The following is a 112557-nucleotide window of genomic DNA, read 5'->3' on the forward strand; positions in this document are numbered from 1 at the left end:
GTCGGACGTGGCGCGCTTGATGCTGTTGAGCAGGTCGAACAGGCCGATGATGATCACCAGGCTCGAATCCTTGAACAGCGCGATGAAGGTGTTGACGATGCCAGGGATGACCAGCTTCAGCGCCTGGGGCAGGATCACCAGGCCCATGGTGCGCCAGTAGCCCAGCCCCATGGCGGCGGCGGCCTCGTACTGCCCCTTGGGAATGGCCTGCATGCCGCCACGGACCACCTCGGCGATGTAGGCCGCCTCGAAGATGATCACCATGACGATGGCGCGCAGCAGCTTGTCGAGATTCATGCCATCGGGCAGGAACAGCGGCAGCATCACCGACGACAGGAACAGCACCGTGATCAGCGGGATCCCGCGCCAGAACTCGATCATGGTCACGGAGATGACCTTGATCGCCGGCAGCTTGGAGCGCCGCCCCAGGGCCAGCAGGATGCCCAGCGGCAAGGCGCCGACGATGCCGACCGCAGCGATGACCACCGTCAACATCAGGCCGCCCCACTCGCTGGTGGGCACTACCTGCAGGCCCAGGCTACCGTACAGCAGCCAGAAGGCCACCAGCGGATAGATCACCAGCAGGGTGAGTCCGTAGCGGGCCTTGTGCTTTAAGCTGTCGAGGAACAATGGGATGGCGCCCACCACGGCGAGCACGACGGTCAGATCGACCCGCCAGCGCTGCTCATCGGGATAGAAGCCATACATGAACTGGCCGAAGCGCTCCTTGATGAACACCCAGCAGGCACCGCCCGGCGCACAGTCGGCCCGGGTCGTGCCACTCCAGGTGGCATGCAGGAAAGCCCAGTTCACCACCGGCGGCACGATCAGCCAGACGATGTAGAGGCCGAACAACGTCAGCACGGTATTACCGACGCTGGAGAACAGGTTGCTTCTGATCCAGGCCCAGGCGCCGACGCTGGAAGGCGGCGGCGGTAGGTCCGGTTTGAAGGTATGGGTCTGGTTACTCATACGCGCTCCTTAACGCTCGATCAGCGCGATGCGCTTGTTGTACCAGTTCATCAGGATGCTGATGCTGATGCTGATGGCCAGATAGACGCTCATGGTGATGGCCATGGTCTCGATGGCCTGACCGGTCTGGTTCAGGGTGGTACCGGCGAACAGCGCCACCATCTCCGGATAACCCACCGCAGCGCCGAGCGAGGAGTTCTTCATCAGGTTCAGGTACTGGTTGGTCAGCGGCGGAATGATCACCCGCATGGCCTGGGGAATGATCACCAGCCGCAAGGTCAGGCCCGGGCGCAGGCCCAGGGAACTGGCCGCCTCGGTCTGGCCATGGCTGACCGCCTGGATACCGCCGCGCACCGTTTCGCCGATGAAGGCCGCGGTATAGACCGATAGGGCCACCGCCAGGGAGACCAACTCGGGGATGATCACCCAGCCACCGCGCAGGTTGAAGCCCTGCAGCTCAGGCAGTTCCCAGTGCAGCGGCTTGCCGAACAGCAGCGCCGCCAGCAGCGGCAGCGCGATCACCAGCGCCAGTACCGTCCACAGCACCGGGAAGCGCTCACCGGTGGCGTGCCGCCGCTTGCGCGCCCAACGCACCACGATCACGCTGGCGACGATGGCGAGCAACAGGGCGATCAGCCCCGGCACGAAGCCGACGTCAGCGATGGGCGCCGGCATGTACAGGCCGCGGTTGTTGACGAAGAAGGCTTCGGCCAGGCTCAGGCTCTGGCGCGGTCCCGGTAGGGGCGCGAGCACGGCGAAGTAGACGAAGAAGATCAACAGCAGGGGCGGAATGTTGCGGAAGATCTCGATGTAGACCGTGGCGACCTTGCGCAGCAGCCAGTTGCTCGACAGCCGTGCCACGCCCACCGCGAAGCCGATGATGGTGGCCAGGACGATGCCGATCACCGAAACCAGCAGGGTATTGAGCAGGCCGACCAGGAACACCCGACCGTAGGTATCGCCCTCGGTGTAGGGGATCAGGTGCTGGGGAATGCCAAAGCCGGCGGAATTGTTGAGAAAGCCGAAGCCGGAGGTGATCCCCCGGTGGGCCAGGTTGGTCTGGGTGTTGTTGAACAGGAACCAGCCGAAGGCCACCACGGCGACCACGGCGACGATCTGGAACAGCCAGGAGCGTGCCTGCGGATCGGTGAGCAGGGACCCGCGGACCGGTGGCGAGGTTTTACTAACGTTTTGCATCTCTAAGCCTCATTAAACCCTCGCCCCGCAGCGCGGCGAGCGCTGCAGGGCGAGAATCTACACATCCGAAAGGTGTCGGCGACGATGGCGCCGAAATCAACGGACCGGCGGGGAGTACTGCAGGCCGCCTGCATTCCACAGGGCGTTCAGACCACGCTTGATCTTCAGATCGGAGCCCATGCCGACGTTACGCTCGAACACTTCGCCGTAGTTGCCGACCTGCTTGACGATTTTCAGCGCCCAGTCGTTCGGCAGCTTCAGGTCCTTGCCGAACTCGCCATCGGTACCCAGCAGGCGACGGACGTCAGGGTTCTTGGAGTCCTTGGCCTGGGCTTCGACGTTGGCCGACGTCAGGCCCAGCTCTTCGGCGCTGACCATGGCGAACAGCGACCACTTGACGATGGTGAACCAGTCGTCGTCGCCACGGCGCACGGCCGGGGCCAGGGGCTCCTTGGAAATGACCTCGGGCAGTACCACGTAGTCGTCGGGCTTGGCCAGCTTGATGCGCTGGGCATACAGCTGCGACTGGTCGGAGGTCAGCACGTCGCAACGACCGGCTTCCATGGACTTGGCGCTCTCGTCGGAGGTGCTGTAGGTGATGGGGGTGAACTTCATGCCGTTGGAACGGAAGTAGTCGGCCAGGTTGAGTTCAGTGGTGGTACCGGCCTGGATGCACACGGTGGCGCCGTCCAGTTGCTTGGCACTGGTCACGCCCAGCTTCTTGTTCACCAGGAAGCCTTGGCCATCGTAGTAGGTGACACCGGTGAACATCAGGCCCATGCCGCCGTCACGGGAGCTGGTCCAGGTGGTGTTGCGCGACAGCACGTCGATTTCGCCGGATTGCAGCGCGGTGAAGCGCTCCTTGGCGGTCAGGGGCGTGAAGCGAACCTTGCTGGCATCGCCGAACACGGCTGCGGCCACGGCGCGGCAGACGTCCACGTCGATACCTTTGTAATCACCCTTGGAGTCGGTGTAGGAGAAGCCCGGCAGACCATCGCTGACGCCGCACTGCACGAAACCTTTTTTCTTCACCGCATCCAGAGTGGCGCCCGCATGAGCCATGCCGGACAGGCCCAGAGCAGCGGCGGTGGTCAGAATTGCCAGGGTAGACTTCACCATCTTCATCGATAAGCTCCAAATTATTTATGAATTACATTCCAGCCCACGGCAGCACGATGTCTCTCGCCTGATTGCCGTGCGACCTGACCGCCGATACGGGTATAGGCAACATCCAAGGCTGGATGAGCGCTAGCCAGAAGGCGTGACGAAGCAGTGAGTCAGTGTTACCCGTTAGTGCACTACCTGGTCGCAATCTAGTTCAGGCAATTTGCGGACCACTGAAGGCGACAAATTCACTCTCCGTGCAAACCGAGCCGTTTGTGCACTCTCAGCAAAAAATCGCTCGAAAAAGTTACGAAAATGCGACACGCCGTACGCGCACCATCTGTTACCACGTCGTTTTTTAAGAGCACCAAATTGGAGCAAAACCATGGAAAACTCACCCCTTGTGCTGGAATCCACCAGCGCTACCGCCGATAGCTGTGTCATCTGGCTGCATGGACTGGGCGCCTCACGCCACGACTTCGAGCCCGTCGCCGAACTGTTGCAAAGGACGCTGAAGCACACCCGCTTCGTCCTGCCCCAGGCCCCTACCCGTCCGGTCACCATCAATGGCGGCTGGGCCATGCCGTCCTGGTACGACATCCTGGCGATGAACCCGGCCCGCGCCATCGATCGGGCCCAGCTCGAGGAATCGGCCGCCACGGTGCATGCCTTGATCGCCGACCAGCGGGCCCTGGGCATTGCCGCCGAACGGATCGTGCTGGCGGGCTTTTCCCAAGGCGGCGCCGTGGTGCTACATACCGCCTATAACACCCCCTGCGCGACGCTCGGTGGCGTAATAGCGTTGTCGACCTATGCGCCCAGCTTCGCCGACGACCACGCCAACCAGGGCGGCGCCACTCCAGCCTTGTGCCTGCACGGCAGCCAGGACGATGTCGTGCCCCCAGCCCTCGGTCGTGCCGCCTACGAGGCCCTGGTCGCCACAGGCGTGGAAGCTGTCTGGCACGACTATCCCATGCGCCATGAGGTTATTCCGGTGGAAATCCAACACATTCAGGCCTGGCTGCAAGACCGTTTCGACTAGCCGACAACGACCCCACTCGGCGATCGGGGGATTTTGGCAACCGGTCGACACTTTGCGACATCTGGCCACTAACGGAGCCAATGCAAGGGAAAAACTCAAGAACTTTGCCAGCCTCGACCGGTCCAGTGTGGGTGCCTGAAGGTCGTGATGTGCATGGAGCAGCTATGGCCCGAGTTTTCCTTTCAGCCTGTGGGGTGATCTCTTGATGGCTGCCCCCTTGTCGCTATGGTTGGCCGAAGTACCGGTTGCCTCCTTGAGAGAGCTGCGCCTGTTCAAAGGCGTGGAGATCCATCTACTGGAGGCGCTGATCGCCCGCTCGACCACCCGTAATCTGGTGGCCGGTGAGTGCCTGCTCTCGCCCGCCCAGACCAATCAGTACATGTACTTGATTCTGGAGGGTCGCTTGCGCGTCCATCTGGGCTCTCCGGAAAATCCGCCCATCTATCTATTGAGTGCGGGGGAATGTTCCGGCGAAATCAGCTTTCTCGACAGCGAACGACCCAGTGCCCACGTCATCGCCGAGGCCGATACCCAGGTCCTCTGCCTGCATCGCGATCTGGTCCTCGATCTGATCGAGCGCTCGGCCAAGGCCATGCACAACCTGCTTGGCATCCTGTGCGAGCGGATGCGGCGTGGTAACCAACTGATCGTCGACACCGAACGCAATGCCAACGTCGATACCCTGACCGGGCTGTTCAATCGTCGCCGTCTCGAGCAACTGTTCGAACGCGAGAGCACCCGTTGCGCCTTCAATCGGCAGCCCCTCAGCCTGCTGATGCTCGATGTCGATCACTTCAAGCGCTACAACGACACCCATGGTCACCTGGCGGGCGACTATGCCCTCTGCCTGGTCGCCAATACCCTGAGGGACCAGTTACGCCCCAAGGACAGCATGGCTCGCTATGGCGGCGAAGAATTCGTCATCCTGTTGCCGGAAATCGACCATGACGAAGCCATGGCCATCGCGGAGCGCCTGCGCCAGAGCCTGGCAGACATCAAGGACTTCTATTCCCCCTGCGGCAAGCTGCCGGGCGTGACCGTCTCCATCGGCCTGGCGCAGATGCGCAAGGCCGATAGCCTGGACGAACTGGTCGGACGGGCGGACAAGTCCCTGTACGAGGCCAAGGGCGCCGGGCGAAATCGGATCAGCGGCTGAGCCCAGCTTGCCCCTGTTCGGCAGGTAGTTGTTGCCGGGCACGTTGGTTGCTTTACACTGCGGTCTCATTCCGCTTTCCATGATCGAGACCCTCCGTGCTCAAGGCACTCAAAAAATTTCTGGGCAAAGACCAGGACGTCGCTCAGCCGACCGCCCCCTCTGCGCCCCAGGCTATCCCCAGCGCTCCCTCCGCAGCCCCCTCGCCTACCGCTGTCGCCACGCCCGAGCCTCAGGTAGAGCGGTCGCCACGCAAGCCCAAGCAGCCGAACGAAGCCCGCCCCCAGGAGCCTCGCGCCCAGACGGACAAGCCTGCCAAGCCGCGCCGTGAGCGCAGTCCGCGTAAACCCAAGCCGGTCGATACCTGGAAGCTGGAAGACTTCGCGGTCGAGCCCCAGGAAGGCAAGACGCGCTTCCACGACTTCAACCTGGATCCGCGCCTGATGCATGGCATCCATGATCTCGGCTTCCCCTATTGCACGCCGATCCAGGCCCAGGTGCTGGGTTTCACCCTCAAGGGCCAGGACGCCATCGGCCGCGCCCAGACCGGCACCGGCAAGACCGCGGCCTTCCTGATTTCCACCATCACCCAGCTGCTCACCACCCCGCCGCCCAAAGAGCGCTACATGGGCGAGCCGCGGGCGCTGATCATCGCGCCGACCCGCGAGCTGGTGGTGCAGATCGCCAACGATGCCCTGGACCTGGCCAAGTACACGGGGCTTAACGTCATGAGCTTCGTCGGCGGCATGGACTTCGACAAGCAGCTCAAGCAGCTCGAAGCCCGCTATTGCGACATCCTGGTGGCCACTCCCGGTCGCCTGCTGGACTTCAACCAGCGTGGCGAGGTCCACCTGGACATGGTCGAGGTCATGGTGCTGGACGAAGCCGACCGCATGCTGGACATGGGCTTCATCCCCCAGGTACGGCAAATCATCCGCCAGACCCCGCCCAAGAGCGAACGCCAGACCCTGCTGTTCTCCGCCACCTTCACCGACGACGTGATGAACCTGGCGCGGCAATGGACCACCAACCCGGCCATCGTCGAGATCGAGCCGGAGAACGTCGCCAGCGACACCGTCGAGCAGCACGTCTACGCCGTCTCCTCCAGCGACAAGTACCGGCTGCTCTATAACCTGGTGGCCCAGAACAACTGGGAACGGGTGATGGTGTTCGCCAACCGTCGCGACGAGGTGCGCCGCATCGAGGAACGCCTGACCAAGGACGGCATCAGCGCCGCCCAGATGTCCGGCGACGTGCCCCAACACAAGCGCATCAAGACCCTGGAAGGCTTCCGCGCCGGCAAGATCCGCGTGCTGGTCGCCACCGACGTGGCCGGTCGCGGCATCCACGTCGACGGCATCAGTCACGTCATCAACTTCACCTTGCCGGAAGACCCGGACGACTACGTGCACCGCATCGGCCGTACCGGCCGCGCCGGGGCCAGCGGCACCTCCATCAGCTTCGCTGGCGAAGACGACGCCTTCGCCCTGCCGCCCATCGAGACCCTGCTGGGCCGCAAGATCGCCTGCGAAATGCCCCCGGCCGAACTGCTCAAGCCGGTGCCTCGGCAGCGTTGAGGCAACCCGCGCCACCGCCGCCCGGTGGCCGAGCAGCCGGACTTGTGTAGGGTGGATAACGGCCTCGCCTTATCCACCGGCCACATTGCACACCGCGTGGAAAACGCTACGCGGTTTTCCACCCTACTTCTTCAGTCCTTCGCCCAGCGCCCTGCAGCATCCTGGTCGCTGGCTCGCCCTTCCACCCAGCGTGGGCCTTCGGCGGTGTCTTCCTTCTTCCAGAAGGGCGCGCGGGTCTTGAGATAATCCATCACGAAGTTGCAGGCGTCGAAGGCGGCCTGGCGGTGGGCGCTGGCGGTGCCGACGAAGACGATGGGCTCGCCCGGCTCCAACCGGCCGATGCGATGCAGGATGTCGACGCCCAGCAGCGGCCAGCGTTGACGGGCTTCTTCGGCAATGCGCGCCAGGGCCTTCTCGGTCATGCCGGGGAAATGCTCGAGGAACAGGCCGCCCACGTCGCGCCCGTCGTTGAAGTCGCGTACGTAGCCCACGAACCCCACTACCGCGCCGATGCCGGTGTTGGCAGCGTGTAAGGCATTGAGCTCCTGGCCAGGGTCGAAGGCTGTCGCCTGAACACGGATGGCCATGGTCAACCTCCGGTCACGGTGGGAAAGAAGGCGACCTCGTCACCATCACGCAAAGGCTCGGCCAGTCCGCAGAGTTCTTCATTGCGGGCGCACATCAGGCCGCGCTCACCCAGGGTTTCGGTCCAAAGACCGCCGCGTTGGACCAGGTGTTCACGGAGGTCGCCGACAGTGGCCAGGTCCGGCTCCCAGGGTAGATTCTCTTCGGCACAGCCCAGCACCTCGCGATAGCGGGCGAAGAATTGCACCCGAATCATGCCGGCTGCTCCTCGGCGCGGAAATGGCCGCTCTTGCCACCGCTCTTTTCCAGCAGGCGCACCGCCTCGATGCTCATGCCGCGGTCGACCGCCTTGCACATGTCATAGAGCGTGAGCGCTGCCACGCTGGCGGCAGTAAGCGCCTCCATTTCCACGCCGGTCTGGCCGGAGAGTTTGCAGGTGGCGGTGATCCGCACCGCATCGGGCGCCTCGGCGGTCAGGTTGACCTTGACGCTGGTCAGCATCAGCGGATGGCACAGCGGGATGAGATCGGCGGTCTTCTTGGCCGCCTGGATGCCGGCGATGCGTGCCACGGCGAAGACGTCGCCCTTGGGATGGCCGCCACTCTGGATCAGCGCGAGCGTTTCCGGACGCATACGCACCCGGGCTTCGGCAGTGGCTTCACGGAAGGTCACCTGCTTGTCGGTGACATCGACCATGTTGGCACGGCCTTGGGAATCGAGATGGGTCAGCACGGCATGACTCCTGGAAAGGACCTGCCATTGTAGACCCGTGACCGGGGATTTGATCCCCGCCCGAGGCCGGACGGGGATCTTGGGCGTTACAGATGAGCCTCGGCGTATTCGGCCAGGACGGAACGCGGTACACCCTGCAGGGTGATGTGGACCCCGTGGTTGAAGCCTTTGAAGCGCTCGGAAAGGTAGGTGAGGCCCGAGCTGGTGGCCGAGAGGTAGGGCGTATCGATCTGCGCCAGGTTACCCAGGCAGATCACCTTGGAGCCGCTGCCGGCGCGGGTGATGATGGTCTTCATCTGGTGCGGGGTGAGGTTCTGGCATTCGTCGATGAGGATCAGACTCTGCTGGAAACTGCGCCCGCGGATGTAGTTGAGGGATTTGAACTGCAGCGGCACCTTGCTCAGGATGTAGTCCACGCTGCCGTGGGGGTTGTGATCATCCATGTGCAGGGCTTCGAGGTTGTCGGTGATGGCCCCCAGCCAGGGCTCCATCTTCTCGGCCTCGGTGCCCGGCAGGAAGCCGATGTCCTCGTCCAGCCCCTGGACGCTGCGGGTGGCGATGATGCGGCGATACCTCTTGGTGACCATGGTCTGCTCGATGGCCGCCGCCAGCGCCAGGATGGTCTTGCCCGAACCGGCGGCGCCGGTGAGGTTGACCAGATGGATGTCCGGCTCCAGCAGGGCGAACAGCGCCAGCGCCTGGTAGATGTCACGCGGCTTGAGACCCCAGGCTTCCTGGTGCATCAAGGGTTCCTGGTGCATGTCGAGCAGGATCACCTCGCCATCGCGCACCGCCTTGACCCAGCCGACGAAGCCCTGTTCGTCGAGCACGAAGTCGTTGACGTTGAACGGCGGCAACTCGGCCGAAAGCTGTACCCGGTGCCAGACCCGGCCCAGCTCCTGACGGCTTTCCACCTTGCTGACATTGTCCCAGAAGGACCCCGGCAGGTTGTGGTAACCCTGGGACAGCAGGGAGACGTCGTCCAGCAGTTGGTCAGTCTGGTAGTCCTCCGCGGCGATACCGCAGCCACGCGCCTTGAGGCGCATGTTGATGTCCTTGGTGACCAGCACCACCCGCTCCTGGGGATGCAGATTCCGCAATTCGACGAGCTGGTTGATGATGCGGTTGTCGTTGATGTCGTCGGGCAGGCAGGCCATGGGCCCGGCGCGACGGCCCATGAGGATGGACAGGCGCCCCTTGGCCTCGCCCTTGCCGCGGGGAATGGGTACGCCCCGCTCGACGTCCTCGGGGGAGGACTCGGCCAGGACACTGTCGATCAGCCGGATCGCCTGTCGGCATTCGGCGGCAACGTTATGTTTACCCGTCTTGAGCTTGTCGAGTTCCTCCAGGACCGTCATGGGAATGGCGACGTGATGCTCCTCGAAATTGAGCAGCGCGTTGGGGTCGTGGATCAGTACGTTGGTGTCGAGCACATAGAGCGTAGGCTGGGTGGGGCGGGAACGTCCGTGATCATCCATACTCGGTCACCTCGTAGAAACGCTTGACTCGCAAGCCAGTCGACGGAGCGCCAAGACGACGCTCCGCAGCGAAAGGTGCCGTCGCTCCAGCAACGGGTTCACGGACCGGCCAACATGAGGGCACGGGACCCGAGAGATGCGACGGACACTTCGGTAATAACGCAAAAGACCTTGGGCACAAAAGCTTTTTTTAGCGCCGCCGAGTTTTTTTCCAAGACCGGTATCGATCGTCGGTTGCCCAGGCAACGTCGCCCTGGTGGCGCGGTCAATACCTATCGATCCCATGCGCAACGAGCACTGGAGTAGCGCAGCGCAGGCTTCTAGAATGGCGCCTCGCCAAGAGGAGCCGACCCGATGCTGATGGTGATTTCGCCCGCCAAGACGCTGGACTACGACACACCACCCAGCACTTCCCGCCACACGTTGCCGCAACACCTGGAGCATTCCCGCGAGCTGATCGACGGTCTCAAGCACCTCACCCCAGCGGATGTTGCCAAGCTGATGGGCGTCTCCGACAAGATCGCCGCGCTCAACGTCGCCCGCTTCGGCAGCTGGACGCCAGACTTCACCCCGGCCAATGCCAAGCAGGCCATCCTGGCCTTCAAGGGCGACGTCTACACGGGACTCGCCGCCGACGATTTCCAGGCTGACGATTTCGACTTCGCCCAGCGTCACCTGCGCATGCTGTCGGGGCTCTATGGCCTGTTGCGCCCACTGGACCTGATGCAACCCTATCGCCTGGAGATGGGCACCAAGTTCGCCAATCCGCGCGGCAAGGACCTCTACGCCTTCTGGGGCGAGCGCATCAGCCAGTGGCTCAATGCGGACCTGGCCGCCCAGGGCGATGACGTCCTGCTCAACCTGGCCTCGAACGAATACTTCACTGCCGTGCGCCGCTCCCACCTGCAGGCCCGGGTGGTCGACGTGGAATTTCGCGACCTCAAGAACGGCGAATACAAGATCATCAGTTTCTACGCCAAGAAGGCGCGTGGCCTGATGGCCCGGCACGTGATCAAGCAGCGCATCACTCAGGTGGACGACCTGCGGGACTTTGCCGACCAAGGCTATGCCTATGCAGGTGATCGCTCGACGGCCGATAAGCTGGTCTTCCTCCGCGACGCCCCTCATGAGTAAAGTGGCAAATCGACGGATGGCAGAAGGCCTTATGTCCTGTACGTCCGAAGTGGCTAGGCGATCACAACCCCTGGGCTACTTCCGTGAAAGACTGTCATCTCCCTCCAATAAAAAGGTTGCAGCGCGGCGGCGGCTTTCCAGGCAAGAAACCTTGTCGGATCTCTCAAAATCGTCGTTATTCCGGAAAAAGGAAACTTCGCTGAGAACCACCTCTATTTGATTCTGTCTTTGTCTGGTCCTTGCTGGAGGCCATCATGGCCAATGGCAATCAGTCCGCATTGTTCAAGTTGTACCGTCACGATTTCCGGACGGTTGACCTTTCGAAGCACGGACGCTTCGTCCCGACCCTAGGGACAGCGGCCATAAATCAGCAGACGCTGAAGGAGTAACGCCCATGATTCCCGTCATCCTGTCCGGTGGTAGCGGCTCGCGACTCTGGCCCCTCTCGCGCAAGCTCTACCCCAAGCAGTTCCTGGCCCTGACCAGCGAACAGACCATGTTCCAGGAGACCATCAACCGCCTGGGCTGCGAGGGCAGCATCGATTGCCCGATCATCGTCTGCAACGCCGAGCACCGTTACCTGGTGGAAGAGCAGCTCAAGGCCGTGGAGTGCAAACCTCAGGCCCTGATCATGGAGCCCTTCGGCCGCAACACCGCACCGGCCGTGGCCATCGCCGCCATGCAACTGGTCGCCGACGGCAAGGATGACCTGATGCTGGTGCTGCCTGCCGATCACGTGATCGAGGACGAAGCCCAGTTCAAGGCCGCCCTGCAGCAGGCCGCCGCCGCCGCCGAGCGGGGCGAGATGGTGCTGTTCGGTATTCCGGCCACCGCGCCCGAGACCGGCTATGGCTACATCAAGACCGGCGCCAATGACGGCCTGCCCGAGGGCGTGGCCCGTGTCGAGCGCTTCGTCGAGAAGCCCGATGCTGTCACCGCCACCGAATACGTAGCCTCCGGCGACTACTGCTGGAACAGCGGCATCTTCCTGTTCCGCGCCAGCCGTTTCCTGGAAGAGCTGAAGAAGCACGACACCGACATCTACGACACCTGCCTGCTGGCGCTGGAGCGAAGCAGCATCGACGGCATCAACATCAGCATCGATGCCGCCACCTTCGCCGTCTGCCCGGACAACTCCATAGACTACGCGGTCATGGAAAAGACCACCCGCGCCTGCGTGGTACCCATGAGCGCTGGCTGGAACGATGTCGGTTCCTGGTCCGCCCTGTGGGACGTGCACGCCAAGGACAGCAACGGCAACGTGCTCAAGGGCGACGTCGTCCTGCATGACAGCCGCAACTGCCTGGTGCATGGCAACGGCAAGCTGGTGACCCTGGTCGGCCTGGATGACGTGGTCGTGGTGGAAACCAAGGACGCCGTCATGATCGCCCACAAGGACAAGGTCCAGGACGTCAAGAAGCTGGTCAACGCCCTCGAGAAGCAGAACCGCAACGAGGTCAAGGCGCACCAGGAAGTCTTCCGTCCCTGGGGTTCCTACGACTCCATCGACATGGGCCAGCGCTTCCAGGTCAAGCGCATCACCGTCAAGCCGGGCGCCCAGCTGTCGCTGCAGATGCACCACCACCGTGCCGAGCACTGGATCGTGGTTTCCGGTACCGCCGAGGTCACCTGCGACGACAAGGTGTTCCTGCTGACCGAGAACCAGTCCACCTACCTGCCGATGACCTCCGTGCACCGCCTGGCCAACCCCGGCAAGGTACCGCTGGAGCTGATCGAGGTGCAGTCCGGTGGCTACCTGGGCGAGGACGACATCGTCCGCTTCGAGGACATCTACGGCCGCGTCGACACCCAGGCCCTGGAAGTCGCCAAGGCGGGCAAGGCGTCCACGCGCTAAGCCTCGCCTAGAGCAACAAACAGACACCGGCCTAGGCCGGTGTCTGTGTTTTCGGCAGCCGATCGGCAAAACCGGTTAGGCTTGCCGTTTCCCTCCTTCACCATCGGACTCCGCTGCATGACCGCTCCCACCCTGCTCCGCCTCGATCAACTGGACGACGCCCTGGCCAGCTACGACGGCTTCATCCTCGATCTCTGGGGCGTGCTGATCGACGGCTACGAGACCTTTCCCGGCGCCCGTGCCTGGCTGGAGCGCCGCGCGGCCGAGGGCAAGCCGGTGTGGTTCCTCAGCAACGCCTCACGCGATGCCGAGGGCATGGCCGAGGAACTGGTCAAACTGGGTGTGCCGCGTCACCTCTTCGCCGGCGTGACGACTTCCGGCCAGTTGGCCATCGATGCCTTCCTCAAGGATCCCACCTTTACCCAGGGCGGTATCTACCTGTCCGGCCCCGGTACCGGCCAGGTCGGCTGGCCCGCGGTGATCCGCGAACGCTTCGTCGACGACATCGACCAGGCGGCCATCATCCTGGGGGTCGGCAGCTTCCCGGAAGACGAGCTGGAGGCCCGCTTCGCCCCCCTGGCGGGCGCGCTCGACAAGCCCTTCCTGTGCGCCAATCCGGATCGTAACGTGGTGTCCGGGGGTCTACCCTGCTATGCGGCTGGCAAGTTGGCCGATCGCTTCGCCGAACTGGGCGGCGCGGTCACCTGGTATGGCAAACCCGATCCCTATGCCTATCGCTGCGCGGCGCGGGAGCTGGCAGAACGGGGCGCCAGTCGACTGCTGTTCGTCGGCGACTCCCTGGTGACCGACGTGCCCGGTGCGGTGGCGGCGGAGATCGATTGTCTTTGGCTGGCCGCGACCGGGATTCACCGCGAGGCCCTGGGTCTGGAATTCAACCAGGAGCCCAGCCGCGAGGGATTGGAGGCCCTGCTGAGCCAGTATCCCGATCGCCCGTGCTACGCGGCGGCCGGCCTGGCCTGACCTTTCACGAGTCGAGGTATCGATGAGCAAGAAGCACGTAGTGGTCTACAACCGCCTGCCCGAAAAGCTGGTGGAGCGTCTGCGCGAACACTTCACCGTCGAGGTGATTCCCTTCAGTGCCAACCTCGATCTCTTCGCCGCTTCCGCTGCCAAGGCCCAGGGCCTGATCGGCGCCAGTCGCACACTGGGCGAGAAAGAGCTGGCGATGGCCACCACCCTGGAAGCCATCGCCAGCGTCTCGGTCGGCTACGATAGCTATGACGTGGACTACCTGACGGAGCGCGGCATCCTGCTCACCAACACCCCGGACGTGCTCACCGAAACCACCGCCGATCTCGGCTTCACCCTGCTGATGAGTGCTGCCCGGCGGGTGCCGGAGCTGGATGCCTTCGTCAAGGCCGGTCTCTGGCGCAAGGGCATCGGCGAAGAACACTTCGGCACCGACATCCATGGCCGCACCCTAGGCATCGTCGGTGCCGGCCGCATCGGCGCCGCCATCGCCAAGCGTGGCCACTTCGGCTTCGACATGCCGATTCTCTATACCGCCAACAGTGCCAAGCCTGAGCTTGAAGCGCAGATGGGTGCCCAGCGTCGCGAGCTGGACGAGTTGCTCCAGGAAGCCGACTTCGTCTGCCTGGTGGTGCCCCTCTCGGCCGCCACGGAGAAGCTCATTGGCGCCCGCGAACTGGGACTGATGAAGTCCAACGCCATCCTGATCAACCTGGCGCGCGGCGCGGTGGTCGACGAGCCAGCACTGATCGAGGCGCTGCGCAACGGCCAGATCCGCGGTGCGGGCCTCGACGTCTATACCCAGGAGCCGCTGGAGGCCTCGCCGCTGTTCGAACTGCCGAGCGTCGTCACCCTGCCGCACATCGGCTCGGCCACCCACGAGACGCGCTACGCCATGGCGGAACGGGCGGTGGACAACCTGATCGCGGCGCTCACCGGCGAGCGCCCGACCGATCTGGTCAACCCCGCGGCCCTGGAACGCCGCTAGGCGCTGATCGCCCACAGCCGTCCCGCACGGCGTGCCGTCTGGCCCCTGAAAGGCTATACTGCCGCGCCGCTCTCGGGTCGGCCGCCCCGGCCGGGTAGGCCTTTCTCAGTGTGTCCAGGCCACCCCTCCGACCGGGCGCTTCCGCTGCCCGGTCCGTGCGACCCGAATTGCGCGCCCGCCTCCCCACCGCCCGTGGGCGAGGCGCAAGAAACCGCCAAGAGGAGCGCGTACATGACCGTGATCAAGCAGGATGACCTGATCCAGAGCGTCGCCGACGCCCTGCAGTTCATCTCCTATTACCACCCCGTCGACTTCATCCAGGCCATGCACGAGGCCTATCTGCGCGAGGAATCCGCCGCCGCGCGCGACTCCATCGCCCAGATCCTGATCAACTCGCGGATGTGCGCCACCGGCCACCGGCCGATCTGCCAGGACACCGGTATCGTCACCGTGTTCGCCAAGGTCGGCATGGACGTGCGCTGGGACGGCGCCACCCTGAGCCTGGACGAGATGATCAACGAGGGCGTGCGCCGCGCCTACAACCTGCCGGAAAACGTCCTGCGCGCCTCGATCCTGGCCGACCCGGCCGGGGCCCGCAAGAACACCAAGGACAACACCCCGGCGGTGATCCACTACCAGATCGTCCCCGGCAACACCGTGGAGATCGACGTCGCGGCCAAGGGCGGCGGCTCCGAGAACAAGTCGAAGATGGCCATGCTCAACCCGTCCGACTCCATCGTCGACTGGGTACTCAAGACCGTGCCGACCATGGGCGCCGGCTGGTGCCCGCCGGGCATGCTGGGCATCGGCATCGGCGGCACCGCCGAGAAGGCCGCGGTACTCGCGAAAGAATCGCTGATGGACGAGATCGACATCCATGAGCTGAAGGCTCGCGGGCCGCAGAATCGTCTGGAAGAGCTGCGCCTGGAGATCTTCGACAAGGTCAACCAACTGGGCATCGGGGCCCAGGGCCTGGGCGGCCTGACCACGGTGCTGGACATCAAGATCAAGGACTATCCGACCCACGCCGCCTCCCTGCCGGTGTGCATGATCCCCAACTGCGCCGCCACCCGCCACGCCCACTTCGTGCTGGACGGCTCCGGCCCCGCCGCCCTGGAGGCGCCGCCGCTGGACGCCTATCCGGAAATCGTCTGGGAAGCCGGTCCGAGTGCGCGCCGCGTCGACCTGGACACCCTGACTCCGGAAGAAGTCCAGAGCTGGCAGCCGGGCGAGACCGTCCTGCTCAACGGCAAGATGCTCACTGGTCGCGACGCCGCCCACAAGCGCATGGTCGACATGCTCAACAAGGGCGAGCCGTTGCCGGTGGACCTCAAGGGCCGCTTCATCTACTACGTCGGCCCGGTCGATCCGGTGGGCGACGAGGTGGTCGGCCCGGCTGGCCCGACCACGGCGACCCGCATGGACAAGTTCACCCGCCAGATCCTCGACCAGACCGGTCTGCTGGGCATGATCGGCAAGTCCGAGCGCGGCCCCATCGCCATCGAGGCGATCAAGGACCACAAGGCCGTCTACCTGATGGCCGTCGGTGGCGCCGCCTACCTGGTGGCCCAGGCCATCAAGGGCGCCAAGGTCCTGGCCTTCCCGGAACTGGGGATGGAAGCCATCTACGAGTTCGAGGTGAAGGACATGCCGGTGACCGTGGCGGTGGACACCCGCGGCGAGTCGGTGCACATCACCGGTCCGCAGGTGTGGCAGAAGAAGATCGCCGACAGTCTCGCCGTCGAAATCTAAGCGTCTGCTGTCAGCAAAAGCCCAGCCTCGTGCTGGGCTTTTTCGTTCAGGCCTGCGGCTTCAGTACCTGCCACTGCTCTGGCCAGTCACGCCGGATGAACACCTGGCCGTTGGTCCGTACCCGCCGCACCTCGTCCAGATCGACCTCGGCATGCAGCCACTGGCTGACTTCAGGACAGAGTGCGTCGCTCTGGGCGATCACCCCGTCAGCCGGCATGCCCCGATCCGGTGGGACGAAGAGCCCGGCCCGCCCGACGTTCTCGTCCAGCGCGGGCGACCAGGGCGCCAACCCCACCGTTGGCGCCTGCAGCACCGCGAGCTGGTTTTCCAGCGCCCGCGCCTGGGCGCCCACCCGCACCCGGTGGAAGCCGGCGACGGTATCGGTGCAACTCGGCACCAGGATCAGGTCGGCACCGGCTTCGGCCAGATGGCGGGCCAGCAAGGGGAATTCACTGTCGTAGCAGATCAGGATGCCGAGGCGGCCCAAGGGCGTGTCGAAGACGCGCAAGCCTTCGCGGCCGCCCACGATATTCCATTCCTCCCGCTCGAAGCGGGTCATCATCAGTTTGTCCTGATGGCCCAGGCAGCCGTCGGGACCGAACAGCCAAGCCCGGTTGCGGTACCGGCCATCGTCATCGAGGACGGGCAGCGAACCGGGTTGCAGATAGAGCTGCAGTCGGCGCGCCAGGCCCTCGCAGAGGTCGCGCCAGGCTGGCAGCAACGGCTGGATACCGGCGATGGAGCCCTGCAGGTCGCTGCGCTCGGCGGCCGGCAGCTGGCCGCTGAGCACCAGGCCGGCGTATTCCGGCAGCAGCAGGAGCTGGCTACCCTCGGCGGCGGCCTCTTCGCAGAGTTCGGTCAGGTGCGCGGCGTAGGCGTCCCAGGTCTCCAGCAATTCGATGGCGTATTGGCAAGCAGCCAGGCGGATCATGGCAATTCCTTGAGCCAGAAGGTCATGGGTTTGGGCGATTCGGCGACCTCGTCGAGATCCTGCCACAGGTAGTGGGTAGTCAATTCCGGATGCTCGGCGAAGCCCTGGCTGTGCCAGAGGCCGTGCAGGGGGCGATAGCCGGGCGGACGGCGCGGATGGTCGTCCGGGCGTTGCACGGCGCAGAAGGCGCACCAGCTGAAACGCCCCAGCTGACGCGCCCGCGCCTCGCGCTCGGCGAAGAAACGCCGTCCCAGCCCCTGCCCGCGATAGGCCGGCAGCAACAGCGACTCACCGAAATAATAGATCCGCTCCACCGGCCAATCGCCCGCGCGGAAAGGCTGCTGGAATTCCGCCGTCTCGTCCGCCAGTGGCAAGGCGGTCGCCGCGCCCACCACCCGTCCGCCGTCGCGAACCAGCACGCAGAGGCTATCCGGTGTATCGGCATAGGTCTGCAGATAGCGGGACTCGTAATCCAGGGTGCCGTCGTAGAGATAGGGATACTCGCGAAAGACCGCGATGCGCAGCTCGGCGAGCTCGGGAATCAGCGGCGCAATGGCGCCGCCATGCAGGAGTTGGATGTCCATGGACTCTTCTGGTTAAGCGGGAGACGTGAATGGCTATGTCGAAGCTCTGCCGGCACCCTACCATGCGTCGGCAACAGCGTTTTTTCGTCAACGACAGGAGCCGCCATGACCACGACCGACCTCATCGATGCCTACTACGCCGCCTTCAACGCCGGCGACATGGACATCTTCCTGGATCTGCTCACCGAGGATGTGGTCCACGACATCAATCAGGGTGAGCGCCAGGTAGGCAAGGCCGCCTTCGCCGCCTTCATGGTGCACATGAATCGCTGCTATCGCGAGCGCCTGACCGATCTGGTGGTGATGGCCGAGCCCAGTGGCCGGCGCGCGGCCGCCGAATTCATCATCCACGGTGAATACCTGGTCACCGATGAGGGACTGCCCGAGGCCAAGGGCCAGACCTACGAGCTGCCGGTGGGTGCCTTCTTCGAGATTCGCGACGGCAAGGTGGCGCGGGTGACCAACTACTACAACCTGAACGACTGGATCGCCCAGGTCGGCGCCTGACGTCCGTCAGCCGGCGGGAGCGCCGCGTGGCGTCCGGGGTCGCATGCAGACCATCCCTGACTCCGGAGGCTTCCATGCCCACCCTTCCCAGTGATTCCGTCTGCAGCCTGGCGCCCGTGTTCGCCATCCAGCCCGATCAGCTCGAGGCGTTCAAGCGCCTGGGAGAGGCCATGTTGCAGCGGACTCGCAACGAGCCCGGCTGCCTCTACTACGGCTTCTGCTACGACGGCACCACGGCGCGCTGCCGCGAGGGCTATCGCGATGCCCAGGCGCTGCTGGCGCACCTGGACAATGTCGGCGATCTGCTCGAACAGGCCCAGGCCATCGCCACCCTGGAGCGCTTCGAGGTGTTCGGTGCAGCCGATCAGCTCGAGCAGCTACGCGAACCTCTGGCGGCGTTGAACGCCCGCTTTTTCGTCATGGCCGCAGGCTTCCGCCGCTAGCCTGGGACGGCTTATGCGGCGGCGCCAACCGTGGCAGCAGCACGGCGAGGATGCGCTTGCGGGTCGGCACCACCAGCCGCTCCTGGAACAGCACGCAGAGCACCACCACCAGCAACAGGAATAGCCAGTACCACTCGATAGAGTTGGTCTGGGCGCCGGCGGCGGCAATGCAGGTCTGCCAATTGCCGCTCAAGCAGGCCTTGGGATCGCCGCCGAGCAGTTTTTCCAGCGTCATGTAGATGCCCGACAGGGGGACGTGCAGGGCGAACATCGATAGCGACGCCCCACCCAGGCGGGGCGACCAATGGCGGATGCGCGCGTTGGCCGGCTCCTGGGCCAGCGCCGCCAGGTACACCAGGATCAGCTGCGAGGGCAGGAACAGGCCGTTGTGGAAGAGGAAATACCAGAACTTGGGCCCATGGGTGAAGAGCGCCGTCCCCACGGCGAAGCTCAGTACCAGATAGCTCGCCAGCAGCACCCGCTGCCGCTCGGAGGGCGTCCAACCTCGCTCGTGCTGACGCCGGAAAATGGCGTAGAGCAGGATGCCGGCGAGGAATTCCGGTAGTCGCAGCAGCGGTACGCGCTGCAACAGCCCGGTGAAGGGCATGCCGTAGTTCTGGTGGATGATCACCAACAGCGGTGGGATCAGGTAGAGCACCCAGATCAACAGCAACAGCTGCCAGGGTCTTTCGCTGGTCATCAGCCGCGGGGCCAGCTTGGGAAAGGTCAGATAGAAGAAGAACAGCGCCGAGATCGACCACAGCGGCGCATTGAAGGTCAGGTAATAGGGATTCCAGGCCTGCAGCATGCACAGCTGAAGTACCGCATTGAAGGCCAGCTCCAGGTTGCCCATGAAATGTTGGAACAACTCGGGATTGGTCCGCGCCAACGCCTCGTTGGTGTCGAACACCACGAAGCGCACGCTGGCAGTGGCCGCCTCCGGCTGAATGCCCAGGCTGCCGATCCAGGTCACCACGGCCATCGACAGCAACAGCGCGAAGATATGGATCGGATAGAGGTTGGCGAATCTCTTGATCAGGAAACTACGGGCCGGCTCGCGCAGGCTGCCGCGCCCACAGTAGACGTGGGCGAGCAGGAAGCCGGAAAGCACGAAGAAGGTACTGGTGGCGAAGAAGCCCATGCTGGTGATCTCGTCCAGCAGGGGGATGGTCTTGCGCTCCGGGTAGAAATGGATGGTGTGGTAGACCACCACATAGAAACCCATCAGGAACCTGAGCCACTCCAGACCGATGAAGCGGTGTTTATCTAAAGTCTGCACTAAGGCGTTACTCGTCTGGCCTCGTCCGCTGGACGCTAGGTCCGGCCCATGGCGCCGGGCCGGTTATGTTACCCGTACCTGACAGCCGGGGCTGCTAACCGCGCCCCAGTACACCGATCACCAACCGATCCAGCGACCCCCACAGCCATTCGCGGACACGCAGCCACCAGGGCCGGCTGCGCCAGAAGTCGAGGGTGATCTCCCGGCTCTGGGCGAAATCCTTGACGAAGCTGGCGGCGACCGCCTGACTCAAGCCACGATCCACCGCCTCGACGTTCGCCTCCAGATTGAATCTCAGATTCCAGTGATCGAAGTTGCAGGAGCCGACACTGACCCAGTTATCCACGAGCACCATCTTGGCGTGGATGAATCTTGGCTGATACTCGTAGATCCGCACCCCGGCACGCAGCAGGCCGCGGTAATAGCGCTGTCCGGCGAAACGCACCGGCGGATTGTCGGTGTGGCGACCGGTGAGCAGCAGCCGTACGTCCACACCGCGGCGGGCCGCGCGACGCAGGGCCCAGCGGACCCGCCAAGTCGGCAGGAAATAGGGCGTAGCGAACCAGATGCGCTCGCGCCCCCCCACCAGGGCACGGATCAGGGCTTGCAGGATGTCGCGGTGTTGGCGGGCATCGGCATAGGCGACCCGGCCCTGACCCTCCTGGGCCGCAGGGGGTGGCGGCGGTCGCTCCCGGCCACGGCGGGGCCGCGGCTTCCAGGACCGGCGGCGGCGTACCGCCTCCCATTGCCGCTCGAACAGCGCCAGCCAATCGTCCACCAGCGGGCCCTGGACGCGCACCATCACCTCGTGCCAATTGCAGTCGCTGGCCGCTGGATTCCAGAAATCATCGGTCGCGCCACTGCCACCGACGAAGGCCTCGTGGCCGTCGACGATGAAGATCTTGCGATGATCGCGGTGCAGGTTATGCAGCCCATGGCCGAAGCGCACCGGGTTGAAGATGCGGATCTCCGCGCCCGCATCCTCCAACTGTCGCCGCAGATCGGCGTCCATGCGCAGGGTGCCGAAGCCATCGAACAGGCAGCGGACGGTCACGCCCCGGCGAGCCGCCTCGGTGAGAGCCACCAGCAGGCGCTCGGAGCAGCTACCGGCTTCCACCAGATAGAGCTCGACATCGACCTGGCGCTGGGCGCCCGCGATGGACTCGAGCATGGCCGGAAAGAACCGCCCGCCGTCCACCAGCAATTCGAAGGTATTGTTTTCCCGCCATGGAAAGACGGCGCCCCGCATGCTTGCTACTCCGTGCCAATGGCCACTGCAATAAGAAGGCACGGACCAGGGTTCGTTCAGTGATTTTCCACGCCACGTGGCCAGAAAACCACTAAGAGAGACGGCGGAGGGTCTGGCGCCAGGCCCGCCTGGCCTAGTCTCCAGGCCGGCCGGACAAACGGCGGGGGGATTGGTCTCCCTTGCCGCCAAGTGGTCCCTTACAGGGTCGGTTCGGGCCGGCGGGCGGCCCAGTCCACCTGCTGCGGGAAGCGGCCGGTCACCTCGGCACTCAGTGGCCGCGAGACCAGGAAGCCCTGCATGATCTCGCAGCCATGCTCGATCAGCCAATCGCGCTGTTCCAGGGTTTCCACCCCCTCGGCGATGACTTCCAGATCCAGGTTGCGGCCCAGTTCGAGGATGGTGCTGACGATGGCCGCATCGCGGGAGGAATCCAGCATGTTGGCGATGAACAGCTGGTCGATCTTGAGGGTATCCAGCTCGAAATGGCGCAGATAGGCCAGCGAGGAATAGCCGGTGCCGAAGTCGTCCACCGCGATGCGTACGCCCAGGGCACGCAATTGCGACAGCTGCGCGCGGGTGTAGTCGATGTCGTGCATCAGGGCTGATTCGGTGACCTCGATTTCCATCTGCTCAGGCCGCAGATGGTAGGTCTCGATGATCTGGCGCAGGCTTTCCGCCAGTTGCGGCATGCCGAATTGCACCGGGCTGAGGTTGATGCTCAGCAGCAACTCGTCGCCGTAGATCTCCTGCAGCGTCTGCAACTTCATCGCGCCTTCGCGGAAGATCCAGTCGCCGATGCGATTGATCAGCCGCGTCTCTTCCAGCAGCGGGATGAACACGCTGGGCGAGACCTTGCCGGCCACCGTGTGCTCCCAGCGCAGCAGCGCCTCGAAGCCACGCAGCCGGCCGTCGCGCAGATAGACCTGTGGCTGATAGGCGAGCACGAAATCCTTGTTGTCGATGGCGTTGCGCACGCTCTCTTCGAGCATCAGCCGCGAACGGGCGCGGCCGTTCATCTCCGGCGAGAAGAAGCGGTACTGCTGACGACCACCGCGCTTGGCCTCGTACATGGCGATGTCGGCGGATCTCAGCAGCCCATCCACCGTGTGGCCGCAATCGGGATAGCTGGCGATGCCGATGCTGGCGCCCAGGCTGACTTCCATGCCGTCGATGCGATGCACCGTGGCCAGCAGCTCCAGCAGTTTCTCGGCGACCCGCGCGGCGTCCTCGGGATGCTCCAGGGAATCGAGCAGCGCGGTGAATTCGTCGCCGCCCATGCGCGCCAGGATGTCATAGGGCCGCATGCAGCTCTTGAGTTGCTCGGCGACGATGCACAGCACCCGATCCCCAGCTTCATGGCCGAGGGAGTCGTTGATGCGCTTGAAGCCGTCGAGGTCGATGTAGAGCACCGCCATGCGCTTGCCGTTACGCCCGGTGCGCGCCAACGCCGCCTCCAGCGTCTGGTTGAAACCGCGGCGGTTGAGCAGACCGGTCAGGGCGTCGGTGACCGCCTGGGATTCCAGTTGCTCCTGCAGCTCGCGCATGCGCGACATGTCCAGCGCGATGATGACCATGGCGCGCTGCATGCGCGGCAGGGGCGCGCAGGAGAGCGCCACTGGCAGGCTGTCGCCGCGACTGGTACGCAACCGGGCATCGTGCAGGCGATAGGTTTCGCGGCGGTCGTAATGCTCCATGAAGGGCGAGGTCTGCCAGTCGTCCAGACCACTGCCCCCTTCGAGGAAATCGAGGAAATTGGCATGCACCAGATCGCTCACGCTGCACCTGAGCATGCGTGCGATGGCGGCGTTGGCGAAGGTCACCCGGCCCTGTTCGTTGACCGTGAGGATGCCCTCGGCGGCGTTGTCGAGCAGCGAGTCGCTGAAGGACTTGGCCAGTTCCAACTGCTGGGTGGCCTGCAACAGCTCGCGGCGATTGCGCTCGTGATCCAGCAGCGAGCGGACCTTGTGCCTGAGGATATTGGGATCGACCGGCTTGAGCAGGTAGTCGACGGCGCCGGTCGCATAGCCGCGCAGGACCGATTCATAGGAATGGGCTTCGGCGGACACGAAGATGATCGGTGTGAAGCGGGTGCGCAGGTTGCTGCGCATGATGCGGGCGACTTCGAAGCCATCCATGATCGGCATCTGCACATCCAGCAGGACCAGATCCACGGTTTCATCGAGCAGGTATTGCAGGGCGCGCTCGCCCGAGGCGGCGGTGATCACTCGCCAGTTACCAACCTCCAGCACCGCCTGCATGGCCAGCAGATTTTCCATGCGGTCGTCCACGACCAGCAACACCGGGCCTTGATCTGTCTGCGGCAACGGGCACTCCATCAAGCCTCTTCTCCCCGCGGCCTCTGCCGCCCTGCAGCAATCGAAAGCGGCTGACTGCCATTCCCGTCGTGAGCCTTGTAAAAAGCAGCACGCCAACCTTCCTAGATTAGCAGCCATGCACACGGCTTCCGCCTGCCGGTTGGCAGGCAGGGCGCCTCGCGACGTGCATCAGAGCGCAAAATGGAAAAGCAGTTTCCGCCGCGCTTCACTAAGCAGCGGAAACTCTCGATCGTGGGCGACGAACGGTCGTTACTGGGCGGGGGTACCGGTCGCTCCGGGCAGGGCGCGCAGATTGACCTCGACGCGGCGATTCTGCGCCCGACCATCGGCGGTAGCGTTGCTGGCGATGGGATTTTCCGGGCCGGCCCCACGGGTGCTCAGGCGGGCCGCCGGAACGCCCTGGGCGATCAGGTAGTTGGCCACGCTCTGCGCCCGGCGCTGCGACAGCTCCATGTTGTGGGCAAGGCTGCCGGTGCTGTCGGTGTAGCCGACGATTTCGATGCTGTTCTGGTCGAATTGCTTGAACGAATTGGCCAGATCGTTGAGCGGCTTGTAGAAGCTGCTGGCGATATTCGCCGAATCGGTGGCGAAGGTGATGTTGCCCGGCATGATCAGTTTGATGTCGTCACCCTGGCGTTGCACCTGCACGCCGGTGTTCTGCATCTGCTGGCGCAACTCGGCTTCCTGGCGGTCGGCGTAGTAGCCATAGCCCGCTGCCGCCGCCCCTACCGCGGCGGCGCCGATCAAGGCGCCCTTGCCGCGATGGTTGTGGTCGATGGCGGCACCGGCGACGGCACCGGCCAAGGCTCCGAGGCCACCGTACTTGGCGGTATTGGACATGCCGCCATTGGCCTGCCCCTGGTTCTCGTAGGGATTGGGGGATGCGCATCCGGCCAGGGTAGCCACGGCCAGGCTGGCGAGAAGGATACGGGTGGGCAGCGCCATGTCTTTACTCCTTGAAGATCCATTGCGGCGGACAGGGCCGCAGCTTGAGATTCTAGCCAGCGGTTCTGAATCGCAACTGAACGAGACGCACCCGCCGGACACTTATCGCGATAGCAACTCTCTAACTACGCAATAGACAGATTCGAATATCGATAGCTTGCATATCGATTTTTTACGATCTAACGTTCGCAAGAACCCAATATGACGATACGACCCTGATGGACGAGATCCTCAAGGCCCTGGCCAATCCGCTGCGCTGTCAGATCCTGAGCTGGCTGCGCGATCCGGGGCAGTACTTTCCCCATCAGCATCACGACCCCAGCGTGGGCGTCTGCGCCGGCCAGATCGAAGCCCGTGCCGGACTCTCGCAGTCCACCGTCTCGGCCCATCTGGCGGTACTGTCCCGAGCCGGACTGGTGACTACCCGCCGGGTCGGTCAATGGGTGTTCTATCAACGCGACGAGGCGGCCATCCAGGCATTCCTGCAACGTCTCGCCCGTGAACTCTAGCCGTGCAAGGAAATTTCATGCCCGCTTCTCTCATCGTGCTGGCGCTGAGCGCTTTCGCCATCGGCACCACCGAATTCGTCATCATGGGCCTGCTGCCCAACGTCGCCGCGGACCTGGGTGTTTCCATCCCCAGCGCTGGTTGGCTGGTCACCGGCTATGCCCTGGGCGTGGCCATCGGTGCGCCCTTCATGGCGCTGGCGACCGCCCACTGGCCACGTAAACGCGCCCTGCTCGCCTTGATGGGCATCTTTATCGTCGGCAACCTGCTCTGCGCAGTGGCCAGCGGCTACGACATGCTGATGCTGGCGCGGGTCGTTACCGCGCTCTGCCATGGCGCCTTCTTCGGCATCGGCGCCGTGGTGGCGGCGAGTCTGGTGCCGGAGAATCGCCGCGCCTCGGCAGTAGCCCTGATGTTCACCGACTTGACCCTGGCCAATGTGCTGGGCGTGCCCCTGGGCACCGCCCTGGGCCAGGCCGCCGGTTGGCGCTCGACCTTCTGGGCGGTGGCGGCCATCGGTGTGGTGGCCCTGTTCGGTCTCTGGCGCGTGCTGCCCGCCGACCGCAACCAGACCCGCGCCGACCTGCGCCAGGAATTGCTCGCCCTGCGCGGCCTGGGCTTCTGGCTGGCGCTGTCGATGACGGTGTTCTTCGCCGCCTCCATGTTCGCCCTCTTCACCTATGTCGCGCCCCTGCTGCAGGAGGTGACCGGCGTCTCGCCCCGTGGCGTGACCGGCACCCTGCTGTTGATCGGCCTGGGGCTGACCCTGGGTAACGTCATCGGTGGCCGCCTGGCCGATTGGCGGCTGGCCACCAGCCTAGTGGGCATCTTCGTCGCCCTGGCGCTGACCTCCGCCGCCCTGCGCTGGACCGGTCAGGCCTTCCTGCCGGCCGAGATCACCCTCTTCCTCTGGGCCGCGGCCGCCTTCGCCGCCGTGCCGGCCCTGCAGATCAACGTGGTCACCTTCGGCAAGGATGCACCGAACCTGGTCTCGACCCTCAATATCGGCGCCTTCAACGTGGGCAACGCCCTCGGCGCCTGGGTCGGTGGCCTGGTGATCGACCACGGCCTGGGTCTTACCGCGGTACCCCTTGCCGCCAGCGGGCTTGCCCTGCTGGCCCTCATCGCCACCCTGCTGACCGCCAGCCAGGCCCGCAAGAGCGGCCTGGCGACCGCCAGCTAACCAAGAGAGCTAGCCATGACTCAGTTGTTCGACCCGATCAAGATCGGCGCCCTGGACCTGCCCAACCGCGTCATCATGGCGCCCCTCACCCGTTGTCGTGCCGAACCGGGCCGCGTCCCGGGCGACCTGATGGTGGAGTACTACACCCAACGCGCTTCCGCCGGCCTGATCATCACCGAGGCCACCTCGGTCGACCCCATGGGCGTGGGTTATCCCGATACCCCCGGCATCTGGTCCGACGAGCAGGTGGCCGGCTGGCAGCGGGTAACCACCGCCGTGCACAAGGCCGGTGGCCGCATCGTGCTGCAACTCTGGCACGTGGGTCGTATCTCCGATCCCAGCTACCTCGATGGCGAACTGCCAGTGGCGCCGAGCGCCATCCCTGCCCAAGGCCATGTCAGCCTGCTGCGACCCAAGCGTGACTACGTCACCCCGCGGGCGCTGGAGACCGGTGAGCTGCCCGGTATCGTCGCCGCTTATCGCCATGGCGCCGAGAACGCCAAGCGCGCCGGCTTCGACGGCGTCGAGGTGCATGGGGCCAACGGCTATCTGCTCGACCAGTTCCTGCAGAGCGACACTAACCAGCGTACCGACAACTATGGCGGCTCCATCGAGAATCGTGCCCGGCTGCTGCTGGAAGTGACCGACGCCTGCATCGAGGTCTGGGGCGCCGCTCGCGTCGGCGTGCACCTGTCCACCCGTGGCGACATGCACACCATGGGTGACAGCGATCCGGCCGCCACCTTCGGCCATGTCGCGCGCGAACTGGGCCAGCGCCAGGTGGCCTTCATCTGCATCCGCGAAGCGGCTGGCAGCGATAGCCTCGGCCCGGACCTCAAAGCGGCCTTCGGTGGCGTGTACATCGCCAACGAGAAGTTCGACAAGGCCAAGGCCAATGCCTGGCTGGCGGAAGGCAAGGCCGATGCCGTGGCCTTCGGCGTGCCCTTCATCGCCAACCCGGACCTGCCGCAACGTCTGGAGCAGGACACCGAGCTGAACGAGCCGCGCCCGGACACCTTCTACAGCAAGGGCCCGGTGGGCTATATCGACTATCCGCGGCTGTAGGTTTCTGTGGATAAAAGAAGCCCGCCGATTGGCGGGCTTCTTTCGTCTCGACGTAGGCTGGGTTGAGACGGCTCCGTCGTCGAAGCCCAACAGTCCCGAGCACGGCCCCCCATGTTGGGCTTCGCTGCGCTCAGCGCCAACCTACGCCGAGAACCCTAGGTTGGGTTGAAACGGCTTCATCGTCGAAGCCCAACAATCACGGGCACGGTGCATCCCTGTTGGGCTTCGCTACGCTCAACCAAACCTACGCGGAGGTGGGCCAGAACGCCCGGATCGCGGCCACTCCCTGGGCGCCGGCTTGCCAGGCGCCTTGGAGATCTTCGTCGCCCAGACCACCTAGCAGGTAAGCCGGCAGATTGCAGTCGGCCAGCAATTGCTGGGCCTTCACCCAGCCCAGGGTCGGCGCACCGGGATGGCTGGCGGTGGGCATCACCGGCGACAGGGTGACGAAATCCACGCCCATCTGTTGGGCCAGCGCCAGTTCCTCGGCGTCGTGGCAGGAAGCGGCTAGCAGGCGATGCTCCGGGAACGGCCGGCCATTGGGTGCATAGCGGCGCAGTTGCTTCGCCGTCAGGTGCCAGCCGGCAGCGGGGAAGTCGCCCAGCCATTCCAGCGGCCCCTTGAGCATCAATTGGGCACGACCGGTGCAGAGGCCCTGGACGTCACCCGCCAGGTCGCGGTACTGCGGATCGAAGTTATCCGGCGTACGCAACTGGACCAGGCGAATGCCGTTATCCAGCGCCCGGTGCAAGCCATTGAGCAATTCCGCGGTGGTCAGCTCGCCGGGGGTGATGAGGTAGCGCTCCGGCAGCCGCGCGGCCTGGACGATGGGTCTATTGGCCGCCGGGAAGTCGTAGCCGGCGAGTTCGCGCGGGGCGACCCACGCCAGCGGCTGGCCTTCGGCGCCATGGGCTTCGCCGGTGAAGGCGTCCACCTGCCAGACGTCCAGCAGCACCGCCTGGTCGGGATAGTCATGGCGCACCTGCAACAGCGGTCGGGCCGCCGTCACCTGGATGCCCAACTCTTCGACCAGCTCGCGCGCCAGGGCAGCGGCCGGGGCCTCGCCGGCTTCGACCTTGCCACCGGGAAATTCCCACAACCCGCCCTGGTGCTTGTGCGCCGGACGCTGGGCAATGAGGATCTGGCCCTGGGGATTGCGGATCACCGCGGCAACGACATGCAGACGACTCATGCGTCCTGTTCCTCCGTTTCGGCCTCCGCCAGCCAGCGCTGGAAAGCCGGCCAGGCGTAGATGGTCTCGACATAGGCGGCCGCCTCGGCCGACAACTCGACGCCATAGCTGCGGAAGCGGCTCGCCACCGGGGCATAGAAGGCATCGGCGATGGTCGGGGTGCCGAATAGATAGGGGCCCTGCTCACCATAACGCTCGCGGCATTCGCGCCACAGCCGTTGGATGCGCTGGATGTCTTCCACCGCCTCGGCCGTGGTCGACTTCAGGCGCTGACGCCGCCGCAGATCCATGGGCAGCTCGCGGCGCAGGGCGAGAAAGCCACTGTGCATCTCGGCGCACAGCGCCCGGGCATGGGCGCGGGCCAGGGTGTCGGCGGGCCAGAGGCCGGCGTCGGGATAGGCTTCGGCCAGGTATTCGACGATGGCCAGGGAATCCCAGATGGTGCCCTCGGCCAGCTTGAGCACCGGCACCTTGCCGGTGGGCGACTGGGCCTTGAGCAGGGATCGGCTGTTAGGGGTGTAGAGCGGGATAGCCACCTCTTCATAGGAGGCGCCACTCAGCTCCATGGCCAGCCAGGCACGCAGCGACCAGGAGGAGAAGTTCTTGTTGCCGATCACGAGTTGCAGCTGGGACATGCGGGATTCCTCGAAACGATGCAGCCATCAAGGCCACAGCAGGCGTGCGGGGCTGCCGCACGCCATAGCGCCGATCAGGTACGGTACTCGGCGTTGATCTTCACATAGTCGTGGGAGAGGTCGGTGGTCCAGATGGTCTCCTGGTGGCTACCGCGACCCAGCTCGATGCGGATCTCGATTTCCGCCTGGGCCATCACCCGTGCGCCCTGCTCTTCGGTGTAGGTGGCCGCGCGACCGCCCTGCTGGCAGATCTGCACGCCCCCCAGGAAGACGTCGATCAGGCTGACGTCCAGGTTGGGCACCCCGGCGCGGCCGACGGCGGCGAGGATACGGCCCCAGTTGGGATCGGAGGCGAACAGCGCGGTCTTGATCAGCGGCGAATGGGCGACGGCGTAGCCGACGTCCAGGCACTCCTGGGCATTGGCGCCGCCGTTGACCTGCACGGTGACGAACTTGGTGGCACCCTCGCCGTCGCGGACGATGGCCTGGGCCAGTTCGGCGAACACCGCGAAGACCGCATCGCGCAGTTGCTCGAAGGCTTCGCCACTGGGCTGGGCAATTTCCGCCATGGCCGCGCGGCCGGTGGCCACCAGCATGCAACAATCGTTGGTGGAGGTGTCGCCGTCGATGGTGATGCGGTTGAAGGAACGGTTGGCGGCGTCGGCCAGCAGGTCCTGCAGCAACTCGCGGGAGACCTTGGCGTCGGTGGCGACGTAACCGAGCATAGTGGCCATGTTCGGCTTGATCATGCCGGCGCCCTTGCTGATGCCGGTCACGGTGACGGTCACGCCGTCCACCAGGAACTGGCGGCTGGCGCCCTTGGGCAGGGTGTCGGTGGTCATGATGCCGGTGGCGGCGGCGGCCCAGTTATCCTCGGCCAGATCGGCCAGGGCGGCTGGCAGCGCGGCTTCGATCTTCTCCACCGGCAGCGGCTCGCCGATCACGCCGGTGGAGAACGGCAGCACCGCCTCCTCCCCAACGCTGGCCAGGGTGGCCAAGGTCTTGGTGGTGCGCTCGGCGGCGGCCAGGCCCGGCTGGCCGGTGCCGGCGTTGGCATTGCCGGTGTTGGTCAGCAAGTAGCGCACCGGACCGGCGAAACGCTGGCGGGCGATGATCACCGGCGCCGCGCAGAAGGCGTTGAGGGTGAAGACCCCGGCCACGCTGGAGCCTTCGGCGCAGCGCATCACCACCACATCCTTGCGCCCGGGGCGCTTGATGCCGGCGGAGGCGATACCGAGTTCGAAACCGGGAACCGGGTGCAGCGTGGAGAGCGGACCGAGACCGACAGCCATGGAAAAACTCCAGTGAGAGAAAAGGAAACGCCGCGAGCGGACGGCCGGTCGCGGCGTGATAACCAAGCTTCCGGCGCATCTTGCGACGACGCCAAGAACCTGAAGCGGACAGCCTAGCGGGCGGAGTTTACAGCCTGGCGTCGACGCTGCCGATGGGCTGCCGCCTGCTGCGGATCGCCGTCCTCGTCTGCGACGACGGCGATCCGGGGCGATCAGTCGAGCTTACCGTGACACTGCTTGTATTTCTTGCCGGAACCACAGGGGCACGGCTCATTGCGCCCGATCTTCTGGTCGTTGCGCTGGGGCTGCAGGGGCACCACGGTGTCTTCGCCCGGCTCTTCGCCGGTCACCTCGGGATCGACCAGCGAAGGCGCCTCGGCATGCTGGAACTGCATGCGCTGCGCCAGGGCCTCGGCCTCGCGGCGCATGCGCTCCTCTTCCTCGGCCGGGTCTTCGCGACGCACCTGGACATGGGAGAGCACGCGGATGGTGTCGCGCTTGATGCTGTCCAGCAGTTCCTGGAACAGGGTGAAGGACTCGCGCTTGTACTCCTGCTTGGGGTTCTTCTGGGCGTAGCCGCGCAGATGGATACCGTGGCGCAGGTGATCCATGGTGGTGAGGTGGTCCTTCCAGAGGTCGTCCACCACCCGCAGCAGCATCTGCTTCTCGAAGTTGCGCAGCGCCTCGCGGCCGGCCAGGTCTTCCTTCTCCATGTAGGCGGCTTCGAGCTGCTGGAGGATCTTCACCCGCAGGGTGTCCTCGTACAGCTTGTCGTCCTCGTCCAGCCATTGGCCGATGGGCAGCTGCAGGCCGAAGACGCTGTAGATCTCGGCTTCCAGGCCGGGAATGTCCCACTGCTCGGGCAGCGATTGCGGCGGGATGTGCTCGTTGATCACCTGGGTCAGGGTTTCCTCGCGGAAGCCCTGGATGGTGTCGCCGACATCTTCGTTGGCCAGCAGGGTGTCGCGCATGTGATAGATCACCTTGCGCTGCTCGTTGGCCACGTCGTCGTATTCCAGCAGCTGCTTGCGGATGTCGAAGTTGCGGCCTTCGACCTTGCGCTGCGCCTTCTCGATGGCGTTGGTGACCATGCGATGCTCGATGGCCTCGCCACCCTGCATGCCCAGGGCCTTCATGAAGTTCTTCACCCGGTCGGAGGCGAAGATGCGCATCAGGTTGTCTTCCAGCGACAGGTAGAAGCGGCTGGAACCCGGGTCGCCCTGGCGACCGGCACGGCCGCGCAGCTGGTTGTCTATGCGGCGGGATTCATGGCGCTCGGAGGCGATCACATGCAGGCCGCCGGCGTCGATGACCTGCTTGTGGCGTTCCTGCCAGGCAGCCTTGATCGCGGCGACCTGCTCCTCGGTGGGATTCTCCAGGGCGGCGACTTCGACTTCCCAGTTGCCGCCGAGCAGGATGTCGGTCCCGCGACCGGCCATGTTGGTGGCGATGGTCACGGCGCCCGGACGACCGGCCTGGGCGATGATCTCGGCTTCGCGCTCGTGGTACTTGGCGTTGAGCACCTTGTGCTCGATGCCGGCCTGGGTCAGCAACTGGTCGACGTACTCGGAGCTCTCGATGGAGGCGGTACCCACCAGCACCGGACGGCCCTGGGCCTGGCACTGCTTCACGTCCTCGATGATGGCCTGGTACTTCTCGGCCTGGGTCAGGTAGACCAGGTCGTTGAAGTCCTTCCGGGCGATGGCCCGGTGGGTCGGGATCACCAGCACGTCGAGGTTGTAGATCTGGCGGAACTCGAAGGCCTCGGTGTCGGCGGTACCGGTCATGCCACCGAGCTTGTTGTAGAGGCGGAAGTAGTTCTGGAAGGTGGTCGAGGCCAGGGTCTGGCTCTCGGGTTGGATCGGCAGTCCTTCCTTGGCTTCGATGGCCTGGTGCAGGCCCTCGGAAAGACGCCGGCCCGGCATGGTACGGCCGGTGTGCTCGTCGATCAGCAGCACCTGGTCCTGCTGGACGATGTACTCGACGTTGCGATGGAACAGGGTGTGGGCGCGCAGGCCGGCGAACACGTGGGTCAGCAGGCCCAGGTTGTGCGCGGAGTAGAGGCTCTCGCCCTCGGCCAGCAGGCCGGTGTCGGTGAGCATTTCCTCGATGTACTGATGACCCAGCTCGGTGATTTCCACCTGGCGGGTCTTTTCATCGATGGTGTAGTGGCCGACCTGGGTGGGATTGCCTTCCTCTTCCTCGATGTGCTGCTTGAGGCGCGGGATCAGCTGGTTGATCTTCTGGTACAGCTCGGAGCTGTCTTCGGCCTGGCCGGAGATGATCAGCGGGGTCCGGGCTTCGTCGATGAGGATGGAGTCCACTTCGTCGACCACCGCGAAGTTCAGCTCGCGCTGGTACTTCTCGGCCAGGCTGAAGGCCATGTTGTCGCGCAGGTAGTCGAAGCCGAATTCGTTGTTGGTGCCGTAGGTGATGTCCGAAGCGTAGGCGGCGCGTTTCTCTTCCGGCGGCTGGAACGGCAGGATGATGCCGACCGACAGGCCGAGGAATTCATACAGCGGCCGCATCCAGTTGGCGTCGCGGCGGGCCAGGTAGTCGTTCACCGTGACCACGTGCACGCCCTTGCCGGACAGGGCATTGAGGTAGACCGGCAGGGTACCCACCAGGGTCTTGCCCTCACCGGTACGCATCTCGGCGATCTTGCCTTCGTGCAGCGCGGCGCCGCCGATCAGCTGGACATCGAAGTGACGCATGCCCATGACCCGCTTGCCGGCCTCGCGGACCACGGCGAAGGCCTCGGGCATCAGGGCGTCGAGGGACTCGCCCTTGGCCACGCGTTGCTTGAATTCCTCGGTCTTGGCGCGCAGTTGCTCGTCGCTCAAGGAGGCAATCTGGGACTCCAACGCATTGGTGGCCACGACGACCTTGCCTAGGCGTTTGACATCTCGTTCGTTCTTGCTTCCAAAGAATTTCTTCAACAAAGGCGCAAACATATCGACTGGAATTCTTCCGCTGGAATGAGGGGCGCGAAACGGGCGGCAAGGCCTCTGCAGAGCCTGGCCAGACGCCTTTGCGCGGGTGATGAAACCCGCGGTGTCCCGCAATGGTAATCGGGCATTCTACTCGGAAATGCCGATGAGGAAAGAACGACGGCAGCAGCAGCCGCCAGGATGCCAGAGCGATCTGTTACCATCGACGACTTCCCTCCGCCCATCGCGAGTCCTGCGCATGGCCTTTCGTCCGCTTCCCGCTGTCGCTCCCGCCGCCCTACTCCGCCAGGCCAAACCGCTCAAGGCGCTGTTTCGCGAGGCCGAGCGTCTGGGGCGCTTGCAGCAATTGCTGGAAGAGCAGTTGCAGCCTGCTGCCCGCCCCCATTGTCGGGTCGCCAGCTGGCGCGACGGCACCCTGCTACTGGTGGTCAACGATGCCCACTGGGCGACGCGGCTGCGCTATCAGCAGCGCCGCCTGCTGCGCCTGTTGCAACAAGCGCCCGAATTCGCCGGCCTCATGCGTGTGCAATTCAAGATGCAGCCGAGCCCGGGCGTCGCCACGCGGCCACGTCCCGTGCGCCAGGTCAGCCAGGTGGGCGCCGACAGTCTGCGCGAGGTGGCCGCGGGTATCCGCGACCCCAAGCTCAAGGCTGCCCTGGAACGACTGGCCAGTCGCACCGGCCAGCCCGACAACTGACGGCTACTTGGCTACCGCCCGCTCGAAAGCGGCGCGGATGCGCTCTTCCGGCAGGTCCATGCCGATCAGCACGACGCGACTTTCGCGCTCCTCGTCCGCTGCCCAGTCGCGCTCCCAGTCAGCGGCGTAGATCTGCTGCACGCCCTGGAACAGCAGGCGGCGATCTTCGCCGGCGATGTTGAGCAGGCCCTTGTAGCGCAGCAGGTCGCAGCCGAGGGTATCGAGCAACATTTCCATCACCTTGCCGATCTTGTCCTGGTCGTACGGACGCGGCTCACGGATGGCGATGGACTGGATGCGTTCGGTGAGGCTGACAGCTTCCGACACCGGGCGTAGCGGGCGGAACAGGGTCGGCGGCGCCAGGTCTTCGTCGTGTAGGTTGAAGCCGCGGATATCCAGCAACTCGGCCAACTCGATGCGGCCATGGTCGACGTGACGGATCGGCGCGCGGCGGTTGATGCGCTGCAGGCGATTTTCCAGCGCCTCGACGGCGGCCGGCTCGGCTAGGTCGAGCTTGGTCAGCAGCAGGCGATCGGCGAAGCCGATCTGCGCCTGCAACAGCGGATCGCTCAGTTGCTCGCTGGCGTGGACGGCATCCACCAGGGTCAGCACGCCGTCGAGCAGATAGCGTTCGCGCAAGAGATCGTCGGTGAAAAAGGTCTGGGCCACCGGACCGGGATCGGCGAGGCCGGTGCATTCCACCACCAGACGCTCGAAATCCAGCTCGCCATTGTCCAGGCGCTCCAGCAGCACGGTCAGGGCGTAGGCCAGATCCTTGCTGCCAGTGCAACAGACGCAGCCGTTGGACACCTTCATCAGCTGGACGGCGCCGGCGTCCTCAAGCAATTCGCCGTCGACGTCCAGGGCGCTGAATTCGTTTTCGATCACGGCGATCTTGAGGCCGTGCTCGGCTTGCAGGATGTGCTTGAGCAGGGTGGTCTTGCCGGCGCCGAGAAAGCCGGTCAGGACGGTGACGGGGATGGGTTCGTGCATGGAAAACTCCAGACAGAAAGAGGCCGGGCGTGGGAGCCCGGCCTTGGGTGAACCTGGGTCAGCAGCAGCGTATGGCGCCCGACTTACCACCACCGTAGCGCGCTTCCTGGCGCTCGCGGAAGAAGGCTTCGTAGCTCATCACCGGCTGGTCCGGGTGCTTGCCGCGCATGTGTTCGACGTAGGTATCGTAGTCGGGCATGCCCACCAGCATCTTGGCGGCCTGCCCGAGGTATTTGCCCATGCGTCCCAGGTCATTGAACATGAGGATTCTCCTTAGACACCCGCTGCCGGCTGGAAGGGGGTCTCGCGATCGCTACGCTCGGGCTTGGCCAGGGCGGCGCGACCGACCTTGATTGAAAAGAACAGGATGCTCATCACCACCACCAGGAACAGCACCGAGAGGGTGGCATTGGTGTAGGCGTTGAAGACGATGTGCTGCATCTGTTCCATGCTCTTGGCCGGCGCGAGCACCTGACCCTGGGCCATGGCGGTGCTGTACTTCTTGGCTAGGGCCAGGAAGCCGACCGCCGGGTTGGCATCGAACAGCTTGATCAGGCCGGCGGTGGTGGTGCAGATCAGCAGCCAGACGGCCGGTACCAGGGTGACCCAGACGTAGCGCTGGCGCTTCATCTTGATCAGGACCACCGAGCCGAGCATCAGGGCGATACCGGCGAGCATCTGGTTGGAGATGCCAAACAGCGGCCAGAGGGTGTTGATGCCGCCCAGCGGATCGACCACGCCCTGGTACAGCAGCCAGCCCCAAAGGGCGACGCAACCGGCGGTGCCGATGACGTTGGCGGTCCAGGAATCGGTGCGCTTGAGCGCCGGCACGAAGCTGCCCAGCAGGTCCTGCAGCATGAAGCGCCCGGCACGGGTACCGGCGTCCACCGCGGTGAGGATGAACAGCGCCTCGAACAGGATGGCGAAGTGGTACCAGAAGGCCATGGTGTTCTCGCCCGGCAGCACATTGTGCATGATCTGGGCGATACCCACCGCCAGGGTCGGCGCACCCCCGGCACGGGCCAGGATGGTGTGTTCACCGATCTGGGCGGCGGTGGCCTGCAGCATCTCCGGCGTCACCACGAAGCCCCAGGTGCTGATCTTGGCGGCCACGGAGGCCACGTCGGCACCGACCACGGCGGCCGGGCTGTTCATGGCGAAGTAGACGCCCGGCTCGATCACCGAGGCGGCGACCATGGCCATGATGGCGACGAAGGACTCCATCAGCATGGCACCGTAGCCGATGTAGCGGGCGTGGGTTTCGTTGGCCAACAGCTTGGGCGTGGTGCCCGAGCTGATCAGCGCATGGAAGCCGGACACCGCGCCGCAGGCGATGGTGATGAACAGGAAGGGGAACAGGGTGCCCTTCCACACCGGACCGGTGCCGTCGACGAACTGGGTCAGGGCCGGCATCTTCAGCATCGGCATGGTCAGCAGGATGCCGATGGCCAGGGCGATGATGGTGCCGATCTTGAGGAAGGTGGAGAGGTAGTCACGCGGGGCCAGCACCAGCCAGACCGGCAGCACGGCGGCGACGAAGCCGTAGCCGATCAGCATCCAGGTGATCTGCACGCCGGTGAAGGTGAAGGCCGGGCCCCACACCGGATCGGCGGCGACCAGGCCCCCTACCCAGATGGAGGCCAGCAGCAGCACCACGCCGATCAGCGAGATCTCGCCGATGCGACCGGGGCGGATGTATCTCATGTAGACGCCCATGAACATGGCGATCGGCAGGGTGGCGATCACCGTGAACATGCCCCAGGGGCTCTCGGCCAGGGCCTTGACCACGATCAGCGCCAGCACCGCGAGGATGATGATCATGATCAGGAAGCAGCCGAACAGGGCGATGGTGCCGGGAATGCGGCCCATCTCCTCGCGCACCATGTCGCCCAGGGAGCGGCCGTTGCGGCGGGTGGAGAGGAACAGCACCATGAAGTCCTGCACCGCGCCGGCGAAGACCACCCCGGCGATCAGCCAGAGGGTGCCGGGCAGATAGCCCATCTGGGCGGCGAGCACCGGGCCCACCAGCGGACCGGCACCGGCGATGGCGGCGAAGTGGTGGCCGAAGAGGATGTGCTTGTTGGTGGGCACGTAGTCCAGGCCGTCGTTGTTGAGCACGGCGGGCGTGGCACGCTTGGCATCGAGCCCCATCACCTTGGTGGCGATGAACAGGCTGTAGTAGCGATAGGCGACGAGGTAGATCGCCACGGCGGCGACCACGATCCAGAGGGCGTTGATCGCTTCGCCTCGACTCAGCGCCACAGTACCCAGCGCGAAGGCGCCCAGTACGGCGACGGCGAACCAGACTAGATGGCTGGCCATTCGGGTCATGCTTGTTCTCCTGCCGCATACCTGAGGCCGCGGCGATACTTGTTATTGTGAGAGCCCACTACGGAGCCATATTACTATCGGCGCCTCGACGCGACAGCGAAATTCGCAGAACTACCCAAGCCCCACTACGTAGTTCTACGTAGAAGCCCCTCAGGCGAGTCCCGATGCAACTCAAATACAAGATGGTCGCCCTCGGTATCCTGCCCCTGCTGCTGGCGGTGGCGGCGGTCTGCCTGGTAGTGCTGGAACAGAGCCAGCGCCTCGGCGAGCAGCAGGCGCGCCTGCTGGAGCACAGCATTCTCAGCAGCAAGAAGGCGGAGCTGCGCAACTACGTGGAGATGGGCGTCAGCGCCATCCAACCGCTCTATGGCAGCGGGCGCAACGATGAGGAGACCAAGGCCAAGGTCCTGGCACTGCTGGCCAGCCTGAACTTCGGCAGCGACGGCTATTTCTTCGTCTACGACCAGCACGGGCGCAACCTCATGCATCCGCGTCAGCCGGAGCTGGTTGGCCAGGATCTCTGGCAGCTCACCGACGGCAATGGCCTGCTGGTGATCCAGGCGCTGCTGCGCAGTGCCAGCCAGGGCGATGGCTTCCAGCGCTATGGCTGGCAGAAGCCGTCCAGCGGGCAGATGGCGGAAAAGCTGGCCTATGTGACCCAGCTGCAGCGTTGGGGCTGGGTGCTCGGTACCGGTCTCTACCTGGACGACGTGGATGCCGCCCTCGCCCAGGTACGTCACGACGTGGCGGCGGGCATTCGCACCACTCTGCTGGCCAGCGCCGGGGTGGCCTTGGTGGCGGTGCTACTGGTGTTCGCCGGTGGACTGACGCTCAACGTCAGCGAACATCGCCTGGCCGATCGCAAGCTCAAGCAACTGACCCAGAGACTCATCACCTCCCAGGAGGAGGAACGCTCGCGCCTGTCGCGGGAGTTGCACGACGGCATCAGCCAGTTGCTGGTCTCCATCAAGTTCCAGTTCGAACTGGCCAGCCGCGAAGTGGGCACGGGCAAGGCCAGCGCGGGCGAGACGTTGCGCGAGGGCACCCAGCGACTGGCCGCGGCCATCGGCGAAATCCGCCGCATCTCCCACGATCTGCATCCCTCGCTGCTGGATACCCTCGGCCTGCCCGCTGCCCTCGGTCAGTTGGTCGAGGAATTCCGTCAACGCAGCGGGCTGACGGTGGACTACCGGCAGCGCCTGGAGGGCAGCCCGCCCGGTGGCGACCTGGACGTCGCCCTGTTCCGCATCGTGCAAGAAGCCCTGACCAACATCGAACGCCACGCCGCGGCCCGGCACGTCATCCTCGATCTGCAGCGCCGTGGCCGCTGGATCTGCCTGACCGTGCACGATGACGGTCGCGGCTTCGACACCAGCCAGGTGGACCACCTCAATGGCGGCATCGGCCTGCGTAACATCCGCGAGCGGGTGGAATTGTTCGGTGGGCGCTGCGCCATCCAGTCGGGACCCGGCGGCACGACCCTGGACGTGGTTCTGCTACGCTCCGACCTCCCCGCCGACGAAGAGAGTCCGACATGACGCCGATCCGCATCGTCCTGGTCGATGACCATGCGCTGGTCCGCGCCGGGGTCCGGGCATTGCTCGGCACCATCGAGCGCTTCGCCGTGGTGGGTGAAGCCAGCAGTGGCGAGGAGGCCCTCGACCTGCTGGAGCGCCTGGATCCGGACATTCTGCTGGTCGACATCGGCCTCAAGGACATGAACGGCCTGGAGTTGACCGCCCAGATCGCCGAGCGAGCGCCCCGCGCCCGGGTGCTGATCCTAAGCATGTATGACAATCGCGAATACGTGAGTACCTCGCTACGCGTCGGTGCGGCCGGCTACGTGCTCAAGGACGCTCCCTCCGAAGAGATCATCGCCGCGGTCGAGGCGCTGGCCGTGGGTGGACGTTTCTACAGCGACTCCATCGCCGCCCGCCTGGGCGAAGGGGCCGCCAGCGAACACGAACTCACGCCACGCGAGCGCCAGGTGCTGGTGCTGATGGCCCAGGGCTTCAACAACAAGGCCATGGCCCAGCGCCTGCAGCTCAGCGTGCGCACGGTGGAAACCCATCGCCTGAGCATCCGGCGCAAGCTGGATATCCAGAAGCCGGCCGATCTGGTCCGCCATGCCCGCCAATACGGCTGGCGCGCGGAGTAGACGGACAACGTACGACAATGGCCGCTACTCGCATCCAGACGACCGGCGAGCCGTCTCGCTATGGCTCCACCGGGCGCGGCCCGCTACCCTCGTACCCGAAGTCGATAACGGGACGACCACGGTCGTCTACAGTGATCAGGAAACCTCAGGAAGTCAGCGCATGAACGACACCAACGAGCGTCGCCGCTTTACCCGCTTCAGCTTCGATGCCCCTGCACAGTTGCACCAGGGTGAGCGCCAGTGGGCGGTATCCGTGGACGACATCTCGCTCAAGGGCGTACTGCTGAGCCGACCCGCGGAGTGGGAGCCCCAAGCGAGCGCGGCTTATCACCTGAAGATCCTGCTGAACGACGAGACCCAGGTGACCATGGAGGTGGAACTGGTCCGGGAAACGTCGGCGCAACTGGCCTTCGCCTGCCGGCAGATCGATCTGGATTCCATCAGTCACCTGCGGCGCCTGGTAGAGCTGAACCTCGGCGACGAGACGCTGCTGGAGCGCGAGTTGGCGGCGCTGGGAGCGCGCTAAGCAGGACATGGGTGGTTGGATTGAGCGAAAGCGAAGCCCAACGGTGCCCAGGCTTCAACGCTGCCTGTTGGGCTTCGACGATGGAGCCTTCTCAACCCAACCTACACCCGGGGCCGGCACCCGTAGGTTGGGTTGAGCGTTAGCGAAGCCCAACGGTGCCCAGGTTTCAACGCTGCCTGTTGGGCTTCGACGATGGAGCCGTCTCAACCCAACCTACGGTCATCGTAATTCGGGTTGAGCGCAGCGAAGCCGAAGGGTGCCTAGACACTAGAACTCCAGATGCAGACCCACCACCAGGCGGGCATCGTGGGTATCTTCGCCCTCTTCCCGCGCCATGGCCGCGGTGTTGCCGTGGGTAGCGTTCCAGGAGACGCCGACGTAGGGCGCGACCTCGGGGATCACCTGGTATCTCAGCCGGAGCCCGGCTTCGCTGTCGGCGAAACCCGCGCCCTGCCCGCGGGCTTCGTCGTTGCGGCCATAGAAGTTCAGTTCGGTATGGGGCTGGAGGATCAGCCGCTGGGTCAACACCCAGTCGTATTCGGCCTCCAGGCGTAGCGCCGTCTGGTTGTTCTCGCCGAAGAAGGCGGTGATCTCTATGTCGAGATCCTCGGGGTCGTGCTCCTGGATACCCAGGGCGGCCCAGGTCTGCGGTGAGCCGGGCTTGAAGTCCTGGCGGATGCCGGCGACGCTGCCCCAGCCCTTGGTCAGCGCGTGTCCCCAGAGTGCCTGCACCTCGGCCTGTTCGGTATGGCCGTTGCTGCGTTCACCCTGGCTGCGAAAATCCAGGCGGTTGGCGCCCCCGCCGAAGGCCCAGCCTTCCAGGTCCCAGTTGAAGACGCTGCCCTCGTCGGCGTGCTGCCATTCGAGCTGATCCACTTCCAGACTGGCCGGGGCGGAGCCACTGGGATCGGCGGCCTGGACCAGGGCACTGGTAGCAAGGCCAGCAAAGAGCAGGGAAAGCGGGAGCAGACGAGGCATGGCGGATATCCAGGGTCATGGAAGCGCCTGATAGACCACCCTGCCCCGCCTGGAGTTTTAAAAAATATTACAAATGCCAAGCCAGGCTATTCGAACAGCGCATCCAGCGCCTGCTCCAGGCGGGTCACCGCCACTACCTGCAAGCCGGGCGGCGGGTCCTTGGGCGCATTGCCCTTGGGCACGATGGCGCGCTTGAAACCGTGTTTGGCGGCTTCCTTCAAGCGCTCCTGGCCACTGGGCACCGGGCGGATCTCGCCGGATAGGCCGATCTCACCGAACACCAGCAGGTCGTGCGGCAGGGCACGATCCCTCAGGCTGGAGATCACCGCGGACATCAATGCCAGGTCGACCGCCGTTTCCAGCACCTTGACCCCGCCGACCACGTTGATGAAGACGTCCTGATCGTAGGTGGGGATGCTGCCATGGCGGTGCAGCACCGCCAGCAGCATGGCCAGGCGATTCTGGTCCAGGCCCACGGTGACCCGCCGCGGATTGGCCAGGTGACTGGTGTCGACCAGCGCCTGCACCTCGACCAGCATGGGCCGCGAGCCCTCCCAGGTGGCCATGACCACGCTGCCGGCCACGGCTTCCTGGGCGCGGTTGAGGAAGATCGCGGACGGGTTGGAGACCTCCTTGAGGCCCTTGTCGGTCATGCCGAACACGCCCAGCTCGTTGACCGCGCCGAAGCGGTTCTTCACCGCCCGCAGCATGCGCAGGCGACCGTCGGATTCGCCCTCGAAATAGAGCACGGTATCGACCATGTGCTCCAGCACCCGCGGTCCCGCCAGGGCGCCTTCCTTGGTGACGTGGCCGACCAGGAAGATGGCGGTGCCGGTCTGCTTGGCGAAGCGCACCAGCAGCGCCGCGCTCTCGCGCACCTGGGCCACGCCACCGGGGGCGGACTGCAGCTGCTCGGTGAAGATGGTCTGGATGGAGTCGATCACCATGACCCGCGGCTTTTCCTGGCGTGCGGTGGCGACGATGGTCTCGATGCAGGTCTCGGTCATCACCTTGAGCTTGTCTTCCGGCAGACCCAGGCGGCGAGCGCGCATGGCCACCTGCTGCTGGGATTCTTCGCCGGTGACATAGAGCGCCGGCATGCGCGCGGCGAGATGGCAAAGGGTCTGCAAGAGGATGGTGGACTTACCGATGCCGGGATCGCCACCGATCAGCACCACGGAGCCGTCCACGAGGCCACCGCCAAGCACGCGGTCCAACTCGGTGGAATCGGTGGTGAAGCGTGGGGTTTCCTCGACGCTGACCTCGGCCAGGGTCTTGATCGTCGCCTGCTGACCGGCCCAACCGGCCCGCCCGGAGGGCACGGCAGAGGTCTCGACCACCGTCTCCACCAGGGTATTCCAGGCGCCGCATTCGCCGCACTGGCCTGCCCACTTGGGAAAGGTGGCGCCGCATTCGGTGCAGCCGTAGAGACGCTTGGCCTTGGCCATGGCGACGTTCTCCAGTCGAAAAAGGAAGAACGCCAGCATAACACAACTGGATACATAGACAGTAAAAAGGCGCGATCCTCGCGGAGCGCGCCCTTGAAATCCGAGGATTCGCTGGCTTTATTGGCCTTCGCCACCCGGTTGACGCAGCATGGTCAGTGCCTGGTTGGCCTGGGCGATGCAGGTTTTGTCATCGCCGGCCTTATGGGCTTCCATGGCATTCTTGCGGAAGTTGGCGATCTGCTGGGCCTGGGAGCTGCCCGGGCCGATCATGTTGGTTTTCATCTTGCTGGCGTCATCCAGTTTCTGCAGCTGGATGCTGCACAGATCCTTGGCGAACACGGGTGCAGCAGCGAACATCATCAGGGCGATCAGGGCGGTACGCTTCATGGGACATCCTCGTTGAGGGGGCCAGGTAGGCCGGATTAACCTCGCTCACCCCACGAAACTGGTCTGGGGTAATCCATTGACCGCCAAGCACCGCTCGTCGTTCATCACCAAATCTTCAAGGCCAAGCTTTTAGCCAGTGCCTCTAGCATCAGTGTTTTAGCATCGAGATCTCCGTAGCGCTGTTCCGCAGCCAGCTCGGCAGTGCCCGTTGCCAGCGCTCCTGCTCCAGGCGGTGCTGGCAGGCCAGCAGGCGGCTGTATTCCGCGAATTCCCGGTGCACTCGGCGGCGTTGCTCTTCCACGGCCGCTTCGGTGATCCATAGGTGCCACTGTTGGTACATCGCCTCTTCGTCTGTCATCGACTCCTCTCCTGAAGGAGCCATCATGGCAACGCCGAAGGCCCTTGCCAATCGCGATAAGCAAAGCCCGACGGCAAGCGCCGGGCTCAGGTTTCTAGGCTGGGTATTTCAGCTGCTGGGCGATCTTGTCCTTGAGCAGTACCCGCTCGCGTCGTAGCCGTCCCAGTTCTTCGTCGCCGCTGGATTCCTCCACCGCCTCCAGGTCGAGGATCTGCTGGTCGAGCTCCTGGTAATCCTCGAGTAGCTTGGCGAACGCCGGATCGGACTGCGGACGGCTATCGAGCTGCTCGGCATATTCGGGAAAGTCTTTGTGCAGGTCGTGTTTGGCAACCATCTGAGGCTCCTGGGCTCTGAATGTTGAGGTCGCGAGGGCCACCGCCCTCGTCGTACAAGGGTGGACCCAAGCCCTTCGCCAAAGTGCGACAGCCACGACCAGCTACCGATTTCCTGGGGATTTGCCGCTTCCGGGGAACCCAAAGACCGTTAGCAAGGTTCCAAAACCGAGCGAAGCGGTCAAAATCGGCTATCTTCTTTTCCGAAATCTTTCACAGGAGTGCAGCATGAGTATTCTCGCCGAGTTCAAGAAGTTCGCCATGCGGGGCAACGTGGTTGACCTGGCGGTCGGTATCATCCTGGGTGCCGCCTTCGGCAAGATAGTGTCGTCCTTCGTGGCCGACATCATCACGCCGCCGCTGGGTCTGCTGCTGGGGGGCGTGGACTTCTCGCAGCTGGCGATCACCCTGAGAGCGGCGGTGGGCGACAAGCCGGCGGTGGTGATGTCCTACGGCAAATTCCTGCAGACCATTTTCGACTTCGTGATCATCGCCTTCGCCATCTTCATGGCGATCAAGGTGCTCAACCGTCTGCGCCTGCATCAGGACGCCGCACCGGCCGGCCCGACCAAGGATCAGGTACTGCTGACCGAGATCCGCGATCTGCTCAAGGAGCAGAACAGCAAGGTGACCGAGGCTCCCGTGGTCAAGCAGGACCCGCCGATCAACCCGCTGTAAGCCTTTCAAAGGCGGCTGCGCGTCCGCCAAACGGCGTTGAAAAGCCCTTCGGAATGCTCATTTACCAGCCGTAAACTCGAGCGCGAGTCCGATCCGCTTCCTCAGGGCTTTTCGCGGGGCCACCTAGGCCTTGTTTGGCTCTAGCTCGCGGCCTTTGAATAGGCTTACAGAAAGCACCCGCCTCACTCGGAGGCGGGTCGCTCCAGGCGGATCCAGCCGATCCGCCGATCCTTGACCGACTCGACCGTCAGTTGCCAGCCCTGGTAGTCCAGACGATCGCCCACCGTCGGTAGACGTCCCAGCAGGTCCACCACCAATCCGCCCAGGGTCTGGTAGTCCTCGTTTTCCTCCACCTGGAAGCCCGTGCGCTGGGCCAGGGGATGCAGATTCAGGCCGCCGCTGGCGCGATAGCCGTTTTCCACCTTTTCCAGCTCCGGCAGGCTGTCTTCGCTGGCGTCCGGCAATTCACCGGCGATGGCCTCGAGGATGTCGGTGAGGGTCAGCAGGCCCTCGAAGCCGCCGAATTCGTTGACCACGAAGGCCACGTGGGTCGAAGCCGCGCGCAATTGCTCCAGGGCACTGAGCACCGTGGCCTGGGCCGGCAGGTGGATGGGGGTACGCACGCGGTTGCGCAGGTCGGGGGTCTGGCCCTGCAGGATGTCGGCGAACAACTCCTTCTTGTGCACGTAGCCCAGGGGTTCGTCGATGTTGCCGTTGACCACCAGCGGCAGGCGCGAGTGGGCCGAGGCCAGCAGTTGCTCGCGCAGGCGCTCCGGGGCGGCGTCGGCATCGAGGATGTCGACATCAGCGCGGGCAGTCATCACCGCACGCACCGGGCGCTCGCCCAGTTGCAGCACGCCGCTGATCATCAGCCGCTCACGGCGATCGAACACCGGGCCTTCGCCCTGCTCGCCGTCCATCAGCTCGGCGATGTCCTCGTCCACCTCGTCTTCACGCAGGCGCCCGCCCAGCAGCCGCAGCACGGCCTGGGAGGTGCGCTCACGCATGCCATGTCGCTCGTGCAGCTGGCGTTTGCGCTTCCAGCGCACCACCTGGTTGGCCAACTCGATGAGGATCGAGAAGCCGATGGCGGCATAGAGGTAGCCCTTGGGAATGTGGAAACCCAGGCCTTCGGCGGTCAGGCTCAGGCCGATCATCATCAAAAAGCCCAGGCACAGCATGATCACCGTGGGGTGGGCGTTGACGAAGGCGGTCAGCGGCTTGCTCGCCACCAGCATCAGGCCGATGGAGATGATCACGGCGATCATCATCACGCTCAGGTGCTCGACCATGCCCACGGCGGTGATGACGGCGTCCAGCGAGAACACGGCGTCGAGCACCACGATCTGCGCCACCACCGGCCAGAAGGCGGCGTAGGTGCGGCTGCCCCCGGTCTTGTGGGTGTGGCCTTCGATGCGTTCGTGCAGTTCGGTGGTGGCCTTGAACAAGAGGAAGATACCGCCGAACAGCATGATGAGGTCGCGGCCGGAGAAGGCCTTGCCGAATACCTCGAACAACGGCTCGGTGAGGGTCACCATCCAGGAGATGCTGGCCAACAGGCCCAGGCGCATGACCAGCGCCAGCGACAGGCCGATGACGCGTGCCCGGTCGCGCTGCGCGGGCGGCAGCTTGTCGGCGAGGATGGCGATGAAGACCAGGTTGTCGATGCCCAGGACGATTTCCAGGACGATCAGGGTGAGCAGGCCCAGCCAGGCGGTGGGATCGGCGATCCATTCCATTAGCAGGGCACCTCCGCCAGAAGAGGCCGAACGGCCGTGGAGGTCATGACGCGGGAGGGGGTGTCAGCCGCACCTGGCCAGGGGGCCGGGGGCGGCTCGGATCTGTCACTGCTCATCGGGACTCGAAAGGTAGTCTTGGAGCGTTCGATCCTAGAGCAAGGTCGGCCCAGAGCTAAAGGCGCAACCTTTTCCAATTGTGAAGAAAACGTCAAGTTCCAGAGCTGCCAAGGGTTGTAGCGCCCTTGTTACCAGTAGTTTTCTACGGCCACCTGTCCCGGTCGGCGACTCAGCGCCAGTTGCAGATCGCGCGTCTTGAGCAACTGACGGGTGTCGTCGACCATCTCCGGATTGCCGCAGATGAGGATGCGCGAGTGCTCGGGCGAGAGTTCGACGCCGGCGGCGCGCTCCAGCTCGCCGTTCTCGATCAGGCTGGTGATGCGCCCACGCAAGGCCCCGGGGTGGTCTTCGCGGGTCACCACCGGCACATAGACCAGGCGGTCGGTGAGGCCTTCGAGATGTTCCACCTGGTCGTAGCCGTGGATGACGTCCTGATAGGCCAGGTCGCGGGCCTCGCGCACGCTGTAGACCAGCACGATGCGCTCGAAGCGCTCCCAGGTGTCGGGCTCCTGCAACATCGACAGGAAGGGGGCGAGACCGGTACCGGTGGCCAGCAGCCAGAGATCGCGGCCGCCGCCGAAGCGCTCCAGGGTGAGATAGCCATAGGGCTGCTTTTCCACCAGCAGCTCGTCGCCCTCGCGCAACCGGCTCAGCTCGCTGGTGAAGGCGCCGCCGGGCACTACGATGGAGAAGAATTCGAGGAATTCATCATGGGGCGCCGAGACCATGGAGTAGGCGCGCCAGACCACGTCGCCATCGGCCTTGCGCACGCCCAGGCGGGCGAACTGGCCGGCGCGGAAACGAAAGCGCGGATCGCGGGTGGTCCTCAGGCTGAAGAGGTTGTCGCTCCAGGGCCAGACGGCGGTGATCGTCTCGCGGGTGAACTTGTCTTCGGTGGCGGTCATACTGGCCTCTTTTTCCCGATTGCTTGGCGCCATTGTCCCGCACTGAGCCGCCGATAAACACCGACAGATACCATGCCTTCTCTCGTCTCGCCCTTCGCCACCCTCGAACTCGACCGTCAGCCACCGCGGCGCGACGATCCCCTGCAGGCCTTTGACGCTGCTGACGAGTACCTCTTGCAGCACCTCGCCGAAAGTGGCCTGGTCCCGGCCGCCCAGGTGCTGGTGCTCAACGACAGCTTTGGCGCCCTGGCCGCCAGTCTCGCCGGCCATGCCCGGGTGACCTCCAGTGGCGACTCGCACCTGGCGGCCCTGGCGCTGCAGGCAAACCTGGCGCGCAATGGCCTCGCCGCCGAGGCGGTGACCTTCGTCCCGGCCAGTGAGGTGACCAGCGGTCCTTTCGATTGGGTGCTGGTGCGGGTGCCCAAGACCCTGGCCCTGCTGGAAGAGCAACTGATCCGCCTGCACGGTCAGTTGGCGCCCGGCGCCCGGGTGATCGCCGCCGGCATGCTCAAGCACCTGCCGCGCGCTGCAGGGGATTTGCTGGAGCGCCATATCGGCCCGGTGCAGGCCTCGCTGGCGGTGAAGAAGGCGCGGCTGCTCTTCGCCACTCCCGAAACTCGTCCAGCCGTGGCCTCGCCCTACCCCAGCCGCTATCGCCTCGACGAACCGTCGCTGACGCTGGTCAACCACGCCAACGTCTTCTGCCGCGAAGGCCTGGACATCGGCACCCGTGCCTTCCTGCCGCACCTGCCCCAGGGGCTGGGGAACGCACGGGTAGCAGACCTCGGCTGTGGCAACGGCGTGTTGGCCCTGGCCTGCGCCCTGGCCAACCCCGAGGCGCAATTCACCCTGGTGGACGAGTCCTACATGGCGGTGCAGTCGGCGCGGGAGAACTGGGCCGCGGCCTTCGGCGAGCGCCCGGTAGCGATCCGGGCCGCCGATGGCCTGGCCGACCAGCCGCCGCGCTCGCTGGACCTGATCCTGTGCAATCCGCCCTTCCACCAACAACAGGTGGTGGGCGACTTCCTCGCCTGGCGCATGTTCCAGCAGGCGCGCGCCGCGCTGGATGCCCAGGGCGAACTCTGGCTGGTGGGCAATCGCCACCTGGGGTATCACGTCAAGCTCAAGCGGCTGTTCAAGCGCGTCGAACAGATCGCCGCGACGCCGAAATTCGTGGTGCTGAAGGCGGTCCAACCTCTCTGATCCGCCCCGGAGAAGGATACCCGAGTGCCGCAACTACCCCTCGACCTCCACTACATCGCCCTGTTCATCGAACTGATCGGCATCAGCGCGGCGGTGCACGCCATCGTCACGGTGCGTACGGCCCAGGGCGCCATGGCCTGGGCCATGGCACTGGTGTTCATGCCCTTCCTCAGCCTGATTCCCTATCTGGTGTTCGGCCGGCGCCGCTTCGACAGCTACGTGAAGGCGCGGCGCCAGGCCGACGAGGAGATGGCGCGCCAAGCCGCCGAACTGGACTGGCGCCCCTGGATCGCCGAGGCCATGGCCGCCCAGCAGTGCAGCGCGGCCAACCGCAAGCTCAAGGCCATGACCGCCCTCACCGGCACCCCCTGCGTGGCCAACAACCAGGTGCGGCTGCTGGTCAACGGCGAGGAGACCTTCGCCGCCATTCTCGGCGCCATCCGCGGTGCCCAGAAGGTCGTGCTGGTGCAGTTCTTCATCATCCACGACGATGCCCTGGGCCGCGCCCTGCAGAACACCCTGCTCGACCGCGCCCGCGCCGGGGTCAAGGTTTTCCTGCTCTATGACGCCATTGGCAGCCACGCCCTGCCGCGTGCCTACGTGGACAAGCTGCGCGAAGCCGGCTGCGAGGTGAAGGGCTTCAGCAACAGACGCGGGCTGATCAACAGATTCCAGGTCAACTTCCGCAACCACCGCAAGATCGTGGTGGTGGATGGCGAGGTGGGCTTCACCGGCGGACTCAACGTCGGCGATGAATACATGGGGCTCAAGCCGCCGCTGGCGCCCTGGCGCGACACCCACCTGGAGTTGCGCGGCCCGGCGCTGGTGACCCTGCAGGAGTGCTTCGCCCAGGACTGGTACTGGGTGACCCGGCAATTGCCCAGCCTGCTGTTGCCGGAGCGCTACGAGGACGGTGGGGTGCTCTGCCAGGTGGTGCCCAGCGGCCCGGCGGACGATCAGGAGACCTGTTCGCTGTTCTTCGTCGAGGCCATCCACTCCGCCCGCCATCGCGTCTGGATCACCTCGCCCTACTTCATCCCCGACGAAGCCGTTTCGGCGGCGCTGCGCCTGGCGGCCCTGCGCGGGGTGGACGTGCGCATCCTCTTGCCCTCGCGGCCGGACCACAAGGTGGTCTATGCCGCCTCCTACCTCTATGCCTTCGAGGCGGTGCACGCCGGCATCCGGGTGTTCCGCTACGGCCCGGGCTTTCTGCACCAGAAGGTGGTGCTGATCGACGAGGACGTGGCCGCGGTGGGCAGCGCCAACCTGGACAACCGGTCCTTCCGCCTCAATTTCGAGGTCATGGTGATGGTGATGGACGTCCAGTTCGCCTGGGAGGTGCGCAAGATGCTGGAATACGACTTCAGCCGCTCGCGCGAACTCACCCCCGAGGACAACAATGCCCTGCGCCGCTGGCGGCGCGTGGCCATGCGGGTAGCGCGGGTATTCTCACCGGTGCTCTAGCGTAGTGTTGCAGAGGTCAACTGCACAATTTTGTGCGGCGCTTTTTGCCGCAGAGGCGGACCGCCCTGGGCGGCGTTGCCACGCCTCGCCATAGTCCTGCTAGGACTCGTCCCGGCGCCTGGCCCAGCTGGAGCGCCGAGCCGAACCAAAATCACTCGCCAATTCTTGCGCGAACGTCTGCAACACCACACCAGCCACCCCGTCCATGCACTGGGCAGTGCCAGGCGTAACACGCCGTTCATGCTTCCTTGCCGACGCCCCTTAGCCGCAGCCACTGCGGAGCAGCGCGTTGGTACAGAGATCGTGTCGCCGGCTATGGAGCGGGATAGTTACTGTCGAGTATTCGGGCAGGCGTCTGTCCGAACAGATGCTTGAAGGCGGTGATGAACGATGACACATCGGCATAGCCGACGGCGAAGGCGGCCTCGGTAACGCTCGCACCTGTCGCCAGCCGTTCGAGCGCGACCTGGAGTTTCAGATGCCGCCGCCATGTTCCGAAAGTCAGCCCCGTCTGCGCGACGAACAAACGTGCCGCCGTTCTTTCCGTCAGGGCTGCTTGGCTGGCCAAGGTAGCGAGCGTGTCGTTGCAAGCAGGGTTCGCATGCAGGAGGCGGCTGATTCGGCGAAGCCTTTCGTCCTGCGGCTCGAGAAGATAGATGTCTCTCGGTGCCAGCAGGTGCAGGCGATCGAGCAACACCGCGATCAGCCGCCCTTCGGCACCCTCTTCGGGATAATCGCCGCCGAATTCGGCGGCGGCGATCAGCAAGGCATCGGTCAGGCGATCAATCGCAACCGCCTGCGCTGACTCGGGCAAGGATAAGAGCTCCGGTTCGATGTAGCAGGTCGTCAGCCAGAACGGCGCGTGGCTCAGGATACGGTGCTCGACGCCCGGCCCGATCCAGACGGCCCGCTGCGGCGGCACGACGTAGCGGGCGCTTCGCGTCAATACCGTCAGTACACCGGCGCTGACATGGATGAGTTGAGCACGGCGATGCGCATGCCAGGGCACCCTTACGCCACTATGCCGCTCCGCAAGCACGAACACCGGTCTCGGAGTGCTATCGGGGTCGATGAACACGCGCCTTGTCTGTCTGGCCATATTTTTTGTCATGATCAGCCAAGAATACCTATGCGGGCGTGATTAGTCTCTGTTCTGTTTCAGCACAACAGGAGGCATGTCATGAACATCGTCATTCTAGGCCAAGGCAATATGGGCGCACCGCTGGCCAAGCTCGCCGTGGCAGCAGGCCATTCGGTGGTAACGCTCACCAGCAGTGACTCACCAGAGCAAGCGCTGCAAACCGCCGATCTGGTGATCCTCGCCATGCAGTATCAGCAAGCACTCGACTTCGCGGCAACGCCGGGCATTTCAGCTGTCCTGACCGGCAAGGTCGTCGTCGACATCACCAATCCGTTGGCGCCAGACTTCATGAGCCTGACCGTCGGCCATACGACCTCTGCCGCCGAGGAGATCGCCAAGCGGCTCCCGAACGCCAAGATCGTCAAGGCCTTCAATACTGTCTTAGCTTCGATCCTGGCGTTGCATGCGGCGGGAGATATCACCACGATCCCGGTCTTCGTCGCCGGAGACGATGCAACAGCCAAGGCGACCACGGGTGAGCTGGCGCGAAGCTTCGGATTCACGGTGATCAATGCCGGAGCCTTGTCGAATGCTCGCTATCTCGAACCCATGACGGAGATGATGATCCACCTCGGCTATGGCCTCGGCCACGGCGATAAGATCGGTTTCGCTCTCGTCAAGGCGGTTTGATAAAGGGTAGCGCTGACCCACCGCGAGATCGGCGCTTTCGAAGGTATGCCCTGCAGCAGCCGCCTGGCAGATCAGGCGGCTGCCCTACCTGGGCCGTGATTCAAACGTCATCTACACCATGTTGGCGGCGCTTTTTGCCCGCAGCGGCGGACCACCCTGGGGCGACGTTGCCACTCCTCGCCATGGCCCTGCTATGACTCGTCCCGGCGCCTAGCGAATCGGGGCGCCGAACCGCCCCAAAAATCACTCGCCAATTCTTGCGTGAACGCCTGAAACACCATACTAGGACCCAGCGAGGAAGGGCCCTAGCGCCGCTAACACCTCCGCTGGTGACTCCTCCGGTTGCAGATGGCCGCCCGGCAGGGCCGAGCCGCGGACGTCGCGGGCCCAGCGGCGCCAGATGGCCAGCGGCGTTTCCTTACCGGCCTGGGCCGCCGACCAGAGCACCAGCAGCGGGCACTGCACGAGCTGCCCCTGAGCCTGGTCAGCGAGATCGTCGGCCAGATCCTCTGCGGCGCCGGCGCGATAGTCCTCGCAGATGGCCCGGCGCACCTCTGGATCGCGAAAGGCTTGGCGATAGGCTGCCAGGGCCGGGGGTTCGACCCGCTCCAAACCACCGGCCATGCGTGCCAGGGTCAGATCGAGGAAGGCCTCGGGAGCGGCCGCCAGCAGTCGCTCGGGCAGGTCCGCCGGCTGGGCGAGAAAGGTCCAGTGGAAATTCGCCAGGCTGCGCTCGCGGCCGAAGGCCTGCCAGACCTCCGGTGTGGGCACCACGGTGAGCGAGGCGTAGCGCTCGATCCGCGCGGGATGATCCAGGGCCAGGCGGTAGCCAACACGGGCGCCGCGGTCATGGCCGACCACGGCGAAGCGTGACAAGCCGAGCGCGTCCATCAACTCGATCAAGGCGGCCGCCACGCGCCGCTTGGTCCAGCGCGAGCGGTGGTCGAGCTGGCGGCTGGCGCCGTAACCGGGCAGATCGGGCACCACGACCCGATAGTCCTGGGCCAGCACCGGAGCGATATGGCGCCAGGCCAGGTGGGTCTGGGGATAGCCGTGCAGCAGCAGGACCGCAGGGCCCTGGCCGCCGATCATGCCGTGGAAAGCGGCCGAGGCCGTGTCCTGGTTGAGCGGGGTGAAACCAGGAAAGTCGCTCATGGCTGGGGGCGCTCCAGGTGGTCGACGAAGATGGCCAGATCATGATTGAAGCGAGGTGCCTCTTCCAGGAAGGGCGCATGGCCGGAAGCAGCATAGCGCGTGGCCGTGAGACGCGGATTCAGCGCCTGGGCCCGGGCGATGGAGGCCGCGGGTCGCACCAGGACGTCCTGCTCACCATAGAGCAGCCAGAGCGGTACGTGCATCTGGCCCAACCCCTGGGCGGCGGCGACATCCTGTTGCTGCACGGCGCGCTGCATGTCCCAGGAGGCCATGGCAGCGGTGGCATACAGCTGCTGGAACAGCTCCGGCGCGGGCGGTGTGGCGAAGCACAGCGCGAGGAAGGTGCGGATCGCCGCCAGATGGGTGCGCAGATCGGGCGAGACCAGATCCCGATAGACCTCGGGATGCGGCACGATCTGCGCCGAGGCCAGTTCGATGACGCCGTCCACGTAGACCACACCGGCGATATCGGCATCGCCATGCCGGGCCAGGTAGTTGGAGATCACCGTGGCGCCCAACGACCAGCCCACCAGCACGGGCCGGTGGGCACCGGTGGCGGCGATGACCGCCGCCAGGTCGTCGGCCCAGCGGCGGCCTTCGCGATAGGGCGCGGCGCCGACTGGCTTGCCGGACAGGCCGTGGCCGCGCAGGTCGTAGGTGATCAGGCGGAAGCGGCTCAACTCGGGGCTGGCGAGCTGAGCCTGCCAATTCAACCGGCTGCCCAGCAGGCCGTGGATGAAGATGATGGGCACACCCCTGGGGTTGCCCTGCTCCTGGACGGCCAGCGCTATGCCGTCGGGAGCGGTCACCCGCCATTCACGGGCCTGGGCGGCCAGACTGGTCAGACTCAACAACAGGATCAGCGAGAACAGGCGTAACGGACTCATGGCAGGTCTCCGGGAGGGGGGAACCGCCAGTGTCGAGGCTGACACCAATGTGAGGGTCAAGCCCCCGTACGTCATGCGATAGTGGCGGGCACTCCTGTTTCCCCTAGCGCCGGATCGTCGTCATGACTGCAGCCTCGCCTTCCCTCAGCATCGGTCAGCTCGCTACCGCCACCGGGGTCAGCGTGCGCTCGCTGCGTCACTACGAAGCCCAGGGCCTGCTGGTGGCGGGTCGCGGTGCCAATGGCTATCGCCACTTTCCGGCCAGCGCCGTGGCCCAGGTCCGGCAGTTGCAGCGGCTGCTCGGCGCCGGTTTCAGCCTGGCGGAGATCCGCGGCTTTCCCGACTGCATGCGGCTGATCGAGGGCGCCCTGGCCTGTCCGGAAACCTCGGCAGCCCAGCGCGAGCGGCTGCGGACGCTGGAGCGGCAGATCGAGGAGCTGGAGAGTCGACGGGCCCGCCTGCTAGCGATGTTGCGCGACAGCGAAGCGTCGCGGGCCTGAGCGAGCCTGGCAGGAACCCCGCGTCAGCCCGCCCGGTCCCACCCTTGGGTCGGCCAGGCCAGCACGGTTCGGGCACCCTGCCGAGGACGATCTCATGCGTTCCCTGCTATTCACCACCGCGCTCGTTGGCGGGCTGTTGTCCGCGGGCGCCACCAGCGCCGAATCCCGAAGCGTCCCCTCCATCGAGACCGAAGACGCCACCCTGGGCAGCGTGGACGTCAGCGAGACGTCTAGACGCTTCCATCCGCAGCTGGGCCTCGATGTCCGCAACGGCGACTTTTCCCGTGGCAACTACGACGACGACGCGGCCAGTCTCGAGCGCATCCCGCTGCACGCCCAGGTGGGTTTCGCCCTGGACCTGCACCAGGCACCCGCGGGCGCGACCGATGCCTGGCTGGTGTTCAGCAGCAGCAATGGCTTCCATACGCCTTCCAGCGACGAAAGGGTCAGCCCGCGGCGCTGGTACGAGAGCAACAACCTGCTGGGCCTGGTGGTCTCCCCGGCGGCGGGTTTGCGGGTCGGCTTCGTCTATACGGTCAAGACCAGTCCCAACGATGTGGCGGCCACGACCCAGGAAGCCAGCCTGACCCTGGCCTACCAGGCCGACTCGGGCCTGGGCGCCTGGCGACCGGGCCTGGCGGTGACCACCCGCACCCAGGGCGATGGCGGCCTCTATACCCAGGGCAGCCTGGAACCCGGACTGGACCTCTCGGCCAGTGGCCTGCGTCTGAGTTTCCCCAGTGCCCTGGGGGTGGGCTGGAACGGCTTCTATGGCCCGGACTCCGGCGATCGCCTCTATGCCCGCACCGGCTTGGCCCTGGAGCAGCCCTTCCGCTGGGGCGAGACACGCTGGAGCGCCCGCGCCGAGGCCCTGGCGCTCTATCGCGACGGCGCCCTGCGCGAGCTGAGTGGCCCGGAGGGTGAAACCGACGGTGTGGTGCCCCAGGTGACCCTCAGCCTGTCCATGGCCTATTAGAAGCTGTTCACGATCTCGCGAGCTAGAGCCAAACAAGGCCTAGGCGGCCCCGCGAAAAGACCTGAGGAAGCGGATCGGACTCGCGCTCTAATTAACTCAGCATAAATGCGCACTCCGACGGGGCTGGCCTTCCAGGGGCTTTTCAACGCCGTTTGGCCGACGCGCAGCAGATCATAAACAGCTTCTTAGCCCAGCGGCGCCACGCCCAGCCCTTCCACCAGCGCCTCCAGCGCACGCAGGCCGGCCACCGAGTTGCCGTAGCTGTCCAGGCGTGGCGACCAGACGCAGATGCTCAGTTGCCCAGGCACGATGGCGACGATACCGCCGCCGACCCCGCTCTTGCCTGGCAGGCCGACGCGCCAGGCGAAGTCGCCGGCGGCGTCGTAGAGGCCGCAGGTCAGCAGCAGGGCATTGAGTTGGCGGGTCTGCTGGGGCGTGACCACCGCCTGGCCGTCCTGGGGATTGACCCCACCGTTGGCCAGGAAGGCGAAGGCCCGCGCCACGTCGACGCAATTCATGGCCAGGGCGCAGCCGTGGAAATAGACGTCGAGGACGTCGTCGACCTCGCTGTGCAGGTTGCCGTAGGCCTTCATCAGATAGGCCAGGGCGGCGTTGCGCGCCTTGTGCTCCATCTCCGAGCGGGCCACGCGGTCGTCGAAATTGAGCGCCGGATTACCGGCCAGGCGCCGCGCCTGTTCGCGCATCATCCAGTGGATGGACATGATGCGCGACACCAGCAACTCGCAGATCAGCACCGCCCCCGCGTTGATGAAGGGATTGCGCGGGATGCCCTTCTCCTCTTCCAACTGCACCATGGAATTGAAGGCCTGGCCGGAAGGCTCGCGGCCGACCCGAGTCCAGATGTCCGCCTCGTCCAGGCGCTGCATGGCGATCACCAGGTTGAGCACCTTGGAGATGGACTGGATGGAGAAGGGGGTAGCGGCCTCCCCCGCCTGCCATACCTGGCCGTGGACGTCGCACACGGCAATGCCGAAGCGATCCGGCGCTACCTCGGCCAGGGCCGGGATGTAGTCGGCCACCTTGCCTTCGCCGAAGTGGCGCGGCGCGGCGGCGGCGATACGGTCAAGCAGGGGTTGCAACAGGCGGCGGTCGAAGGGCTCTGGCATGACGAGTCCGAAGCGGGCGGGGGCGCCAAGTGTAGGGGCCGTTCCGGTCTCAGGCGAGCCCCTGGCGCGGCGGCAATGGCAGGCGGATCTCGAATCGAGCGCCACCCTGGGCACCGGCGCTCAGGTCCAGCCGGCCACCCTGGTTTTCCACCGCGCGCCGGCTGATGGCCAGGCCCAGGCCGAAGCCGCCGGTGGCGCGGTCACGACTGCGATCCAGGCGATAGAAGGGTTCGAAGACCCGCTCGCGCTCCGCCGCGGGAATCCCCTCGCCGTCATCCTCGACGGCGATCAGCAACGCGTCGCCGTCGCCACGGACCGCTACCCAGACCTCGCGCTGGCAATAACGCAGGGCGTTGCCGACGAGATTCTGCAGGGCGCGGGCGGTGAGGCGTGGCGCCAGTTTGGCCCGCCTGGGCGCCTGCGTCAGGTCCAGGTGCATCACGACGCCGCGGCGCTCCTGCTCTTCGGCGAAGTCGGCCAGCACGCTGTCGAGAAAGGCTTCGAGTTCCAGGCTCAGGCGTTCGGGCGGCTGCTGGCTGCTCTGCAGGCGGGCAAAGGACAGCAATTCGTCGACCAGGGCATCCAGTTCGCGGACGTGGCGCACCAGTTGCTCCAACTGGCGGTGAGTCTCGGTCGGTAGCGGATCGGCCTGCAGCAGCGCCAGGCCGAATTCCAGGCGCGACAGCGGCGTGCGCAGCTCGTGGGAGACGGCGTTGAGCAGATCGCGCTGCTGGACGATCAGCGCCTCCAGCTCCTGGGCCATGTCATCGAAGGCCCGCGCCAGCTCGCCGATGTCCGAGCGCGGCGAGATGGCGGTGCGTTCACCGAGATGGCCCTTGCCCAGCCGCGCCGCGGTACGCCGCAGCCGTTCCAGGTCGCGCCAGTGGGGGCGCAGCCAGACATAGAGGCAGACCAGCAAGGCCGCGCCGATCAGGGCGTTCATCGCCCAGTAGGTCAGGGCGATGTCGGTGGGTGCCTCGGGAATGCCGACCCAGAGCACCTGATCCGTCGGCAGCGGTACCAGGGCCGCACTGGGCTCGCCATAGTCACCCAGGCGTACCCGGCGCTGGCCGGCGGCCAGGTCGGCGCGCTCCTCCGGACTGAGGGCGTGATCCTCAAGCGGGACCAGCCGCAGGCTGATGGGCGCCAGTTCGGCGGTCAATTCCTCTTGCAACGCCGGCCAGCGCTCCGGCGGCGCCTGGATGAAGGCACGCTGCACCAGGCCGAGCGGGCCGTGCAGTTGCTCCAGGGTGTAGCGGCTGTAGCGCTCGTCGAACACCCTAAGCAGCGCTTCGGGCACCAGGTAGCTGGCCGCACCGTAGGTCACCAGCAGGATGAGGTAGAGCCGGACGAGGATCTTGAGCATCTATTCCCACTCGGCCCGACTGAGGAGATACCCCTTGCCCCAGACGGTCTTGATCCGCCGGGCTTCGCCGGGGTGCTCCTCGAAGCGGCGGCGCAGCTTGGAGATGGCCACGTCCACCGAACGGTCGACACCGTTGAATTCGATGCCGCGCAGTTGCTGGATCAACTGATCGCGACTGAGCACCTCGCCGGCATGACGCATGAGGATCGCCAACAGGTTGAATTCGGTGGACGACAGCTCCACCAGTTGGTCTCGCCACCAGACCTGGCGCTCGCTCGCCAACAGGCGCAACTGGCCGATACTCAATTGATCCACCTCGCCCGGCGTTTCGCCCAACTGGCAGCGGCGCAGCAGGGTGCGGATGCGCGCCAGCAGCACCCGCGGTTCGCAGGGCTTGCTGACGTAGTCGTCGGCACCGATCTCCAGGCCCAGCACCTGGTCGTGGCTGTCGTCCAGGGCGGTGAGCATCAGGATCGGCAGGCCCGGCTGGGCGGCGCGTAGCTGACGGCAGACCTGCAGGCCATCCAGCCCGGGCAGCATGACGTCGAGCACCACCAGCTGCGGGCGCAGCCGTTGCACCGCGGCCAGGGCCTCGTCGCCGCGGCCGATCACGGTCACGGCATAGCCCTGGCGCCCCAGGTAGGTGGCGATGAGCTCGGCCAGGGCGGTGTCGTCTTCGACGATGAGCAAAGGGATCACGGCAGGTCTTCGCGGCGGGAAAGTGCCGAGCATAGCCGAGCCCCGCGTGGGCGAGCGCGGGGCTTAACACTCTTTCACAAGAGACCTACAGACGTTTACAGGGAGGCCCCAGCGGGACGCCTACCATGGCGCTGTCCTGGAGGAAGCCCCGATGTCCCTGTCCCGCCCTGCCCTCGGCAGCCTCGTGCTGCTTTGCCTGTTGCTCGCCGCCTGCGACCGTCCGGCCACGGAAGCCGCCGTCCCGCCCGTACCCAGGGTGCAGGTAGAAACGCTGCGTGCCACGTCCCTGGCCATCGCCAGCGAACTCAGTGGCCGCCTGGTGGCGCCCCGTACCGCGGAAGTGCGCGCACGGGTCGCCGGGATCGTGCTGCAGCGGGTGTTTCGCGAGGGCAGCGAGGTCAAGGCGGGCGAGGTGCTGTTCCGTATCGATCCGGCGCCGCTGCAGGCCGAGGTGGACAGCGCCACCGCCGCCCTGCGCAAGGCCGAGGCCAGCGCCTTCCAGGCGCGCCGGCTGGCGGAGCGCTATGCGGCGCTGGTGGAGAGCGAGGCGATCAGTCGCCAGGCGCAGGACAATGCCCGCGGTGCCAGCCTGCAAGCCGAGGCGGACGTCGCCGCAGCCCAGGCGGCGCTCAGGCGGGCGCGGCTGAATCTGGGCTATGCCACGGTCACCGCGCCCATCGCCGGGCGCATCGGCAAGGCATTGGTCAGCGAAGGTGCGCTGGTCGGCCAGGGCGACGCCACGCCGCTGGCGATCATCCAGCAGTTGGACCCCATCCATGCCGATGTCACCCAGTCCACCCGCCAGCTCAAGAGGCTGCGCGATGCGCTACGGGACGGCCGGCTGCAACAGGTGGCACCGGACCAGGCACGGGTGACCCTGCTGCAGGAAGACGGCAGCCCCTACCCGGAGAGTGGCCGCCTGCTGTTCGCCGATCTCGCGGTGGACGCCACCACCGGGCAGATCACCTTGCGCAGCCAGTTTCCCAATCCACGGCGCGATCTCTTGCCCGGTAGCTTCGTGCGGGTACGCCTGGAACAGGCACGGCTCGACCAGGGTTTGAGCCTGCCGCAACGCGCGGTGCAGCGTAGCGCCGGCGGCCAGGCCCAGGTCTGGGTGGTGGACGCTGAGAACAAGCTCGCGCTGCGTGAAGTGCAAGTGGGGCCGGTGGTGGACGGTCGCTGGGTGGTGGAGTCCGGCCTCGCTGCCGGTGAGCGGGTACTGCTCTCGGGTCTGCAACAGGCGCAGCCGGGCCTGGTGGTGGAGCCGCAGGAAGCCCAGACCGCCGCGGTGGAGGCGCACTGATGGCCAACTTCTTCATCGACCGCCCGGTGTTCGCCTGGGTGGTGGCGCTGTTCATCCTGCTCGCCGGCCTGCTGGCCCTTCCGCAGTTGCCGGTGGCCCAGTATCCCAACGTGGCGCCGCCACAGATCGAGCTGACCCTGAGCTATCCGGGCGCCTCGCCGCAGACCCTGGACGAGAGCGTGGTCAGCCTCGTCGAGCAGGAGCTCAATGGCGTCAATCACCTGCTCTATTTCTCGTCCAGCAGCAGCCAGGGCAGCGCCACCCTGACCGTGACCTTCCAGCCCGGCACCGATCCGGAGCTGGCCAAGGTGGACATCCAGAATCGTCTCAAGGTGGTGGAGCCGCGCCTGCCGCGGGCGGTCACCCAGCAGGGCATCCAGATCGAGGAAACCTCGGCCGGTTACCTGCTGTTCGTCACTCTCACGGCCACCGACGAGCGGCTCGACACCACCGCCCTCAGTGACTACCTGGCGCGCAACGTGGTCAACGAACTGCGCCGGCTGGACGGCGTGGGCAAGGCCCAGCTGTTCGGCGCCGAGCACGCCCTGCGCGTCTGGCTCGATCCCAGCCGCCTGGTGGCGGTCGGCCTGACCCCCGCCGACGTGACCCGCGCCATCGCCGAGCAGAACGTCCAGGTGGCGGCCGGCAGTCTCGGCGAATTGCCCGCTCCGGCTGGCCAGGAACTGACCGCGCCAGTGCTGATCAAGGGTCAGCTCAGCGACCCGGCGGAATTCGCCGGCATCCTGCTGCGCGCCGGGGCCGATGGCTCCAGCGTGACCCTGGGCGACGTCGCCCGCATCGAGGTGGGCAGCCAGAGCTACAACTTCGGCACCCGGCTGGACGGCCAGCCCTCGGTCGCGGTGGGAGTGCAGCTGGCGCCCACCGCCAATGCCCTGGCCACTGCCAAGGCGGTACGCGCCAAGCTGGCCGAACTGTCCCGGTACTTTCCGCCGGGCATGAAATACGACATCCCCTACGACACGGCGCCCTTCGTCGAGCTCTCCATCACCCAGGTGATCCATACCCTGCTGGAGGCCATGGTGCTGGTGTTCGCGGTGATGTACCTGTTCCTGCAGAAGCTGCGCTACACCCTGATCCCGACCCTGGTGGTGCCGGTGGCGCTGCTGGGCACCTGCGCCGTGCTCCTGGCGCTGGGCTACTCGATCAACGTGTTGACGCTGTTCGGCATGGTGCTGGCCATCGGCATCCTGGTGGACGACGCCATCGTGGTGGTGGAGAACGTCGAGCGAATCATGGCGACGGAAGGCCTCGCTCCGCGCGCCGCCACGCGCAAGGCCATGGGCGAGATCTCCGGCGCCATCGTCGGCATCACCCTGGTGCTCACCGCGGTCTTCGTGCCCATGGCCTTCATGAGCGGCTCGGTCGGCGTCATCTATCGCCAGTTCTCGGCGTCCATGGCGGTGGCCATTCTCCTCTCCGCCTTTCTCGCCCTGAGCCTGACCCCGGCCCTATGCGCCACCCTACTCAAGCCGATTCCCCAGGGCACCCATGCCCGCGGCGGCTTCTTTGGCGCCTTCAACCGGGGTTTCGACCGCCTGACCGGCGGCTTCGAGAGCTGGGTGGCCCGCGCCATCCGCCGCCTGCTGCCGAATCTGGTGCTGTTCGCCGTCCTGCTGGTGGCCCTGGTGGCGCTCTATGGCCGCCTGCCCAGCGCCTTCCTGCCCACCGAAGACCAGGGCTATCTGATCACCGACATCCAGCTGCCGCCGGGAGCGACTCAGGAACGTACCCTCAAGGTGCTCGAACGCCTGGAACGCCATTACGCCGCGGAGCCGGGTGTGGCCAACGATCTCGTCCTGCTCGGCTTCAGCTTTTCCGGCAGCGGCCAGAACGCCGCCCTGGCCTTCACCACCCTCAAGGACTGGTCCGTCCGCGGTCCGGCCGACTCCGCCGCGGCCATCGCCGAGCGCGCCAATGCCGCCCTGGCCGGCGAGAGCGAGGCCCAGGGCTTCGCCGTACTGCCGCCGCCGGTGGAAGGCCTGGGCACCTCCAGCGGTTTCGAGGTACGCCTGCAGGACAGGTCCAATCGCGGCCAGGCGGCACTCAAGGCCGCACGGGATGAGTTGCAGGCCAAGCTGGTGGGCAATCCGATCATTGCCTACCTCCGCGAGACCGCCCTGGCCGACAGCGCCCAGGTGCAACTGCTGGTGGATCGCCGCCAGGCCGCCGCCCTGGGGGTAGGGTTCAGCGCCCTCGGCGAGACCCTCGGCATCGCCCTGGGCTCCAGCTATGTCAACGACTTCCCCAACCGCGGCCGGATGCAGCAGGTGATCGTCCAGGCCGACCTGGGCACGCGCAGCCAAGTGGACGACCTGCTGCGGCTGGAAGTGCGCAACGAGCGCGGACGCATGGTGCCGCTGTCTGCCTTCGTCAGCGCCGACTGGACCCAGGGCCCGGCGCAGCTGTCGCGCTACAACGGCTACCCAGCCATCAGCCTGGCCGGCGAGCCGCTGCCCGGTCACACCACCGGCGAGGCCATGGCCGAACTGGAGCGCCTGGCCGCCGAGTTGCCGCGCGGCTTCGCCCTGGAGTGGACGGCGCTGTCGCTGCAGGAACGCCTCTCCGCCGGCCAGGCGCCCCTGCTGCTGGGCCTGTCGCTGCTGGTGGTGTTCCTCTGCCTGGCGGCGCTCTACGAGAGCTGGTCGATTCCCACCGCGGTGCTGCTGGTGGTGCCCCTGGGGGTGCTCGGCGCGGTGCTGGCGGTGACCCTGAGGGGGATGCCCAACGACGTCTTCTTCAAGGTCGGCCTGATCACGGTGATCGGCCTCACGGCGAAGAACGCCATCCTGCTCATCGAATTCGCCAAGCGCCTGCACGACGGCGGTATGGATCTGTACGAAGCCACCTGCCGCGCCGCGCGGCTACGGCTGCGGCCCATCGTCATGACCTCCCTGGCCTTCATCCTCGGCGTGCTGCCCCTGGCGCTGGCCACCGGCGCCAGCTCGGCCAGCCAGCAGGCGGTGGGCACCGGGGTGATCGGCGGCATGCTCAGCGCCACCCTGGCGCTGATCTTCGTACCGGTGTTTTTCGTGCTGGTGCTGCGGACGGTCCGGCGCTGGCGCGCGCCGGACCGCTAGCCTCAGGCGTTGTGAGGGCGCTTATCGCCCAGCAGCGGCGGCTCTTCGGCTGGAGCGGGTGTTGGCGTCCGGGCACCCACCCGGTCCGAAGTCCGCAGGCTCTGCGGCAATGCCCAGAACAGCAGGCCGGCGGCCAGCAGGCTGGTGCAGCCGATGAGGTAGAGCGCCGGGGTGGTGCTGCCGGTGGCGTCCTTGATGTAGCCGACCAGCACTGGGCTGACGATGCCGCCGAATTGCCCCAGGGTGTTGATCAGGGCGATGCCGCCCGCGGCACCCGCCCCCGCGCCGGCCAGCAATTTCGGCGGCAGCGCCCAGAAGGCCGGGATCGAGGCGATGATGCCCGCGCCCAGCAGCGCCAGGGAGAGGATCAGCAAGGTGGTGTGGTCGGCGAAGAGTCCTGCGCTGAAGAAGCCCAGGGCACCGGCGACCACCAGGCCGCAGACGAATTTGCGTCGCTCGCCGCTAGCGTCCGACAGCCGCCCCACCACCACCATGCTGATGGCGCCGAAGACGTAGGGCACGGCGGTCAGCAAGCCGATGAGCGTTGGGCTTTCGGTGCCGGCGCTGCGGATCAGTTGCGGCGCCCAGAAATTGAGACCATAGGAGGCGACCTGGATGAGGAAGTAGATCAGGCCGAGCAGCAGGAAGCCCGGCAGCCGAATCGCCGCCAGCAGCGAGCCGTGGCTGTTGTGTTCATGCCGGGCGATGCGGCTGGCCAGGAAGGTTTTCTCGTCGGCACTGAGCCAGGGCGCATCGGCGATGCGGTCGTGCAGCAGCCGCAGCACCAGCACGCCCAATAACACGCAGGGGATGCCGCCGAGGAGGAACAGCCAGTGCCAGCCGCGCATGCCCAGCAAACCATCCATCTGACCAAGGATCACGCCGGAAACCGGCGCGCCGATCAGGCCGGCGAAGGCCGAGGCGAGAAACAGCGTCGAGGTGATGCGGCCGCGATAGCTCTGCGGAAACCATAGCGTCAGGTAGTAGAGGATGCCCGGCGCGAAGCCGGCCTCCATGGCACCGATCAGAAAGCGCAGGACATAGAACTGCCACTCGGCGGTGACGAACATCATCAGCGCCGTAGCGATGCCCCAGGAGATCATGATGCGGGCGATCCAGCGCCGCGCCCCGACCTTGTACAGCATCATGTTGCTGGGCACCTCGAACAGCACGTAGCCGACCACGAAGAGTCCGGCGCCCAGGCCATAGGCGGTGTTGCTCAGCGACAGGTCGGCCTGCAACTGGAACTTGGCGAAGCTGATGTTGATGCGATCGAAGAAGGCGAACAGGTAGCAGACCATGATCAGCGGCATGAGCCGCCAGGCGACCTTGCGGACGATGGCCTGTTCGAAAACGGCGGAGGGGGCGGACGAAGGCATAGCGGTCTCCCGGGAGCGGCCAGGCTGGCGCTCCTTTGTTGTTGTAGTCAGGGCGAACGTGGGATGCGGGTGGCTCAGCCACTGGCCGCGGGTGGCGGATGCAGATCGCAGTTGCGCCCGGCCTTGGCCACCTGGCCGGGGGTGTCATGGCCGAGCAGCGCCGGCAGGGTGCGCGACAGCGCGATCAGCCGCGCGAGATCGATGCCGGTCTCCAGGCCCATCTCGGTGCAGAGATTCACCAGGTCCTCGGTGCAGATGTTGCCGGAGGCCCCTGGCGCGAAGGGGCAGCCGCCGAGGCCGCCGAGGGCGGCGTCGAAGCGGCGGGCGCCGGCCTCAAAGGCCGCCAGCACGTTGCACAGGCCGAGGCCGCGGGTGTTGTGGAAGTGCAGGGTCAGAGCGGACGCCGGCACGAACTCCAGCACCTGGCGCACGATCCGCGTCACCTGCCGTGGATTGGCCATGCCGGTGGTGTCGGCCAGGGTGATGCCGGTCATGCCCAGCGCCAGATAGCGCTGCACCAGCTCGAACACCCAGGCTTCGTCGATGCGCCCTTCGAAGGGACAGCCGAAGGTAGTCGCCACCGTGCCGTTGAGCGAGACCGCCTGCCCCATGGCCAGCTGCACCACCTCGGCGAAGCTGGCCAGGGACTGCTCGCAACTCATGCGCATATTGGCCTGGTTATGGGTCTGGCTGGCGGAGAGCACCAGGTTCAACTCATCGGCCCCCGCCGCCAGGGCGCGCTGGGCGCCCTTGAGATTGGGCACCAGGGCGACGTAGGTCACCCCTGGCTGGCGGGCGATGCCCTGGAAGACGTCTTCGCCGTCGCGCAGCATGGGCACCGCCTTGGGCGAGACGAAGGAACCGGCTTCGATCCGCGTGAAGCCCAGACTGGAGAGTTGGTCGATCAGGGCGATCTTGTCGGCGGTTTCCACCCAGCTCGGCTCGATCTGCAAGCCATCACGGGGTGCGACCTCCTGGACGATCAGACGCTCGTTGCTCATCGCACCACCCCGGCGTCCTTGAGCCGCTGGATGTCGGCCTCGCTCAGACCCAGTTCGGTCAGCAGGCCATCAGTGTGCTGACCGAGGCTCGGCCCCTGCCAGTTCACCTGGCCCGGCGTCGCCGACAGCTTGGGCACGATGCCCGGCATCTTCAGGGTCGCGCCATCGGGCAGGGTGGTGTCCAGCAGCATGTCGCGCGCCTGGTAATGCGGATCGGCAACGATGTCGGCGACCGAGTAGATGCGCCCGGCCGGCACCTCGGCGCGCTCCAGCATCGCCAGCACCTCATCGATGCCGTGGCTGCCGGTCCAGGCGGCGATGGCCTCGTCGATCAGTTCGCTGTGGCGGGCACGGCCGTCGTTCTGCGCCAGGTCCGGGCGCTCGGCGAGATCGGGTCGGCCGATGGCCTGCATCAGCCGCACATAGATCGGATCGCTGTTGCCAGCGATCACCACATAGGCGCCGTCGCCGGTGGGATAGGTGTTGGACGGCGCGATGCCCGGCAATGCCCCGCCGCTGCGCTCACGCACATGGCCGAGCATGGAGTATTCGGGCACCAGGCTTTCCATGACGTTGAACACGCTCTCCACCAGGGAGACATCCACCACCTGACCATCACCCTGGCCGGTCTTGACCCGCAGCACCGACATCAGGGCGCCGATCACCGCATGCATGGAGGCCAGGGAATCGCCGAGGCTGACACCGACCCGTGCGGGCGGCACGCCCGGGGTGCCGGTGGTGTAGCGGATGCCGCCCATGGCCTCGCCGATGGCGCCGAAGCCCGGGCGGTCGCGATAGGGGCCGGTCTGGCCGTAGCCGGAGATACGTACCAGGGTCAGCTTGGGGTTGAGGGCGTGCAGCACGTCCCAGCCGAGCCCGAGTTTTTCCAGGGCGCCCGGCCGCAGATTCTCGATGAGCACATCGGCGCTCTCGACCAGTTGCTTGACCAGGGCCACGCCCTCGGCGGATCTCAGATTCAGGGCGAGGGACTTCTTGTTGCGCGATTGCAGATACCACCAGAGCGAGGTGCCCTCGTGCAGCTTGCGCCATTTGCGCAGGGGATCGCCCTTGTCCAGGGCTTCGATCTTGATGACTTCGGCGCCGAACTCCGCCAGCAGGCGAGCGGCGAAGGGGGCGGCGATGAGCGTACCTATCTCGATGACGCGCAATCCGGTGAGGGCCGTCATGGCGGGCTAGCCTCGTTGTTGTTGGACTACGGTCGATGCTAGGGGAATCGCGCGGCAAAGGGGTAACGTCTTTCGGCAATGGGCCTTCGCGAAACGCGAAGACCTGGCGTCAACGCGGCAACAGATGGTCGTAGAGCAGGCGGCTGACCGGCGACAAGGCGTCCACGTCGCGCACCACCAGCGCCAGGCTGCGCTGCGCCCAGTCGTCGTCGAGGGCGGCGGCGATGAGACCGAGCGGTCGGCCGATGAGCTCGAAGGCCTGCAACGGCAGCACCCCCAGGCCAAAGCCGGCCTGCACCATGCGGCAGACGGCGTCGAAACCGGGCACATGAATCCTGATTCGCAAGGCCTTGCCGTGGCTGCGCGCGGCGGCCTTGGTGCGCAGGTGGATGAAGCTGTCGGCGTGCAGGCCGACGTGGTCGTCGTCCAGGGTCTGCCCGAAGTCCAGCCGCGCGCGTCCGGCCAGGCGATGATCCGGGCGCATCACCACCACCAGGGTGTCCTGGCGATAGGGCACGGCCAGCAGGCCACGGGTATCGGTATCCGACGAGCAGATGCCCAGGTCGGCGGCGCCTTCCAGCACGCCCTTCACCACCCCGGCGCTGGGCCGCTCGTCCAGGCTAACCTTGACCTGGGGATGGCCGACCGCGAACGCCTGCAGGTCTTCGGGGAGGAATTCGATGATGGCGGAGATGTTGGCCATCATCCGCACGTAGCCCCGCACGCCTTGCAGGTGCTCGCCGACGTCGATGCTGATCCGCTCGACGTCGGCGAGGATGCGCTTGGCGTAATGCAGCAGCGTCTCGCCGACCGGGGTCAGGGTCATGCCCTTGGCATTGCGCTCGAAGAGTTCGCTGTCGAGCGAGCGCTCCAGGTCGTGCAGCCGCTTGCTGGCGGCCGACAAGGCGATCATCTCGCGCTCGGCGGCGCGGGTCAGGGTGCCCTCCTCGTGCACCGCCAGCAGCAGCTGCAGCGAGACGAGATCGAGGCGGCGGAGCAGATTGCGGTAGTGCATCGTCTCGGAATCCTGGCGGCCAGCGGTCCTTGTACAGGATCAGGTCCGCCTAGGATAACCGCCCGCCGTCGATCAGAGCCCCAGGTCGCTCAGGCCGGGGTGGTCGTCCGGCCGCCGCCCCTGGGGCCAGTGAAACAGCCGCTCGGCCTCCAGGATGGGCAGGTCGTTGATGCTGGCGTGGCGCTCGGCCATCAGGCCCTGGTCGTCGAAGTGCCAATTCTCGTTGCCATACGAGCGATACCACTGGCCGTTCTCGTCGTGCCATTCGTAGGCAAAACGCACGGCGATGCGCGCGCCGTCATGGGCCCAGAGCTCCTTGATCAGCCGGTACTCGTGCTCACGTTGCCACTTGCGGGTGAGAAAGGCCTCGATGGCGGCGCGGCCCTGGAAAAACTCAGCGCGGTTACGCCAGCGGCTGTCGGGGGTGTAGGCCAGGGCCACCTTGGCCGGATCGCGACCGTTCCAGCCGTCTTCGGCGGCGCGGACCTTCTGGCGGGCGGTCTCCAGGGTGAAGGGGGGTAGCGGGGGACGGGCAGCGCTCATGGGGCACTCCTTGGGAGGTGAAGCCCCAGTGTCGGCGTGGACTAGCGTCGTCGCAAGGTCGAGGAGCCCACAGATCGCGCCATGCCCTCAAACCTCCACCAGCCGATAGTGCAGCCCCCGCACCACCGCCTCGACCCTATTACGCGCGCCCAGTTTGCGCGCCGCGGAATTGAGGTGCAGGTTGACCGTGGCGGTGGATCGGTTGAGGGTGGCGGCAATGCGCTTGGCGGTCAGGCCCTTGGCCGAGTACTGCAGGCACTCGCGCTCGCGCGGAGTCAGGTGGATCTGGCCGCAGCGACGTTCGGCCGGGGCCAGCAATTCGTCGGCCCGGGCCTGGAAGGCATGGGCCAGTACCAGGAAGGCGCCCAGGCAGGCCTCGCCGGTGGACTCGGCGTCGCGCGTCTCGGCATCGAGGATGCCGGTGAGGGTGGCGAAGGCGCCACCGGGCAGATGCAAGGGCACCGTCACCCCGGTGGCGAGGCCACTGTCGCAGACGTAGCGGGTGACCGGGCGATGGCTGTCACCCAGGTATTCGCGCAGGGAACTGCGGGTTTCGCTGCGGAATGACCAGACGAAGGGCGTGGCGCGCCGGCTGGCGCACTGTTGCACGGGATCGATCTGGTAGTAGCCGCGCTCGCACCAGAAGGCCTGCATGTCGGCCGGCGCATTGCGTGCCTTGAACACCGACGGCGTGATGAGCACGCCATCGTGGCTCAGCGGCACCGGCGCATAGTCGTAGATCAGCGCCTTGCAGCCGAAGCCCTCGGCAGTGGCCTGCACGGCGTCCAGACAGGCATCGAGGCTGGCCAGGCCGGCGAGGCGGCCGCTGACGGTGAGCAGATCGGCATGCATCTTGGAACTCCCTCGGGGGTCGCGATGGGAGAAAGAAAGCAAAGCCTCTGCCAGTCGCTGGCGCGCTCCTGCAAACCTAGCACTTTTAGGGATGGGGCCTGTCTGGCCGCTGGCCTAGAGTCGAGTCCACCCCGCCCCTTCGAGGATGCCCCCATGACTCAGCACGCTCCGTCCGGCGACAGCGCCGACCTCGCCCGCTTCGGCTATACCCAGGAACTCAAGCGCCAGCTCGGGCTCAAGGACCTGCTCATCTACGGCCTGGTGTTCATGGTGCCCATCGCACCCTTCTCCATCTTTGGCGGGGTCTTCGACGCCAGCCACGGCATGGTGCCCCTCACCTACCTGATCGGCTTCGTCGCCATGCTGTTCACCGCGGTCAGCTACCAGCAGATGTCCCGCGCCTTTCCCATGGCCGGCTCGGTCTACACCTATGTTGGGCGTGGCCTGCACCCGGCGCTGGGCTTTCTCGCCGGCTGGGCCATCCTGCTGGACTACCTGCTGGTGCCCACCCTGCTCTATGTGATCGGCGCCACCGCCATGGCCAACGTCATCCCGGCCATTCCCCAGCCGCTGTGGATCGTCTTCTTCGTCGGCCTCAACACCCTGGTCAACCTGCGCGGCATCGAGACCACCGCGCGCGCCAACCGGCTGTTCCTCTACGGCCAACTGGCGGTGTTGCTGGTGTTCGTGGTGCTGGCGTCCCTGGCCATCAGCCGCGGCGTCAATGGCGCTGAATGGAGTCTGAAGCCGCTGTACAACCCGCAGGAATTCTCGCTGCCGCTGATCTTCAGCGCCCTCTCGGTGGCGGTGCTGTCCTTCCTCGGCTTCGACGCCATTTCCACCCTCTCCGAAGAGACCCGTGGGGGTAACCGCGTGGTGGGCCGCGCCACCCTGCTGGCGCTGACCCTGGTGGCCGCGCTGTTCATGGTGCAGACCTGGCTGGCCGCGCTGCTGCAGCCCAACCTCATCCAGTACCCCGACGCCGACGCCTCCAACAATGCCTTCTACGAAATCGGTCGGCTGATCGCCGGTCCCTGGCTGCAGGTGGTGATCGCCCTCGCCGTGGCCATCGGCGCCGCCATCGCCAACGCCCTGGTGGCCCAGGCCGCCACCTCGCGCCTGCTGTTCGCCATGGCCCGCGACCGCCAGCTGCCGCAGTTCCTGCGCCACATCCATCCGGTTACCCGCATCCCCCAACGTGCGGTTCTGCTGGTAGCCGGGTTGAGTCTGGTGCTGGGCCTGTTCTTCGTTGGCCAGATCAATCTGCTGGCGTCCATGTGCAATTTCGGTGCACTGACCGCCTTCCTGCTCCTGCATGTGGCAGTGGCCTGGCATTATCGTGGCGCCGGTCGCCCCATGCTTTACGGTCTGGTCCCACTGGTCGGCTTCATCATCCTCGCCTATGTGCTGGTCAATGCCGACGTCTACGCCAAGGTCGGTGGCACCTGCTGGACGGTGCTGGGCCTGGCCGTGCTGGCCTTCCTCAAGGTCAGCGGCCGGACCGTGGAATTCAAGGCCAACGACGCCGTCCACTGAGGACGGCACAGACCGCTAGGCTACAGCCGCAGCGGTCAGCCGCTGACGGCCCTGGCGTCGGCCAGGGCCCGCCGCGGCAGCGTTCCCCACAGCGAGGCGATCACGATCAGCAGGCCGCCCAGCCAGCCCCAGAGGCCCAGGTGTTCGTCCAGCCAGAAGGTGGCGAACAGCGCGCCGAACATGGGCTCGGCACCCATCAGCAGGGCGACCCGGGTGGCGCTGGTCCGCCCCAGGGCGTAGTTCTGGGCGAGGAAGGCGCCCAGGGTGCAGAACAGCACCAGGTAGCCGGTGCTCAGCCAGAAGGCCGGTTGCACCGGCAGCGGCGTCAGCCCTGGCCCCAGGGCGAACAGCAGCAGACAAACCAGGCCCACCACCCCGGTCTGCACCGCGGTCAGCGCCAGGGCCGGTACCGGCGCGCTGGCCTGCTGCAGGCGGCGCCGCACCACACAAACGTTGATCGCGCGCAGCACGGCCGCCAGCAGGATCAGGCCGTCGCCCAGGTTGAAGCTCAAGGTCACCCCGCGGGTCAGCAAACCAGCGCCAACGACCGCCAGGGCCGCTGCGCCCAGAGCACGGGCTTCCGGTCGTTGGCCGAGTAGCCACCATTCGGCGAAGGGCGTCAGGGCCACGCAGAGGCTGATGAGAAAGGCGGCGTTGCTGGCCGTGGTCAGGGCCACCCCATAGGTCTCGCAGAGAAAGATCGCCAAGAGCAGCAAACCGGTCGCTATCCCCGGGCCCCAGGCACGGCGTCCCTCGCCCCTCAGGGTCGGCGCGAGCAGCACCGCGGTGAGGCAGAAGCGTAGCGCCAGGTAACCCAGCACCGGATAGAGCAGCACGGCATCCTTGACCACGGCATAACTGGTACCCCAGACCATGGCGGTGGCGAGCAGCAAGCCTTCGGCGAGGCCAAAGGTGGAACGGTGCGACATGACGACTTCTCCGCGAATCAGGGCGTCAGTGTGCCCCGAATCGTCCCTGACCATAAGCCAAGCGGCCGGCATAGCTCTTGTTCCCTCAGCGCAGCAATGCCAGCATCCGAGACCCTATTGCTTCCCTGGAATCAGGCATGGATCTGCTCCGCGCCCTGCCCTTGCTGCCCTGTATGGTCGCCTTCGCCAAGGTGGTGGAGACCGGCAGCTTCACCGCCGCTGCCCGGCTGCTGGACGCCACACCCTCGGCGGTCAGTCGCCAGGTCGCCCGGCTGGAACGGGAGCTGGGAGTGCGCCTGCTGCAGCGCACCACTCGCCAGTTGCGCCTGAGTGACGCCGGGCGCGAGGTGCTCGGCCATTGTCGGCAACTGCTGGCCGCTGCGGGCGCGGCGCTGGACAGCGGTCAGCAGCATCGCGAGGAACCCCGCGGCCAGGTGCGCCTGGCCGTGCCCAAGGCGGTCGGCTACCGCTTGATCGCTCCGCTGCTGCCGGACTTCTTCCAGCGCTATCCCGACGTGGATCTACAACTGCGCCTGGACGACCGTCCTCTGGATCCCATCGCCGACGACCAGGATCTGCTGGTGCGCATCACCGAGCAGCCGCCGGCCGGCTTCGTCGGCCGCCCGCTGCGGCAGATGGATTTCGTGCTCTGCGCCACGCCGGCCTATCTGCAGCGCCGTGGCACGCCCCAGCGGCCCCAGGCGTTGGCCGAGCACGAGTGCCTCTACCTCGGCGAAACCCCCGGCGACCAGCGCTGGCAACTGCGTCAAGGCGATCAGGTGGAAAGCGTGACGGTGCGTGGCCGCCTGGCCTGCAACCACAGCGGCGTGCGCCTGGAGGCCACCCTCGCCGACCTGGGCATCGCCTGCCTGCCGGCCTTCGCCGCCGAAGCCGGTCTGGCCGAAGGCCGCCTGCTGCGCGTCTTGCCCGACTGGCAATACCTCGGCCCCTACCAGGGCACCGCCTGGCTGCTCTATCCACCGGATCGCCAACTGCCGGCGGCGGTCAGGGTGCTGGTGGATTTTCTGGTGGAGCGGCTCAGGCCAGCCCCAGGTTCAAGCTAACACCGCCACCGACTTCAACTGCGCCCACACCCGACTCCCCGCTTGTAGCCCCAGCCGCTCCAGCGAATAGCGGGTGATCCGCGCCAGCAGCGCCGTGCCGCCCAGGTCCAGGCGCAAGAGCACCTGGGCCGGCGAGCGGGTCGGGGCGATCTCGGCGATGGTGGCCGGCAGCACATTGAGGATGCTGCTGTGCTGGCGCTCCAGACTCAGGCTGACGTCCCGCGCCAGCACCTTGATGCGCAGCGCCTGGCCGGGGGGCAGCGGGGCATGGGCCAGCAGCACCCGCTGGTTACCGGCCAGACCCAGGCTGAGCAGGCCGTAGTCCGGGTCGTGGCCCAGCACCCGGCCCTCCAGCACTACCCCGGCGTCCTCGGCCAGGGCGATGGGTAGATCGAGCCGCGCCAACACCTCGGTCGTCGGCCCGCTGGCCAGTACCCGCCCCTGCTCCAGCAGTACCAGGTGATCGGCCAGCCGCGCCACCTCGTCGGGGGCATGGCTGACGTAGAGGATCGGCAGCGCCAGCTCGCGGGTGAGTCGCTCCAGATAGGGCAGGATCTCGGCCTTGCGCTCGGCGTCCAGCGCCGCCAGAGGCTCGTCCATCAGCAGCAGCCGCGGACTGGTCAGCAGCGCCCGGGCGATGCCGACCCGCTGGCGTTCGCCGCCGGACAGGCGCGCCGGCATCCGAGCCAGTAGCCCTTCGATGCCCAGCAATTCGACGACCTGCTCCAACTGCAACCGCCGCTCGCCTGGCGCCACCCGCTGCCAGCCGAACAGCAGGTTGCGGCGCACGTCCAGGTGCTCGAACAGATTGGCGTCCTGGAAGACGTAGCCCAGGGCGCGCCGGTGCGGTGGCAGGAACAGACCGCGCTCGCTGTCCTGCCAGGTGTCCCCGGCGACCACCAGCCGACCGCGGGCCGTGGGCTCCAGCCCGGCCACGCATCTCAGGCAACTGGTCTTGCCCGAGCCCGAGGGGCCGAACAGCGCGGTGACGCCGCTGGCCGGCAGGGCGAGATCCACGTCCAGCACGAAGCCGGGATGGCGCAGCGCGAAACGGGCGGCGAGGCTCATGTCCAGGCCGACCGCCCGCGGCGACCATAGAGCAGCAGCAGGATCACGAAGGAGAACACCAGCATGCCGCCGGCCAACAGGTGCGCCTGGGGATATTCCATGGCTTCCACATGGTTGAAGATCTGGATGGAGACCACCTGGGTGCGGCCCGGCACGTTGCCGCCGATCATCAGCACCACGCCGAATTCGCCCACGGTATGGGCGAAGCCGAGGATGGCGGCGGTGATGAAGCCCGGACGGGCCAGCGGCAGCACCACGTGGAAAAAGGTATCCAGCGGCCCGGCCCTGAGGGTGGCCGCCGCCTCCAACGGGCGCGGGCCGATGGCCTCGAAGGCGTTCTGCAGCGGTTGCACCACGAAGGGCAGCGAATAGCACAGCGAGCCCACCACCAGCCCGGCGAAGGTGAAGGGCAGCCGGCCCAGGCCCAGGGCAGCGGTCGCCTGCCCCACCCAACCCTCCGGCCCCATGGCCAGGAGCAGATAGAAGCCGATCACCGTGGGCGGCAGCACCAGTGGCAGAGCGACCAGGGCACCGATGGGGCCCTTGAGCCAGGAGCGGGTGCGTGCCAGCCACCAGGCGAGGGGCGTACCCAGCAGCAGGAGCAGCAGAGTGGTCACGCTGGCCAATTCCAGGGTCAGGCGGATCGCCGCCCAGTCCGCCGCGCTCAGCCCCATGGCGTCACTGCCGGTAGCCGTAGGCGGTGAGCACCGCGGCCGCCTGGGGGCCCTTGAGATAGGCCAGCAGCGCCTTGGCCGCTGGCTGGTCCTTGCCCGGCGCCAGCAACACGGCGTCCTGGCGAATCGGCTGATAGAGGTCGGCCGGCACGATCCAGGCCGAGCCCTCCTTGAGCTTGCCGTCCTGGTAGATCTGCGAGAGCGCGACGAAGCCCAGCTCGGCATTGCCGGTGGCGACGAACTGGTAGGCCTGGGTGATGCTCTGGCCTTCGACCAGCTTGGCCTGCACGGCATCGGTCAGCCCTAGCTTGGCCAGCACCTGGGTGGCCGCCAGGCCATAGGGCGCGGTCTTGGGATTGGCGACGGCCAGGTGGGTGAAGGCGTTGCGTTTGAGTACCGCGCCCTCCCCGTCCACGTAACCGGTCTTGGGCGACCACAGTGCCGGGCTGCCGATGGCATAGGTGAAGCGCGAGCCCTTGACCGCCGCGCCCTCGGCTTCGAGCTTGGCCGGGGTGGTGTCGTCGGCGGAAAGGAAAACCTCGAAGGGTGCGCCATTCTTGATCTGGCTATAGAGCTGGCCGGTGGCGCCGCTGGAAATCACCAACTGATGGCCGGTGTCCCGGGCGAATGTCTCACCGATGGCCTTGAGCGGCGCGCTGAAGTTGGCGGCCACGGCCACCTGGACCTCATCGGCCAGGACGGAGGTGGCCAGGACACTGGATACCAGGCCACAGAGCAGGGGCAAACGGCAGGACGTCATGCGCAGATTCTCTCGAGTTGGGGGATTCAAGACGTGCTCATCAGCAAGACGCTGGCAGCGCTGAAACAGGCGCAGGCGGTGACCCCGGGCGCGAGCCCGAGCTGCCGGCTGCTATTGGCGGTGAGGGTGGCGGTGACCCGGCGACCGGCGGGCAGCGCCAGCACCACCTCGTGATTGACCGGCCCTGCGTGGACCCGCTCGACCGTACCCCACAGCTGGTTCTGCGCCGACAGCCGCAGCCCCGGATCGGTGCCGATCAACACCGCGGAGGCCTTCACCAGGGCCACCACGGCGCGTCCGGGTGCCAGGCGCAATTGCTCGGCGCTTTCACGGGTCACCAGCGCGGTGAGCGCGGTGGCGTCGTCCAGGTGCAGGGTCACGGCGCTTTCCACGTCGCTGTGTTCGAGCGCTGTCACTTCGCCGGAAAATTGGTTGCGGGCGCTGCTGCGCCAGTTGAGGTTGAGCAGCAACTGGCGGAAATCGGCCACCTCGGTGCGGCTGGCTTCGTCGAGACCGGCCGCTACCTGATCCAGGGTGGTCTGGTAGTGCTGCTCCAGGGCGCGGTAGAAAGCCACCACGCGCTGGCCGTAGTCAGTCAGCCGGGTGCCGCCACCGCCACTGCCACCGGTGCTGCGGGCGACCAACGGCTGGGCGGAGAGGTTGTTGATCTGGTCCACCGCGTCCCAGGCCGCCTTGTAGGACAGCGGCACCCGTTTGGCCGCCTGGCTGATGGAGCCGGTCGCGGCGATGGCCTCCAGCAGGCGGATACGGGTCTGGGTCAGCTCGGCGCCGACACTGCTTTCCAGGGACAGATGGGCGACGAAGGGCGAGGCGCTCATGCCGCTCTCTGCAACAGGGGGATTGGACGATCCCGGCGGTGCCGCCTAGAGTGGCGAGAATCGACCCCCAGGAGCGTAGCGCGATGAATATCAGTGCCCGCACTGTCTTCCAGGGCATCGTCAGTGACGTGAGCGACGGGCCCGTGAACGCCGAGGTCCGGCTGCGGCTGCGCGGCGGTACCGAGCTGGTGGCCGTGATCTCCCGGGAAAGCCTGCGGCATCTCGCGCTGGCCCCGGGCAAGCCGGTGATGGCCCTGGTCAAGGCGCCCTGGGTAATGGTCATGGCGGCCAACAGCGGTCTGCACCTGTCGGCCCGCAATCGCTTGGTCGGCACCGTGGAGTCCATCCGCGACGGCGCCATTCATGCGGAAGTCTGCATCGCCCTGCCCGGCGACGAACGCGTGGTGGCCCTGGTCAGCCGCGATGCGGTACGGGAGCTGCAGCTGGCTCCGGGTGTTGCCGCCACGGCGGTGTTCAAGGCGTCTCATGTGATCCTCGGCGTGCCGCCCGATCCTGGCGATGGCAGCAAAGATAGCGTTATAGCATCGAGTATATAGCGAGAGACAAAAGAAAACGCCGGCAGGTTTCCCCGCCGGCGTTGCGACTGACGCTTAGGCCAGCTTCTTGTACTTCACCCGCTTGGGCTGGGCCGCCGCTTCACCCAGGCGCTTCTTGCGATCGGCTTCGTACTCGGTGTAGTTGCCTTCGAAGAACACCACGTGGGAATCATCCTCGTAGGAGAGGATGTGGGTGGCGATGCGGTCGAGGAACCAGCGGTCGTGGGAGATCACGATGGCCGCGCCGGGGAAGTCCAGCAGGGCGTCTTCCAGGGCACGCAGGGTTTCCACGTCCAGGTCGTTGGAGGGTTCGTCCAGCAGCAGCACGTTGCCGCCCTGCTTGAGAGTCAGCGCCAGGTGCAGGCGACCGCGCTCACCGCCGGAGAGATCCTTGACGAACTTCTGCTGGTCGGCGCCCTTGAAGTTGAAGCGGCCGACGTAGCTGCGCGAGGGCACCTCGTAGTTGCCGATCTTGATGATGTCCGAGCCATCGGACACCTGTTCCCAGACGGTCTTGGTGTCGGACAGGTTCTCACGGCTCTGGTCGACGCTGGCCAGTTGCACGGTGTCGCCGATCTCGATGGTGCCCGAGTCCGGTTGCTCCTTGCCCATGATCATGCGGAACAGGGTCGACTTGCCCGCACCGTTACCGCCGATGACGCCGACGATGGCGCCCTTGGGCACCACGAAGCTCAGGTCGTCGATCAACAGGCGATCGCCGTAGCCCTTGCTGACGTTCTTGAACTCGATGACTTTGTCGCCCAGGCGCTGGCCGGCGGGGATGTAGATCTCGTTGGTCTCGCTGCGCTTCTGGAATTCCTGGGACTGCATTTCCTCGAAGCGCTGCAGACGGGCCTTGGACTTCGACTGGCGAGCCTTGGCGCCGGAACGCACCCAGTCCAGTTCCGCCTTCATGGCCTTGGCGTGGGCGGCTTCCTGCTTGGCTTCCTGGGCCAGGCGCGCGGCCTTGGATTCCAGCCAGCCGGAGTAGTTGCCCTCGAAGGGGATGCCCTGGCCACGGTCCAGCTCCAGGATCCAGCCGGCGACGTTGTCGAGGAAGTAGCGGTCGTGGGTGATGGCCACCACGGTGCCGGGGAAGTCGTGGAGGAAGTGCTCCAGCCAGGCCACCGAGTCGGCGTCCAGGTGGTTGGTGGGTTCGTCCAGCAGCAGCATGTCGGGCGCCGACAGCAGCAGGCGGCACAGCGCCACGCGGCGCTTCTCGCCACCGGAGAGCACGCCGACCTTGGCGTCCCAGGCCGGCAGGCGCAGGGCGTCGGCGGCGACTTCCAGCTGGCGTTCCAGGTTGTGGCCATCGGCGGCCTGGAGGATGGCCTCCAGCTTGGCCTGCTCGGCGGCCAGGGCGTCGAAATCGGCATCCGGCTCGGCGTAGGCGGCATAGACCTCGTCCAGGCGCGCCTGGGCTTGCTTGATCTGACCGACGGCTTCTTCGACTACGTCACGAACCGTCTGCTCGGGGTCAAGTTTCGGCTCCTGCGGCAGATAACCCACATTGATACCGGGCATCGGACGCGCTTCACCTTCGATCTCGGTATCGACGCCGGCCATGATGCGCAGCAGCGTGGACTTGCCCGCACCGTTCAGACCGAGCACGCCGATCTTGGCGCCGGGAAAGAACGACAGGGAGATGTTCTTGAGGATTTCACGCTTGGGCGGCACGACCTTGCCGACCCGATGCATGGTGTAGACGTATTGAGCCATGGTTGGACCTTGGGAGCGGAATGAAAAACAGGGCACACAGTATGGCGTCAGCGGGCAACGCTGTCGAAACCCCGAGCGACGAAAGCGCCAGGGGTGAAGGCGCGGAAAAAGCAGGCAAGCGCACCGCCTGGCACATTATCATAGGCCTTCCCTGCCCCGCGGAATCGGGCGCAGCCGAATGGCCAACGCTCCCGCAGGAAAGCAGTCCGTCGTGAATAGCTCGCCCTCCACCCTGCCGGAAGAGTCGCTCGCCTCCTCACCGCGGCGCTTCACCCGTGGCTTGCTGATCCTGTCGCTGGTGGTGATGCTGGCGATGATGTTCTGGCAGGCCTTCGCCGGAGTGGCCGAGCGCCGGGCGCTGCGCCACGAACAGCTGGAGGGCATGACCCGGCAACTGGCCAATACCCTCGAATTCGGTATGGCGCTCAAGGCCCAGGCCGTGCGCAGTACCCTGCGTTGGTCCAGCGATCCCTCCCTGCCCCTGACCAGCGAACGGCTGCTCAGCCTCAGGGAATTCTTTCCCGGCCTGCGCGAGGTGCGCTGGTTGCCCGCCGACGCTACGCAGCGTGCCGCACGCCTGGCCGAGGCGCCCGACGCGGCCTTCGTCCAGCAACTGATCCAGCAGGCCGGCCAGGCGGAATTCACCTACGCCTACCAGCCCAAGGCCAGCGACGCCCCCCTCTACGTCTTGCTGGCAGGCGATCCGCACCGGCAACAGGGCTGGTGGCTACTGACCAGCGCTCCACTGGTCGAGCCGCTCTGGCGACAGACCCAGGTATTGGAAGGGCTCAACTGGCGCCTGGAAGATCGCAACCAAGGTACGCTGCTGTTCGCCACCCGCGCGGCGGACGCGGCGCCCCCCCAGGACCAGGTCAGCCAGCCGCTCGCCCACAGCGACTGGCAGGTGGTCGGCTCCTACCCACCGGATGCCGCGCCCGGGCTGCCCATCCAGGGCGCGCTCGGGCGCCTGGCACTGTTCACCCTCTTCGGCTTGATGAGCGGAGTCCTGCTGCACCTGCTGCTGCAGGAGGAACAGGGCCTACGCGCCCTCACCCAGGCCTCGCGCCGCAGCCTGCGGCTGGCCGGAACCGCCCTCAACGGCATCGAAGAATTCGTCTGCATGACCCAGGCCGATGGCCGCCTGGTCTACGTCAACGCCACTGCCAGTCGCCTGCTCGGCATCGCCCCGAGCGAAGCCCCGCACCATTTCCTGGCGAGCCTGTTGCCGCAACTGGTCTCCCCGGCACACGCCGAACAGGGCAACCGTGGCCTGATCTCCCTCATGGTGGAGCATCGCCCCCGTCTCTTCGCGGTGAGCTGTCATGCCCTGGCCGACAGCCAGCCCAGCGCCCGCGTGCTGCGTGACCGCACCCAGACGCAGGATGGCTTCGTCTGGGTCTTGCGCGATGTCACCGAGCAGCAGCGCAACCTGGAAACCATCCAGACCACCCGACAACGCTACGAGAACATCTTCAACGGGGTACACACCGGTATCTGCGTGGTCGACCTGCGCCCCCTGTACGAGGCGATGACCGCACACGGCCTGCAGCGACCGGAGCAGCTCGCCGCGCTGCTCGCCAGCCAGCCCGACGCGCTGGACGACCTGGGCCGCAAGGTGCGGATCACCGAAATCAACCAGCGCGCCCTGGAGATGCTCGGTATCGATCAGCTCGACCAGGCCTGGGATCGCCTCGTGGGTGACTCTCGCATCCAGTTCGGCGGCAAGCGTTACCGCCTGCTGGCCGGCCTGCTTTCCGGCCAGCAGGTGCTGGAGCTGGAAACCTGCATCGCCACCCCGACGGGCGAGCGGCACCTCTGGTTGAGCATGCACCTGCCGACCGATTCCCAGCACCTCGACGCCACCCTGCTCAGCCTCAACGACATCACCCAGCTCAAGCTCGGCGAACTACGGCTGATCCAGCGCGACGCCTTCTGGTCCAACCTGATCAGCGCCACCCCCGACACCCTCTACACCTACGACGTCGCCAGCGGCCAACTGACCTACGAGAGCCATCCGCTGGCCCTCAAGCTCGGCTATCCCCCCGAGGCCTTCACCAGCCTCGGCACCGAACGCCTGCATCCGGACGACGCCGAACTGCACGCGCGGGTGGTGAACATGCGCCAGACGCTGTCCGACCAGCCCAGCAGCAGCCTCTTGCGCTGGCAGCACCGCAACGGCAGCTGGCGCTGGTTCGATATCCGCGAGCAGCGCCTGGAGCGACACCCGGACGGCGCGGCCGCCAGCATCGTCGGCCTGGCGCTGGACGTCACCGACACGGTGCTGGCCAGCGATCGCCTGCGCGACAGCGAGAATCGCTACCGGCAACTGGCGGAAAGCATCAGCGACGTCATCTTCACCACCGATGCTCAACTGGTGCTCAGCTACATCAGTCCTTCCGTCGAGGAATTGCTGGGCTATTCCGTCGCCGAGCTGCAACAGCGTCCCCTGGCCGACCTAGTGGTGCATTCGCGCCAGCTCCAGGAGTTCCGCCGTACGCTGCAGCATCTGCTGCGCAGCCTCGACAATCCTCGCGCGCTCTCCGCCTTACGCCGCGAGCGTTTCGCGCCCCTGGTGCTCGACTGCCTGCACGCCGAGGGTCATACCCTGCAGATCGAGCTGCGCCTCAAGCCGCTCTGGGATGACCACGAGCGCTTCGCCGGCCTGCTCGGCGTCTGCCGCGACATCTCCGCCCAGCGCCGTACGGAAAAGGACATGCGCATGGCGGCCACGGTGTTCGATCACTCCGCCGGTGCCATCCTGGTCACCGACCCGGCCGGCTACATCGTGCGCGTCAACCGCACCTTCAGCCGCATCACCGGCTTCGCTGCCGCGGACGTCCTCGACCAGCAGCCGATGATGATCTGCGCCGACAAGCAGGAAGCCAACCAGCTGCAACACGTGATGCAGCAGCTGCGCACCGAGGACAGCTGGGAAGGCGAAATCTGGCAGCGCCGCAAGGATAACGAGCCCTATCCCTCCTGGGTCGGCATCACCGCCATCCGCGACGACGACGGCGATCTGATGAGCTATGTCTGCTTCTTCGTCGACATCAGCGAACGCAAGGCCAGCGAGCGGCGCATCCACCGCCTGGCCTACTACGACGCCCTCACCCTGCTGCCCAACCGCACCCTGTTCCAGGACCGCCTGCACAATGCCCTGCAGCAGAGCCGGCACAACGACAGCTGGGTGGTGCTGATGTTCCTCGACCTGGACCGCTTCAAGCCGATCAACGACTCCCTGGGCCATGCCGCGGGCGATCGGATGCTCAAGGAAGTGGCCATGCGCCTGACCGCCTGCGTCGGCACCGAGGACAGCGTGGCGCGCATGGGTGGCGACGAGTTCACCCTGCTGCTGTCCGGCCTGGAGACCCGCGAGGTCGCCCTGGCCCAGGCCATCCGCGTCGGTGAGCAGATCCTCGCCCAGCTCTCGGATGCCTTCATCCTCGAAGGCCGCGAATTCTTCGTCTCCGCCAGCATCGGTATCGCCCTGTCCCCCCAGGACGGCCATGAACTCAGCCAGCTGATGAAGAACGCCGACACGGCCATGTACCACGCCAAGGAAATGGGCAAGAACAACTTCCAGTTCTACCAGGCCGAGATGAACGCCCGCGCCCTGGAGCGCCTGGAGTTGGAAGCCGACCTGCGCCATGCCCTGCTGCAGGGCGAATTCCGCCTGCACTACCAGCCGCAATACCGCTGCGACAACAGCCGCCTGACCGGCGTCGAGGCGCTGCTGCGCTGGGAACACCCGGTGCGCGGCCATGTGTCCCCCGCCGAGTTCATCCCGGTGCTGGAGGAGATCGGCCTGGTAGTCCAGGTGGGCGACTGGGTGATCCGCGAGGCCTGCCGCCAGATGCGCGAATGGCACGCGGCCAAGGTGCGCATTCCCAAGGTCTCGGTGAACCTCTCCGCCCGCCAGTTCAGCGACGGCCAACTCGGCCAGCGCATCGCCGAGATCCTCACCGAGACCGGCCTGCCCCCCGCTTGTCTGGAGCTGGAACTGACCGAGAGCATTCTGATGCGCGACGTCGGCGAAGCCCTGCAACTGCTGGGTGAACTCAAGGGCCTGGGCCTGTGCATCGCGGTCGATGACTTCGGTACCGGCTATTCCTCGCTCAACTACCTCAAGCAATTCCCCATCGACATCCTCAAGATCGACCGCAGCTTCGTCGACGGCCTGCCCCACGGCGAACAGGACGCCCAGATCGCCCGCGCCATCATCGCCATGGCCCATAGCCTCAACCTCTCGGTGATCGCCGAAGGCGTGGAGCAGCAGGAACAACTGGATTTCCTCTGCACCCATGGCTGCGACGAGGTCCAGGGCTTCCTCTTCGACCGCCCGCTGCCGCCGGACCAGCTGCGCAAGCGCGTCGAGCACCAAGGGCTGTTTCCGGTCCTGACATGAGACCGATGGCGCCGCTGCATGACCGGCGCTCATACCTCAGGCTTCCCGCGATGGGGTAGAATGCCGCCCTTCACGAGCCCGGACCGGGCTCGCTCTTCGCCATGCCTCAGGGGACCCTGCCGCCATGTTCAGCCGTGAAACCACCATCGCCCGCTTCGACGCCGACCTGTATGCCGCCATGCAGCAGGAAGCCCAGCGTCAGGAAGATCACATCGAGCTGATCGCTTCGGAAAACTACACCAGCCCGGCGGTCATGGAAGCCCAAGGCTCGGTGCTGACCAACAAGTACGCCGAAGGCTATCCCCACAAGCGCTACTATGGCGGTTGCGAGTACGTCGATGTGGTCGAGCAACTGGCCATCGACCGCGCCAAAGAGCTGTTCGGCGCCGACTACGCCAACGTCCAGCCGCACTCCGGCTCCCAGGCCAACGCGGCCGTGTACCTGGCACTGATCGAAGCCGGCGACACCATCCTCGGCATGAGCCTGGCTCACGGCGGCCACCTGACCCACGGCGCCACCGTCTCCTCCTCCGGCAAGCTGTACAACGCCGTGCAGTACGGCATCGACGAGCAAGGCCTGATCGACTACGCCGAGGTCGAGCGCCTGGCCCTGGAGCACAAGCCCAAGGTCATCGTCGCCGGCTACTCCGCCTACTCCCAGGTCCTCGACTTCGCCCGCTTCCGCGCCATCGCCGATGCCGTGGGTGCCTACCTGTTCGTCGACATGGCCCACTTCGCCGGCCTGGTCGCCGCAGGCGTCTACCCGAACCCGGTACCCTTCGCCGACGTGGTCACCAGCACCACCCACAAGACCCTGCGCGGTCCGCGCGGCGGCCTGATCCTGGCCAAGGCCAACGAAGCCATCGAGAAGAAACTCAACTCGGCGGTCTTCCCCGGCGCCCAGGGCGGTCCGCTGATGCACGTCATCGCCGGCAAGGCCGTGTGCTTCAAGGAAGCCCTGCAGCCCGAGTTCAAGACCTACCAGCAGCAGGTGATCAAGAACGCCCAGGCCATGGCCAGCGTCTTCATCGAGCGCGGCTTCGACGTGGTCTCCGGTGGCACCGACAACCACCTGTTCCTGCTCAGCCTGATCAAGCAGGAAATCACCGGCAAGGACGCGGACGCCGCCCTGGGTCGCGCCTTCATCACCGTGAACAAGAACTCGGTGCCCAACGATCCGCGCTCGCCCTTCGTTACCTCCGGCCTGCGCATCGGCACCCCGGCCGTTACCACGCGCGGCTTCAAGGAAGCCGAGTGCCGCGAGCTGGCCGGCTGGATCTGCGACATCCTCGGCAACATGGGCGACGAGTCGGTGATCGACGCCGTGCGTGCCAAAGTCCAGGCCGTCTGCGCCCGCCTGCCGGTGTACGGCAAGTAAGAGGCACGTCGTCCCCCCTCTCCCTCTGGGAGAGGGCCGGGGTGAGGGAAGCCCAAACCAAAGAGCCCCGACCCATCGGCCGGGGCTCTTTGCATGTAATAGAAGGGTCACCAAGGCAGCCAAGCCCGAGCTTGCCGCACCCGGGGTCCCCCCAAAAACGAAAAACCCCGGCCAGTGCCGGGGTTTTTCGTTTGCCGCGAACGCCTTACAGCACTTGCAGATCGCCCAATCCATCCAGGTAGCGCTCAGCATCCAGCGCGGCCATGCAGCCGGCGCCGGCCGAGGTGATGGCCTGGCGGTAGGTGTGGTCGGCTACGTCACCGGCGGCGAACACGCCCGGCACGTTGGTGGCGGTGGCATTGGCCTCACGCCCGCCCTTGACCACCAGATAGCCGTCATGGGTATCCAACTGGCCTTCGAACAGCCCGGTGTTGGGCGTATGGCCGATGGCGACGAACAGGCCGGCCACCTGCAGCTCTTCGGTGCTGCCGTCGTTGTTCTTGATGCGTACGCCAGTGACGCCCATGTTGTCGCCCAGCACCTCGTCGACGCTGGCGTTGAGCTTGAGCGCCATCTTGCCTTCGGCAACGCGGGCGCGCAGCTTGTCCTGCAGGATCTTCTCGGCGCGGAAGGTCTCGCGGCGGTGGATCAGGGTCACCTTGCTGGCGATGTTGGCCAGGTACAGGGCTTCCTCGACCGCGGTGTTGCCACCGCCGACCACCGCCACCTCACGGTTGCGATAGAAGAAGCCGTCGCAGGTGGCGCAGGCGGAGACGCCCTTGCCCATGAAGGCCTCTTCGCTGGCCAGGCCCAGGTAGCGGGCGCTGGCACCGGTGGCGATGATCAGGGCATCGCAGGTGTAGGTGGCGCTGTCACCCTTGAGGGTGTACGGCTTGCCGCCGAAGTCCACGGCATTGATGTGATCGAAGACGATCTCGGTCTCGAAGCGCTCGGCGTGCTCGCGCATGCGCTCCATCAGCGCCGGACCGGTCAGGTCGTGGGGATCGCCCGGCCAGTTGTCGACTTCGGTGGTGGTGGTCAGCTGGCCGCCCATCTGCATGCCGGTGATCAACAGCGGCTTGAGGTTGGCACGGGCGGCATAGACCGCGGCCGTGTAACCGGCCGGACCGGAACCGAGGATGATGAGGCGCGAATGGCGCGAGGTGCTGGCTTCTGACATGACATTCTCCCTGCCGGGGTCTCCGGCAGACCTAAGAGTGAAATGGCCAGCGCGCTGCTCGAGCGCGCCGGCCGGGGTTCGTGCGGAGCCGTTCCGCAGCGCTGTCCGCAGCTCACGGCAGCGCGACCGGCGCCAGTCTTGAGGGTCGCCGGGTCCAGGGATGATGCTCAGCCTAACGGGCGCAGCCTCTCCACAGAAGCGACCATTCTAAATCCAGACCATAGGACGCGCCTATGTCGACCGCTGCGGCAATGGAGCCCTGAGGTAAGCTGTGCATTCCCGCCACTCGTCAGGAAAGTCCATGGCTGTCGCTCCGCTGTCCGGCTCCGCCTACTTCGCCGAAGGTCTGCGCCTGGTGACCCGCCCCGGCCTGCGCCGCTTCGTGGTCATCCCGCTGACCATCAACCTGCTGCTCTACGCCGTCATCCTCACCTTCGCCATACGCGGCTTCGAGGGCTGGCTGGAGCAGCTGATGCCGAGCCTGCCGAACTGGGCCGGCTTCGTCGAATGGCTGCTCTGGCCGCTGTTCGTGCTGTTGCTGCTGGCGATCATCTTCTTCACCTTCACGATGCTCGCCAACCTGGTGGCGGCCCCCTTCAACGGCTTTCTCGCCGAAAAGGTGGAGGTGCTGGTGCGCGGCCAGGATGACTTCCCGCCCTTCAACCTCACCGAACTGCTGACCATGGTGCCCCGTACCCTGCAGCGCGAACTGCGCAAGCTGGGCTACTACCTGCCGCGCGCCCTGGGTCTGCTGGTGCTGACCTTCATCCCCGGCCTCAACCTGATCGCCGCGCCGCTATGGATCCTGTTCGGCGTCTGGATGATGGCGGTGCAGTACATCGACTTCCCCGCCGACAACCACAAGCTGGACTTCCGCAGCATGCTCTCCTGGCTGCGCACCCGTCGCCTGCGCTGCCTGGGTTTCGGCGGGGTGACCTACCTGGCGCTGCTGGTACCCGGCCTGAACGCCCTGTTCATGCCCGCCGCGGTGGCTGGGGCGACGCTGTTCTGGGTACGGGAAGAAGGTAACAAGGCGCTGGTGGTGCGTTCCTGAATCCCGCCCGCTGGGATTTCCACCGTAGGTTGGGTTGAGCGCAGCGAAGCCCAACGACTCCAGGCCATCACACCGGACACCAGGGTTTCCGGCTGTTGGGCTTCGGCGATGAAGCCGCCTCAACCCAACCTACGACGCGTTCCGCCCACACCACCCAGCCAGCCTCTTTTCCCCCCTCGGAGAGGGGTTGGGGTGAGGGCCACGCCGCACGGACGCCACAAACGACGACGCCCGTGCCGGCCAAGCCGGACACGGGCGTCGTGGAAGCCTGTCGCCAGGCTTAGTGGTGGTGACCACCTTCGCCATGGATATGGCCGTGGGAGATCTCTTCGTCGCTGGCGGCACGCACGTTGACCACCTTGACGGCGAAGTTCAGGCGCTGGCCAGCCAGGGGATGGTTGCCGTCGACGGTGACCTGGTCGCCGTCGATGTCACGCACGGTGACGATCTGCATGGCGCCGTCCGGGCCGGAGGCATGGAACTGCATGCCCACTTCCAGCTCGTCCACGCCTTCGAACATTTCCTTGCCCAGGGTGGCGACCAGCTCGGGGCTGTATTCGCCGTAGGCGTCTTCCGGCTCGATGGCGACCTTGAGCTCGTCACCAGCCTGCTTGCCGCTGAGGGCGCGCTCAAGACCCGGAATGATGTTACCCGCGCCTTGCAGGTAGACCAGCGGGGCACCGCCAGCGGAGCTGTCGATGACTTCACCGGCGTCGTTGGTCAGGGTGTAGTCGATGGATACCGCCGTGTTCGCCGCGATCTGCATGGCCAGAACCTTCATGCTGGGAAAAAATAGGATTGACGCATCAGTCTACGCGTCCAACCTAGCAATTGCGAATGCGTTCGGTCAGCCCAGTGGCGCGATGAGGCATCCGAACGGCGCCCCTGCAACCGTGACCGACCGCTCGTCACACAATCGCCATGGCGGCTTCACGGCGCTGTCATGCCGGCTACCTAGGGTTTGCTGCACAACCGTTGCAGGAGCCCTGCCATGCCGAGTCCCGTGTCCGCACCGCCCGCTCTCCGCGCCGAACGCCTGTCGACCGCGGCCGACATCCGCGCCGCCCAGCGCCTGCGAGCAACCGTATTCGGCAGTACCTATGGGGTGCATTTCGCCGACAACCTCGACCAGGATGCCTTCGATTCCCACTGCCTGCACCTGGGCGTGCGCGATCTGCGCAGCGGCGAGCTGATCGCCACCACGCGCCTGCTCGACGGGCGCCGCCGGACTCAGGTCGGCAGACTCTACAGCGAAAGCGAATTCCAGCTGGACGGCCTGGACGAGCTGCAGGGGCCGATCCTGGAAATCGGTCGCACCTGCGTCGCCAACGGGCACCGTACCGGCGCGGCCATCGCCCTGCTCTGGGCCGAATTGGCCGAGATCATGGATAGCGGCGGCTATCGCTACCTGATGGGTTGCGCCAGCGTGCCCATGGCCGACGGTGGCTTGCAGGCCGCCGCCCTGCTGCGCCAGGCCGCGCGTGACGAGCGTACCCCGGCGATCCGCGCCACGCCGCGCAGGCCCTTGCCCTTCGTCGCCGTGCCGGACAACCTGGTGGTGCAGTTGCCGCCCCTGCTCAAGGCCTATCTGCGCCTCGGCGCCCAGGTCTGCGGGGCACCCTGCTGGGACCCCGAGTTCGGTGTGGCCGATGTCTTCATCCTGCTGCAGCGCGAAGACCTCTGCCCGCGCTACGCTCGCCACTTCAAGGCCGCGGTATGAGGCCAGTGCGCCTCGCCCTGCGCCTGCTGCCAGTATTCGCCGCGCTGCTGCTCGGGGCGCTGTTCGCCCTGGTCGTGGCGCTGGCGAGCGGGCTCACCCGTCGTCCCTGCCTGGTGCTGCGCCAGCAGTTGACCCGGCGGTTCTTCCAGGCGCTAACCAGGGCGCTGCGCCTGCGTCTGGAAGTCCATGGCCAGTGGTCCCAGGGCACCCATCTCTGGCTGGCCAACCACGTCTCCTGGCTCGACATCGTCGGCCTCGGCAGTCTGCGGCCGCTGAGCTTCCTGTCCAAGGCGGAGGTGGCGGACTGGCCCTTCGCCGGCTGGCTGACCCGCCAGGCCGGCACCCTGTTTATCCAGCGGGGTGCCGAACGCGGTGATGCCTTAAGCGAAGCCCTGACGCAACGGCTGACCTCGGGGCTGTCAATGGCGCTCTTTCCCGAGGGCACCACCACCGACGGCAGCCAGCTCAGGACCTTTCACGGTCGTCTGCTGAGCCCGGCCATCGCCACCGGCACCCCGCTGCAACCCGTGGCGCTGAGCTACTGGCGTGACGGCATCCGCGACCAGGCCGCGGCCTTCGTCGGCGACGACGATCTGGTCAGCCATCTGCGCCGGCTGCTGGACAACGGCGGTACCACCCTGAGGATCGAATTCCTGCCGCCGCTGCCATCCCAGGACCAACCGCGCCAGGTACTGGCCGGTCAGTGCCAGGCGGCCATCGCCGAGCGGCTGGGGATTCAGCCGGTCAGCCGCGCCGCCGCGCGTTCGGCGGCGGCGAAGGCCTGCAACTGCGGATAGAAGCGGCGGAAATCGTCCAGCAGGCCGTCATAGGCGGCCGCCAGTTCGGCGAAGGCCCCGGCCAGTAACTCCGGCCGCGACAGCCGCCGGGCCATGCCCTCCACCACCCGCTCCAACACGGCGAAATCCGTGTAGCTGCCGAGCCAGTCCTGGCGCGCCATCACGGGGGCGATGCGGGCCAGGCGTGGCGGTAGCTCCGGCTCGTCGAGCAGAGTCCGATAGCAGTCCGCGACGAAACTCGGCAGGGGCTGGTCGGCGTAATCGTGCCAGAGCCGCGCCAGGCAGTGATCGAAGAACACATCCACCAGCAGCCCGGCCACCCGCCGCCGCGCCGCGGGCAGGCGCGCCTTGGCCTGGGCCACCTGGGGATGGTCATCGGTATAGACGTCGATGCGCCGATGCAGACGAATGCCGGCGGCGATGCCCGCCGGCCAGGCATCCGGCGAGCCCTTGACGAAATCGCCATAGAGGCTGCCGAGTCGATCCTCGCGGCCAGGACCGCCGAGGTGCAGATGAGCGAGATAATTCATCCCTCCAGCATACCCCAGGCCAACCCCGGCGGTTTTCCTGGACGACCCGCGGCTGCTAGGCTCGGACTCCTTCTGTTCGCTCACGCTGGAGTCGTCATGCCCGTTCGCGCCGTGTTCCTCGACTATGCCTCCCTCGACCTGGGTGATCTGGATCTGGCGCCGCTGCGCGCCGAGTTCGATGACCTGGCGCTGCACGATGCCACGGCACCGGCGGAAGTGGCCGCTCGACTGGCCGGGGCGCAGGTGGCCATCGTCAACAAGGTCACCCTGGATGCGGCCGTGTTCGCCGCCTGCCCGGAATTGAAACTGGTGCTGGTGACCGCTACCGGCACCAACAACATCGACCTGGAAGCGGCCCGCGCCCAGGGCGTGCGGGTCTGCAATTGCCAGGGTTATGGCACCCCTTCCGTCGCCCAGCACACCCTGGCCCTGCTGCTGGCGCTGGCGACGCGACTGCCGGACTACCAGGCGGACGTGCGCGCCGGCCGTTGGCAGAGCGCTAGTCGCTTCTGCCTGCTGGATCATCCCATCGTCGAACTGGAGGGCAAGACCCTCGGCCTGCTCGGCCTGGGCGAATTGGGCAGCGCGGTACAGCGCCTGGCCGAAGCCTTCGGCATGCGGACCCTGGTGGGCCAGTTGCCCGGTCGGCCGGCGCGCCCGGGTAGCCTGCCGCTGGCCGAATTGCTGCCGCAGGTGGACGCCCTGACCCTGCACTGCCCGCTCACCGAGCAGACCCGTGGCCTGCTCGGGGCCGCCGAACTGGCGGCGATGAAACCCACCGCCTTCCTGGTCAATACCGCGCGGGGCGGCATCGTCGACGAACAGGCCCTGGCCGATTGCCTCAGACGCGGCCACCTGGGCGGCGCCGCCACCGACGTGCTCACGGTGGAACCCCCGCGCGAGGGCAATCCGCTACTGGCGGGCGACATTCCGCGGCTCATCGTCACGCCGCACAACGCCTGGGGCAGCCGCGAGGCGCGCCAGCGCATCGTCGCCCAGCTCACTGAAAACGCCCACGGCCATTTCGCCGGCACACCGCAGCGGGTGGTCTGCTAAAGTTCGCGCTTTTTCGCCAGGTAGCCCCATGGATCCGCGCAGCGAAGTCCTTCTCCGTCACCCCGAGCGCTTCGACGGCTCCCTGCTGCTGGCCGGGCTACCGGCCGACGACCTGCTCGGCGCCCTGCCCAAGGCCCAGGGCTGGAGTTGGCATGCCGGCGAGGCGGACTACCTGGCCAGGCGCTATCCGGGGCGCAGCCACTTCGGCATCGAGCCGCCACCGGGCGACTTCGCTGGCGCCGTGCTGTTCCTGCCCAAATCCCGCGAAGCCACCGACTTCCTGCTCACCGCCCTGACCCGCCGGCTGCCCGCCGATGGCCACCTCTATCTGGTGGGTGAGAAGAAAGCCGGCATCGAGCGAGCTGCACGTCAGCTGGGCGCCTTCGGCCCGGCCAGCAAGCTCGACAGCGCCCGGCATTGCCAACTATGGCTGGTGCAGGGGCCGCACACCACGGCCGAGCCGCATCCGGAGGCCTGGCTGCAACGCCAGCAGCTGGCGCTAGGCGGCCTGGAATTGGACATCCTCAGCCTGCCGGGCGTATTCAGCCATGGCCGGCTGGACGTTGGCACGGCGCTGCTGCTGGAGCATCTGGAGGATCTACCCGAGGGCACGGTGCTGGACTTCGGTTGCGGCGCCGGCGTGGTCGGCGCGGCCCTGGCCCGGCGCTATCCCACCAGCACCCTGCACCTCCTGGACGTGGACGCCTTCGCCGTCGCCAGCAGTCGCCAGACCCTGGCGGCCAATGGCCTGGCCGGAACGGTAAGCGCCGGGGATGGCATCGCCGCGGCGCCCACCGGGCTGGCCGCCATCGTCAGCAATCCGCCCTTCCACAGCGGTGTGAAGACCGACTACCGCACCACCGAGACCTTGCTCGCCGAAGCCGTACACCACCTGCGACCGGGCGGCGAGCTGCGCCTGGTGGCCAACAGCTTCCTGCGCTATCCGCCATTGATCGAGGCGGCCTTCGGCAATTGCCGTACCCTGGCCGAGCGCGACGGCTTCAAGATCTATAGCGCGCGACGTCGCTAGCCCGGGCAATGTTGGGCTTCGCTGCGCTCAACCCAACCTACAGCAGCAGCTCCCTCTCCCCTTGGGAGAAGGTTGGGGTGAGGGAAGCTCCACCCCAGAAGCGAAAGACCTCAGGCCTTCTTCGCCGCCTCGTACAGCGGCGTCACCTTGGAAGCCCAACACAGGGGGCTCGACCCGGCAATGTTGGGCTTCGCTGCGCTCAGCCCAACCGACAGGACCAGCTCCCTCTCCCTCCGGGAGAGGGTTGGGGTGAGGGAAGCCCCACCCCAGAAGCAAAAGACCTCAGCCCTTCTTCGCCGCCTCGTACAGCGGCATCACCTTGGAAGCCCAACACAGCGGGCGCGACCCGGTAATGTTGGGCTTCGCTGCGCTCAACCCAACCTACAGCAGCGGCCCCCTCTCCCTCCGGGAGAGGGTTGGGGTGAGGGAAGCCCCTACCCCAGGAGCAAAAGACCTCAGCCCTTCTTCGCCGCCTCGTACAGCGGCATCACCTTGGGAATCGCCGCCTGCAAGGCCTTGGTGCGATTGGCGTCCGAGGGGTGGGTGCTGAGGAATTCCGCCGGCTGCTGGCCCTGGCTAGCCTGGGCCATCTTCTGCCAGAGGGTGATGGCGGCATTGGGGTTGTAGCCGGCGCGGGCCGCCAGTTCCAAGCCGATCAGATCGGCCTCGTTCTCGTTGCCGCGACTGAACGGCAGGGTGAGAGCTACCTGGGACACCTGGTCGGCCAGTTGCATGCCGCCCTGGCCGACCCCCAGCAGGGCACCGCCGAGGTTCTCGCCCATCTGGATGGCATAGGCCCGCGACATCTGCTCGCGACTATGCTCACGCAAGGCGTGGGCGATCTCGTGGCCCATCACCGCGGCCAGTTCGTCGTCGGTCAGCTTGAGCTGATCGATGAGGCCGCTGTAGACGAAGATCTTGCCGCCCGGACCGCAGTTGGCGTTGAGTTCATCGCTATCGACCAGATTCACCTGCCAGTCCCAATTCACCGCATCCGGGCGGAAGGCTGCGGTCTGCGGGATCAGCCGCTTGGCGATGGCGGCGACGCGCTTGCCGTCGGCGCTGTCATTGGCCAGCTTGCCGGCCGCCTTAGCCTCGCTCACCGTCTTGGCATAGGACTGGGCGTACATCTGATTGACTTGTTGCTCGGACAACATGCTGAACATGTATTGCTTGCGCTGCACCCCGACCGCGCCACCCGAAGTGGTGTTGACGGTCTGGCAGGCGACCAGCAGCAGGCTCAAGGACAGGCCCGCGAGAGGAAGGATACGGCGCATGGAAATCTCCAGGTATCGAGGCGGTTACAGGATAGAGAGGCCCGGCGGGACCGGCAACGTGCCACCCGTCCCGGACGAGCAGACCTCAGGTGGCAAGCGTCGACGCCGATAGCATGGCGCCACCTTCACGAATGGAGTGCTGTATATGTCCTTCCGCTCAGTCCGTACGAGCATCACGTTGTTGTCTGGCAGTTGCGTCCTCGCCGTCGTCATGGCACTGGTGGGCTACGGGCTCTTCGCCGGGATGCGTACCCAGCGGCTGGTGGATACCCATACCACGGCACTCGCCGAACGCGGCGCCCAGGCCCGGCTGGACGCCCAGGCCCAGGCCATCGCTGGCGCCCTGAAACAGAAACTGGAACTGCCGCTGACCATCGCCCGCGGCATCGCCCAGCTCAACGCCCAGCTGTCCCCTACGGCCGAGCGCCCGCTCCATATCGACCGCGACGGCCTCTCCAACCTGCTGCAGCAGACCCTGCTGGACAACCCGGAACTGCTCGACGTCTACGCCGGCTGGGAGCCCAACGCCTTCGACGGCCAGGACGCCCGGTACGCCGGGCGCAGCGAGGCCGGCTACGATGAGACGGGCCGCTTCATGCCCTGGTGGTACCGCAAACCCGAGGGCGGCCTGAAGTTGGAACCCCTCGGGCCGACCATGGAAAGCCAGACCATCCTGCCCACCGGGGTCCGCGAGGGTGAGTACTATCTCTGCCCGCGGCAGAGCCGCAAGCCCTGCATCGTCGACCCGGCGCCCTATGAAATGAATGGGCAGAAGATCCTGATGTCGTCCTTCAACGTGCCCATCCTGGTGCAGGGGGCCTTCCAGGGCGTGGTCGGCGCCGATCTCTCCCTGGCCTTCATCCAGGAACAACTCAAGCAAGCCAATGCCGGCCTCTACCAGGGCGCCGGCAGCATGGCGCTGGTCGCCAGCCACGGCACCCTGGTGGCCTATACCCGGGATAGCCAGGTCCTGGGACAGCCTGCCGCCCAGGTGCTCGGCGACGCGGCCAAGGACCTGACTCAACTCGGCGACGGCGTGACCAACCGCTTCGATAGCCAGCATGATCTCTACCAGGTCTATCTACCGCTGCGCATGGGTGGCGACGCCAGCGCCTGGACACTGATCCTGCAACTGCCCCGCGCAGCGGTGCTCAGCGATCTGCAGCTGTTGCAACAGGCGCTCGCCGAGCAGCGACGCAGCGATCTCGTCGGCATGCTGCTGGTCGGGCTGGCGGTGGCGGGCGCAGGCCTGCTGCTGCTGTGGCTGGTCAGCCTGCGCATCGCCCGCCCCCTGCGGCAGATGGTGGGTATGCTGGACGACATCGCCCAGGGTGACGGTGACCTCACCCGGCGCCTGCAGGTGAACCGCCGCGACGAACTCGGCGCCATCGCCGCAGGCTTCAACGCCTTCCTGGATTCGTTGCAGGGCCTCATCGGTCAGTTGGTGAATTCGGTCCGCGAGGTGAATACCGCCGCCACCCAGACCTCGGCCATCGCCCAGCGCACCCGGGACGGCGTCCAGCGCCAGCTCCAGGAGATCGACCAGGTGGCCACCGCCATGCAGGAGATGACCGCCACCGCCCAGGACGTCGCCAGCAACGCCGGGCGCGCCGCCCAGGCCGCGACCCAGGCCGATCAGGCCGTCGGCGAAGGCCAGCGCGTGGTGCGGCAGAACGTGCACGACTGCGCCACTCTCGCCCAGGAGATCGAGCGCGCGGTGACCCAGGTGCGCCTGGTGGCCGACGACAGCGAAAACATCGGCTCCATCCTCACCACCATCAACGGTATCGCCGAACAGACCAACCTGCTGGCGCTCAACGCCGCCATCGAGGCGGCGCGGGCCGGCGAGCAGGGCCGCGGCTTCGCCGTGGTGGCCGATGAGGTACGCAGCCTGGCGCAAAAGACCCAGGTCGCCACCGGCGAGATCCAGACCATGATCCAGCGGCTGCAGAGCGGCACCCGCGAGACCGTGGCGGTGATGCAGAACAGTCGCGCCCACACCGGCAAGCAGGTGGAACAGACCCAGGCGGCCAGCCGCGCGCTGGAGGCCATCCTCGCCGCCGTCGGTGAGATCACCGAGATGAACCTGCAGATCGCCAGTGCGGCCGAGGAGCAGAGCGCCGTGGCCGAAGACATCAACCGCAACGTGGTCAACATCGGCCAGGCCGCCAACGGCGTGCACGAACAGGCCGATCAGGCCTCTCGCGCCGGTGGCCACCTGAGCGAACTGGCCGAGCGGCAAAGGCAGCTGGCGGCGCGCTTCAAGGTCTGATTACAGCGGCGTCAGGCACTCCGGCCCGTCCACCTCGGGTCGGTTGACGATGTCGGCCAGCACCCGCTCGCGCAGTGGCATGCCACCCGCGGCCAGCAGGGCCTGCAAGGCCTCGGGCGGACTCTCCGGGTCCTGCCAGAGCTCCCGCGCGGCCGCATCGAGCAGGATCGGCCGCCGCAACGGTCCGGCCGCCTGGGTGACCATGGCCACCGACAGCCACACCTGGTCTCCGGCCGGATAGGCTTCCCAGAGCGCGGCGAACCAGGCCAGCGGCTCGCCGTTGAGCATCCAGAAGGGTCGCTTGCGATGGTTACCGCGCCATTCATAGAAGCCGTTGGCCGGCAGCAGGCAGCGCCGTAGACGAAAGGCCTCGCGGAACATTGGCTGGCTGGCCAGGCTTTCGGCGCGGGCATGAGTGGGGGTGCGAGAGAAATCGGTGAGCCAGGGCGGCGTCAGCCCCCAGCGGCCGCTGTCGACCCGCTCGCCCTCCGCCGTGCGACGCTGCAAGAGCACCTGCTGGTGGGGCGAGATGTTCCAGCGCGGCGGGTGCTTGTCGGGGAAACCCGGCAGAGCGGCGAATTCGGCGGGCCAGCGGAACAGGGCGTAGCGTCCGGACATGAAAACCTTTCTAGCAGACCAAGGTGCCCTGCTCCGGCGACGTATCCTCTCCCGGCAGGGGCGTGGCGGCATTGTACGCGGCGATCAGCGCCTGCGCCCGCGAGGCCTCCTCATCCTCGACCAACAGGCCGAGCAGGCCTACCGCTGGCAGGTCGCCGATGCCGCCCAGCAGGTGGCGGCCGGCGAGGAAGCCGCTGATGCCTTCGCTGGCCAGCACCGCCAAGAGCAACTCGGCCTCGTGCAGGGAGCCCGGCTCGTAGATGCGCCGCATCAATCGTCCTCCCGGCGAACCTCGAGGCTCCAGTCCTCACCATCGGTGTGCAGGCCGAAGCGGATCGGTCGGCAACAGACGGCGCAGTCCTCGTAGTAGTCCTGGTCACCGCCGCTGAGATCGAGCACCACCTCGCCGGGTTCGCCACAGTAAGGGCAATCGTATTCCTGGCTTTCCAGCATCTGCGGACTCTCCTCGACCATCACCTACCGCCCATCCAGCCCCTGGCGCTTGCATCTGGCGTCACGCGCTCTACTATGGCCGCCGGAATTTCTACAAGAGAACACCATGGGCGAGTTCGAAGCCATTCGACCCTATAACGACGCGGAAGTCCCCGGGGTTCTGGCCCGCCTGATCGACGACGACCACTTCATTTCCATCCTCGCCGGCTACCGCTTCCCGCGGCTGTCCAAGGGACTCGGCTGGCTGGTACGCCCCATGTTGCGTACCCGCCTGCGTCAGGAGCTGGGCGAGATCCGCAGCGTCGCGGCCCTGCAGGACAAGCTCGAACCCTATGTGGATCGCGCCATCGAGAAGGCCTCGGACGGCGTGACCTACTCGGGCATCGACCGCCTGCGCAGTGGCCGTGCCTATCTGTTCCTGGCCAACCACCGCGACATCGTGATGGACCCGGCTTTCGTCAACTATGCCGTCTACCACGCCGGTCTGCCAACGCCGCGCATCGCCATCGGCGACAACCTCCTGCAGAAGCCCTTCGTCAGCGACCTGATGCGGCTGAACAAGAGTTTCATCGTGCACCGCTCCATCAGCGGTCGGCGCGAGAAGCTGGCGGCCTACCAGACCCTGTCCGCCTACATCAATCATTCGATCCGCCAAGACGGCCAGTCCATCTGGATCGCCCAGGCCGAGGGCCGGGCCAAGGACGGCGACGACCGTACCGATTCGGCCATCCTCAAGATGTTCCACATGAGCTGCAAGGACGAGCCCTTCGCCGAGCTGGTCAAGGCGCTGAACATAGTGCCGGTGTCCATCAGCTACGAATTCGACCCGTGCGACCAGGCCAAGGCCCGCGAACTGCACATCCGCGCCACCACCGGCAGCTACACCAAGGCACCGGGCGAGGACGACGTCAGCATCGCCCTGGGCATCACCGGCTACAAGGGCCGGGTGCACGTGGCCTTCGGCGAGCCGGTCAGTGGCGAGTTCGAAGACGCCAAGGCGCTGGCCCAGGAGATGGATCGGCAGATTCTTGGCCACTACCGGCTGTTCCCGGCCAGCTACCTGGCCTATGCCGCCTGGGACGGCCAGGACCCGACGCTCGCCGTACCCACCGTGGAGACGCTGTTCGCGGCCGAGGAGATCGAGGTCGCCCGCGCCGAGTGGGAAAGACGCCTGGCCGAGTGCCCGGCGGAATACCGCGCCCAACTGGTGCGCCAATATGCCCAGCCGGTGCTGAACAAGTACCGGGTAGCGGCCGGCCTGGAATAGCGGCTAGCCGCCCAAGAAAAAGCCCGGCCATGGCCGGGCTTTTTCTTGGGCGATGCACTCAGTGACCGCTGAGCACCTGCACCACGGTCGGGTCCTTGAACACCCGGGTCAGGGCATCGCTCAGGACGTCGCTGACCAGCTTGGTGTTGGCCTCGGCATTGGGCGCCATGCCGAAACGCTGGTCCAGGCTCGCGCTATAGCGGCCCCGGTAGCTGCGCTGACTGTTGCCCACATCCACCTGGAAGGTGGCCCCGACATTGGACGAGGTGACGTACAGCTCCTTGGGCGACTGGTAGCTCAGATCGGCCAGGGTCAGGGTCAAGCGGGGTACACCCGGTCCGGCGTTGGGCGAGGGGGTGAAGCCCATCTCACGCACGGCCTTGTCGGCGGCGGCCTGCAGCTGGGGAAGCACGTTTTGCGTTGGGACCACCACCACGCTGGTGTCGGGATAGAGACCGCCGCGGGTACCCAGGGTGAAGGAGGAGCGACCGTCGACCACCCGGACCATGACCGGCTGGCCCTGGCCAACCGGAGCGATGGGCGCGGTGAGCTGGGGTTGCGGACTCAATTGCTGGGGGCTGCTGGCACAACCGACCAGGGTCAGACCAGCGGCGGCGAGCAGGCCAAGCAACAGGCGATAGCGCATGCAAAGACTCCGGAAGAAAGGGACAGGGCGCAGTATACCCAGCCCCCTACCGGCGTCGATAGACCAGGAAACGCCGGCACGAGGCCGGCGTTCGTCAGGTATCGCCTTAAGGCTGGGCGGCCAGGGGCGGCCGCGTCTGGCTGTGCTCCAGCCAGCCACCGCCGAGCGCCTTGTACAGGGTGACCGAGCTGTTGAGCTGATTCAGTCGATCGGTGATCAACTGCTGCTGGGAACTGTACAGCGAGCGCTGGGCGTCGAGTACCGTGAGGTAGTTGTCGATGCCCTGGCGATAGCGCAGGTTGGCCAGGTCGTAGTACTCCTGACTGGCCTGTACCAGGTCCTGCTGGGCCTTGAGCTGATCGTCATAGGTCCCCTTCGCGGCCAGGGCATCGGCCACTTCGCGGAAGGCGGTCTGGATCGACTTCTCGTAGGTGGCGACGTTGATGTCCTTCTGGATCTTGGCCGCATCCAGGCTGGCCTTGAGGCTGCCGGCGGTAAAGATCGGGATGTTGATGCTCGGCGAGAAGGTCCAATAGCCCGAGCCGCCCTTGAACAGGCCATCCAGATCACGGCTGGCGGTACCGCCCTGGGCGGTCAGGCTGATGCGCGGGAAGAAGGCGGCCCGCGCCGCACCGATATTGGCGTTGGCGGCGCGCAATTGCAGCTCGGACTGGAGGATGTCCGGGCGCTTCTGCAAGAGATCCGACGGCAGGTTGGCCGGTAGTTCGGCGAGCAGATCGTTGCCATCCAGGCCCTTGCCCTGCGGCAGGTCCGCCGGAATCGAGGTGCCCAGCAACAGGGTCAGGGCATTGCGATCCTGGGCCACCTGGCGGGTGTATTGCGCCAGGTTCGCCCGCGCCCCTTCCAGGGCGGTACGCGCCTGGCGCAGGTCCAGGCCGCTGGCCACACCGTTGTCCACGGTCTGTTGGGTCAGGTCGTAGGAGCGCTGGTAAGCCGCCACGGTCTCGCGGGTCAGTTGCAGCATGCGCTGGTCGGTAAGCCAGGCGTAGTAGGCATTGGCCACTTCCGACACCAGCGAGATCTGGGTGCTGCGGCGCCCTTCGGCGGTGGCGAAATAGTTGAACAGCGCCTGCTCGCTGAGGCTACGCAGGCGGCCGAACAGGTCCAGTTCGTAGGAGGTGAAGCCCAGGGTGACGCTGTACTGGCTGCTGATGCTGCCACCCCCGCCACCGCCCGCACCGTTACCGCTGTTGCCGGCCAGTAGTTCGCGGATGGCGGAGACCTGACTCAGGTCCTCCGGCTGGCGGGTCCGGGTACCGGTACCCGTCACGCCGATGTCGGGAAAGAGTTCGGCGCGCTGCACCCGGTACTGCGCCTGGTATAGCCGCACGTTCAGCGCGGCCTGGCGCAGGTCGCGGTTGTTGTCCAGCGATAGCTGGATCAATCGCTGCAAGGCCGGGTCGCGATAGAAGTCGCGCCAGCCGATGTCGGCGGCCTGCTGGTCGCGGTTCACCGTCAGGGCGTCGTAGGCCTGGCCGTGGGGCCAGGCATTCTCGACCGGTGCGTTGGGTCGTTGGTAATCGGGGATCAGGCTGCAGCCGGAAACGGCCAGCGTACCCATGATCACCGCCAAGACAGACTTCTTCATATCAATGCCCTTCCTTGTCATGGGCTTCCTGCTCCCTGGTGGCCTGGTCCTTGAACAGACTGCTGACCACCACGTAGAACATCGGAATCCAGAAGATCGCCAGCACCGTGGCGGTCAGCATGCCGCCGATCACCCCGGTACCGACCGCGTGCTGGCTGCCCGAGCTGGCACCCGAGGAGATCGCCAGCGGTACCACGCCCAGGATGAAGGCCATGGAGGTCATGAGGATGGGGCGCAAACGCATCCGCGCGGCTTCCACCGCGGCGTCGACGACACTCTTGCCGCTCTCGTGCAGCTCCTTGGCGAATTCCACGATGAGGATGGCGTTCTTCGCGGCCAGGCCGATGGTGGTGAGCAGGCCCACTTTGAAGAAGACGTCGTTGCCCAGACCGCGGAAATAGGTGGCGGCGATGGCGCCCACTACCCCCAGCGGTACCACCAGGATGACCGCCACCGGAATCGACCAGCTCTCGTAGAGCGCCGCCAGGCAGAGGAACACCACCAGGATCGAGAGCATGTAGAGGTAGAGCTCCTGGGAGCCGGCCAGGCGTTCCTCGTAGGACAGGCCGGTCCAGGCGACACCGACGCCCTGCGGCAGGTCCTTGGCCATGCGCTCGATCTCGGCCATGGCATCGCCGGAACTGTAGCCCGGCGCGGCCGAGCCGAGGATTTCCACCGAGGAGACCCCGTTGTAGCGCTCCAGCTTGGGCGAGCCATAGGTCCACTCGCCCCGGACGAAGGCCGAGACCGGCACCATCTGGCCCGAGCCATTGCGCACGTACCACTTGTCGAAGTCCTGGGGATTCATCCGCGAACTGGCTTCACCCTGGACATACACCTTCTTCACCCGACCGCGGTCGATGAAGTCGTTGACGTAGCTGGAGGCCCAGCCGATGGACAGCGTCTGGTTGACGTCGCTCTGGGACACGCCCAGGGCCCGCACCTTCTCGTCGTCGACGATGAGCCGGTACTGCGGCTCGTCGTTGAGGCCGTTGGGCCGGGTCTGACTGAGCTTGGGATTCTGCGCCGCCATGCCGAGCAACTGATTGCGCGCGGCCATCAAGGCCTCGTGGCCAACGCCGCCCTGGTCCTGCAGATAGAAGTCGAAACCGGTGGCATTGCCCAACTCCATCACCGCCGGCGGAACGACGGCATAGATGATGGCGTCCTTGATCTGCGACAGATAGCCCATGGCCCGACCGGCCACGGCACTGGCACTCTCATTGGCTGCCGTCCGCTGGTCCCAAGGCTTGAGCTGGACGAACGCCAGGCCCGAACTCTGGCCGCGACCGGCGAAGTTGAAGCCGTTGACGGTGAACATCGAGCTGATGGCGCCCGGATCGTTCTTCATCATCGTCTCGCGCATGGTGTCGAGCACCTGCTGGGTGCGCTCGGCCGAAGAACCCGGTGGCGTGGTGACCTGGACGAAGATCACGCCCTGGTCCTCTTCCGGCAGGAAGGAGGTCTGCACCCGGGTGAACAAGAAGGCCATCACCGCGACGATCGCCAGGTAGATCAGCAGGAAGGGCACCTTGTGGCGGACTACCGCAGCCACGCTACGCTCGTAACGGTGCTGGCCCTTCTCGAAGGTACGGTTGAACCAGCCGAAGAAGCCGCGCTTCTCGTGATGTCCCTTTTCCACCGGCTTGAGCAAGGTGGCGCAGAGTGCCGGCGTGAGGATCAAGGCCACCAGTACCGACAACACCATGGACGAAACGATGGTGATGGAGAACTGGCGATAGATCACCCCGGTGGAACCACCAAAGAAGGCCATGGGCACGAACACCGCCGACAGCACCAGGGCGATACCCACCAGGGCGCCCTGGATCTGGCCCATGGACTTGCGGGTGGCCTCCTTGGGCGACAGCCCCTCTTCGGCCATCACCCGCTCGACGTTTTCCACTACCACGATGGCGTCGTCCACCAGCAAGCCGATGGCCAGCACCATGCCGAACATGGTCAGGATGTTGATGGTGAACCCGGCGGCCAGCAGCACCGCGAAGGTGCCCAGCAAGACCACGGGTACCGCGATGGTGGGAATCAGGGTGGCCCGGAAGTTCTGCAGGAACAGGAACATCACCAGGAACACCAGCAGGATGGCCTCGCCCAGGGTCTTGACCACCTCGTGGATGGAGGCGGTCACCACTGGCGTGGTGTCATAGGGATAGACCACCTCCATGCCGGCCGGCATGAACGGCTTGAGCCGGTCGATGGTGGCGCGTACCGCCTTGGCGGTGTCCAGGGCGTTGGCCCCGGTGGCCAGGCGCAAGGCCATGCCGGACGCCGGCTTGCCGTCGAACTGGGCATCGATGGCGTAGTTCTCGCCGCCCAGCTCGATCCGCGCCACGTCACGCAGGCGTACCTGGGAGCCGTCCTGGTTGACCTTGAGGAAGATCTTGCCGAATTCCTCCACGCTGGTCAGACGGGTCTTGCCGATGATGGTGGCGTTGAGCTGCTGACCCGGGACCGCCGGCAGGCCACCGAGCTGACCGGAGGCGATCTGCACGTTCTGGCTCTGGATGGCGCTGGTCACGTCGGTCGGGGTCAACTGGTACTTCACCAGCTTCTCCGGATCCAGCCAGATACGCATGGCGTACTGGGCGCCGAACACCTGGAAGTCACCGACCCCGCTGGTCCGCGCCAGGGGATCGCGCAGGTTGGAAACGATGTAGTTGGACAGGTCCTCCTTGGTCATGGAGCCGTCCATGGACACCAGGCCCACCACCATCATGAAGTTGCGCTGGTACTTGGCCACGCGCATGCCCTGCTGCTGCACTTCCTGCGGCAGCAACGGGGTGGCCAGCTGCAGCTTGTTCTGCACCTGGACCTGGGCGATGTCGGGATTGGTGCCCTGGTTGAAGGTCACGATGATGGTCATGCTGCCGTCGGAGTTGGACTCCGAGGAGATGTACCTGAGGTTGTCGATCCCGTTCATCTGCTGCTCGATGACCTGGACCACGGTGTCCTGCACCGTCTGCGCCGAAGCGCCCGGGTAGGTCACCTGGATCGAGACCGCAGGAGCGGCGATGTTCGGGTACTGGTTGATCGGCAGATTGATGATCGACAGGATGCCGGCGAGCATGATCACCAGGGCGATTACCCAGGCGAAGATGGGCCGGTCGATGAAGAACTTGGACATCAGGCGCTCCCCTTACTGACCCTGACCCGCCGGCGGCTGGCCGGCGGAGGCGACATTGCTCGCCGGCGTGGCGGTGACGGTGGCACCGGGGCGGACCTTCTGCAGGCCTTCGGTGATGACCTTGTCACCCGGCTTGATGCCCTCGGTGACCAGCCAATCGCTGCCAACGGTACGCTCGGTCTTGAGCACCCGCTGCTCCACCTTGCCCTCGGCGTTCACCACCATGGCGGTGGGCTGGCCCTTGATGTCGCGGGTCACGCCCTGCTGGGGTACCAGCAAGGCATCCTGACGCACCCCGGCCTGCAGCCGGGCGCGCACGAACATGCCGGGCAGCAGCAGCTTGTCGGGGTTGGGGAATTCGGCGCGAATCACCACCGAGCCGGTGCTCGGGTCCACCGAGACCTCGGTGAATTTCAGCTTGCCGGGCCGGCTGTAGGCACTGCCGTCTTCCAGCACCAGCTTGACCTGGGCGGCCTCTTCGCCCTGCACCCGCTGCAGCTGGCCGTTATCCAGTTCGCGGCGCAGACGCAAGAGATCGGTGGCGGACTGGGTCACGTCGACGTAGATGGGATCGAGCTGGGTGATGCTGGTCAGGGCGCTGGTCTGGTCGGCGGTGACCAGGGCGCCTTCGGTCATCATCGAACGGCCGATACGGCCGGAGATGGGCGCGGCGACCTTGGTGTAGGCCAGATTGATCTCGGCGTTGCGCAGGGCCGCCTTGGCCGATTCCACCTGGGCCTCGTTCTGCCGCTGCACGGACAGGGCGTCGTCGGCTTCCTGCTTGCTGATCGCCTGGTCCTTGACCAGGGCGGCGTAGCGCTGCGCCTTGAGCCGGTTGGAGGCCAGGGTGGCCTGGGCCTGGGCCAGGGAGGCCTTGGCCGAGTTGACGTTGGCCTCGTAGGTACGCGGATCGATCTGATAGAGCTGCTGGCCGGCCTTGACGTCACCGCCCTCGATGAAGTTGCGCTTGAGCAGGATGCCGCTCACCTGGGGGCGAACCTCGGCGATACGGAAGGCCGAGGTGCGGCCGGGCAGTTCGTCGGTCAGCGTCACGGTGCGCGGTTCGATGGTGACCACGCCGACTGCGACCGGCTTCTGCTGCTGTTGTGGCTGTTCCTTGTTCTCCTGCTTGCCACAGGCGCCCAGGGCCAAGGCAATGGCCAGCAGGGCGGGAGCGAAATAGGCATGCGCCGGCTTGATCTGCATATCAGAAGTCCTTGAAAGCGGGGTAATGAGCATGCGCAGCGCGCCTTGTGGATTCGCACCGGCTCGAACGTAGAAAGTTATTATCAGACCAATATACTTACGTTCACGACTGTTTGTAAATAACCCAAGCGCTCCGCTCGGGTATCCGCCGCGGCGATCCGACTGCTTTTGACAGTTTTTCGATACACATTGAACGATCAGCTCCGAGCGAGCGACCTCGGTAGCAGACCATGAGGCCGAAGGCGAGTTCTGCTACGGGGTTCACACGGGTGACCAGCCGGTCGGCAAAAACGATCACGCAGAAAAATGCCGGACGAATCCGGCATCTTGGGGTACCGCCTGGAGTCGCCGTGTTACTGGCGAATACCTTCGAAGGACATCATCAGCTCCACGTCCTGGGACTTCGGCCCGAGGTCCTTCTGGATGTTGAAGTCCTTCAGCTTGAGGGTGGTGGTGCCCTCGAAGCCAGCGCGGTAGCCACCCCAGGGATCCTTGCCTTCGCCCAGGAAGTGAGCCTTGATGACGACCGGCTTGGTCACGCCGTTCAGGGTCAGGTCGCCCGCGACGTCGGCGGTGCCTTCGCCGGTGGGGGTGACCTTGGTCGATACGAAGGTGGCCTGCGGGTGGGCGGCGACGTTGAGGAAGTCGGCACTGCGCAGGTGTTTGTCGCGCTCGGCGTGGTTGGTGTCGACGCTATCGGTGTTGATGGTCACCTTGACCTTGTCGGCAGCCGGATCCTTGGGATCGAAGGTGAAGGAGCCGTCGAAGTCCTTGAAGGTACCGTACAGCCAGCTGTAGCCCAGGTGCTGGATACGGAACTGGATGAAGGCATGCTGGCCTTGCTTGTCGATCTTGTAATCGGCGGCCATGGCCTGGCCAGCGCCCAGCAGAGCGGCGCCCAGGGCCAGGGCGGCAACGGTTTTCTTCAGCATTGGATAAAGCTCCGTGTGGTGGGGGTAAGAGGCGATCAATGTGGCGTATGGACCCGGCCGAGCATCCGGACCAGGGTGCCGTCGCGGTCGACGAAGTGATGCTTGAGCGCGGCCAGCACGTGCAGACCGGCCAGGACGATCAGCGTCCAGGCACACCAGAGATGGACCTTGCCGGCGATATCGGCCTGGTCCTGCAGGCCGCTCAGGGTGGCGGGAACCCTGAACCAGCCGAACACATCGATGGCCACGCCATCGGCGGTGGAAATCAGGTAGCCGGCCACCATCACGGTGAGCATCAGCCCATAGAGCAGCAAATGGCCGGCACCCGCGGCGCGGCGCACCAGGGGGCTGCCCTCGACCGGTGGCGGCGGACTGACCAGGCGCCAGAGCAGGCGCAGCACCAGGGCGATCAGCAGCAGAATGCCGGCGCTCTTATGCAATTCGGGGGCGGTGTGATACCAGCTGTCGTAGTAGTCCAGGGTCCGCATCCACAGGCCGGAGGCGAACATGGCGATGATCGCCAGGGCCATGACCCAATGCAGAACCAGACTGACCAGACCGTAGCGGAGGCCGTCGTTGCGCCAGTGCATCGCTTTTCTCTCCTGAAAAAGCCTGGCTTAAGACTAGCGGCAAACGTATCGAATGAAAGCGGAAAAACTATCGACCCAATATCGAAGGAATCGATGGATCAGACGCCACCCCAGAGCGGCGCCCGATCCATCGGCGACGCCGCGGGACGGGCGCCTGCGGTCAGGCGGGGATCAGAACGACCAGTGGAACAGCTTCCAGAAGAAGCCGTGCTCGCTGCTGGCCTTGGCCGGCGCGGCCTCGGCGGCCTTGGGCGCAGCGGCCGCCGATTGCGCCGGCGCCTTGGTATCGGCACCGGCGACCAGCGGAACCACGGCCTTGCCGGCCTTGAGGTCGCGGACCTGCTGCGCAGCGCGCTGGCCACTGGCCAGCGCGCCTTCCAGGGTGCCCGGGTGCAGCGGATCGGTGTGCTCGCCAGCGAAGATCATCCGGCCAGCCGGCTTTTCCCACAGCCGCCAGTAGCGGGTGATCTGCCCCGGACCATAGGCCAGGTAGGCCCCGCCCACGCCCGGATCACGGCTGTAGCGGCGTACCTCGTAGCCGGAGAAGGCGCCGCGCGCCTTGGGATAGAAGGCATGGAAGCGGATCAGTACCTGGTCGACCATCTGCTTGTCACCGAAGGCCTGCACCAGCCGCGCGCTGTCGCCGGTCAGGTTGACCAGCACATTGGCGCCGCCCTTCACGTCCGGCTCGACCCACAGCATGCCCAGGCCCTGGTCGCTGTAGATCTCGCCGCTCATGCGCGACTTGCTGTCCCACACCGGGGTCTTGAACTTGAGCAGGATCTGGTCGCGCCAGCCGTAGGTGGTGCCCTTGATCGCCGCCTGCTGGGTGGCGTCCAGCGCCGGGGTCATCTGCACCTGGCCGAGGGCGCGCAGCGGCACCGCCATGACCACGTAATCGGCCTTGTAGCCACTATTGCCGGTCTTGACCGTCACCCCGTCCTTGTCCTGGACGATGCTCGACACCTTGTTGTCGGTCTTGATCGTCTTGATCTGCTTGGCGAAGGCCTGGGCCAGCACCTCGCTGCCACCGGGCAGGCGGGCGGCGCGCAGGTCCTTGTCGTCGACGCCGCGATAGACGCGGGTCTGCTGGGCCAGGTAGAGCAACGACAGCCGCGAGGGCTCGTCGTAGCGGGTACGGATGCGCTGGTTGATCAGCTGACGCGCCAGCGGCGGCAGGTTCTGCTTGTCCAGCCAGGTGGCGGCGTTGATCTGGTCGAGGGCGTGCAGGGTCGGGGTGGCGATGGGCTGCAGCGGATCGCTGATGGCGGCGGCCAGGTCGTCCAGCGACTTGTCGACGCGCTTGAGCGCATCGGCCACGGCCGGCAGCTTCTGCGCCAGGTCGTCCTGGGAGAAGTACTGGCCTTCGATCAGGTAGCCTGGGGTACGCACGAAGGACGGCGCGTCCACGGTCTTGAGCTTGAAGGTGTCCAGGTAATGGTTGAGCACCGGCTGGGCCTTGGTGTCGCCGATCCATTCGCTGGAGGCCAGGCCCGAGCGACCGCCCACCCGCGGACCGGCTTCCAGCAGGGTCACGTTCCAGCCGGCCTGCTGCAGTTCATAGGCCGAGGCCAGACCGGCCATGCCGCCGCCGACCACGATCACCGAGGGACCGCTGGGCGCGGCTGGGGCGGCAGCGGTCTTTTCCGGTGCCTTGTGTGCCTCTTTGTGCGCTTCTTTATGCGCCTTCTCGGCGGCGCCTACGCTCAGGCTGGTGGCGAATACGCCGGCTGCCAAGCAGACGGTAAAACCTGTCCAACGCGACGACATCTTTTCTAGACTCCTGGGACCGGGAAACAGCGGTGGCGCAGCATACGCGAGCGGCCTCGGAGCAACCAGACGCCGCCACGACCGGCAATCGGCCCGCGCCTTGCTCCGGTCGTGCGGCCTGACTTAGGCTTGCGCCCCCTTTTGCAGCCGGGCCAGCGCCGGGAGACCGCCATGACCAATCACGACTGGATGCGCCGCGACCTGGAGGTGCTCTGGCACCCCTGCACCCAGATGAAGGATCACGAGCAGTTGCCGGTGATCCCGATCCGTCGCGGTGAGGGCGTCTGGCTGGAGGACTTCGACGGCAACCGCTACCTGGACGCCGTCAGCTCCTGGTGGGTCAACGTCTTCGGCCACGCCAATCCGCGCATCAACGACCGCATCAAGGCCCAGGTCGACCAGCTGGAGCACGTCATCCTCGCCGGCTTCAGCCACCAGCCGGTGATCGAGCTGTCCGAGCGCCTGGTCGCCCTGACCCCGGCTGGCCTCGAGCGGGTGTTCTATGCCGACAACGGCTCCTCCTGCATCGAGGTGGCGCTGAAGATGAGCTACCACTACTGGCGCAACGTGGGGCAGCCGGAGAAGCGTCGCTTCGTCACCCTGACCAACAGCTACCACGGCGAGACGGTGGCGGCGATGTCGGTAGGTGACGTGGCGCTGTTCACCGAGACCTACCAGGGCCTGTTGCTGGATACCCTCAAGGTGCCGAGCCCGGACTGCTACCTGCGCCCCGAGGGCATGGGCTGGGAAGAGCACTCGCGGCAGATGTTCGCGCACATGGAGCGCACCCTGGCCGAGCATCACCAGAACGTCGCCGCGGTCATCGTCGAGCCGCTGATCCAGGGCGCCACCGGCATGCGCATGTACCACCCGGTCTACCTGCGCCTCCTGCGCGAGGCCTGCGACCGCTATGGTGTGCACCTGATCCACGACGAGATCGCCGTGGGCTTCGGCCGCACCGGGACGATGTTCGCCTGCGAACAGGCCGGCATCCGCCCGGATTTCCTCTGCCTGTCCAAGGCCCTCACCGGCGGCTACCTGCCGCTGGCCGCCTGCCTGACCACCGACGAGGTCTACCAGGCCTTCTACGCCGACTACGACACCCTGCGCGCCTTCCTGCATTCCCATAGCTACACCGGCAATCCGCTGGCCTGCGCCGCCGCCCTGGCGACCCTGGACATCTTTGCCGAGGACGACGTCATCGTGGCCAACCAGCCGCTGGCCCGGCGCATGGCCGAGGCCACCGCGCACCTGGTCGACCACCCCCAGGTCGGCGAGGTGCGTCAGACCGGCATGGCCCTGGCCATCGAGATGACCGCCGACAAGGCCCGCCGCACGCCCTACCCCTGGCAGGAAAGACGCGGCCTGGCCGTCTACCAGCACGCCCTCTCCCGCGGCGCCCTGTTGCGCCCACTGGGCAACGTGGTCTACTTCCTGCCGCCCTATGTGATCACCCCGGAGCAGATCGATTTCCTCGCCGAGGTGGCGACCCAGGGCATCGACCTGGCCACCCGTACCTCGGTCAGCGTCGCCCTGAGCGACCTGCACCCCAACCACCGCGATCCCGGCTGATCTGGAGCCTGCCATGCGTCTCACCCGCTGCCATCTCGACCTGCCCCTGGCCCTCGGCCGCCTGGAGCTGCCCGAAGCCCAGGCCCACTACCTGGGCCGCGTGCTGCGCCTGGCGCCGGGGGATGCCGTGCAACTCTTCGACGGTAGCGGCCGCGAATACCTCGGCCAGGTCGCCGAGGTGGGCAAGAAGACCCTGAGCGTGGAGCTCACCGAAGAACTGGCTGGCCAGCCCGATTCGCCGCTGCAGATCCACCTCGGCCAGGGCCTGTCCCGTGGCGAGCGCATGGACTGGGCGATCCAGAAGGCCACCGAACTGGGCGTGGCCGAGATCACCCCGCTGGTCAGCGAACGCTGCGAGGTGCGCCTCAAGGACGAACGCGCCGACAAGCGCCTGCAGCACTGGCGCCAGGTGGCCATCAGCGCCTGCGAGCAATGCGGGCGCTCCAGCGTGCCGCTGATCCATCCGCCGCAACTGCTGAGCGATTGGCAGGCCAGCGTGGCCGCCGACCTCAAACTAGTGCTGCACCCGGTGGCCGAACCCCTGGAAAGCCATGCCCGCCCCACCCGCCTGGCGCTGCTGATCGGCCCGGAAGGCGGCTTGAGCGATGCCGAGGTCACCGCGGCACGCGCCGCTGGCTTCCAGCCCGCACGCCTGGGGCCGCGGGTGCTGCGCACCGAGACCGCCCCGGTGGTGGCCCTGAGCGTGGCCCAGCAACTTTGGGGTGATTTCCAGACCCCGTGATCTGTACGAGCGATCGCTGCCGTGCGGCGGTCCAACCCTTCCCCAACGGATAGTTTCGGAGCCTTGGATGACCCTGCCCTCGCGTCCCTACGCCGCCTTCCTCTTCGACATGGACGGCACCCTGCTCACCAGCGTGGCCTCCGCCGAACGCGCCTGGAGCACCTGGGCTCTCGGCCACGGGCTAGACCCGGCGGCCGTCCTCGCCGTCATGCACGGCGTGCGGGCGGTGGAGACGGTAAAACGCTTCGCGCCCGCGGGGGCCGATATCGCCGCCGAGGTCCAGGCCATCACCGAGCTGGAGATCGCCGATGTCGCCGACATCCAGGAAATCCCTGGCGCCGCGGCCTTCCTCGCCGGCCTGCCAGCCGGCCGTTGGGCGCTAGTGACCTCCGCCTCGCGCCGTCTGGCCGAGGTGCGTCTCGCCGCTGCCGGCATGGCCCTGCCACCGGTGATGATCTGCGCCGAAGACGTCACCCAGGGCAAGCCCGCGCCGGATTGCTTCCAGGCGGGTGCGCGCAAGCTGGGCGTGGACATTGGCGATTGCCTGGTATTCGAGGATGCCCATGCCGGCTTCGCCGCGGCCAAGGCGGCTGGCGCCGATGCCGTGGCCATTACCGCGACCCATCGCGAGCCGCTGGACCTGGGTCTGCCGACCCTTGAGGACTATCGCGGAGTGAGCGTCACCCTGGATGAAGGTGGCAAGCTGCGCCTCACCCAGCGCGGCTAGAACACACCCGCCGCCGCGAGTCGCTCTTCCACCCCGATCAGGTCGGGGATGCGCGCCGTGCCGCCTTCGTAGGCGACGGCGCCCAATTCCAGGGCGGCCAGGGGTACTTCGGCAGCGACCAGCTCCGGAGTGATGCGCAGCGAGCGCGGGATGCTGCGGATCAGCAGGGCGAGGAACCGCACCCGGTCGCGCCCACCCAGGGCATTGAGGATGGCCACGCGGGCATGGCGGTCACCATCGAATTGCGCGGCACTGCCACTGGACAGCGCCTCGAAGCTGATCAACGGCAGCCGCAGGTCGCGCCAGGCCACCTGGCCCAGGCACCACTCGGGTTGCACCGGTAGCGGACGGATCTCGCGGCACGGCACCAGTTCGGCCACCGCGGCGTTGGGCAGCAGCAGGGTGCGATCGGCCAGGGTCAACAGCAGACCGGTCAGGTGTTCGGCGGCGGGAGTGGCGGTCGGCATGGCGATGTCCTTCAGCTGTGCTGCTCGGCCAGTCGCGCCACCAGCGCTTCGGCCAGGCCGCGGGGATCGGCGGTAAAGGTCGCAAGACCGGATTCACGCAGGCTTTCCGGCATGCTGGAGGCGACGCAGGTGCTCGCCGACTGGGTCCACAGGGTGCCGCCGCGACGGCGTACGTAGGGCGCCGAAGCGGTGCCGTCGTTACCCATGCCGCTGAAGACGATGACGCCACAGCGCGCGCCGAAATGTTGCGCCAGGTTGAGCATCATCTGGCTGATCGAGGGGGTATAGGGCTCTGGCCAGGCCCGTTCGATGATCTCGAGGCTGCCCTTGGCGCTGAAATTGAGCTCCTGCTGCGTCGGCACCACCACCACCTCGCCACAGCGTATCGGCTCCCCCGGACGCACGCCCTGGATATGCCACTGGCTGTGGCGACCCACCGCGCGCAAGAGGCTGGCGGCGAAGCCATCGCCAATGTGCTGGGCATAGAGAAAGCCTACCGGTAGCCCACCGGGCAAGGCATCGAGAAACGCCTTCACCGCGGCCGGACCGCCGATGGAAGCGGCCAGCAACCAGACTTCGGGCGCCGGATCGCCAGCGGGCAGCGGCAGGTTGGCCAGCGGCTCGGGCAGGGTCAGGCGTGGCGGGCGTGGCTGATCCTGCAGCAGGCTCTCCAACCCCGGCCCGACCGCGGCGACCGGATCGCCGATCAGCCGCTTGAGTTTGCCGATCAGGCGTTTTTCCCACTGGGTGAAGGGATCGGTGAAGCGCTCCGGCGCCTGTCCCTCACCGAACAGGATGGGCACCTCGGCCTCCTCCAGCAGGATGTCCACCAACGGCGACTCCTCCGTCTGGCTCAGGTCGATCAACCACAGATCGGTCTCTACCCCGGGCCATTCGGCCTCGTCGAAGCGCTCGGGATCGCTGTTGAGGACTACGTTATAGCCATTGTCGGCCAGCACCTGTTGCAGCACATGGCGCTGCAGCGGGCTGTCGGCCAGGATGGCGACGCGGGCGGTAGGCATCTCAGTCATGTTCCCTGACCAGTCGATGAATATGAGCCAGGAGTTCACTCTCCTGGTAAGGCTTGCCCAGGTACTCGTCCACGCCCAGGCTGAGGGCGCGTTCCCGGTGCTTTTCTCCGGTACGCGAGGTAATCATCACGATGGGCAGATTTTTCAGGCGCGCATCGTGGCGGATCAGGGTGGCGACCTCGAAGCCATCCATGCGGGGCATCTCGATGTCCAGCAGCAGGATGTCCGGTTGGCGTTCCTGGAGCTGGGCGATGGCATCCACCCCGTCCTTGGCGGTGAAGACTTCCATGCCGTGACGCTCCAGCAGGCGGCTGGTGACCTTGCGCACCGTGACCGAGTCGTCCACTACCATGACCAACGCCGGGCGGGCGGCCTGCGTGGTCGATGGCAGGTTGAGCGCCAGCCGCGGGCCCTCGTCGGCACCTTGCTGGCTGCGGATCATGGCCAGCAGGTCGAGAATCACCACCACCCGACCGTCGCCGAGCAGGGTGGCGCCGGACAGTCCCGGCACCCCGGCGAACTGCGGCCCCAGGCTCTTCACCACGATTTCGCGCGAGCCGGCCACCGCATCCACCTGCACCGCCACGGCGTATTCGGCCGAGCGCACCAGTACCACCGGCAACGGCAGGCTCTGGCCGGTCAGCTTGGGATGCTGGCCATTGCCGAGCAGGTGACCGAGGTAGCGCAGGTCGTATTGCTGGCCGCCGTATTCGAAGGCGCCGGCCCCCGGACGGTAGTAGCGTTCGAGGTCGGCGGCGGTGATGCGCACGATGCCCTCGATGGTGTTCAGTGGTACGGCGTAGAGATCCTCACCGGCATGCACCATGAGCGCCCGGTTCACCGACACGGTGAACGGCAGGCGAATGGTGAAGCGCGTCCCCTCGCCCGGCACGCTATGGATATCCATGCTGCCGCCGAGTTGCTTCACCTCCTGGTGCACCACGTCCATGCCCACACCGCGCCCGGAAATCTGGGTGACCGTCGGCGCCGTGGAGAAGCCGGACTCGAGGATGAACTGCAGCAGCTCCTGATCGGCGAGCATCGCGTCTTCCGCCATCAAGCCGCGCTCGACCGCCTTGCGGCGTACGGCGTCCAGATCGATTCCGCGACCA

Annotated in this window: 101 protein-coding genes and 2 pseudogenes (2 of these 103 running past the window's edge); 41 read left to right on the forward strand and 62 right to left on the reverse strand. The window is 66.2% G+C overall.

The window, feature by feature from the left end:
• The 3 genes from FAZ11_RS03295 to FAZ11_RS03305 all read right to left on the reverse strand — a co-directional run.
• On the reverse strand, positions 1-972 hold the 5' portion of the coding sequence (locus FAZ11_RS03295; RefSeq protein WP_058773284.1) for an amino acid ABC transporter permease. It extends 129 nt beyond the left edge of the window; only the first 972 of its 1101 coding nucleotides appear in the window; it begins with the start codon at positions 970-972; its stop codon lies beyond the left edge, outside the window.
• 9 nt (positions 973-981) lie between these two features.
• Positions 982-2169, reverse strand: coding sequence for an amino acid ABC transporter permease (locus FAZ11_RS03300; protein ID WP_058763308.1), 1188 nt, complete (start codon positions 2167-2169; stop codon positions 982-984).
• 96 nt (positions 2170-2265) lie between these two features.
• Complete coding sequence (locus FAZ11_RS03305; RefSeq protein ID WP_058768178.1) at positions 2266-3294, reverse strand: amino acid ABC transporter substrate-binding protein; 1029 nt, start codon at positions 3292-3294, stop codon at positions 2266-2268.
• Positions 3295-3658: 364 nt separating this feature from the next.
• Between FAZ11_RS03305 and FAZ11_RS03310 the strand changes: the two genes are divergently transcribed.
• The 3 genes from FAZ11_RS03310 (at position 3659) to rhlB (ending at position 7045) form a co-directional block, all read left to right on the forward strand.
• Positions 3659-4315 (forward strand): alpha/beta hydrolase, encoded by a 657-nt coding sequence (locus FAZ11_RS03310; protein ID WP_058763304.1) that lies wholly within the window; start codon positions 3659-3661, stop codon positions 4313-4315.
• 205 nt (positions 4316-4520) lie between these two features.
• Positions 4521-5471 carry a GGDEF domain-containing protein gene (locus FAZ11_RS03315; protein ID WP_058763303.1) on the forward strand — a complete coding sequence of 317 codons (951 nt, stop codon included), beginning with the start codon at positions 4521-4523 and terminating at the stop codon, positions 5469-5471.
• A 95-nt stretch (positions 5472-5566) separates the two neighbouring features.
• Complete coding sequence (gene rhlB, locus FAZ11_RS03320; RefSeq protein WP_058768176.1) at positions 5567-7045, forward strand: ATP-dependent RNA helicase RhlB; 1479 nt, start codon at positions 5567-5569, stop codon at positions 7043-7045.
• Between the two features lie 131 nt (positions 7046-7176).
• Here rhlB and moaE read toward each other — a convergent pair whose 3' ends face one another.
• The 4 genes from moaE to FAZ11_RS03340 all read right to left on the reverse strand — a co-directional run bounded on the left by moaE (position 7177) and on the right by FAZ11_RS03340 (position 9840).
• Positions 7177-7632 (reverse strand): molybdopterin synthase catalytic subunit MoaE, encoded by a 456-nt coding sequence (moaE, locus tag FAZ11_RS03325; RefSeq protein WP_058773283.1) that lies wholly within the window; start codon positions 7630-7632, stop codon positions 7177-7179.
• Positions 7633-7634: 2 nt separating this feature from the next.
• Positions 7635-7886, reverse strand: coding sequence for a MoaD/ThiS family protein (locus FAZ11_RS03330; protein ID WP_058768174.1), 252 nt, complete (start codon positions 7884-7886; stop codon positions 7635-7637).
• Positions 7883-8362 carry a cyclic pyranopterin monophosphate synthase MoaC gene (gene moaC, locus FAZ11_RS03335; protein WP_058773282.1) on the reverse strand — a complete coding sequence of 160 codons (480 nt, stop codon included), beginning with the start codon at positions 8360-8362 and terminating at the stop codon, positions 7883-7885. The genes FAZ11_RS03330 and moaC overlap by 4 nt, the downstream gene beginning before the upstream one ends.
• Before the next feature lie 86 nt (positions 8363-8448).
• On the reverse strand, positions 8449-9840 hold the full coding sequence (locus FAZ11_RS03340) for a PhoH family protein (RefSeq protein ID WP_058760242.1): 1392 nt from the start codon (positions 9838-9840) through the stop codon (positions 8449-8451).
• A 354-nt stretch (positions 9841-10194) separates the two neighbouring features.
• Between FAZ11_RS03340 and yaaA the strand changes: the two genes are divergently transcribed.
• The 5 genes from yaaA (at position 10195) to FAZ11_RS03365 (ending at position 16559) form a co-directional block, all read left to right on the forward strand.
• On the forward strand, positions 10195-10974 hold the full coding sequence (gene yaaA, locus FAZ11_RS03345) for a peroxide stress protein YaaA (protein ID WP_058773281.1): 780 nt from the start codon (positions 10195-10197) through the stop codon (positions 10972-10974).
• Between the two features lie 394 nt (positions 10975-11368).
• The gene (locus tag FAZ11_RS03350) at positions 11369-12829 is read left to right on the forward strand and encodes a mannose-1-phosphate guanylyltransferase/mannose-6-phosphate isomerase (protein ID WP_058773280.1); all 1461 of its coding nucleotides are present in this window, start codon (positions 11369-11371) and stop codon (positions 12827-12829) included.
• A 117-nt stretch (positions 12830-12946) separates the two neighbouring features.
• On the forward strand, positions 12947-13810 hold the full coding sequence (locus FAZ11_RS03355; RefSeq protein WP_058773279.1) for a TIGR01459 family HAD-type hydrolase: 864 nt from the start codon (positions 12947-12949) through the stop codon (positions 13808-13810).
• A gap of 22 nt (positions 13811-13832) precedes the next feature.
• The gene (locus FAZ11_RS03360) at positions 13833-14807 is read left to right on the forward strand and encodes a 2-hydroxyacid dehydrogenase (RefSeq protein ID WP_058773278.1); all 975 of its coding nucleotides are present in this window, start codon (positions 13833-13835) and stop codon (positions 14805-14807) included.
• Between the two features lie 231 nt (positions 14808-15038).
• Positions 15039-16559 carry a fumarate hydratase gene (locus FAZ11_RS03365; protein WP_058773277.1) on the forward strand — a complete coding sequence of 507 codons (1521 nt, stop codon included), beginning with the start codon at positions 15039-15041 and terminating at the stop codon, positions 16557-16559.
• A 46-nt stretch (positions 16560-16605) separates the two neighbouring features.
• Here the strand turns inward: FAZ11_RS03365 and FAZ11_RS03370 are convergent, their stop codons facing one another.
• Together FAZ11_RS03370 and FAZ11_RS03375 are read right to left on the reverse strand one after the other, a co-directional pair.
• Positions 16606-17490 carry a carbon-nitrogen hydrolase family protein gene (locus FAZ11_RS03370; RefSeq protein ID WP_058773276.1) on the reverse strand — a complete coding sequence of 295 codons (885 nt, stop codon included), beginning with the start codon at positions 17488-17490 and terminating at the stop codon, positions 16606-16608.
• Positions 17487-18074 carry a GNAT family N-acetyltransferase gene (locus tag FAZ11_RS03375; RefSeq protein WP_058773275.1) on the reverse strand — a complete coding sequence of 196 codons (588 nt, stop codon included), beginning with the start codon at positions 18072-18074 and terminating at the stop codon, positions 17487-17489. The genes FAZ11_RS03370 and FAZ11_RS03375 overlap by 4 nt, the downstream gene beginning before the upstream one ends.
• A gap of 105 nt (positions 18075-18179) precedes the next feature.
• Between FAZ11_RS03375 and FAZ11_RS03380 the strand changes: the two genes are divergently transcribed.
• On the forward strand, positions 18180-18581 hold the full coding sequence (locus tag FAZ11_RS03380) for a ketosteroid isomerase-related protein (RefSeq protein WP_058773274.1): 402 nt from the start codon (positions 18180-18182) through the stop codon (positions 18579-18581).
• A 74-nt stretch (positions 18582-18655) separates the two neighbouring features.
• Entirely contained in the window at positions 18656-19024 is a 369-nt protein-coding gene (locus FAZ11_RS03385; RefSeq protein WP_058773273.1) for a putative quinol monooxygenase, read from the forward strand.
• On the opposite strand, the gene FAZ11_RS03390 is transcribed toward FAZ11_RS03385, so the two are convergent.
• The 4 genes and pseudogenes from FAZ11_RS03390 to FAZ11_RS03405 all read right to left on the reverse strand — a co-directional run bounded on the left by FAZ11_RS03390 (position 18999) and on the right by FAZ11_RS03405 (position 24856).
• A complete protein-coding gene (locus FAZ11_RS03390; protein WP_081320024.1) occupies positions 18999-20303 on the reverse strand; it encodes an acyltransferase family protein in 1305 nt (434 codons plus the stop codon). The genes FAZ11_RS03385 and FAZ11_RS03390 overlap by 26 nt on opposite strands.
• Positions 20304-20397: 94 nt before the next feature.
• Positions 20398-21552: a phospholipase D-like domain-containing protein gene (locus FAZ11_RS03395; protein WP_058773271.1), complete on the reverse strand. Its 1155-nt coding sequence runs from the start codon at positions 21550-21552 to the stop codon at positions 20398-20400.
• Positions 21553-21749: 197 nt separating this feature from the next.
• On the reverse strand, positions 21750-23888 hold the full coding sequence (locus FAZ11_RS03400; protein WP_193557125.1) for a putative bifunctional diguanylate cyclase/phosphodiesterase: 2139 nt from the start codon (positions 23886-23888) through the stop codon (positions 21750-21752).
• Positions 23889-24137: 249 nt separating this feature from the next.
• Positions 24138-24856: pseudogene (locus FAZ11_RS03405) on the reverse strand (YiaD family glycine zipper/OmpA-like lipoprotein).
• Between the two features lie 195 nt (positions 24857-25051).
• On the opposite strand from FAZ11_RS03405, the gene FAZ11_RS03410 reads away from it, so the two are divergent.
• From FAZ11_RS03410 to FAZ11_RS03420, 3 genes are read left to right on the forward strand one after another with little or no spacing between them, the layout of a single operon-like run.
• Positions 25052-25342 (forward strand): ArsR/SmtB family transcription factor, encoded by a 291-nt coding sequence (locus FAZ11_RS03410; protein WP_058760228.1) that lies wholly within the window; start codon positions 25052-25054, stop codon positions 25340-25342.
• Positions 25343-25359: 17 nt separating this feature from the next.
• Positions 25360-26523, forward strand: coding sequence for an MFS transporter (locus tag FAZ11_RS03415; RefSeq protein WP_058773269.1), 1164 nt, complete (start codon positions 25360-25362; stop codon positions 26521-26523).
• A gap of 15 nt (positions 26524-26538) precedes the next feature.
• Positions 26539-27588, forward strand: coding sequence for an alkene reductase (locus tag FAZ11_RS03420; RefSeq protein ID WP_058773268.1), 1050 nt, complete (start codon positions 26539-26541; stop codon positions 27586-27588).
• 244 nt (positions 27589-27832) lie between these two features.
• On the opposite strand, the gene FAZ11_RS03425 is transcribed toward FAZ11_RS03420, so the two are convergent.
• The 4 genes from FAZ11_RS03425 to secA all read right to left on the reverse strand — a co-directional run bounded on the left by FAZ11_RS03425 (position 27833) and on the right by secA (position 33661).
• Positions 27833-28780, reverse strand: coding sequence for a Nudix family hydrolase (locus FAZ11_RS03425; RefSeq protein ID WP_058773267.1), 948 nt, complete (start codon positions 28778-28780; stop codon positions 27833-27835).
• Positions 28777-29415: a glutathione S-transferase family protein gene (locus tag FAZ11_RS03430; protein WP_058773266.1), complete on the reverse strand. Its 639-nt coding sequence runs from the start codon at positions 29413-29415 to the stop codon at positions 28777-28779. Before FAZ11_RS03430 ends, FAZ11_RS03425 begins: the two co-directional genes overlap by 4 nt.
• Positions 29416-29489: 74 nt before the next feature.
• Entirely contained in the window at positions 29490-30707 is a 1218-nt protein-coding gene (gene argJ / locus FAZ11_RS03435) for a bifunctional glutamate N-acetyltransferase/amino-acid acetyltransferase ArgJ (RefSeq protein ID WP_058773265.1), read from the reverse strand.
• Positions 30708-30919: 212 nt separating this feature from the next.
• The gene (gene secA / locus FAZ11_RS03440) at positions 30920-33661 is read right to left on the reverse strand and encodes a preprotein translocase subunit SecA (protein WP_137279070.1); all 2742 of its coding nucleotides are present in this window, start codon (positions 33659-33661) and stop codon (positions 30920-30922) included.
• A gap of 235 nt (positions 33662-33896) precedes the next feature.
• Here secA and FAZ11_RS03445 point away from each other — a divergent pair, with 235 nt between their 5' ends.
• On the forward strand, positions 33897-34355 hold the full coding sequence (locus FAZ11_RS03445) for a DciA family protein (protein ID WP_058760221.1): 459 nt from the start codon (positions 33897-33899) through the stop codon (positions 34353-34355).
• A gap of 3 nt (positions 34356-34358) precedes the next feature.
• Here FAZ11_RS03445 and yjiA read toward each other — a convergent pair whose 3' ends face one another.
• Genes yjiA through FAZ11_RS03460 form a run of 3 tightly spaced genes read right to left on the reverse strand, consistent with a single transcriptional unit; the run spans position 34359 to position 37679 of the window.
• Complete coding sequence (gene yjiA, locus FAZ11_RS03450; RefSeq protein WP_137279069.1) at positions 34359-35348, reverse strand: GTPase; 990 nt, start codon at positions 35346-35348, stop codon at positions 34359-34361.
• A gap of 58 nt (positions 35349-35406) precedes the next feature.
• Positions 35407-35610 (reverse strand): YbdD/YjiX family protein, encoded by a 204-nt coding sequence (locus FAZ11_RS03455; protein WP_007162682.1) that lies wholly within the window; start codon positions 35608-35610, stop codon positions 35407-35409.
• 11 nt (positions 35611-35621) lie between these two features.
• On the reverse strand, positions 35622-37679 hold the full coding sequence (locus FAZ11_RS03460) for a carbon starvation CstA family protein (RefSeq protein WP_058773262.1): 2058 nt from the start codon (positions 37677-37679) through the stop codon (positions 35622-35624).
• Between the two features lie 164 nt (positions 37680-37843).
• Between FAZ11_RS03460 and FAZ11_RS03465 the strand changes: the two genes are divergently transcribed.
• From FAZ11_RS03465 to FAZ11_RS03475, 3 genes are all read left to right on the forward strand, one after another.
• Positions 37844-39217 (forward strand): cache domain-containing protein, encoded by a 1374-nt coding sequence (locus FAZ11_RS03465; protein ID WP_058773261.1) that lies wholly within the window; start codon positions 37844-37846, stop codon positions 39215-39217.
• Entirely contained in the window at positions 39214-39837 is a 624-nt protein-coding gene (locus FAZ11_RS03470) for a response regulator (protein WP_058760216.1), read from the forward strand. The genes FAZ11_RS03465 and FAZ11_RS03470 overlap by 4 nt, the downstream gene beginning before the upstream one ends.
• 160 nt (positions 39838-39997) lie before the next feature.
• The gene (locus tag FAZ11_RS03475; protein ID WP_058760215.1) at positions 39998-40363 is read left to right on the forward strand and encodes a PilZ domain-containing protein; all 366 of its coding nucleotides are present in this window, start codon (positions 39998-40000) and stop codon (positions 40361-40363) included.
• A 267-nt stretch (positions 40364-40630) separates the two neighbouring features.
• On the opposite strand, the gene FAZ11_RS03480 is transcribed toward FAZ11_RS03475, so the two are convergent.
• The 5 genes from FAZ11_RS03480 to FAZ11_RS03500 all read right to left on the reverse strand — a co-directional run bounded on the left by FAZ11_RS03480 (position 40631) and on the right by FAZ11_RS03500 (position 43868).
• Positions 40631-41341, reverse strand: coding sequence for a copper resistance protein B (locus tag FAZ11_RS03480; protein ID WP_058772817.1), 711 nt, complete (start codon positions 41339-41341; stop codon positions 40631-40633).
• An 86-nt stretch (positions 41342-41427) separates the two neighbouring features.
• Entirely contained in the window at positions 41428-42789 is a 1362-nt protein-coding gene (gene radA / locus FAZ11_RS03485) for a DNA repair protein RadA (RefSeq protein WP_058760248.1), read from the reverse strand.
• Between the two features lie 117 nt (positions 42790-42906).
• Positions 42907-43176, reverse strand: a complete 270-nt coding sequence (locus FAZ11_RS03490; protein WP_058760213.1) for a hypothetical protein — start codon at positions 43174-43176, stop codon at positions 42907-42909.
• A gap of 148 nt (positions 43177-43324) precedes the next feature.
• Positions 43325-43534 (reverse strand): hypothetical protein, encoded by a 210-nt coding sequence (locus FAZ11_RS03495; RefSeq protein ID WP_058760212.1) that lies wholly within the window; start codon positions 43532-43534, stop codon positions 43325-43327.
• A 94-nt stretch (positions 43535-43628) separates the two neighbouring features.
• Positions 43629-43868: an HP1242/YdcH family protein gene (locus FAZ11_RS03500; protein WP_058772816.1), complete on the reverse strand. Its 240-nt coding sequence runs from the start codon at positions 43866-43868 to the stop codon at positions 43629-43631.
• Positions 43869-44094: 226 nt separating this feature from the next.
• Here FAZ11_RS03500 and mscL point away from each other — a divergent pair, with 226 nt between their 5' ends.
• Entirely contained in the window at positions 44095-44544 is a 450-nt protein-coding gene (gene mscL / locus FAZ11_RS03505; RefSeq protein ID WP_058772815.1) for a large-conductance mechanosensitive channel protein MscL, read from the forward strand.
• 182 nt (positions 44545-44726) lie between these two features.
• Here the strand turns inward: mscL and FAZ11_RS03510 are convergent, their stop codons facing one another.
• Together FAZ11_RS03510 and FAZ11_RS03515 are read right to left on the reverse strand one after the other, a co-directional pair.
• Complete coding sequence (locus FAZ11_RS03510; protein ID WP_058760209.1) at positions 44727-46283, reverse strand: TerC family protein; 1557 nt, start codon at positions 46281-46283, stop codon at positions 44727-44729.
• Positions 46284-46528: 245 nt separating this feature from the next.
• A complete protein-coding gene (locus FAZ11_RS03515) occupies positions 46529-47305 on the reverse strand; it encodes a ferredoxin--NADP reductase (protein ID WP_058772814.1) in 777 nt (258 codons plus the stop codon).
• Positions 47306-47377: 72 nt separating this feature from the next.
• Between FAZ11_RS03515 and FAZ11_RS03520 the strand changes: the two genes are divergently transcribed.
• Both FAZ11_RS03520 and cls read left to right on the forward strand, forming a co-directional pair.
• Entirely contained in the window at positions 47378-48508 is a 1131-nt protein-coding gene (locus tag FAZ11_RS03520) for a methyltransferase (RefSeq protein WP_058772813.1), read from the forward strand.
• A gap of 24 nt (positions 48509-48532) precedes the next feature.
• On the forward strand, positions 48533-49972 hold the full coding sequence (gene cls / locus FAZ11_RS03525) for a cardiolipin synthase (protein ID WP_058772812.1): 1440 nt from the start codon (positions 48533-48535) through the stop codon (positions 49970-49972).
• A 313-nt stretch (positions 49973-50285) separates the two neighbouring features.
• Here cls and FAZ11_RS03530 read toward each other — a convergent pair whose 3' ends face one another.
• On the reverse strand, positions 50286-51050 hold the full coding sequence (locus FAZ11_RS03530; protein WP_204957069.1) for an AraC family transcriptional regulator: 765 nt from the start codon (positions 51048-51050) through the stop codon (positions 50286-50288).
• A 102-nt stretch (positions 51051-51152) separates the two neighbouring features.
• Between FAZ11_RS03530 and FAZ11_RS03535 the strand changes: the two genes are divergently transcribed.
• Positions 51153-51743 carry an NADPH-dependent F420 reductase gene (locus tag FAZ11_RS03535; protein WP_137279068.1) on the forward strand — a complete coding sequence of 197 codons (591 nt, stop codon included), beginning with the start codon at positions 51153-51155 and terminating at the stop codon, positions 51741-51743.
• A 282-nt stretch (positions 51744-52025) separates the two neighbouring features.
• Here the strand turns inward: FAZ11_RS03535 and FAZ11_RS03540 are convergent, their stop codons facing one another.
• Both FAZ11_RS03540 and FAZ11_RS03545 read right to left on the reverse strand, forming a co-directional pair.
• Positions 52026-52898 (reverse strand): alpha/beta fold hydrolase, encoded by an 873-nt coding sequence (locus FAZ11_RS03540; protein ID WP_058772809.1) that lies wholly within the window; start codon positions 52896-52898, stop codon positions 52026-52028.
• Positions 52895-53785: an alpha/beta fold hydrolase gene (locus tag FAZ11_RS03545; protein ID WP_058772808.1), complete on the reverse strand. Its 891-nt coding sequence runs from the start codon at positions 53783-53785 to the stop codon at positions 52895-52897. The genes FAZ11_RS03540 and FAZ11_RS03545 overlap by 4 nt, the downstream gene beginning before the upstream one ends.
• 122 nt (positions 53786-53907) lie before the next feature.
• Between FAZ11_RS03545 and FAZ11_RS03550 the strand changes: the two genes are divergently transcribed.
• Positions 53908-54285 (forward strand): MerR family transcriptional regulator, encoded by a 378-nt coding sequence (locus FAZ11_RS03550; RefSeq protein ID WP_058772807.1) that lies wholly within the window; start codon positions 53908-53910, stop codon positions 54283-54285.
• Between the two features lie 94 nt (positions 54286-54379).
• Entirely contained in the window at positions 54380-55261 is an 882-nt protein-coding gene (locus tag FAZ11_RS03555; RefSeq protein ID WP_058772806.1) for a hypothetical protein, read from the forward strand.
• 185 nt (positions 55262-55446) lie between these two features.
• On the opposite strand, the gene glsB is transcribed toward FAZ11_RS03555, so the two are convergent.
• The 3 genes from glsB to FAZ11_RS03570 are packed head-to-tail and all read right to left on the reverse strand — an operon-like array spanning position 55447 to position 58486.
• Complete coding sequence (glsB, locus tag FAZ11_RS03560; RefSeq protein WP_081319995.1) at positions 55447-56388, reverse strand: glutaminase B; 942 nt, start codon at positions 56386-56388, stop codon at positions 55447-55449.
• 49 nt (positions 56389-56437) lie between these two features.
• Positions 56438-57754, reverse strand: coding sequence for an ATP-binding protein (locus tag FAZ11_RS03565; protein WP_058772805.1), 1317 nt, complete (start codon positions 57752-57754; stop codon positions 56438-56440).
• Positions 57755-58486 (reverse strand): response regulator, encoded by a 732-nt coding sequence (locus FAZ11_RS03570; RefSeq protein WP_058760198.1) that lies wholly within the window; start codon positions 58484-58486, stop codon positions 57755-57757.
• Between the two features lie 118 nt (positions 58487-58604).
• Between FAZ11_RS03570 and FAZ11_RS03575 the strand changes: the two genes are divergently transcribed.
• Both FAZ11_RS03575 and FAZ11_RS03580 read left to right on the forward strand, forming a co-directional pair.
• Positions 58605-59756: an efflux RND transporter periplasmic adaptor subunit gene (locus tag FAZ11_RS03575; RefSeq protein WP_058772804.1), complete on the forward strand. Its 1152-nt coding sequence runs from the start codon at positions 58605-58607 to the stop codon at positions 59754-59756.
• Positions 59756-62854: a multidrug efflux RND transporter permease subunit gene (locus FAZ11_RS03580; RefSeq protein ID WP_137279067.1), complete on the forward strand. Its 3099-nt coding sequence runs from the start codon at positions 59756-59758 to the stop codon at positions 62852-62854. The genes FAZ11_RS03575 and FAZ11_RS03580 overlap by 1 nt, the downstream gene beginning before the upstream one ends.
• A gap of 2 nt (positions 62855-62856) precedes the next feature.
• On the opposite strand, the gene FAZ11_RS03585 is transcribed toward FAZ11_RS03580, so the two are convergent.
• The 6 genes from FAZ11_RS03585 to FAZ11_RS03610 form a co-directional block, all read right to left on the reverse strand.
• A complete protein-coding gene (locus tag FAZ11_RS03585) occupies positions 62857-64233 on the reverse strand; it encodes an MFS transporter (RefSeq protein ID WP_137279066.1) in 1377 nt (458 codons plus the stop codon).
• 74 nt (positions 64234-64307) lie between these two features.
• The gene (locus FAZ11_RS03590; protein ID WP_058772801.1) at positions 64308-65234 is read right to left on the reverse strand and encodes a hydroxymethylglutaryl-CoA lyase; all 927 of its coding nucleotides are present in this window, start codon (positions 65232-65234) and stop codon (positions 64308-64310) included.
• Positions 65231-66421, reverse strand: coding sequence for a CaiB/BaiF CoA transferase family protein (locus FAZ11_RS03595; RefSeq protein WP_058772800.1), 1191 nt, complete (start codon positions 66419-66421; stop codon positions 65231-65233). The genes FAZ11_RS03590 and FAZ11_RS03595 overlap by 4 nt, the downstream gene beginning before the upstream one ends.
• A gap of 109 nt (positions 66422-66530) precedes the next feature.
• Entirely contained in the window at positions 66531-67436 is a 906-nt protein-coding gene (locus FAZ11_RS03600) for a LysR family transcriptional regulator (RefSeq protein WP_058772799.1), read from the reverse strand.
• 72 nt (positions 67437-67508) lie between these two features.
• Positions 67509-67979, reverse strand: coding sequence for a nuclear transport factor 2 family protein (locus FAZ11_RS03605; RefSeq protein ID WP_058772798.1), 471 nt, complete (start codon positions 67977-67979; stop codon positions 67509-67511).
• Positions 67980-68066: 87 nt separating this feature from the next.
• Positions 68067-68831, reverse strand: coding sequence for a LuxR family transcriptional regulator (locus FAZ11_RS03610; protein WP_058772797.1), 765 nt, complete (start codon positions 68829-68831; stop codon positions 68067-68069).
• Between the two features lie 153 nt (positions 68832-68984).
• Here FAZ11_RS03610 and FAZ11_RS03615 point away from each other — a divergent pair, with 153 nt between their 5' ends.
• Positions 68985-70367: an APC family permease gene (locus FAZ11_RS03615; protein ID WP_058760189.1), complete on the forward strand. Its 1383-nt coding sequence runs from the start codon at positions 68985-68987 to the stop codon at positions 70365-70367.
• Between the two features lie 35 nt (positions 70368-70402).
• Here the strand turns inward: FAZ11_RS03615 and FAZ11_RS03620 are convergent, their stop codons facing one another.
• On the reverse strand, positions 70403-71296 hold the full coding sequence (locus FAZ11_RS03620) for a DMT family transporter (RefSeq protein ID WP_058772796.1): 894 nt from the start codon (positions 71294-71296) through the stop codon (positions 70403-70405).
• Positions 71297-71433: 137 nt separating this feature from the next.
• Between FAZ11_RS03620 and FAZ11_RS03625 the strand changes: the two genes are divergently transcribed.
• Complete coding sequence (locus FAZ11_RS03625) at positions 71434-72360, forward strand: LysR family transcriptional regulator (RefSeq protein WP_058772795.1); 927 nt, start codon at positions 71434-71436, stop codon at positions 72358-72360.
• Here FAZ11_RS03625 and modC read toward each other — a convergent pair.
• The 4 genes from modC to FAZ11_RS03645 are packed head-to-tail and all read right to left on the reverse strand — an operon-like array spanning position 72352 to position 75701.
• Positions 72352-73428, reverse strand: coding sequence for a molybdenum ABC transporter ATP-binding protein (modC, locus tag FAZ11_RS03630; protein ID WP_058772794.1), 1077 nt, complete (start codon positions 73426-73428; stop codon positions 72352-72354). The genes FAZ11_RS03625 and modC overlap by 9 nt on opposite strands.
• Entirely contained in the window at positions 73425-74102 is a 678-nt protein-coding gene (gene modB / locus FAZ11_RS03635; RefSeq protein ID WP_058772793.1) for a molybdate ABC transporter permease subunit, read from the reverse strand. Before modB ends, modC begins: the two co-directional genes overlap by 4 nt.
• Positions 74103-74106: 4 nt before the next feature.
• Positions 74107-74862 carry a molybdate ABC transporter substrate-binding protein gene (gene modA, locus FAZ11_RS03640; protein WP_058772792.1) on the reverse strand — a complete coding sequence of 252 codons (756 nt, stop codon included), beginning with the start codon at positions 74860-74862 and terminating at the stop codon, positions 74107-74109.
• A gap of 26 nt (positions 74863-74888) precedes the next feature.
• Entirely contained in the window at positions 74889-75701 is an 813-nt protein-coding gene (locus FAZ11_RS03645) for a TOBE domain-containing protein (RefSeq protein WP_058768120.1), read from the reverse strand.
• Positions 75702-75784: 83 nt separating this feature from the next.
• Here FAZ11_RS03645 and FAZ11_RS03650 point away from each other — a divergent pair, with 83 nt between their 5' ends.
• Positions 75785-76258: a TOBE domain-containing protein gene (locus FAZ11_RS03650; RefSeq protein ID WP_058768119.1), complete on the forward strand. Its 474-nt coding sequence runs from the start codon at positions 75785-75787 to the stop codon at positions 76256-76258.
• A gap of 54 nt (positions 76259-76312) precedes the next feature.
• Here the strand turns inward: FAZ11_RS03650 and ettA are convergent, their stop codons facing one another.
• A complete protein-coding gene (ettA, locus tag FAZ11_RS03655; RefSeq protein WP_058772791.1) occupies positions 76313-77977 on the reverse strand; it encodes an energy-dependent translational throttle protein EttA in 1665 nt (554 codons plus the stop codon).
• Positions 77978-78188: 211 nt separating this feature from the next.
• Here ettA and FAZ11_RS03660 point away from each other — a divergent pair, with 211 nt between their 5' ends.
• Together FAZ11_RS03660 and glyA are read left to right on the forward strand one after the other, a co-directional pair.
• Entirely contained in the window at positions 78189-82382 is a 4194-nt protein-coding gene (locus tag FAZ11_RS03660; protein ID WP_058772790.1) for a sensor domain-containing protein, read from the forward strand.
• Between the two features lie 124 nt (positions 82383-82506).
• Positions 82507-83760 (forward strand): serine hydroxymethyltransferase, encoded by a 1254-nt coding sequence (gene glyA, locus FAZ11_RS03665; protein WP_058760180.1) that lies wholly within the window; start codon positions 82507-82509, stop codon positions 83758-83760.
• A gap of 205 nt (positions 83761-83965) precedes the next feature.
• Here the strand turns inward: glyA and trxB are convergent, their stop codons facing one another.
• The gene (trxB, locus tag FAZ11_RS03670) at positions 83966-84940 is read right to left on the reverse strand and encodes a thioredoxin-disulfide reductase (protein ID WP_058768116.1); all 975 of its coding nucleotides are present in this window, start codon (positions 84938-84940) and stop codon (positions 83966-83968) included.
• Positions 84941-85241: 301 nt separating this feature from the next.
• Here trxB and cysZ point away from each other — a divergent pair, with 301 nt between their 5' ends.
• Positions 85242-85994: a sulfate transporter CysZ gene (gene cysZ / locus FAZ11_RS03675; RefSeq protein WP_058772789.1), complete on the forward strand. Its 753-nt coding sequence runs from the start codon at positions 85242-85244 to the stop codon at positions 85992-85994.
• Between the two features lie 280 nt (positions 85995-86274).
• On the opposite strand, the gene FAZ11_RS03680 is transcribed toward cysZ, so the two are convergent.
• Positions 86275-86760 (reverse strand): FKBP-type peptidyl-prolyl cis-trans isomerase, encoded by a 486-nt coding sequence (locus FAZ11_RS03680; protein WP_058768114.1) that lies wholly within the window; start codon positions 86758-86760, stop codon positions 86275-86277.
• A gap of 225 nt (positions 86761-86985) precedes the next feature.
• Between FAZ11_RS03680 and FAZ11_RS03685 the strand changes: the two genes are divergently transcribed.
• Together FAZ11_RS03685 and FAZ11_RS03690 are read left to right on the forward strand one after the other, a co-directional pair.
• Positions 86986-87714 (forward strand): GNAT family N-acetyltransferase, encoded by a 729-nt coding sequence (locus tag FAZ11_RS03685; RefSeq protein WP_058760176.1) that lies wholly within the window; start codon positions 86986-86988, stop codon positions 87712-87714.
• The gene (locus tag FAZ11_RS03690) at positions 87711-88511 is read left to right on the forward strand and encodes a lysophospholipid acyltransferase family protein (protein WP_058772788.1); all 801 of its coding nucleotides are present in this window, start codon (positions 87711-87713) and stop codon (positions 88509-88511) included. Before FAZ11_RS03685 ends, FAZ11_RS03690 begins: the two co-directional genes overlap by 4 nt.
• Here FAZ11_RS03690 and FAZ11_RS03695 read toward each other — a convergent pair.
• A complete protein-coding gene (locus FAZ11_RS03695; protein WP_058768113.1) occupies positions 88451-89041 on the reverse strand; it encodes an acyl carrier protein phosphodiesterase in 591 nt (196 codons plus the stop codon). The two genes, FAZ11_RS03690 and FAZ11_RS03695, sit on opposite strands and share 61 nt — an antisense overlap.
• A 96-nt stretch (positions 89042-89137) precedes the next feature.
• Between FAZ11_RS03695 and FAZ11_RS03700 the strand changes: the two genes are divergently transcribed.
• Complete coding sequence (locus FAZ11_RS03700) at positions 89138-90097, forward strand: 2-hydroxyacid dehydrogenase (RefSeq protein ID WP_058772787.1); 960 nt, start codon at positions 89138-89140, stop codon at positions 90095-90097.
• Between the two features lie 28 nt (positions 90098-90125).
• Positions 90126-91127 (forward strand): class I SAM-dependent methyltransferase, encoded by a 1002-nt coding sequence (locus tag FAZ11_RS03705; RefSeq protein WP_058772786.1) that lies wholly within the window; start codon positions 90126-90128, stop codon positions 91125-91127.
• A 455-nt stretch (positions 91128-91582) separates the two neighbouring features.
• Here the strand turns inward: FAZ11_RS03705 and FAZ11_RS03710 are convergent, their stop codons facing one another.
• Entirely contained in the window at positions 91583-92404 is an 822-nt protein-coding gene (locus FAZ11_RS03710) for a M48 family metallopeptidase (protein WP_058760171.1), read from the reverse strand.
• A gap of 1213 nt (positions 92405-93617) precedes the next feature.
• On the opposite strand from FAZ11_RS03710, the pseudogene FAZ11_RS25695 reads away from it, so the two are divergent.
• Positions 93618-93818: pseudogene (locus tag FAZ11_RS25695) on the forward strand (HAMP domain-containing protein); the annotation flags it as partial.
• A gap of 132 nt (positions 93819-93950) precedes the next feature.
• Positions 93951-94676: a methyl-accepting chemotaxis protein gene (locus FAZ11_RS25320; protein ID WP_421958162.1), complete on the forward strand. Its 726-nt coding sequence runs from the start codon at positions 93951-93953 to the stop codon at positions 94674-94676.
• Here FAZ11_RS25320 and FAZ11_RS03720 read toward each other — a convergent pair whose 3' ends face one another.
• Genes FAZ11_RS03720 through FAZ11_RS03730 form a run of 3 tightly spaced genes read right to left on the reverse strand, consistent with a single transcriptional unit; the run spans position 94677 to position 95747 of the window.
• Positions 94677-95294 (reverse strand): SOS response-associated peptidase, encoded by a 618-nt coding sequence (locus FAZ11_RS03720; protein ID WP_074529283.1) that lies wholly within the window; start codon positions 95292-95294, stop codon positions 94677-94679.
• A gap of 10 nt (positions 95295-95304) precedes the next feature.
• Complete coding sequence (locus tag FAZ11_RS03725) at positions 95305-95565, reverse strand: putative signal transducing protein (RefSeq protein WP_058768108.1); 261 nt, start codon at positions 95563-95565, stop codon at positions 95305-95307.
• Positions 95565-95747 carry a CPXCG motif-containing cysteine-rich protein gene (locus tag FAZ11_RS03730; RefSeq protein WP_058765585.1) on the reverse strand — a complete coding sequence of 61 codons (183 nt, stop codon included), beginning with the start codon at positions 95745-95747 and terminating at the stop codon, positions 95565-95567. The genes FAZ11_RS03725 and FAZ11_RS03730 overlap by 1 nt, the downstream gene beginning before the upstream one ends.
• Positions 95748-95853: 106 nt before the next feature.
• On the opposite strand from FAZ11_RS03730, the gene FAZ11_RS03735 reads away from it, so the two are divergent.
• Positions 95854-97014 carry a 1-acyl-sn-glycerol-3-phosphate acyltransferase gene (locus FAZ11_RS03735; RefSeq protein ID WP_058768107.1) on the forward strand — a complete coding sequence of 387 codons (1161 nt, stop codon included), beginning with the start codon at positions 95854-95856 and terminating at the stop codon, positions 97012-97014.
• Positions 97015-97072: 58 nt separating this feature from the next.
• On the opposite strand, the gene FAZ11_RS03740 is transcribed toward FAZ11_RS03735, so the two are convergent.
• The 7 genes from FAZ11_RS03740 to FAZ11_RS03770 form a co-directional block, all read right to left on the reverse strand.
• Positions 97073-97660: a YajG family lipoprotein gene (locus tag FAZ11_RS03740; protein WP_058766156.1), complete on the reverse strand. Its 588-nt coding sequence runs from the start codon at positions 97658-97660 to the stop codon at positions 97073-97075.
• A gap of 106 nt (positions 97661-97766) precedes the next feature.
• Positions 97767-99269, reverse strand: coding sequence for an efflux transporter outer membrane subunit (locus FAZ11_RS03745; protein ID WP_058766157.1), 1503 nt, complete (start codon positions 99267-99269; stop codon positions 97767-97769).
• Position 99270: 1 nt separating this feature from the next.
• The gene (locus tag FAZ11_RS03750) at positions 99271-102408 is read right to left on the reverse strand and encodes an efflux RND transporter permease subunit (protein WP_074529281.1); all 3138 of its coding nucleotides are present in this window, start codon (positions 102406-102408) and stop codon (positions 99271-99273) included.
• Positions 102409-102420: 12 nt separating this feature from the next.
• Positions 102421-103614: an efflux RND transporter periplasmic adaptor subunit gene (locus FAZ11_RS03755; protein ID WP_058762987.1), complete on the reverse strand. Its 1194-nt coding sequence runs from the start codon at positions 103612-103614 to the stop codon at positions 102421-102423.
• 353 nt (positions 103615-103967) lie between these two features.
• Positions 103968-104546 (reverse strand): YceI family protein, encoded by a 579-nt coding sequence (locus tag FAZ11_RS03760; RefSeq protein ID WP_058766160.1) that lies wholly within the window; start codon positions 104544-104546, stop codon positions 103968-103970.
• Between the two features lie 35 nt (positions 104547-104581).
• Positions 104582-105136, reverse strand: coding sequence for a cytochrome b (locus FAZ11_RS03765; protein ID WP_058762985.1), 555 nt, complete (start codon positions 105134-105136; stop codon positions 104582-104584).
• A gap of 171 nt (positions 105137-105307) precedes the next feature.
• Positions 105308-106906 carry a flavin monoamine oxidase family protein gene (locus FAZ11_RS03770; protein ID WP_137279064.1) on the reverse strand — a complete coding sequence of 533 codons (1599 nt, stop codon included), beginning with the start codon at positions 106904-106906 and terminating at the stop codon, positions 105308-105310.
• Between the two features lie 171 nt (positions 106907-107077).
• Here FAZ11_RS03770 and FAZ11_RS03775 point away from each other — a divergent pair, with 171 nt between their 5' ends.
• From FAZ11_RS03775 to FAZ11_RS03785, 3 genes are all read left to right on the forward strand, one after another.
• The gene (locus FAZ11_RS03775; RefSeq protein ID WP_058772782.1) at positions 107078-108478 is read left to right on the forward strand and encodes an adenosylmethionine--8-amino-7-oxononanoate transaminase; all 1401 of its coding nucleotides are present in this window, start codon (positions 107078-107080) and stop codon (positions 108476-108478) included.
• Positions 108479-108491: 13 nt separating this feature from the next.
• Positions 108492-109220 carry a 16S rRNA (uracil(1498)-N(3))-methyltransferase gene (locus tag FAZ11_RS03780; RefSeq protein ID WP_058772781.1) on the forward strand — a complete coding sequence of 243 codons (729 nt, stop codon included), beginning with the start codon at positions 108492-108494 and terminating at the stop codon, positions 109218-109220.
• 67 nt (positions 109221-109287) lie between these two features.
• Positions 109288-109947, forward strand: a complete 660-nt coding sequence (locus tag FAZ11_RS03785) for an HAD-IA family hydrolase (protein ID WP_058772780.1) — start codon at positions 109288-109290, stop codon at positions 109945-109947.
• On the opposite strand, the gene FAZ11_RS03790 is transcribed toward FAZ11_RS03785, so the two are convergent.
• The 3 genes in view from FAZ11_RS03790 to FAZ11_RS03800 are tightly spaced (at most 11 nt apart) and all read right to left on the reverse strand, a layout consistent with a single transcriptional unit that may run on beyond the window.
• Complete coding sequence (locus FAZ11_RS03790) at positions 109944-110414, reverse strand: chemotaxis protein CheW (RefSeq protein WP_058762980.1); 471 nt, start codon at positions 110412-110414, stop codon at positions 109944-109946. The two genes, FAZ11_RS03785 and FAZ11_RS03790, sit on opposite strands and share 4 nt — an antisense overlap.
• Before the next feature lie 11 nt (positions 110415-110425).
• Positions 110426-111445: a chemotaxis protein CheB gene (locus FAZ11_RS03795; RefSeq protein ID WP_058766167.1), complete on the reverse strand. Its 1020-nt coding sequence runs from the start codon at positions 111443-111445 to the stop codon at positions 110426-110428.
• Positions 111438-112557: the 3' portion of a hybrid sensor histidine kinase/response regulator gene (locus FAZ11_RS03800; protein ID WP_137279063.1), read on the reverse strand. 6017 nt of this gene lie beyond the right edge of the window; the window shows 1120 of its 7137 coding nt (coding positions 6018-7137); its start codon lies beyond the right edge, outside the window; the stop codon is at positions 111438-111440. Before FAZ11_RS03800 ends, FAZ11_RS03795 begins: the two co-directional genes overlap by 8 nt.

Source organism: Pseudomonas rhizoryzae (assembly GCF_005250615.1).
Classification (GTDB): domain Bacteria; phylum Pseudomonadota; class Gammaproteobacteria; order Pseudomonadales; family Pseudomonadaceae; genus Chryseomonas; species Chryseomonas rhizoryzae.

Bases quoted from the DNA above. Each gene is read 5' to 3' on its own strand.
- FAZ11_RS03300 (WP_058763308.1), bottom strand. From the start codon at position 2,169: ATGCAAAACGTTAGTAAAACCTCGCCACCGGTCCGCGGGTCCCTGCTC.
- FAZ11_RS03305 (WP_058768178.1), bottom strand. From the start codon at position 3,294: ATGAAGATGGTGAAGTCTACCCTGGCAATTCTGACCACCGCCGCTGCT.
- FAZ11_RS03310 (WP_058763304.1), top strand. From the start codon at position 3,659: ATGGAAAACTCACCCCTTGTGCTGGAATCCACCAGCGCTACCGCCGAT.
- FAZ11_RS03315 (WP_058763303.1), top strand. From the start codon at position 4,521: ATGGCTGCCCCCTTGTCGCTATGGTTGGCCGAAGTACCGGTTGCCTCC.
- moaE (WP_058773283.1), bottom strand. From the start codon at position 7,632: ATGGCCATCCGTGTTCAGGCGACAGCCTTCGACCCTGGCCAGGAGCTC.
- FAZ11_RS03330 (WP_058768174.1), bottom strand. From the start codon at position 7,886: ATGATTCGGGTGCAATTCTTCGCCCGCTATCGCGAGGTGCTGGGCTGT.
- FAZ11_RS03340 (WP_058760242.1), bottom strand. From the start codon at position 9,840: ATGGATGATCACGGACGTTCCCGCCCCACCCAGCCTACGCTCTATGTG.
- yaaA (WP_058773281.1), top strand. From the start codon at position 10,195: ATGCTGATGGTGATTTCGCCCGCCAAGACGCTGGACTACGACACACCA.
- FAZ11_RS03350 (WP_058773280.1), top strand. From the start codon at position 11,369: ATGATTCCCGTCATCCTGTCCGGTGGTAGCGGCTCGCGACTCTGGCCC.
- FAZ11_RS03355 (WP_058773279.1), top strand. From the start codon at position 12,947: ATGACCGCTCCCACCCTGCTCCGCCTCGATCAACTGGACGACGCCCTG.
- FAZ11_RS03360 (WP_058773278.1), top strand. From the start codon at position 13,833: ATGAGCAAGAAGCACGTAGTGGTCTACAACCGCCTGCCCGAAAAGCTG.
- FAZ11_RS03365 (WP_058773277.1), top strand. From the start codon at position 15,039: ATGACCGTGATCAAGCAGGATGACCTGATCCAGAGCGTCGCCGACGCC.
- FAZ11_RS03370 (WP_058773276.1), bottom strand. From the start codon at position 17,490: ATGATCCGCCTGGCTGCTTGCCAATACGCCATCGAATTGCTGGAGACC.
- FAZ11_RS03375 (WP_058773275.1), bottom strand. From the start codon at position 18,074: ATGGACATCCAACTCCTGCATGGCGGCGCCATTGCGCCGCTGATTCCC.
- FAZ11_RS03380 (WP_058773274.1), top strand. From the start codon at position 18,180: ATGACCACGACCGACCTCATCGATGCCTACTACGCCGCCTTCAACGCC.
- FAZ11_RS03385 (WP_058773273.1), top strand. From the start codon at position 18,656: ATGCCCACCCTTCCCAGTGATTCCGTCTGCAGCCTGGCGCCCGTGTTC.
- FAZ11_RS03395 (WP_058773271.1), bottom strand. From the start codon at position 21,552: ATGCGGGGCGCCGTCTTTCCATGGCGGGAAAACAATACCTTCGAATTG.
- FAZ11_RS03400 (WP_193557125.1), bottom strand. From the start codon at position 23,888: ATGGAGTGCCCGTTGCCGCAGACAGATCAAGGCCCGGTGTTGCTGGTC.
- FAZ11_RS03410 (WP_058760228.1), top strand. From the start codon at position 25,052: ATGGACGAGATCCTCAAGGCCCTGGCCAATCCGCTGCGCTGTCAGATC.
- FAZ11_RS03415 (WP_058773269.1), top strand. From the start codon at position 25,360: ATGCCCGCTTCTCTCATCGTGCTGGCGCTGAGCGCTTTCGCCATCGGC.
- FAZ11_RS03420 (WP_058773268.1), top strand. From the start codon at position 26,539: ATGACTCAGTTGTTCGACCCGATCAAGATCGGCGCCCTGGACCTGCCC.
- FAZ11_RS03425 (WP_058773267.1), bottom strand. From the start codon at position 28,780: ATGAGTCGTCTGCATGTCGTTGCCGCGGTGATCCGCAATCCCCAGGGC.
- FAZ11_RS03430 (WP_058773266.1), bottom strand. From the start codon at position 29,415: ATGTCCCAGCTGCAACTCGTGATCGGCAACAAGAACTTCTCCTCCTGG.
- argJ (WP_058773265.1), bottom strand. From the start codon at position 30,707: ATGGCTGTCGGTCTCGGTCCGCTCTCCACGCTGCACCCGGTTCCCGGT.
- secA (WP_137279070.1), bottom strand. From the start codon at position 33,661: ATGTTTGCGCCTTTGTTGAAGAAATTCTTTGGAAGCAAGAACGAACGA.
- FAZ11_RS03445 (WP_058760221.1), top strand. From the start codon at position 33,897: ATGGCCTTTCGTCCGCTTCCCGCTGTCGCTCCCGCCGCCCTACTCCGC.
- yjiA (WP_137279069.1), bottom strand. From the start codon at position 35,348: ATGCACGAACCCATCCCCGTCACCGTCCTGACCGGCTTTCTCGGCGCC.
- FAZ11_RS03455 (WP_007162682.1), bottom strand. From the start codon at position 35,610: ATGTTCAATGACCTGGGACGCATGGGCAAATACCTCGGGCAGGCCGCC.
- FAZ11_RS03460 (WP_058773262.1), bottom strand. From the start codon at position 37,679: ATGACCCGAATGGCCAGCCATCTAGTCTGGTTCGCCGTCGCCGTACTG.
- FAZ11_RS03465 (WP_058773261.1), top strand. From the start codon at position 37,844: ATGCAACTCAAATACAAGATGGTCGCCCTCGGTATCCTGCCCCTGCTG.
- FAZ11_RS03470 (WP_058760216.1), top strand. From the start codon at position 39,214: ATGACGCCGATCCGCATCGTCCTGGTCGATGACCATGCGCTGGTCCGC.
- FAZ11_RS03475 (WP_058760215.1), top strand. From the start codon at position 39,998: ATGAACGACACCAACGAGCGTCGCCGCTTTACCCGCTTCAGCTTCGAT.
- FAZ11_RS03480 (WP_058772817.1), bottom strand. From the start codon at position 41,341: ATGCCTCGTCTGCTCCCGCTTTCCCTGCTCTTTGCTGGCCTTGCTACC.
- radA (WP_058760248.1), bottom strand. From the start codon at position 42,789: ATGGCCAAGGCCAAGCGTCTCTACGGCTGCACCGAATGCGGCGCCACC.
- FAZ11_RS03490 (WP_058760213.1), bottom strand. From the start codon at position 43,176: ATGAAGCGTACCGCCCTGATCGCCCTGATGATGTTCGCTGCTGCACCC.
- FAZ11_RS03495 (WP_058760212.1), bottom strand. From the start codon at position 43,534: ATGACAGACGAAGAGGCGATGTACCAACAGTGGCACCTATGGATCACC.
- FAZ11_RS03500 (WP_058772816.1), bottom strand. From the start codon at position 43,868: ATGGTTGCCAAACACGACCTGCACAAAGACTTTCCCGAATATGCCGAG.
- mscL (WP_058772815.1), top strand. From the start codon at position 44,095: ATGAGTATTCTCGCCGAGTTCAAGAAGTTCGCCATGCGGGGCAACGTG.
- FAZ11_RS03510 (WP_058760209.1), bottom strand. From the start codon at position 46,283: ATGGAATGGATCGCCGATCCCACCGCCTGGCTGGGCCTGCTCACCCTG.
- FAZ11_RS03515 (WP_058772814.1), bottom strand. From the start codon at position 47,305: ATGACCGCCACCGAAGACAAGTTCACCCGCGAGACGATCACCGCCGTC.
- FAZ11_RS03520 (WP_058772813.1), top strand. From the start codon at position 47,378: ATGCCTTCTCTCGTCTCGCCCTTCGCCACCCTCGAACTCGACCGTCAG.
- FAZ11_RS03535 (WP_137279068.1), top strand. From the start codon at position 51,153: ATGAACATCGTCATTCTAGGCCAAGGCAATATGGGCGCACCGCTGGCC.
- FAZ11_RS03540 (WP_058772809.1), bottom strand. From the start codon at position 52,898: ATGAGCGACTTTCCTGGTTTCACCCCGCTCAACCAGGACACGGCCTCG.
- FAZ11_RS03545 (WP_058772808.1), bottom strand. From the start codon at position 53,785: ATGAGTCCGTTACGCCTGTTCTCGCTGATCCTGTTGTTGAGTCTGACC.
- FAZ11_RS03550 (WP_058772807.1), top strand. From the start codon at position 53,908: ATGACTGCAGCCTCGCCTTCCCTCAGCATCGGTCAGCTCGCTACCGCC.
- FAZ11_RS03555 (WP_058772806.1), top strand. From the start codon at position 54,380: ATGCGTTCCCTGCTATTCACCACCGCGCTCGTTGGCGGGCTGTTGTCC.
- glsB (WP_081319995.1), bottom strand. From the start codon at position 56,388: ATGCCAGAGCCCTTCGACCGCCGCCTGTTGCAACCCCTGCTTGACCGT.
- FAZ11_RS03565 (WP_058772805.1), bottom strand. From the start codon at position 57,754: ATGCTCAAGATCCTCGTCCGGCTCTACCTCATCCTGCTGGTGACCTAC.
- FAZ11_RS03570 (WP_058760198.1), bottom strand. From the start codon at position 58,486: ATGCTCGGCACTTTCCCGCCGCGAAGACCTGCCGTGATCCCTTTGCTC.
- FAZ11_RS03575 (WP_058772804.1), top strand. From the start codon at position 58,605: ATGTCCCTGTCCCGCCCTGCCCTCGGCAGCCTCGTGCTGCTTTGCCTG.
- FAZ11_RS03580 (WP_137279067.1), top strand. From the start codon at position 59,756: ATGGCCAACTTCTTCATCGACCGCCCGGTGTTCGCCTGGGTGGTGGCG.
- FAZ11_RS03585 (WP_137279066.1), bottom strand. From the start codon at position 64,233: ATGCCTTCGTCCGCCCCCTCCGCCGTTTTCGAACAGGCCATCGTCCGC.
- FAZ11_RS03590 (WP_058772801.1), bottom strand. From the start codon at position 65,234: ATGAGCAACGAGCGTCTGATCGTCCAGGAGGTCGCACCCCGTGATGGC.
- FAZ11_RS03595 (WP_058772800.1), bottom strand. From the start codon at position 66,421: ATGACGGCCCTCACCGGATTGCGCGTCATCGAGATAGGTACGCTCATC.
- FAZ11_RS03600 (WP_058772799.1), bottom strand. From the start codon at position 67,436: ATGCACTACCGCAATCTGCTCCGCCGCCTCGATCTCGTCTCGCTGCAG.
- FAZ11_RS03605 (WP_058772798.1), bottom strand. From the start codon at position 67,979: ATGAGCGCTGCCCGTCCCCCGCTACCCCCCTTCACCCTGGAGACCGCC.
- FAZ11_RS03610 (WP_058772797.1), bottom strand. From the start codon at position 68,831: ATGCATGCCGATCTGCTCACCGTCAGCGGCCGCCTCGCCGGCCTGGCC.
- FAZ11_RS03615 (WP_058760189.1), top strand. From the start codon at position 68,985: ATGACTCAGCACGCTCCGTCCGGCGACAGCGCCGACCTCGCCCGCTTC.
- FAZ11_RS03620 (WP_058772796.1), bottom strand. From the start codon at position 71,296: ATGTCGCACCGTTCCACCTTTGGCCTCGCCGAAGGCTTGCTGCTCGCC.
- FAZ11_RS03625 (WP_058772795.1), top strand. From the start codon at position 71,434: ATGGATCTGCTCCGCGCCCTGCCCTTGCTGCCCTGTATGGTCGCCTTC.
- modC (WP_058772794.1), bottom strand. From the start codon at position 73,428: ATGAGCCTCGCCGCCCGTTTCGCGCTGCGCCATCCCGGCTTCGTGCTG.
- modB (WP_058772793.1), bottom strand. From the start codon at position 74,102: ATGGGGCTGAGCGCGGCGGACTGGGCGGCGATCCGCCTGACCCTGGAA.
- modA (WP_058772792.1), bottom strand. From the start codon at position 74,862: ATGACGTCCTGCCGTTTGCCCCTGCTCTGTGGCCTGGTATCCAGTGTC.
- FAZ11_RS03645 (WP_058768120.1), bottom strand. From the start codon at position 75,701: ATGAGCGCCTCGCCCTTCGTCGCCCATCTGTCCCTGGAAAGCAGTGTC.
- FAZ11_RS03650 (WP_058768119.1), top strand. From the start codon at position 75,785: ATGAATATCAGTGCCCGCACTGTCTTCCAGGGCATCGTCAGTGACGTG.
- ettA (WP_058772791.1), bottom strand. From the start codon at position 77,977: ATGGCTCAATACGTCTACACCATGCATCGGGTCGGCAAGGTCGTGCCG.
- glyA (WP_058760180.1), top strand. From the start codon at position 82,507: ATGTTCAGCCGTGAAACCACCATCGCCCGCTTCGACGCCGACCTGTAT.
- trxB (WP_058768116.1), bottom strand. From the start codon at position 84,940: ATGTCAGAAGCCAGCACCTCGCGCCATTCGCGCCTCATCATCCTCGGT.
- cysZ (WP_058772789.1), top strand. From the start codon at position 85,242: ATGGCTGTCGCTCCGCTGTCCGGCTCCGCCTACTTCGCCGAAGGTCTG.
- FAZ11_RS03680 (WP_058768114.1), bottom strand. From the start codon at position 86,760: ATGCAGATCGCGGCGAACACGGCGGTATCCATCGACTACACCCTGACC.
- FAZ11_RS03685 (WP_058760176.1), top strand. From the start codon at position 86,986: ATGCCGAGTCCCGTGTCCGCACCGCCCGCTCTCCGCGCCGAACGCCTG.
- FAZ11_RS03690 (WP_058772788.1), top strand. From the start codon at position 87,711: ATGAGGCCAGTGCGCCTCGCCCTGCGCCTGCTGCCAGTATTCGCCGCG.
- FAZ11_RS03695 (WP_058768113.1), bottom strand. From the start codon at position 89,041: ATGAATTATCTCGCTCATCTGCACCTCGGCGGTCCTGGCCGCGAGGAT.
- FAZ11_RS03700 (WP_058772787.1), top strand. From the start codon at position 89,138: ATGCCCGTTCGCGCCGTGTTCCTCGACTATGCCTCCCTCGACCTGGGT.
- FAZ11_RS03705 (WP_058772786.1), top strand. From the start codon at position 90,126: ATGGATCCGCGCAGCGAAGTCCTTCTCCGTCACCCCGAGCGCTTCGAC.
- FAZ11_RS03710 (WP_058760171.1), bottom strand. From the start codon at position 92,404: ATGCGCCGTATCCTTCCTCTCGCGGGCCTGTCCTTGAGCCTGCTGCTG.
- FAZ11_RS03720 (WP_074529283.1), bottom strand. From the start codon at position 95,294: ATGTCCGGACGCTACGCCCTGTTCCGCTGGCCCGCCGAATTCGCCGCT.
- FAZ11_RS03725 (WP_058768108.1), bottom strand. From the start codon at position 95,565: ATGCGGCGCATCTACGAGCCGGGCTCCCTGCACGAGGCCGAGTTGCTC.
- FAZ11_RS03730 (WP_058765585.1), bottom strand. From the start codon at position 95,747: ATGCTGGAAAGCCAGGAATACGATTGCCCTTACTGTGGCGAACCCGGC.
- FAZ11_RS03735 (WP_058768107.1), top strand. From the start codon at position 95,854: ATGGGCGAGTTCGAAGCCATTCGACCCTATAACGACGCGGAAGTCCCC.
- FAZ11_RS03740 (WP_058766156.1), bottom strand. From the start codon at position 97,660: ATGCGCTATCGCCTGTTGCTTGGCCTGCTCGCCGCCGCTGGTCTGACC.
- FAZ11_RS03745 (WP_058766157.1), bottom strand. From the start codon at position 99,269: ATGAAGAAGTCTGTCTTGGCGGTGATCATGGGTACGCTGGCCGTTTCC.
- FAZ11_RS03750 (WP_074529281.1), bottom strand. From the start codon at position 102,408: ATGTCCAAGTTCTTCATCGACCGGCCCATCTTCGCCTGGGTAATCGCC.
- FAZ11_RS03755 (WP_058762987.1), bottom strand. From the start codon at position 103,614: ATGCAGATCAAGCCGGCGCATGCCTATTTCGCTCCCGCCCTGCTGGCC.
- FAZ11_RS03760 (WP_058766160.1), bottom strand. From the start codon at position 104,546: ATGCTGAAGAAAACCGTTGCCGCCCTGGCCCTGGGCGCCGCTCTGCTG.
- FAZ11_RS03765 (WP_058762985.1), bottom strand. From the start codon at position 105,136: ATGCACTGGCGCAACGACGGCCTCCGCTACGGTCTGGTCAGTCTGGTT.
- FAZ11_RS03770 (WP_137279064.1), bottom strand. From the start codon at position 106,906: ATGTCGTCGCGTTGGACAGGTTTTACCGTCTGCTTGGCAGCCGGCGTA.
- FAZ11_RS03775 (WP_058772782.1), top strand. From the start codon at position 107,078: ATGACCAATCACGACTGGATGCGCCGCGACCTGGAGGTGCTCTGGCAC.
- FAZ11_RS03780 (WP_058772781.1), top strand. From the start codon at position 108,492: ATGCGTCTCACCCGCTGCCATCTCGACCTGCCCCTGGCCCTCGGCCGC.
- FAZ11_RS03785 (WP_058772780.1), top strand. From the start codon at position 109,288: ATGACCCTGCCCTCGCGTCCCTACGCCGCCTTCCTCTTCGACATGGAC.
- FAZ11_RS03790 (WP_058762980.1), bottom strand. From the start codon at position 110,414: ATGCCGACCGCCACTCCCGCCGCCGAACACCTGACCGGTCTGCTGTTG.
- FAZ11_RS03795 (WP_058766167.1), bottom strand. From the start codon at position 111,445: ATGACTGAGATGCCTACCGCCCGCGTCGCCATCCTGGCCGACAGCCCG.